Origin of the sequence: Paenibacillus sp. MMO-58, from assembly GCF_037146255.1 — a bacterium.
In the GTDB taxonomy this organism is placed as follows: domain Bacteria; phylum Bacillota; class Bacilli; order Paenibacillales; family Paenibacillaceae; genus Pristimantibacillus.
Genome location: NZ_JBBCVY010000002.1, coordinates 688,430 through 803,772, shown reverse-complemented (window position 1 = coordinate 803,772; position 115,343 = coordinate 688,430). Strand labels below are relative to the sequence as shown.

At 49.0% G+C, this 115,343-nt stretch carries 117 protein-coding genes, 2 tRNA genes, 1 pseudogene, 1 riboswitch and 1 other annotated feature (1 of these 122 cut by a window edge); of the genes and pseudogenes, 101 read left to right on the top strand and 19 right to left on the bottom strand.

The window, feature by feature from the left end; genetic code table 11:
* Positions 1-44: 44 nt before the first annotated feature.
* The 13 genes from WFJ73_RS09470 (at position 45) to WFJ73_RS09410 (ending at position 12,934) form a co-directional block, all read left to right on the top strand.
* On the top strand, positions 45-1,214 hold the full coding sequence (locus WFJ73_RS09470) for an MGDG synthase family glycosyltransferase (RefSeq protein ID WP_336772783.1): 1,170 nt from the start codon (positions 45-47) through the stop codon (positions 1,212-1,214).
* On the top strand, positions 1,207-2,385 hold the full coding sequence (locus WFJ73_RS09465; RefSeq protein WP_336772782.1) for an MFS transporter: 1,179 nt from the start codon (positions 1,207-1,209) through the stop codon (positions 2,383-2,385). The genes WFJ73_RS09470 and WFJ73_RS09465 overlap by 8 nt, the downstream gene beginning before the upstream one ends.
* Before the next feature lie 43 nt (positions 2,386-2,428).
* The gene (locus WFJ73_RS09460) at positions 2,429-3,880 is read left to right on the top strand and encodes a sensor histidine kinase (RefSeq protein ID WP_132306539.1); all 1,452 of its coding nucleotides are present in this window, start codon (positions 2,429-2,431) and stop codon (positions 3,878-3,880) included.
* A 48-nt stretch (positions 3,881-3,928) separates the two neighbouring features.
* Complete coding sequence (locus WFJ73_RS09455; protein WP_336772781.1) at positions 3,929-4,615, top strand: response regulator transcription factor; 687 nt, start codon at positions 3,929-3,931, stop codon at positions 4,613-4,615.
* A gap of 157 nt (positions 4,616-4,772) precedes the next feature.
* Positions 4,773-5,597 (top strand): undecaprenyl-diphosphate phosphatase, encoded by an 825-nt coding sequence (locus WFJ73_RS09450; protein ID WP_336772780.1) that lies wholly within the window; start codon positions 4,773-4,775, stop codon positions 5,595-5,597.
* A 37-nt stretch (positions 5,598-5,634) separates the two neighbouring features.
* Entirely contained in the window at positions 5,635-6,246 is a 612-nt protein-coding gene (locus WFJ73_RS09445) for a DedA family protein (protein ID WP_336772779.1), read from the top strand.
* A complete protein-coding gene (locus WFJ73_RS09440) occupies positions 6,246-6,761 on the top strand; it encodes a hypothetical protein (RefSeq protein WP_336772778.1) in 516 nt (171 codons plus the stop codon). Before WFJ73_RS09445 ends, WFJ73_RS09440 begins: the two co-directional genes overlap by 1 nt.
* Positions 6,762-6,771: 10 nt before the next feature.
* A complete protein-coding gene (locus WFJ73_RS09435; protein WP_243711615.1) occupies positions 6,772-7,563 on the top strand; it encodes a COG4705 family protein in 792 nt (263 codons plus the stop codon).
* A 304-nt stretch (positions 7,564-7,867) separates the two neighbouring features.
* Positions 7,868-8,320, top strand: a complete 453-nt coding sequence (locus tag WFJ73_RS09430; protein WP_336772777.1) for a hypothetical protein — start codon at positions 7,868-7,870, stop codon at positions 8,318-8,320.
* A 282-nt stretch (positions 8,321-8,602) separates the two neighbouring features.
* Positions 8,603-9,022 (top strand): hypothetical protein, encoded by a 420-nt coding sequence (locus WFJ73_RS09425; RefSeq protein WP_336772776.1) that lies wholly within the window; start codon positions 8,603-8,605, stop codon positions 9,020-9,022.
* Between the two features lie 85 nt (positions 9,023-9,107).
* On the top strand, positions 9,108-9,782 hold the full coding sequence (locus tag WFJ73_RS09420; protein ID WP_336772775.1) for a response regulator transcription factor: 675 nt from the start codon (positions 9,108-9,110) through the stop codon (positions 9,780-9,782).
* A 4-nt stretch (positions 9,783-9,786) separates the two neighbouring features.
* The gene (locus WFJ73_RS09415; RefSeq protein ID WP_336772774.1) at positions 9,787-11,154 is read left to right on the top strand and encodes a sensor histidine kinase; all 1,368 of its coding nucleotides are present in this window, start codon (positions 9,787-9,789) and stop codon (positions 11,152-11,154) included.
* Between the two features lie 178 nt (positions 11,155-11,332).
* A complete protein-coding gene (locus WFJ73_RS09410) occupies positions 11,333-12,934 on the top strand; it encodes a COG4705 family protein (protein WP_336772773.1) in 1,602 nt (533 codons plus the stop codon).
* Positions 12,935-12,982: 48 nt separating this feature from the next.
* On the opposite strand, the gene WFJ73_RS33360 is transcribed toward WFJ73_RS09410, so the two are convergent.
* The 3 genes from WFJ73_RS33360 to WFJ73_RS09400 form a co-directional block, all read right to left on the bottom strand.
* On the bottom strand, positions 12,983-13,531 hold the full coding sequence (locus tag WFJ73_RS33360) for a deacylase (RefSeq protein WP_442955931.1): 549 nt from the start codon (positions 13,529-13,531) through the stop codon (positions 12,983-12,985).
* A gap of 78 nt (positions 13,532-13,609) precedes the next feature.
* Positions 13,610-14,194, bottom strand: a complete 585-nt coding sequence (locus WFJ73_RS09405; protein WP_336772772.1) for an undecaprenyl-diphosphatase — start codon at positions 14,192-14,194, stop codon at positions 13,610-13,612.
* 483 nt (positions 14,195-14,677) lie between these two features.
* A complete protein-coding gene (locus tag WFJ73_RS09400; protein ID WP_336772771.1) occupies positions 14,678-15,562 on the bottom strand; it encodes a LysR family transcriptional regulator in 885 nt (294 codons plus the stop codon).
* A 127-nt stretch (positions 15,563-15,689) separates the two neighbouring features.
* On the opposite strand from WFJ73_RS09400, the gene WFJ73_RS09395 reads away from it, so the two are divergent.
* The 4 genes from WFJ73_RS09395 to WFJ73_RS09380 all read left to right on the top strand — a co-directional run bounded on the left by WFJ73_RS09395 (position 15,690) and on the right by WFJ73_RS09380 (position 19,112).
* Entirely contained in the window at positions 15,690-16,616 is a 927-nt protein-coding gene (locus WFJ73_RS09395) for a DMT family transporter (RefSeq protein ID WP_336772770.1), read from the top strand.
* 238 nt (positions 16,617-16,854) lie between these two features.
* Positions 16,855-17,049 (top strand): DUF3817 domain-containing protein, encoded by a 195-nt coding sequence (locus tag WFJ73_RS09390; RefSeq protein ID WP_336773090.1) that lies wholly within the window; start codon positions 16,855-16,857, stop codon positions 17,047-17,049.
* A gap of 199 nt (positions 17,050-17,248) precedes the next feature.
* Positions 17,249-18,181, top strand: coding sequence for an ABC transporter ATP-binding protein (locus tag WFJ73_RS09385; protein WP_336772769.1), 933 nt, complete (start codon positions 17,249-17,251; stop codon positions 18,179-18,181).
* 4 nt (positions 18,182-18,185) lie between these two features.
* Positions 18,186-19,112 carry an ABC transporter permease gene (locus WFJ73_RS09380; RefSeq protein ID WP_336772768.1) on the top strand — a complete coding sequence of 309 codons (927 nt, stop codon included), beginning with the start codon at positions 18,186-18,188 and terminating at the stop codon, positions 19,110-19,112.
* 67 nt (positions 19,113-19,179) lie between these two features.
* Here the strand turns inward: WFJ73_RS09380 and WFJ73_RS09375 are convergent, their stop codons facing one another.
* The 3 genes from WFJ73_RS09375 to WFJ73_RS09365 are packed head-to-tail and all read right to left on the bottom strand — an operon-like array spanning position 19,180 to position 21,816.
* Entirely contained in the window at positions 19,180-20,034 is an 855-nt protein-coding gene (locus WFJ73_RS09375) for an ABC transporter permease (protein ID WP_336772767.1), read from the bottom strand.
* Entirely contained in the window at positions 20,018-20,821 is an 804-nt protein-coding gene (locus WFJ73_RS09370) for an ABC transporter permease (protein WP_336772766.1), read from the bottom strand. Before WFJ73_RS09370 ends, WFJ73_RS09375 begins: the two co-directional genes overlap by 17 nt.
* Positions 20,818-21,816: an ABC transporter ATP-binding protein gene (locus WFJ73_RS09365; RefSeq protein WP_336772765.1), complete on the bottom strand. Its 999-nt coding sequence runs from the start codon at positions 21,814-21,816 to the stop codon at positions 20,818-20,820. The genes WFJ73_RS09370 and WFJ73_RS09365 overlap by 4 nt, the downstream gene beginning before the upstream one ends.
* Before the next feature lie 327 nt (positions 21,817-22,143).
* Between WFJ73_RS09365 and WFJ73_RS09360 the strand changes: the two genes are divergently transcribed.
* The 4 genes from WFJ73_RS09360 to WFJ73_RS09345 all read left to right on the top strand — a co-directional run bounded on the left by WFJ73_RS09360 (position 22,144) and on the right by WFJ73_RS09345 (position 27,181).
* On the top strand, positions 22,144-23,061 hold the full coding sequence (locus tag WFJ73_RS09360) for an EamA family transporter (RefSeq protein ID WP_336772764.1): 918 nt from the start codon (positions 22,144-22,146) through the stop codon (positions 23,059-23,061).
* Between the two features lie 184 nt (positions 23,062-23,245).
* The gene (locus WFJ73_RS09355) at positions 23,246-23,587 is read left to right on the top strand and encodes a hypothetical protein (protein WP_336772763.1); all 342 of its coding nucleotides are present in this window, start codon (positions 23,246-23,248) and stop codon (positions 23,585-23,587) included.
* Positions 23,584-25,338 (top strand): ABC transporter ATP-binding protein, encoded by a 1,755-nt coding sequence (locus tag WFJ73_RS09350; RefSeq protein ID WP_336772762.1) that lies wholly within the window; start codon positions 23,584-23,586, stop codon positions 25,336-25,338. The genes WFJ73_RS09355 and WFJ73_RS09350 overlap by 4 nt, the downstream gene beginning before the upstream one ends.
* Positions 25,322-27,181 carry an ABC transporter ATP-binding protein gene (locus WFJ73_RS09345; protein WP_336772761.1) on the top strand — a complete coding sequence of 620 codons (1,860 nt, stop codon included), beginning with the start codon at positions 25,322-25,324 and terminating at the stop codon, positions 27,179-27,181. Before WFJ73_RS09350 ends, WFJ73_RS09345 begins: the two co-directional genes overlap by 17 nt.
* Before the next feature lie 63 nt (positions 27,182-27,244).
* Here WFJ73_RS09345 and WFJ73_RS09340 read toward each other — a convergent pair whose 3' ends face one another.
* Positions 27,245-28,342, bottom strand: a complete 1,098-nt coding sequence (locus WFJ73_RS09340) for a glycoside hydrolase family 88/105 protein (RefSeq protein ID WP_336772760.1) — start codon at positions 28,340-28,342, stop codon at positions 27,245-27,247.
* Between the two features lie 149 nt (positions 28,343-28,491).
* Between WFJ73_RS09340 and WFJ73_RS09335 the strand changes: the two genes are divergently transcribed.
* The 10 genes from WFJ73_RS09335 to WFJ73_RS09290 all read left to right on the top strand — a co-directional run bounded on the left by WFJ73_RS09335 (position 28,492) and on the right by WFJ73_RS09290 (position 37,531).
* Positions 28,492-29,322, top strand: a complete 831-nt coding sequence (locus WFJ73_RS09335; RefSeq protein WP_336772759.1) for an AraC family transcriptional regulator — start codon at positions 28,492-28,494, stop codon at positions 29,320-29,322.
* Between the two features lie 97 nt (positions 29,323-29,419).
* On the top strand, positions 29,420-29,914 hold the full coding sequence (locus WFJ73_RS09330) for a hypothetical protein (RefSeq protein WP_336772758.1): 495 nt from the start codon (positions 29,420-29,422) through the stop codon (positions 29,912-29,914).
* A 92-nt stretch (positions 29,915-30,006) separates the two neighbouring features.
* Positions 30,007-31,002 (top strand): DUF1835 domain-containing protein, encoded by a 996-nt coding sequence (locus tag WFJ73_RS09325; RefSeq protein ID WP_336772757.1) that lies wholly within the window; start codon positions 30,007-30,009, stop codon positions 31,000-31,002.
* Positions 31,003-31,032: 30 nt separating this feature from the next.
* On the top strand, positions 31,033-31,971 hold the full coding sequence (locus tag WFJ73_RS09320) for a hypothetical protein (protein WP_336772756.1): 939 nt from the start codon (positions 31,033-31,035) through the stop codon (positions 31,969-31,971).
* Between the two features lie 240 nt (positions 31,972-32,211).
* Positions 32,212-33,666, top strand: a complete 1,455-nt coding sequence (locus tag WFJ73_RS09315) for an ABC transporter substrate-binding protein (RefSeq protein ID WP_336772755.1) — start codon at positions 32,212-32,214, stop codon at positions 33,664-33,666.
* Between the two features lie 85 nt (positions 33,667-33,751).
* Entirely contained in the window at positions 33,752-34,642 is an 891-nt protein-coding gene (locus WFJ73_RS09310) for a carbohydrate ABC transporter permease (RefSeq protein ID WP_336772754.1), read from the top strand.
* 21 nt (positions 34,643-34,663) lie between these two features.
* Positions 34,664-35,497: a carbohydrate ABC transporter permease gene (locus WFJ73_RS09305; RefSeq protein WP_336772753.1), complete on the top strand. Its 834-nt coding sequence runs from the start codon at positions 34,664-34,666 to the stop codon at positions 35,495-35,497.
* A gap of 164 nt (positions 35,498-35,661) precedes the next feature.
* On the top strand, positions 35,662-36,516 hold the full coding sequence (locus WFJ73_RS09300; protein ID WP_336772752.1) for an ABC transporter ATP-binding protein: 855 nt from the start codon (positions 35,662-35,664) through the stop codon (positions 36,514-36,516).
* Entirely contained in the window at positions 36,509-37,162 is a 654-nt protein-coding gene (locus WFJ73_RS09295; RefSeq protein WP_336772751.1) for an ABC-2 transporter permease, read from the top strand. The genes WFJ73_RS09300 and WFJ73_RS09295 overlap by 8 nt, the downstream gene beginning before the upstream one ends.
* Positions 37,163-37,165: 3 nt before the next feature.
* On the top strand, positions 37,166-37,531 hold the full coding sequence (locus WFJ73_RS09290; protein WP_336772750.1) for a GntR family transcriptional regulator: 366 nt from the start codon (positions 37,166-37,168) through the stop codon (positions 37,529-37,531).
* Between the two features lie 63 nt (positions 37,532-37,594).
* On the opposite strand, the gene WFJ73_RS09285 is transcribed toward WFJ73_RS09290, so the two are convergent.
* Positions 37,595-38,242, bottom strand: coding sequence for an SIMPL domain-containing protein (locus WFJ73_RS09285; protein ID WP_336772749.1), 648 nt, complete (start codon positions 38,240-38,242; stop codon positions 37,595-37,597).
* Positions 38,243-38,470: 228 nt separating this feature from the next.
* On the opposite strand from WFJ73_RS09285, the gene WFJ73_RS09280 reads away from it, so the two are divergent.
* Genes WFJ73_RS09280 through WFJ73_RS09260 form a run of 5 tightly spaced genes read left to right on the top strand, consistent with a single transcriptional unit; the run spans position 38,471 to position 41,639 of the window.
* Positions 38,471-38,674 carry a hypothetical protein gene (locus tag WFJ73_RS09280; protein ID WP_336772748.1) on the top strand — a complete coding sequence of 68 codons (204 nt, stop codon included), beginning with the start codon at positions 38,471-38,473 and terminating at the stop codon, positions 38,672-38,674.
* 20 nt (positions 38,675-38,694) lie between these two features.
* Positions 38,695-39,396, top strand: coding sequence for a hypothetical protein (locus WFJ73_RS09275; RefSeq protein ID WP_336772747.1), 702 nt, complete (start codon positions 38,695-38,697; stop codon positions 39,394-39,396).
* Positions 39,393-40,625, top strand: a complete 1,233-nt coding sequence (locus WFJ73_RS09270) for a glutathionylspermidine synthase family protein (protein ID WP_336772746.1) — start codon at positions 39,393-39,395, stop codon at positions 40,623-40,625. The genes WFJ73_RS09275 and WFJ73_RS09270 overlap by 4 nt, the downstream gene beginning before the upstream one ends.
* The gene (locus WFJ73_RS09265; RefSeq protein WP_336772745.1) at positions 40,600-41,250 is read left to right on the top strand and encodes a signal peptide protein; all 651 of its coding nucleotides are present in this window, start codon (positions 40,600-40,602) and stop codon (positions 41,248-41,250) included. Before WFJ73_RS09270 ends, WFJ73_RS09265 begins: the two co-directional genes overlap by 26 nt.
* A complete protein-coding gene (locus WFJ73_RS09260; protein ID WP_336772744.1) occupies positions 41,247-41,639 on the top strand; it encodes a DUF350 domain-containing protein in 393 nt (130 codons plus the stop codon). Before WFJ73_RS09265 ends, WFJ73_RS09260 begins: the two co-directional genes overlap by 4 nt.
* A gap of 35 nt (positions 41,640-41,674) precedes the next feature.
* On the opposite strand, the gene WFJ73_RS09255 is transcribed toward WFJ73_RS09260, so the two are convergent.
* Positions 41,675-42,349 (bottom strand): hypothetical protein, encoded by a 675-nt coding sequence (locus WFJ73_RS09255; RefSeq protein ID WP_336772743.1) that lies wholly within the window; start codon positions 42,347-42,349, stop codon positions 41,675-41,677.
* A gap of 168 nt (positions 42,350-42,517) precedes the next feature.
* Here WFJ73_RS09255 and WFJ73_RS09250 point away from each other — a divergent pair, with 168 nt between their 5' ends.
* On the top strand, positions 42,518-42,973 hold the full coding sequence (locus WFJ73_RS09250) for a hypothetical protein (RefSeq protein ID WP_336772742.1): 456 nt from the start codon (positions 42,518-42,520) through the stop codon (positions 42,971-42,973).
* 213 nt (positions 42,974-43,186) lie between these two features.
* Complete coding sequence (locus WFJ73_RS09245) at positions 43,187-46,246, top strand: galactose-binding domain-containing protein (RefSeq protein ID WP_336772741.1); 3,060 nt, start codon at positions 43,187-43,189, stop codon at positions 46,244-46,246.
* Between the two features lie 203 nt (positions 46,247-46,449).
* On the opposite strand, the gene WFJ73_RS09240 is transcribed toward WFJ73_RS09245, so the two are convergent.
* Positions 46,450-46,866 carry a hypothetical protein gene (locus tag WFJ73_RS09240; protein ID WP_336772740.1) on the bottom strand — a complete coding sequence of 139 codons (417 nt, stop codon included), beginning with the start codon at positions 46,864-46,866 and terminating at the stop codon, positions 46,450-46,452.
* Positions 46,867-47,089: 223 nt separating this feature from the next.
* On the opposite strand from WFJ73_RS09240, the pseudogene WFJ73_RS09235 reads away from it, so the two are divergent.
* From WFJ73_RS09235 to WFJ73_RS09200, 8 genes and pseudogenes are all read left to right on the top strand, one after another.
* Positions 47,090-47,878 (top strand): annotated as a pseudogene (locus WFJ73_RS09235) (transposase); the annotation flags it as partial.
* A 200-nt stretch (positions 47,879-48,078) separates the two neighbouring features.
* On the top strand, positions 48,079-48,918 hold the full coding sequence (locus WFJ73_RS09230; protein ID WP_336772739.1) for a DegV family protein: 840 nt from the start codon (positions 48,079-48,081) through the stop codon (positions 48,916-48,918).
* A 110-nt stretch (positions 48,919-49,028) separates the two neighbouring features.
* Positions 49,029-49,394, top strand: coding sequence for a hypothetical protein (locus tag WFJ73_RS09225; RefSeq protein WP_336772738.1), 366 nt, complete (start codon positions 49,029-49,031; stop codon positions 49,392-49,394).
* Between the two features lie 122 nt (positions 49,395-49,516).
* The gene (locus tag WFJ73_RS09220) at positions 49,517-50,782 is read left to right on the top strand and encodes an FAD-binding protein (RefSeq protein WP_336772737.1); all 1,266 of its coding nucleotides are present in this window, start codon (positions 49,517-49,519) and stop codon (positions 50,780-50,782) included.
* 127 nt (positions 50,783-50,909) lie between these two features.
* A complete protein-coding gene (locus tag WFJ73_RS09215) occupies positions 50,910-51,650 on the top strand; it encodes a class I SAM-dependent methyltransferase (protein ID WP_336772736.1) in 741 nt (246 codons plus the stop codon).
* Positions 51,651-51,666: 16 nt separating this feature from the next.
* Entirely contained in the window at positions 51,667-52,149 is a 483-nt protein-coding gene (locus WFJ73_RS09210) for an NUDIX hydrolase (protein ID WP_336772735.1), read from the top strand.
* A 4-nt stretch (positions 52,150-52,153) separates the two neighbouring features.
* Positions 52,154-52,579 carry an HIT family protein gene (locus WFJ73_RS09205; protein WP_336772734.1) on the top strand — a complete coding sequence of 142 codons (426 nt, stop codon included), beginning with the start codon at positions 52,154-52,156 and terminating at the stop codon, positions 52,577-52,579.
* A gap of 178 nt (positions 52,580-52,757) precedes the next feature.
* The gene (locus tag WFJ73_RS09200; protein ID WP_336772733.1) at positions 52,758-54,110 is read left to right on the top strand and encodes an aspartate aminotransferase family protein; all 1,353 of its coding nucleotides are present in this window, start codon (positions 52,758-52,760) and stop codon (positions 54,108-54,110) included.
* 53 nt (positions 54,111-54,163) lie between these two features.
* Here the strand turns inward: WFJ73_RS09200 and WFJ73_RS09195 are convergent.
* The 3 genes from WFJ73_RS09195 to WFJ73_RS09185 all read right to left on the bottom strand — a co-directional run bounded on the left by WFJ73_RS09195 (position 54,164) and on the right by WFJ73_RS09185 (position 54,615).
* A tRNA-Pro gene (locus WFJ73_RS09195) sits at positions 54,164-54,240 on the bottom strand.
* Between the two features lie 8 nt (positions 54,241-54,248).
* Positions 54,249-54,324: transfer RNA gene (locus WFJ73_RS09190), tRNA-Thr, on the bottom strand.
* A 78-nt stretch (positions 54,325-54,402) separates the two neighbouring features.
* Positions 54,403-54,615 (bottom strand): YrzA family protein, encoded by a 213-nt coding sequence (locus WFJ73_RS09185; RefSeq protein ID WP_336772732.1) that lies wholly within the window; start codon positions 54,613-54,615, stop codon positions 54,403-54,405.
* Between the two features lie 171 nt (positions 54,616-54,786).
* Positions 54,787-54,858: riboswitch (cyclic di-GMP riboswitch) on the top strand.
* A gap of 91 nt (positions 54,859-54,949) precedes the next feature.
* On the opposite strand from WFJ73_RS09185, the gene WFJ73_RS09180 reads away from it, so the two are divergent.
* Positions 54,950-56,728, top strand: a complete 1,779-nt coding sequence (locus WFJ73_RS09180) for a methyl-accepting chemotaxis protein (RefSeq protein ID WP_336772731.1) — start codon at positions 54,950-54,952, stop codon at positions 56,726-56,728.
* 65 nt (positions 56,729-56,793) lie between these two features.
* Here WFJ73_RS09180 and WFJ73_RS09175 read toward each other — a convergent pair whose 3' ends face one another.
* Positions 56,794-57,318 carry a DUF6886 family protein gene (locus WFJ73_RS09175; RefSeq protein ID WP_336772730.1) on the bottom strand — a complete coding sequence of 175 codons (525 nt, stop codon included), beginning with the start codon at positions 57,316-57,318 and terminating at the stop codon, positions 56,794-56,796.
* Positions 57,319-57,490: 172 nt separating this feature from the next.
* On the opposite strand from WFJ73_RS09175, the gene WFJ73_RS09170 reads away from it, so the two are divergent.
* From WFJ73_RS09170 to thiI, 11 genes are all read left to right on the top strand, one after another.
* Positions 57,491-58,444: an ABC transporter ATP-binding protein gene (locus WFJ73_RS09170; RefSeq protein WP_336772729.1), complete on the top strand. Its 954-nt coding sequence runs from the start codon at positions 57,491-57,493 to the stop codon at positions 58,442-58,444.
* Positions 58,437-59,195 (top strand): DUF2705 family protein, encoded by a 759-nt coding sequence (locus WFJ73_RS09165; RefSeq protein ID WP_336772728.1) that lies wholly within the window; start codon positions 58,437-58,439, stop codon positions 59,193-59,195. Before WFJ73_RS09170 ends, WFJ73_RS09165 begins: the two co-directional genes overlap by 8 nt.
* A 44-nt stretch (positions 59,196-59,239) precedes the next feature.
* A complete protein-coding gene (locus WFJ73_RS09160) occupies positions 59,240-59,635 on the top strand; it encodes a GntR family transcriptional regulator (RefSeq protein WP_336772727.1) in 396 nt (131 codons plus the stop codon).
* A gap of 5 nt (positions 59,636-59,640) precedes the next feature.
* Positions 59,641-60,339 carry an ABC transporter ATP-binding protein gene (locus tag WFJ73_RS09155; RefSeq protein WP_336772726.1) on the top strand — a complete coding sequence of 233 codons (699 nt, stop codon included), beginning with the start codon at positions 59,641-59,643 and terminating at the stop codon, positions 60,337-60,339.
* Entirely contained in the window at positions 60,336-61,094 is a 759-nt protein-coding gene (locus tag WFJ73_RS09150; RefSeq protein WP_336772725.1) for a hypothetical protein, read from the top strand. Before WFJ73_RS09155 ends, WFJ73_RS09150 begins: the two co-directional genes overlap by 4 nt.
* Positions 61,095-61,273: 179 nt before the next feature.
* Positions 61,274-62,182 (top strand): prenyltransferase, encoded by a 909-nt coding sequence (locus WFJ73_RS09145; protein ID WP_442955938.1) that lies wholly within the window; start codon positions 61,274-61,276, stop codon positions 62,180-62,182.
* Positions 62,183-62,227: 45 nt separating this feature from the next.
* A complete protein-coding gene (locus WFJ73_RS09140) occupies positions 62,228-62,956 on the top strand; it encodes a DUF6081 family protein (RefSeq protein ID WP_336772723.1) in 729 nt (242 codons plus the stop codon).
* A gap of 204 nt (positions 62,957-63,160) precedes the next feature.
* Positions 63,161-63,760, top strand: a complete 600-nt coding sequence (locus WFJ73_RS09135) for a nitroreductase family protein (protein WP_442955937.1) — start codon at positions 63,161-63,163, stop codon at positions 63,758-63,760.
* 146 nt (positions 63,761-63,906) lie between these two features.
* Entirely contained in the window at positions 63,907-64,593 is a 687-nt protein-coding gene (locus tag WFJ73_RS09130; protein ID WP_336772721.1) for a lytic transglycosylase domain-containing protein, read from the top strand.
* A 116-nt stretch (positions 64,594-64,709) separates the two neighbouring features.
* Positions 64,710-65,867 carry a cysteine desulfurase family protein gene (locus WFJ73_RS09125; protein WP_336772720.1) on the top strand — a complete coding sequence of 386 codons (1,158 nt, stop codon included), beginning with the start codon at positions 64,710-64,712 and terminating at the stop codon, positions 65,865-65,867.
* 1 nt (position 65,868) lies between these two features.
* Entirely contained in the window at positions 65,869-67,089 is a 1,221-nt protein-coding gene (thiI, locus tag WFJ73_RS09120) for a tRNA uracil 4-sulfurtransferase ThiI (protein WP_336772719.1), read from the top strand.
* Positions 67,090-67,113: 24 nt separating this feature from the next.
* On the opposite strand, the gene WFJ73_RS09115 is transcribed toward thiI, so the two are convergent.
* Positions 67,114-67,815, bottom strand: coding sequence for a TerC family protein (locus WFJ73_RS09115; protein WP_336772718.1), 702 nt, complete (start codon positions 67,813-67,815; stop codon positions 67,114-67,116).
* A 158-nt stretch (positions 67,816-67,973) separates the two neighbouring features.
* Here WFJ73_RS09115 and WFJ73_RS09110 point away from each other — a divergent pair, with 158 nt between their 5' ends.
* From WFJ73_RS09110 to WFJ73_RS09085, 6 genes are all read left to right on the top strand, one after another.
* Positions 67,974-68,639, top strand: a complete 666-nt coding sequence (locus WFJ73_RS09110) for a TerC family protein (RefSeq protein WP_336772717.1) — start codon at positions 67,974-67,976, stop codon at positions 68,637-68,639.
* 158 nt (positions 68,640-68,797) lie between these two features.
* A complete protein-coding gene (locus WFJ73_RS09105; protein WP_336772716.1) occupies positions 68,798-69,283 on the top strand; it encodes a hypothetical protein in 486 nt (161 codons plus the stop codon).
* 58 nt (positions 69,284-69,341) lie between these two features.
* The gene (typA, locus tag WFJ73_RS09100; RefSeq protein ID WP_336772715.1) at positions 69,342-71,180 is read left to right on the top strand and encodes a translational GTPase TypA; all 1,839 of its coding nucleotides are present in this window, start codon (positions 69,342-69,344) and stop codon (positions 71,178-71,180) included.
* Between the two features lie 29 nt (positions 71,181-71,209).
* Positions 71,210-71,524, top strand: coding sequence for a YlaH-like family protein (locus WFJ73_RS09095; protein WP_127498539.1), 315 nt, complete (start codon positions 71,210-71,212; stop codon positions 71,522-71,524).
* Positions 71,521-71,793: a hypothetical protein gene (locus WFJ73_RS09090; RefSeq protein ID WP_336772714.1), complete on the top strand. Its 273-nt coding sequence runs from the start codon at positions 71,521-71,523 to the stop codon at positions 71,791-71,793. The genes WFJ73_RS09095 and WFJ73_RS09090 overlap by 4 nt, the downstream gene beginning before the upstream one ends.
* A gap of 18 nt (positions 71,794-71,811) precedes the next feature.
* Positions 71,812-72,858 (top strand): LCP family protein, encoded by a 1,047-nt coding sequence (locus WFJ73_RS09085; RefSeq protein ID WP_336772713.1) that lies wholly within the window; start codon positions 71,812-71,814, stop codon positions 72,856-72,858.
* A 307-nt stretch (positions 72,859-73,165) separates the two neighbouring features.
* Here WFJ73_RS09085 and WFJ73_RS09080 read toward each other — a convergent pair whose 3' ends face one another.
* Positions 73,166-73,708 carry a YhcN/YlaJ family sporulation lipoprotein gene (locus WFJ73_RS09080; RefSeq protein ID WP_336772712.1) on the bottom strand — a complete coding sequence of 181 codons (543 nt, stop codon included), beginning with the start codon at positions 73,706-73,708 and terminating at the stop codon, positions 73,166-73,168.
* Positions 73,709-73,823: 115 nt separating this feature from the next.
* On the opposite strand from WFJ73_RS09080, the gene WFJ73_RS09075 reads away from it, so the two are divergent.
* Complete coding sequence (locus WFJ73_RS09075) at positions 73,824-75,155, top strand: PhoH family protein (protein ID WP_127498531.1); 1,332 nt, start codon at positions 73,824-73,826, stop codon at positions 75,153-75,155.
* 355 nt (positions 75,156-75,510) lie between these two features.
* The gene (locus WFJ73_RS09070; protein WP_336772711.1) at positions 75,511-76,770 is read left to right on the top strand and encodes an extracellular solute-binding protein; all 1,260 of its coding nucleotides are present in this window, start codon (positions 75,511-75,513) and stop codon (positions 76,768-76,770) included.
* Here WFJ73_RS09070 and WFJ73_RS09065 read toward each other — a convergent pair.
* Entirely contained in the window at positions 76,742-77,842 is a 1,101-nt protein-coding gene (locus tag WFJ73_RS09065) for a hypothetical protein (protein WP_336772710.1), read from the bottom strand. The two genes, WFJ73_RS09070 and WFJ73_RS09065, sit on opposite strands and share 29 nt — an antisense overlap.
* A 93-nt stretch (positions 77,843-77,935) precedes the next feature.
* Here WFJ73_RS09065 and WFJ73_RS09060 point away from each other — a divergent pair, with 93 nt between their 5' ends.
* Complete coding sequence (locus tag WFJ73_RS09060) at positions 77,936-79,093, top strand: class I SAM-dependent methyltransferase (protein ID WP_336772709.1); 1,158 nt, start codon at positions 77,936-77,938, stop codon at positions 79,091-79,093.
* 51 nt (positions 79,094-79,144) lie between these two features.
* Here the strand turns inward: WFJ73_RS09060 and WFJ73_RS09055 are convergent, their stop codons facing one another.
* On the bottom strand, positions 79,145-79,381 hold the full coding sequence (locus WFJ73_RS09055) for a DUF2626 domain-containing protein (RefSeq protein WP_015845478.1): 237 nt from the start codon (positions 79,379-79,381) through the stop codon (positions 79,145-79,147).
* Between the two features lie 266 nt (positions 79,382-79,647).
* On the opposite strand from WFJ73_RS09055, the gene WFJ73_RS09050 reads away from it, so the two are divergent.
* The 23 genes from WFJ73_RS09050 (at position 79,648) to ftsZ (ending at position 107,193) form a co-directional block, all read left to right on the top strand.
* Positions 79,648-80,298, top strand: coding sequence for an RsfA family transcriptional regulator (locus WFJ73_RS09050; RefSeq protein WP_127498522.1), 651 nt, complete (start codon positions 79,648-79,650; stop codon positions 80,296-80,298).
* Between the two features lie 115 nt (positions 80,299-80,413).
* Positions 80,414-81,367: a ketopantoate reductase family protein gene (locus WFJ73_RS09045; protein WP_336772708.1), complete on the top strand. Its 954-nt coding sequence runs from the start codon at positions 80,414-80,416 to the stop codon at positions 81,365-81,367.
* Between the two features lie 26 nt (positions 81,368-81,393).
* Positions 81,394-81,789 (top strand): DUF3397 domain-containing protein, encoded by a 396-nt coding sequence (locus WFJ73_RS09040; RefSeq protein ID WP_015845475.1) that lies wholly within the window; start codon positions 81,394-81,396, stop codon positions 81,787-81,789.
* A 143-nt stretch (positions 81,790-81,932) separates the two neighbouring features.
* On the top strand, positions 81,933-83,570 hold the full coding sequence (gene bshC, locus WFJ73_RS09035) for a bacillithiol biosynthesis cysteine-adding enzyme BshC (protein WP_336772707.1): 1,638 nt from the start codon (positions 81,933-81,935) through the stop codon (positions 83,568-83,570).
* A gap of 148 nt (positions 83,571-83,718) precedes the next feature.
* Positions 83,719-84,981 carry an adenosylhomocysteinase gene (locus WFJ73_RS09030; protein ID WP_336772706.1) on the top strand — a complete coding sequence of 421 codons (1,263 nt, stop codon included), beginning with the start codon at positions 83,719-83,721 and terminating at the stop codon, positions 84,979-84,981.
* Positions 84,982-85,081: 100 nt separating this feature from the next.
* A complete protein-coding gene (locus WFJ73_RS09025; RefSeq protein ID WP_336772705.1) occupies positions 85,082-86,275 on the top strand; it encodes an ornithine--oxo-acid transaminase in 1,194 nt (397 codons plus the stop codon).
* Positions 86,272-87,165, top strand: coding sequence for an arginase (rocF, locus tag WFJ73_RS09020; RefSeq protein WP_336772704.1), 894 nt, complete (start codon positions 86,272-86,274; stop codon positions 87,163-87,165). Before WFJ73_RS09025 ends, rocF begins: the two co-directional genes overlap by 4 nt.
* 78 nt (positions 87,166-87,243) lie before the next feature.
* Positions 87,244-88,281 carry a DUF4349 domain-containing protein gene (locus tag WFJ73_RS09015; RefSeq protein WP_336772703.1) on the top strand — a complete coding sequence of 346 codons (1,038 nt, stop codon included), beginning with the start codon at positions 87,244-87,246 and terminating at the stop codon, positions 88,279-88,281.
* 130 nt (positions 88,282-88,411) lie between these two features.
* Positions 88,412-88,849: a division/cell wall cluster transcriptional repressor MraZ gene (gene mraZ, locus WFJ73_RS09010; protein WP_336772702.1), complete on the top strand. Its 438-nt coding sequence runs from the start codon at positions 88,412-88,414 to the stop codon at positions 88,847-88,849.
* A 30-nt stretch (positions 88,850-88,879) separates the two neighbouring features.
* Complete coding sequence (gene rsmH / locus WFJ73_RS09005; RefSeq protein ID WP_336772701.1) at positions 88,880-89,830, top strand: 16S rRNA (cytosine(1402)-N(4))-methyltransferase RsmH; 951 nt, start codon at positions 88,880-88,882, stop codon at positions 89,828-89,830.
* Positions 89,831-89,849: 19 nt separating this feature from the next.
* Positions 89,850-90,236, top strand: a complete 387-nt coding sequence (gene ftsL, locus WFJ73_RS09000) for a cell division protein FtsL (RefSeq protein WP_336772700.1) — start codon at positions 89,850-89,852, stop codon at positions 90,234-90,236.
* A gap of 9 nt (positions 90,237-90,245) precedes the next feature.
* The gene (locus WFJ73_RS08995; RefSeq protein ID WP_442955930.1) at positions 90,246-92,492 is read left to right on the top strand and encodes a penicillin-binding transpeptidase domain-containing protein; all 2,247 of its coding nucleotides are present in this window, start codon (positions 90,246-90,248) and stop codon (positions 92,490-92,492) included.
* Between the two features lie 100 nt (positions 92,493-92,592).
* Complete coding sequence (locus WFJ73_RS08990) at positions 92,593-94,530, top strand: stage V sporulation protein D (protein ID WP_336772698.1); 1,938 nt, start codon at positions 92,593-92,595, stop codon at positions 94,528-94,530.
* Between the two features lie 168 nt (positions 94,531-94,698).
* Positions 94,699-96,186: a UDP-N-acetylmuramoyl-L-alanyl-D-glutamate--2,6-diaminopimelate ligase gene (locus tag WFJ73_RS08985; protein ID WP_336772697.1), complete on the top strand. Its 1,488-nt coding sequence runs from the start codon at positions 94,699-94,701 to the stop codon at positions 96,184-96,186.
* Positions 96,183-97,595 carry a UDP-N-acetylmuramoyl-tripeptide--D-alanyl-D-alanine ligase gene (locus tag WFJ73_RS08980; RefSeq protein ID WP_336772696.1) on the top strand — a complete coding sequence of 471 codons (1,413 nt, stop codon included), beginning with the start codon at positions 96,183-96,185 and terminating at the stop codon, positions 97,593-97,595. Before WFJ73_RS08985 ends, WFJ73_RS08980 begins: the two co-directional genes overlap by 4 nt.
* Before the next feature lie 8 nt (positions 97,596-97,603).
* Positions 97,604-98,560 carry a phospho-N-acetylmuramoyl-pentapeptide-transferase gene (gene mraY / locus WFJ73_RS08975; RefSeq protein WP_015845462.1) on the top strand — a complete coding sequence of 319 codons (957 nt, stop codon included), beginning with the start codon at positions 97,604-97,606 and terminating at the stop codon, positions 98,558-98,560.
* Between the two features lie 127 nt (positions 98,561-98,687).
* Positions 98,688-100,109, top strand: a complete 1,422-nt coding sequence (gene murD / locus WFJ73_RS08970) for a UDP-N-acetylmuramoyl-L-alanine--D-glutamate ligase (RefSeq protein WP_336772695.1) — start codon at positions 98,688-98,690, stop codon at positions 100,107-100,109.
* A gap of 47 nt (positions 100,110-100,156) precedes the next feature.
* Complete coding sequence (spoVE, locus tag WFJ73_RS08965; protein ID WP_336772694.1) at positions 100,157-101,254, top strand: stage V sporulation protein E; 1,098 nt, start codon at positions 100,157-100,159, stop codon at positions 101,252-101,254.
* Positions 101,255-101,513: 259 nt separating this feature from the next.
* Positions 101,514-102,419: a UDP-N-acetylmuramate dehydrogenase gene (gene murB, locus WFJ73_RS08960; RefSeq protein ID WP_336772693.1), complete on the top strand. Its 906-nt coding sequence runs from the start codon at positions 101,514-101,516 to the stop codon at positions 102,417-102,419.
* 15 nt (positions 102,420-102,434) lie between these two features.
* The gene (gene murA / locus WFJ73_RS08955; protein ID WP_336772692.1) at positions 102,435-103,703 is read left to right on the top strand and encodes a UDP-N-acetylglucosamine 1-carboxyvinyltransferase; all 1,269 of its coding nucleotides are present in this window, start codon (positions 102,435-102,437) and stop codon (positions 103,701-103,703) included.
* A gap of 90 nt (positions 103,704-103,793) precedes the next feature.
* Positions 103,794-104,564: a cell division protein FtsQ/DivIB gene (locus WFJ73_RS08950; RefSeq protein WP_336772691.1), complete on the top strand. Its 771-nt coding sequence runs from the start codon at positions 103,794-103,796 to the stop codon at positions 104,562-104,564.
* A gap of 227 nt (positions 104,565-104,791) precedes the next feature.
* The gene (gene ftsA / locus WFJ73_RS08945) at positions 104,792-106,039 is read left to right on the top strand and encodes a cell division protein FtsA (protein WP_336772690.1); all 1,248 of its coding nucleotides are present in this window, start codon (positions 104,792-104,794) and stop codon (positions 106,037-106,039) included.
* Between the two features lie 17 nt (positions 106,040-106,056).
* Entirely contained in the window at positions 106,057-107,193 is a 1,137-nt protein-coding gene (gene ftsZ, locus WFJ73_RS08940; protein WP_336772689.1) for a cell division protein FtsZ, read from the top strand.
* A gap of 76 nt (positions 107,194-107,269) precedes the next feature.
* Here the strand turns inward: ftsZ and WFJ73_RS08935 are convergent, their stop codons facing one another.
* Positions 107,270-107,599, bottom strand: coding sequence for a hypothetical protein (locus WFJ73_RS08935; RefSeq protein ID WP_336772688.1), 330 nt, complete (start codon positions 107,597-107,599; stop codon positions 107,270-107,272).
* A gap of 425 nt (positions 107,600-108,024) precedes the next feature.
* Between WFJ73_RS08935 and spoIIGA the strand changes: the two genes are divergently transcribed.
* The 11 genes from spoIIGA to ileS all read left to right on the top strand — a co-directional run.
* A complete protein-coding gene (gene spoIIGA / locus WFJ73_RS08930) occupies positions 108,025-108,948 on the top strand; it encodes a sigma-E processing peptidase SpoIIGA (protein ID WP_336772687.1) in 924 nt (307 codons plus the stop codon).
* A 50-nt stretch (positions 108,949-108,998) separates the two neighbouring features.
* Positions 108,999-109,721, top strand: a complete 723-nt coding sequence (gene sigE, locus WFJ73_RS08925; protein ID WP_015845452.1) for an RNA polymerase sporulation sigma factor SigE — start codon at positions 108,999-109,001, stop codon at positions 109,719-109,721.
* 105 nt (positions 109,722-109,826) lie between these two features.
* On the top strand, positions 109,827-110,609 hold the full coding sequence (gene sigG / locus WFJ73_RS08920) for an RNA polymerase sporulation sigma factor SigG (RefSeq protein ID WP_015845451.1): 783 nt from the start codon (positions 109,827-109,829) through the stop codon (positions 110,607-110,609).
* 183 nt (positions 110,610-110,792) lie between these two features.
* Positions 110,793-111,071 (top strand): YlmC/YmxH family sporulation protein, encoded by a 279-nt coding sequence (locus tag WFJ73_RS08915; protein ID WP_336772686.1) that lies wholly within the window; start codon positions 110,793-110,795, stop codon positions 111,069-111,071.
* Positions 111,072-111,104: 33 nt separating this feature from the next.
* The gene (pgeF, locus tag WFJ73_RS08910; RefSeq protein WP_336772685.1) at positions 111,105-111,959 is read left to right on the top strand and encodes a peptidoglycan editing factor PgeF; all 855 of its coding nucleotides are present in this window, start codon (positions 111,105-111,107) and stop codon (positions 111,957-111,959) included.
* A gap of 4 nt (positions 111,960-111,963) precedes the next feature.
* Positions 111,964-112,692 (top strand): YggS family pyridoxal phosphate-dependent enzyme, encoded by a 729-nt coding sequence (locus WFJ73_RS08905; RefSeq protein ID WP_336772684.1) that lies wholly within the window; start codon positions 111,964-111,966, stop codon positions 112,690-112,692.
* Between the two features lie 2 nt (positions 112,693-112,694).
* The gene (locus tag WFJ73_RS08900) at positions 112,695-113,159 is read left to right on the top strand and encodes a cell division protein SepF (RefSeq protein ID WP_336772683.1); all 465 of its coding nucleotides are present in this window, start codon (positions 112,695-112,697) and stop codon (positions 113,157-113,159) included.
* A gap of 28 nt (positions 113,160-113,187) precedes the next feature.
* On the top strand, positions 113,188-113,439 hold the full coding sequence (locus WFJ73_RS08895) for a YggT family protein (protein WP_041614427.1): 252 nt from the start codon (positions 113,188-113,190) through the stop codon (positions 113,437-113,439).
* Between the two features lie 14 nt (positions 113,440-113,453).
* Positions 113,454-114,227, top strand: coding sequence for a YlmH family RNA-binding protein (locus WFJ73_RS08890; protein ID WP_336772682.1), 774 nt, complete (start codon positions 113,454-113,456; stop codon positions 114,225-114,227).
* Between the two features lie 99 nt (positions 114,228-114,326).
* Entirely contained in the window at positions 114,327-114,875 is a 549-nt protein-coding gene (locus tag WFJ73_RS08885; RefSeq protein WP_336772681.1) for a DivIVA domain-containing protein, read from the top strand.
* 66 nt (positions 114,876-114,941) lie between these two features.
* Positions 114,942-115,219, top strand: a binding site (T-box leader).
* A gap of 41 nt (positions 115,220-115,260) precedes the next feature.
* On the top strand, positions 115,261-115,343 hold the 5' portion of the coding sequence (ileS, locus tag WFJ73_RS08880) for an isoleucine--tRNA ligase (protein WP_336773089.1). 3,007 nt of this gene lie beyond the right edge of the window; only the first 83 of its 3,090 coding nucleotides appear in the window; it begins with the start codon at positions 115,261-115,263; the stop codon falls past the right edge of the window.

Genomic DNA, 115,343 nt, shown 5'->3' with positions numbered 1-115,343 from the left:
TAGATTTAGTCCTTATATTTGATCTAAAAGAAGGAGTCGGAGATATGAAACCAAACTCGAAAATTATGATTATTTATGCTTCATTTGGTGATGGTCATATCAAAGCGGCAAGAGCGTTGTTAGAGTCATTTACAGCTTTAGGGTATAACAATATACAACTGATTGACTTGTTAGAATTAACGCATCCTCGTATTAATTTTGCTTCAAGGTGGCTTTACTTAAAAAGCAGCAGCTATGCACCTAAAGGATATGGATGGTTTTATACTCTAACCAATAGCACGAAGCAAAGTCGAGTTTCAAATCATATTTATCATTCCTTCGGTAAGAAGAAGATGCTCGAAGAATGGAATTCAGAAAAACCGGAATTAATCATTCATACCTTTCCTTATCTGACTGCAGACGAACTAAAATTTCAATCTGGTCAAGGTGTTCCTACCCTTACGGTTATAACGGACTATGTACTGCACAGTCGCTGGTTGCATGAGAATACAAGTCATTACTGCGTGGGGAGCGATACAATTAAAGCGCAAATGCTGGCAGCAGGCGTCCCTGAACATAAGATTTCTGTTACAGGAATTCCTGTTCATTCAAAATTTTTTGACAAAGAGGATAAAGCTGCTATTTGCGATATATGGGGATTTGAACCAGACCGATCTCGCGTACTTCTTATGGCAGGAGCATATGGGGTTCAGCGATCTTTAAAATTAATGATAAGTACTGTGCGGGAAGAGACAACTAGTGACCTCATTGTTGTTTGTGGTAAAAACAAAAAGCTAAGAAAACGATTAGAGAGAGAGTACTATAATGAGAAAAGAATCCATGTTATCGGTTATACAGATAAAGTTCATGAGCTCATGACCATATCCGACTGCTTAATCTCTAAAGCAGGCGGAATTACGTTAACGGAAGCATTAGTTAAGAATCTTCCAACCATTGTTTTTCAACCTATACCTGGACAAGAAGAAGGAAACGCACAATTTTTATCAGGTCTAGGTGTATTAGGTATTGCCAATGACAAATATTCCTTAACAAGAGAGTTATATAATGCTTTAAATCTTAATAGGAACAGGAACATGAAACAAGCGTCTGCATCCGTATGCTTTAAACAATCCTCCATGCGTATTGTAGAAGAAGCTTTAAAGCTAACCGGCTTAGTGGAAAAGGGGTCGGAATGGACGGTAAACGAAAGAAAGGCAGCGCAAATCCATGCATAAGTCTGGGGATTCCCTATTTTCAATAGCATTATTGCTCTTGTTTACAGAATTTCTAAGGGGAGCGTATTTGGTTGCTTTTCTTCCCAATCTGGTAGAAGAGAGGCTGGGCATTGCAATATCCGTAGTAGGGATAGCTGTTTCGGTCCACTATCTTGTAGATAGCTTATGTAAAATTTATATCGGTTACATGATTGATCGATACGGATACCGGGCTATTTTACATCTTGGTTTCTTACTTGCCGCAGTTGGTATGTTTCTGATAATACTCGCAAAATCAGAAATGCAGATATTGTTATCTTCCGCACTACTTGGGATAGGCTTATCACCGATTTGGCTGATTTGCATGAAGCAAGTAAAAGGGGAGAACAGAGCAAAACAAGCCGGATTTATTTATGTATTCTGGATGGCAGGACTGGGATTAGGACCAGTGTTATTTAATTTAGTTCTAGACTTGGGATGGAACTACAGTGTCCTGGTGCTTATCCTTGCATTAGTTGTGGGATGGTTATCCGGTGCTTTCAATCATCTGCATAATAGGGTCGAGAGTAAGGGGGCATCCCCGCAGTCCATAGTCCCTTATCTTAAACAGGTAACGGCATACATTAGAGTGAATCCCTTTATCTTGCCGGCCATTATATTACAAACGACTGGTGCTGGCATGGTTGTCCCTTTTCTGAATGTTTTTGCTGCAAACCGACTTTCCCTGACTCACACGGAACTATCCATTATTATGATACTTGGAGGGGCGAGTGTAACTCTCTTATTAGTCCCAATGGGAAAATGGTTCGATGCATCGGGAAGCCGGTGGTTTTTGATTAGTGGATTCGGATTGTTTGCTATATCTCTTTTTGCATTGACAGGAGTAGACTCCTTTTATATGTCGTTGGTTGTTGTCATAGTGATGGGTGCCTCCTATGCAATGCTGTTGCCCGCTTGGAATGCACTAATGTCAAGACATGTACCTATGGATGCTTCCGGAACGGGATGGGGATTGCTGTCAACCATTGAAGGCTTCGGTGTAGTGGTAGGACCGTTAATAGGCAGCTTTTTGTATGTTTACGGGAGTATAGAAACGCCGTTTATTGTTAGTGCTGTAATGTTTGGAATGATCAGCATCATGTATTTTTTTATGCCTTCTAAAGTATTTAGGTATACGTCTCAAAATGCATGAAAAGGTAAGTAAGCGATAAACCGGACTATAAGGAGAATCGTCCATGTCCATACGTCTAAAATTATTATTTTCGTATTTGATTATGTTAGTTGTACCTTTGCTAACGTTAATAGTTACTTCTATTCTGCTCGTCATTATTTTTAAAGGCGATTTGCATGATATTCGGATGATTTATGAAACTAATATAGAAGGTTTTGAAGAAGAGGACTACCATCGCCTTATTAAACAGTCCATCGAACAAAATCCTGATTTGTTGCTCGACCGGAATTATGTGAATCGATTGTCTTCTCAGCTTTCATCTAAGCAGACCTATTTATTGATTCGAACAGATGAACAAATGATTTATGTTTCGGATGAACTCCGTACGAAAGCCATTCTTTTATCCAAACTAACATCCATTCATAATAATGACCTAAGATCGGTTTCGCGTACTAAGTCATATGGAAACAATGATTATTATCATTATGTTGGTTATGCGTTTCATATCCAGAACAAAGCTATAGATTTATATATAATCACAAAGGTAGACCCCATCGTTTATTTTTCTAAAAAATATGCCCCCTATCTTCTGGGAGCAGTCATTGTCGTATTAGTGTTAACTAATGTTCTACTGACTTTGTACATGTCTAGACGCATTATCAGGCCAATAATGTCACTGCGACGCTCAGCACTCTCTTTTACGGAAGGCAATCTTAACGATCCTGTCATCGTCCATGGCAAGGATGAAATCGGGCAATTAGGCGTGGTCTTTGAAAAATTAAGAACACAGCTTTTACATTCGTTTCGTGTGCAAGAGCAGTTTGAAAATAATCGTAAGGAATTAATCATTAATATATCTCATGACTTGAAAACTCCGATTACGTCTATTAGAGGATATGTGGATGGACTGATAGAGGGGGTTGCCTTGTCTTTGGAAAAAACGGAGAAGTATCTTCGGACAATTTCTAACAAAGCAGCTGAAATGGACAGGTTAATTGATGAGCTCTTTTTATATTCAAAGCTTGATCTTAATCGAATGACCTTTGTATTTGAAACGGTGAATGTGAAGGCCTTTTTGGCAGATTGGATTGAGGAGTTGGCATTTGAACTGGAAAAAGAGGGGATTAGTCTGCTTTTCAATATTCAAATCATCGATTCCATTGAAATGAAAGTAGACCGCAAGTCCTTTCGTAGAGTATTAGAGAATATTATCCAGAACAGCTTGAAGTATATGAATAAAGAAGAGAAAATCATTCAATTAGTTGCATCGATTAGCCAATCCAATTTGAACTTGACGATAGAGGACAATGGAAGTGGAATTCCTGATTCAGCCTTGCCCTATATTTTTGATCGCTTTTACCGAGCTGATCTTTCTCGTAATTCCGAAATAACAGGGAATGGATTGGGCTTAGCCATTGCCAAACGTATTGTCCTTGAGCATAACGGGAGTATTTCTGCAGAAAGCACGGAAGGTGTAGGCACGAAGATGACCATAAGTATTCCTAAAAGTTCATAAGGAGATTTACATGGTATGCCTATCCACTATGGGAATGAGGAATAACGAATGAAAAGCATTCTTGTTATTGAGGACGATACGACTATCTCAGAACTACAGCGGGATTATTTGGAGATTAACGGGTACGAAGTCCAGATAGCTGCGGATGGCGAAGCCGGTTTAGCGATGTGCCTCTCGGGTATTTATGACTTGGTCATCCTTGATTTGATGCTCCCAAAGATAAACGGGTTTGAGGTGTGCAAGAAAATTCGAGAGAAACAGGACATCCCCATTCTGATTGTAACTTCACGCCATGAAGATATCGATGTGATTAGAGGACTCGGAATCGGCGCTGATGATTATATTACGAAACCGTTCAAACCTGCTGAATTAGTTGCTAGGGTAAAGGCACACCTGGAGAGATATAAGCGGCTAGTTGGTCTTAAAGATATTAATAATATCATTCAGATCCGGGATTTAGCCATTGATGCGGATACCCGAAAGGTTTTCGTTAATAATGAGGAAGCCGTACTAACGACCAAGGAATTTGACTTGTTGTATTTCCTTGCGACCCATCCGAATAAGGTTTTCAGCAAAGAGCATCTTTTTGAGCGGATATGGGGAGTAGATGCTCTTGGTGATATACAGACGGTGACCGTGCATATCCGTAAAATTCGCGAGAAAATTGAAAAAGATTCTGCAAATCCCGAATATATCGAGACATTATGGGGAGCAGGTTACCGCTGCAAAGGATGAAAAGTCTGATCCAATGATCAGACTTTTTTATTTTACTTCATAATAGTTAATAAAAATTTAATCGGATTTTCACAGCTCGTTGAGAATTGAATTTTAAAGTAAGGTACGTCCACTTAAGGATAAATAGAAAATTGGAAGAGGGGAAGTTGCCAGCATTATGCAAAATATACTAACAGCCGTTGTCCAGGGAATCATAGAAGGACTAACTGAATTTCTTCCGGTGTCTTCAACGGGGCATTTGATATTGACTGGGAAGTTGTTGGATTTTACGGGAGACAAGGCAGATACCTTTGAAATTATTATACAGCTGGGCGCTATCCTGGCGGTTGCTGTTATTTATTGGCGCAGGATTTTAAGCTTACTTGGCTTTAGCCGATTCTCCTATGGAGAAAGTCAGACTCAAGCATCAGGTAAACTAAATCTTATTCACGTTATTCTTGCGTGTCTGCCTGCGATGATATTAGGTTTGCTCCTGCATTCTTTTATTACCTCCTATTTATTCTCCTCGTACACGGTACTTATAGGGCTAGTACTTGGCGGCATTTTTATGTTGTTTGGAGAGCGTAGACAAGCTGCCGTTCAATCAGAAGGCGTTGATCAGATTACTTATAGGCAAGCTGTATATATCGGATTATTTCAATGTCTAGCGCTGTGGCCGGGCTTCTCTCGTTCGGGAGCAACGATAGCGGGAGGTTTACTGTCCGGAGTGGGGTATAGAGCGGCAACAAATTTTTCTTTTCTTATTGCGATTCCAATGATGGTAGCAGCAAGCGGATTCGAGTTATTGAAAAGCTACGATACATTAACGGCATCGGATGCCGTGTTCTTTATCACCGGTTTTATTGTAGCCTTTGTAGTGGCCTTGCTTGCAGTAATTACTTTTTTAAAGCTTCTTGAACGCTTCAAGCTTGCTCCTTTTGCTTATTACCGATTTGTGCTCGCAGCGGTATTCCTGGTATATCTAGTGGTCACAGGGAACTGATGCTTCATTTATAGCTTGGAAAGGAGTTATAAGAGATATGCAGAGTATTATTGATTGGATCTCAAATATAGCGGTCCAACTAATTGATGCGATTGGCCTCTACGGCATATTTATCGGTATGGTCCTGGAAAGTGCTTGTATACCTATTCCGAGTGAAGTCATTTTATTAAGCGGGGGTCTCTCTGCTGCTAACGGTACGATATCATGGCAGGAGGTGGTCATCGCAGGTGTACTCGGAAATGTTCTTGGATCAATAATTGCGTACCATGTTGGATCTCTTGGCGGAAGGAAAATACTTAATAAGTACGGGAAATATGTGCTCTTTAGAAACTCGCATCTTGATCAAGCGGAGAAGTGGTTTACCCGATATGGTGCAATGAGCGTATTCTTTACCAGAAACCTTCCTTTTATCCGAACTTTCATATCCTTGCCAGCGGGCATAGCAAAGATGAGGTTCTCTACTTTTCTGCTATATACTTTTTTAGGCTGTATTCCATGGAATATTGCATTGGCCTATGCGGGTTATAAATGGGGAGCGAATGCGGATGTATTGGAGAGTTACATGCATCCGATCAGTTATGCTGTTGCGATAGTAGTTGTTGGACTACTTGCGTATTGGCTCCTTATTAAGAAACGGAAGAGAGTTTGATGGATACGCCGGCGATACATGCATCAGCCTCTAATCTGATCATGGAGCATTATGAGTATGACTACTCGCCCAGTGGAGAACCAGTTATTTATATCAAGGTATTGAATACGAGCTCCAAGGTATTGATCGGTGATCTTTCTGTCCAATTGGATCGAGCTTATAATACCAGTCAAGATGAATATGGATACAAGCATGTCGGCCATGCCATTGCCTTGCATAATGTTATTATTGGACCGGGAAAGGAACAAAATCTCGAATTCATGAAAGCTCCTAAACTAAGCGTTGGCGATTACAGAGCGGATATCCAGTTTAGTTATTTAACCGAATATAAGGAGGATCGGATTGATTTTACAATAAAGCAATCGGATTTAGTTCAACGGAGTGCGAAAGATCCCAGTTCTCCTAAGGGCAGCCTTTTTAGCCCGTTTAGGAATCTTAAGTGGGCAATCATCTCTCTATTAATTGCAGGGGCTATTATTACGCTCATAAAGAGTCGTACTCAATCTGAGAAATAAGGGGATAGGCATGTACACTTATAAAACGGAATTTAACCCAAAAGCTACAACGATGCTAGCAAAAGTACCTGAAATTACGGTGTATTTCTGGATAACGAAGCTAATTACAACTGGTCTTGGAGAAGTGGCATCAGATTTTTTATTTGAAAAATTAAATCCATTCCTCTCCGTGCCGATAAGTGTAGCGATTTTTGTTGCAGCTATGGTTCTCCAGTTCAAGTCGAAAAAGTATATCGCCAGTCTGTATTGGCTGGTTGTCATAATGGTAAGCATATTTGGCACTACAGCAGCTGATGTTATACGAGCTGGTTTGGGAAATACGGCTTCAACTCTATTTTTTATTGCCTCGCTTGCAGTCATTTTCAGAACTTGGTATGTGAAAGAGAAGAGTTTATCGATTCATAGCATTAACACGCGCCGGAGAGAAGTGTTTTATTGGATGACGGTCCTGACCACATTCGCTCTCGGCACTTCTGCAGGCGACTTAACAGCCTCCAGCATGCATTTGGGATATTTAGCTTCCGGAATAATGTTCTTTGCTTTGCTATTCATACCCGCATTATGTTATCGGCTGTTTCATCTGAAAGAAATTACAGCTTTCTGGATAGCTTATGTTTTGACTCGTCCTGTGGGCGCGTCCTTCGCGGATTGGCTTTCTGCGGCACCAGGCCATGGCGGTGTTGGTTACAGCAAAGGACTCGTTAGTCTAGTACTCTTGATTGTGATTGTGCTTCTCGTTGTCTTTCGAGGCGGTACCCCTGCAAAGATGGAGGAGAGTCAGCAGGTCGCTGTTAATCAGTAATGGGGGATCTTCTTATTTTCATGCTCATTTCATAGTTTATTGGTATATTTAAGATCTATGAAATAGCAGGAGGTAAGATAACATGCGCGTCTTGCTTGCAGAAGACGATGAAACGCTGGTGAGTTAACCGAGTATCAACTTAAGCGAAGATACCTTGTCGTAGATTGGGTAGGGTTATCGGCTGACAGTGGACGGGGCACGCATGTTTAAACAAACGTGAATACGACTAACGCGCGAATTCTCTCTAACCGTAGGTATTATCTTAATGATAACTGCGGTTTTTTCTCTATGGATGGTACAAAATATGCTGACGACGGCAGAGGACAATCAGCTTACGACGTTAAGCGGTCAGTACAAGTCAGAATTGCAAAAGCTGCTGGGCTCTCCAACTGGTTTAAATGATGAAGTGGCAGAAGAGGTTTTTCCTATGAATGCGCTATTGCCAAGTGTTCTCGAAAAGCCAGCTCATGTCTACCATAATGTTCGAGCGGATGGACGTACATTTCGAATTGGATGGTTTAAGATGGGCGTTTGCAGGGCTTGCACTAGTCGTGCTATATCTGGCGGAGTTGCAGGTTATTTGATAGCTGGCCGGGCGATGAAACCGATCGCGAATGCTATCCAAAGGCAGGAGCAGTTCACTAGTGACGCATCGCGCGAGCTCCGAACACCGCTAAGCATAATGAGATCCGCTTATGAGGTGTTGGATGAGGAAAGGGATAATCTACCGAGACCCTCGCTGCATGCGGTCCAATGATCATGCTGTCGGAGAAAGCGACGGAAAGACTGTGAGCCCATCAATATTGCCGGTGACGTAATCGCCCGACAACACCACTGCATCACATCATAAAATTCCGATTATTCCCAAGGCGAGTCGCACCCGTTGCTGCGCCTGATGATTAAAGGAATATTCCATGACTGCTCTTGAATTGGTTTCAAAAATTCTCATCAAATTCTAATCTTGATCTCAAGGCATTCTCACGTTGACTTGCTATAGTTGTAAATGTCATAAGACAAACCCAAAATTGGAGGTAACAAAATGAAGAAGAAGACATGGATTATTGCCGCAGCTCTGTTTGCGGTGGTAGCTACTGGATCGGGATCTTTGCTGCATTCAACGTATGCGGCTTCGGGTAACAACAAATCGTCGGTGGAATTAACCCCAATGACAACGAATTCCGACAACACCGCTGTCTCGTCTACTCAAGAGAAGTCCGATGGCGATGGCGAGGTTGCAGACGATCAAGTGAAATCCGGCTCTGTTAAAGCGACCAACCAAGAGAAGTCCGACGGGGACGGCGAGGTTGCAGACGATCAAGTGAAATCCAGCTCTGTTAAAGCGGCCAACCAAGACAAGTCCGACGGGGACGGCGAGATTGCCGACGATCAAGGGCAATCCGATAAAGACAGCGCGAATGGCGTAGACCATCAAGACGATGGCGAAACGAATGAGGATTAATCCAATTCGGGCATAAAAGATCAACGGGCAGGAATCCTATTACAGGGGTTCTTGCCCTTTTGAATATATTCGGAAAGGAATCCGCATGAGAAAATTACTCCTTATTGAAGATGAACCGAACTTTGCCCGTTTTGTTGAACTCGAGTTAGAGCATGAGGGCTTCGAAGTCACAGTTGTTCATAACGGGCGGGAGGGATTCTTGTTAGCCAGTGGACAGGAATGGGATCTGATCCTGTTGGATCTTATGCTCCCGGGTCTTAGCGGAATCGAAATTTGCAGACGGCTTCGAAGTCAGAGAAACAAGACCCCGATCATCATGCTCACGGCTCGCAATAGCGTGATGGATCGAGTTTCGGGCCTCGACAGCGGCGCTGACGATTATTTGCCCAAGCCTTTCGAAATCGAAGAATTGCTTGCCCGAATACGAGCGTTGTTTAGAAGAGTGGATCCGTCGGAGGATGAAGAAAACGAAAAGATAGAGTTCCAAGACCTTCAAGTATATGGCAGTTCGCGAACGGTCAAGCGCGATGGAGAGGAACTGTCCCTCACCAAACGGGAATTTGATCTGTTGGTCGTCCTTCTTCGAAATGCGAACAATGTGCTTAGCAGAGATCAACTGCTCGACCTGGTATGGGGATTTGAGTCCGGAGCGGAGACTAACGTAGTCGATGTTTATGTCCGATATATTCGGCAAAAATTGGGCGGCGGAGATAAATACATTCAGACCGTACGCGGCGTAGGTTACGTGATGAAAGGGTGAGCACATGCCCATCAAGTACAAATTGGCTTTATGGACAACATCGCTGATTCTAATATTGTTTATCGTGTATACCATTGCTCAATACAACGCAGTAACGCAATGGATGATGAATTCCCAGAAAGACTCGATGAGAAGGACGGCTGCCGAAATCATCGGATACTTCTCAGAACAAGAGGAACCACTGGATAAGGAAGGATTGGAAGAGAGCAGAGGGTTTCTGCAGCGGTTCGTTCAAAACAATCAGTTGCTCAGGCTGTTGGACCCCGCCGGCCGGGAAGTGATGATTCTCACCCGTGAGCTTCCTTCCGACTGGGTTCCAGTTCAAACGGCGGAAAGCGAATCGATCGTATCCCTGCACCATGGACAGGACCGATTGATGGTCGTTCGTGCTCCGATCAATACGACTTCATTCAAAGGCACTTTGGAGTTAGCGGCAAACTTGGAAAACGAAGATGCGATGAAGGATCGATTGAGAAGTCTCATGCTGGAGCTTGGGGCACTTGGGATAATCTTTAGCACGATTGGAGGTTTAGTTGTCGCTTGGCGGTTGCTGAAACCGTTGAACCGCATGGCTTCCGCTATGAATGACATCAAGCGAACAGGGGTGAGCGGACGAGTAAGATATCGAAACAATGGGGATGAAATTTCCCGACTTTCTTCTATCTTCAATGAGATGATGGAGGAGTTGGAACGTTCCTTCAATCGACAGCGCCAATTCATTGAAGATGCTTCGCATGAAATCCGAACTCCCATCGCCATCATAGAAGGACATATGAAATTATTAAAGCGATGGGGAAAGAATAATCCTGCGATTCAAGAGGAATCCATAGCCGCAGTAATCGAAGAGATCGTACGTTTACGCCAATTAACTAATCAATTATTAGATTTATCTGGCGACCTGCATCATCCTGCAGAGGAAATTTCCGATCCAATCGATCCTTCGAATGTCGTGATGGAATTGATACAAAACTACCGATTGCTTTATCCGCATTTCACGATCGTAAGCGATTTGAAAGAAGGGAAGCGCATTCGAATAGACGAGCATCGGTTACATCAGGTCTTGATCATCCTATTAGATAACGCCGTTCGGTATTCCAGTCAGAACCCTGTGTTGCGAATAAGCCTTAAAGTTGTTGGAGAGAATATCCATATATCTGTCGAAGATAAAGGAATCGGCATTCATAAGAAGGACATACCTTACATTTTTGACCGCTTCTTCCGTGTAGATAAGGGAAGGGGACGGAAGGAAGGAGGAAATGGCCTCGGATTGTCGATCGCGAAAAAAATCACGGAGAAATATGGGGGGGAAATCCGGATCATAAGCGAAATGGGTATCGGAACTACGGTGATCTTGATTTTCCCGCATGCATAACTTTTCATGGATTTATCCAGTGACAAGAACATTGGTCATTTGCCGCTGAGATGAATCGTTAATAAGTAAATAATATGAACTTATTAAAATTTTAAGATTTAACGTCTATGATATTGTCGAGCAAAGAGCGAAAGCATTTTCGATATCTTCTATACTTGTACAAGGAGGGTGCGATTTCATGTCGGAACAACCAAACAAACCGAAAATATTGCTTAGCAAGGTACCTGAAGTTACGATTTACTTCTGGATCATCAAAGTCCTATGCACAACGGTCGGGGAAACATTTGCGGATTTTCTCAATTTCAACTTGGGATTCGGTTTAACGAACACAACAATTATTATGGGAGTCGCTTTTTTTATTTTATTGTTTCTTCAATTCAGGACAACGAAATATGTACCCGCTATATATTGGCTGACCGTCGTATTAATAAGCGTTTTCGGAACGTTAGTTACAGATAATTTGACGGACGGGATCGGAGTTCCGCTGGAGAAAAGCACGACTGTATTCAGCATACTGCTGGGACTGACTTTCCTGGTTTGGTACTTAAGCGAAAAGACGCTTTCTATTCACTCGATCTACACAAGGAAACGCGAAGTTTATTATTGGCTAACCATTCTATTCACGTTCGCCCTTGGAACAGCTGTCGGCGATCTGTATTCCGAACAACTCGGACTTGGATACTTTAACACAGGTCTCACGGTCGTTATTATCATCGCGATTATGTATTTGGCTTGGAAATGGCTTCGTCTAGATGCAGTATTAGCTTTCTGGGTCGTTTATATTCTGACTCGTCCGCTTGGGGCGTCCTTAGGTGACTACTTGTCCCAAACCAAAGTAAATGGCGGATTAGGCTTAGGTACAACGATAACAAGCGTCATTTTTCTAGTTGCGATTTTGGCTGTCATCATTTTCTTGGCTGTTACCCAAATCGATACAGTTCCGAACAGCGGAACCGCAGAGTCGGAGCATGCAAAAGAAAGAAAAAGAAACGTCCTCATTCAAACCGTATCCGTACTTTGTGTTTTCTTAGCTGTCGGCATCGGCGGATATGTTCAGTTGAGCAATAAAATCGCATCGCAAATCGATTCTTCCGGATCGTCTTCAACGTCCAATTCGGCATCACTAGCCGGACAGTTGACGGATTTCGTGAATATAGAAAATGATATGTCGAAAGCCGTGAACGTAAAAGACTTTGCTGCCGCGAAAAAGGGTGCTGACAATTTGGAACATAAATGGGATACGTCGGAGCCTAAGCTTAGAAAAATAGACGGCTCCACATGGACTCAAATCGATGGAACGATCGACGTGGTATTGGCCGCAGTCCGCAATGGAAAACCCGATGCGAATCAATGCAATAACGCCCTTCAAGAGTCGCTGAAGGTATTGAATGAAGCCAACAAAACAGCGGCTTCACAAGCTCCTGCGTCGTCGCAATCTGAGACTTCTCAATCCCCGGCAGCGTCTCCGGAAGCCGGAACAGCTACGCCGCATGCGAAATTGGCCGGACGATTAACGGAATTTGTAAATATTGAAAACGAGATGTTGAATGCAGTAAACACAAAGGATTTTGCTGCAGCCAAAAAAGGCGCTGACAATTTGGAACATCAATGGGACAATTCCGAGCCTAAGCTTAGGAAAATCGACGGTTCCGCTTGGACAAAGATCGATGGTACGATTGACGTTGTATTGGCTAACGTTCGTAAAGGCAAACCTATTGCCAGCCAATGCGTCACTGCGCTTAATGACTCGCTTAATATCATGAGCGGAGCAAATCAATAAAAATAGAGGATAAGATTTTCTTTCTGACGGGTAGATATGCTTAGAAGCTTATTTTAGTTTGTCACTATTTTGGGATTCGCGTCTTCTTTTTAATAATCCTGCTTCTCTTAAAATGCTTCGTAATATATTCATCTGATAACTTATTCGCAATTTAAGTGGTAAACCGATTCCCGTTTCTACTGTTATTGCATTCGAATGCAGCAGATGGTAAGCGGCTGAACGTCCCGACCCAGGTAATTCTCGCTGAAGGAGCGAAAAATGTATCGAAGCCTTCTTGATAGATGTATTCAATCGTCGAATCATCCTTTTTGCAGCAGGGATAGCCTTGCTTCTAGGGTTAACGATCAAGGTTTGTCCCAGTGACCTTGGATGGATACCGGATAATCCATTCGCCTCATGCAGATCCACGTACCATACCGGTTGGTGTTCCCTGGCAAGCTCGAATACTGCTCTTGAAAGGGGGTGACAAGCTGATTTGAAATTGTGTTTTGGGAACGTCCGATTCAGATCGGGAACCCCTCTTATTTTTTTTCTAACCGCAATCTTATTGACTATAGGAATAATTATTAAGTATTCGAAAAGCTTGCCGGTGTTCAAAGCCTAGACTGAATGAAAACCTGACTGCTATTATACAAAAACTCCGGCTCTAAAAATTGGCCGGAGTTTTTGCTGTGTCTAACTTTTACTAAAGCGGGACAATACGGGAATGACGCGCAGGATTTGATTATAGAGAGAGATAAATAGCCTGGAAATTGGGTCGATCTGCTTTCTCAAGGCGAATACCGTCAAGGCTATTAAGAATGACAGCACGACAGCTCCTAAAATATCAGCAGGGTAGTGTACGCCCACATAGATACGCGAGATCCCCGTCAAGACGGCAAAAACCAACATGAGTACGCCTGTTTGTCGCTTCATAAGCAGTATTACAAATGCAAACGAAAACGCCAATGTCGCATGATCACTCGGGAACGAGGCATCCGCTGCATGCGAGATTAATTGATGCACGGTATGATCGACGAACGGACGAGGATGATTCACGAGCGGCGATATGACCCAAGCAGCCAGTAAGAGAGAGACTGCTGCGGTTAGGCATGCAAAGAATACAGCCCGTTGATTCTCTTTACTTCCGCTGCACCACAGGAAAACGAGTATGGCTAGCATCAGCCACACGATATCTTGCGCAAATATTTCCATGAGATCATCTATCCAATCAAAATGGCCGGCAAAGTTATTGATGATATGGAACAGTTGTTCGTTCAATGATGTTTCCTCCCTTCAAATTTCAACTCGATAATGATATCAAAAATAACTTAAAAATCTCTTAATTTTTGTTCCTTAAAAAGATTTATTATTTTTCAAGTTTCTGACTCATGTCCTTCTCATTTGAGGACCAAACTGAATTTGGTGTAATGACCGCCACAAGTCAGTAACCGAGAGTGAGGCAGAAATTCTCGTACAACACTGAGGTAACATTCCCAGCTAAGAGGACAAGGCTCCCGGGTATTGGAACTTAGGTAACCGATAACTTGACCGACAATTCTTATAGGCTTAACGTTTCTTACCTGACACTAAAGTGAAAAAAACTCTCGATTCATTCGATTTATACACGAAAAGAGAGGCTTTCTATGTCGTATTTTTCGTAGCCGCGTTCGCCGTTAGCCTTGACAATAACGCTGCAGGGATAGCTCTCTGCAGCGTTATTTTTTATGACGCGAGTCGTTTTTTCAGCGAGCGCCCCCCTTTTCACTTAGGTTTCGCTTCAAAGGGGAACAGTTTCCGTGCCGCCTCCATAAAAGCTTTTACCGCGATAGTGCAGTCCTCCAGAGGACCGGAAGCGATATGAATATCCCGGTAAGCTGCGGGAGAGATCTGCTTCAGAACGATTCCCGGGGGCAGGTCCAGAAGGGACAGCTCGGACATGACGGCTAGTCCTTCACCCGCCAGAATCATCTGAAGCGCGGTTCTGTAGTTGTAGAGAATGTATTTAATGGTTGGCGATTCTCCGGCGCTATCAAACCACTTTAAGACCGGGGGCTCATAGCCGGCTTTGCATATGAGCATGGGTTCGTCCCGTAAATCCTCGGGACTAATAATCTCTTTCTCATTAAGCGGATGATCTTCACGCATAACCGCATAAATTCCCTCGCGGTAAAGGGGATAAGAATGCGCCGTCTTGTCGGACGGGATAAGCAGGCCAACGTCAATTTCGCGGTTATCCAGCCATTCCTGTACATTGGCGATCGTACCTTCAACGATGCTGAATTCCAGGTTGGGATATTTTTGCTTCATATGGCTGATCAGTTTTGGCACAAAATAAGTAGCGGCAACCGGGAATGCTCCGATACGGACGCTGCCGGTTTCCATTCCTTTCTCGCTTGCGATTTCCTGATCGATCTTATCATACCCTTGAAGAATTTCGCGGAAAGTCCGGACAATCCGCTCTCCAATAGGAGTAAGAGCAACTCCATGACGCTTGTCCCTGATCAGCAGCGTAACCCCGAGCTCGCGTTCCAAGGTCGTAACGGCACGGCTGACAGCCGGCTGTGTCATATTCATTTTCTCTCCGGCGGTCGTAAAGCTGCGGGTCTCCGAAATGGCAACAATCAATTGAAGAAGTGATTTATTCATAACAGATTTGATATCTCCTTCATGATTTATATTCATTTTATTTATGACCAAGTTTATTGTAACATGATTATAGACCAAGAGAAAGAAAGACCTGGAGGAGTTTAACCAGGGAGAGGAGAGTCTTAGTATGAAAACAAAAGCATGGCTTTTTCTAGTATTAGCGAATCTGTTCTGGGCGGGGAATTTGATCTTCGGCAAGTCGGTTACGGCCGATTTTCCGCCGATCTGGGCAGCCTTCTTAAGATGGGCAATCGCGGCTGCAGCCTTAATTCCGATGGCTCAGCTTATTGAAAAACCAAACTGGAGGAAGGTGTGGAGAGACAACTGGGGGATCTTGTTATTCCTGTCGCTTGTGGGCGTCGTATTCTACACGCTGCTTACCTACACCGCTTTGCAGCACACCTCGTCAACAAATGGCAGCCTGATTAACAGCTTGACTCCGGCGGTTATGATCGTATTGTCGCTGCTGTTCCTGAGAGAAAAAATTACGTTGTGGCAAGGAGCGGGATTGGTATTATCCTTCCTGGGCGTGCTGACGGTATTAACGAAGGGGCATCTGCTAGGCGTATTTCGCACACCTTATAATGAAGGAGACGGCATCTTGCTGATCGCGGTGTTCTTGTGGGCAATCTATTCGATCATCAGCAAGCGAGCGCAGCATCTTCCACCCATTACGTTTGTGGCCTTTACTGCGATTATTGGCGTCGTATTCATGATTCCGCTGCTGTTTATCCAGCCTTTAGAGATTGACCATATAACAGCTCTTGGAGTAACGGGAGTTATTTATCTTGGCCTTTTCCCTTCCATCGGTTCGTTCCTGTTCTGGAACCAAGGGGTCAAACAGCTTGGACCCGGCAAAGCCAGCATTACGATGAATCTGATGCCGATCTTTACCGCTATCCTCTCCGTACTGACGGGCCAGCAGCTGCTAGCTTCCCAAATCGTAGGCGGAGTTATCGTTATCGCAGGGATGCTGTTGTCGGCGAACCTTATTAAACGGTCGGATAGAGCTGGCACCAAACAGATAACTAAACATCAGACTGGCGTTATATAAAAAGTTGGCGGTTCTCAAAGTTTTCGCTTTGGGAGCCGCTTTTTTTTTGTCATGGAATGGACACGAATTTGCGATATTCACAGAAACGAAGAGTAGGCGGAATACGTAATGGATTCTATCGAAAAGGAGAAAGGAAGTGTACGAATGGAGCAATCCGTCCGGACATGGTTTCGCTGGATCAGCTATTTGGAAGCAATCTCTTTTCTAGTTCTATTGGGAATAGATGCCTTTGAAATACATGTTCGATAGTCCGGAGGCCGTTGCGGTAACGGGCGGTATTCACGGGTTCTTATTCTCTGTTTATTTGGTAGCTATCGCGGTGATGGCTGTTCTGTTCAAGTGGAAAATGATCCGTATAGCGGGAGCGATTCTGGCCGCCTTTTTGCCGTTTGGCCCGTTTGTTCTGGAACGAAGATTAAAGGTTAATGCTTAGCATGGTGTTAGAAAAGCCCGGGCTCTTTCCAATTTAGTTGGAGAGAGTCCGGGTTTTTCGTTTTTTGAGGTATGTATTATTTTTACCGACAAAAACGTATTTAAAAGCGATAATAATTTATTGCAAAACAATAAATACCATGATAATATCTAGACGGTTATCTATTGCGATATTTATTGTTTGGGAGGCTATCGAATCCATGAACAGCGAACCTGTTATCAGTCTGCAGAATGTAACAAAGCGGATAGGGAGAAAAAACATTATCGACGATCTTACCTTTGACGTGCCGCAAGGCGAAATATTTGGTTTCCTTGGGCCAAACGGTGCCGGCAAGACAACGACCATCCGCATGATTGTGGGCTTGATGTCGATTACAAAAGGCCAAATTCTGATCAAGGGGAAAAATATTAAAACGGAATTCGAACAGGCCATCCGGCATGTGGGTGCCATTGTCGAAAATCCGGAGATGTACAAATATTTGAGCGGCTATCATAACCTTATCCATTATGCCCGTATGATCCCTGGCGTGACCAAAGAACGAATCGATGAGGTTGTTTCTCTTGTTAAGCTGGAAAGCCGCATTCATGAAAAGGTCCGAAAGTACTCGCTGGGCATGCGCCAGCGGCTTGGCGTAGCGCAAGCTTTGCTGCATAGGCCATCCTTATTGATTCTGGATGAGCCTACAAACGGTCTCGACCCGGAGGGAATTCGCGAGCTGCGCGATTATTTGCGGCACTTGACCCGTACGGAAGGCATTACGGTCGTTGTCTCCAGCCATCTGCTCTCGGAGATGGAGCTGATGTGCGACCGTGTCGCCATTCTTCAGCGGGGCAAGCTGATTGATGTGAAGCCGATTGATTATTTTACGCAAGGGAACGATCCGGTCCAAACCTATCAGATTGAAGCGCATCTGCCGGATCAGGCTATGGCTGTTATAAGGCGGGTTTCCGGAGTACAGGAGCTCTCCGTTACGGAAGAAGGGCTTATAGAGCTGACGGTGGAGAGGGAGCGCGTACCGGATATTTTGGAAGAGCTTGTCCGGAATCAAATCCGAATTTATGGCGTCAATAAGGTTCGCCGTTCCTTAGAGGATGGGTTCCTGGAATTAACGGGAGGTGGGCAGGCTGTTTAACTTAGTGCTTAACGAAAATATGAAAATCTACAGAAGGACTCGAACCTGGATCCTTATCGGGCTTATGGCTGCCTTTGTCTTATTCGGCAACATCATGATGTGGCATGACGGGAAGGACGCGCAAGGCGAAGGCTGGAGGGCGGAACTGAAGCAAGAGAAGCAATTGTGGAGCGATCATTTAAAAAGCTCTGACCTGAATGAAGAGAACCGAACTTACTATGAGGATAGGATTTCCGTCATCGACTATCATCTTGAGCATAATATCCGGACGACAAAAGGAACGATTTGGGATGGGATTAATGAGTCCGCGAATCTAGGGATATTGATCACTCTATTTACCATCATCATTGCGGGAGATATCGTAGCCAGCGAATTCGCAACCGGAACCATTAAGCTATTGCTCATACGCCCGGCCAGCCGAATTAGAATCCTTGTCTCCAAGTATATCTCTATCCTGCTGTTCAGTATGGTCCTGCTGCTTACTTTGTTCGTCCTATCCGTCGTACTGAACGGAATTCTGTATGGCTTTCACGATATGGATTTGCCCTTGGTCAACATAAAGGATGGACATATCGACGAAAAAAATATGTTCCTGCATCTATGGGAAACGTATATGCTCAATGGCGTGTCTACTATTATGTATGTCACGATAGCGTTTATGATCTCGTCGGCTTTCCGCAGCAGCGCGATGTCCATCGGATTTTCCATCGGAATTCTGTTTGCGGGCAATATATTGCTGCAGTTGCTGCAACGGTATGAGTGGAGCAAATACTTGTTATTCGCCAATACGGATCTAACGCAGTATTTGGAGGGCAGGTCTTTCCAGGACGGAATGACGCTTTCCTTCTCCATTATCGTTCTTGTTGTCTACTTCCTGGTGTTTAATCTCATATCCTGGCTGATGTTCACGCGAAGAGACGTGTCGGCCTGAATCAAAAAAAGATCGAATCCTTGGTATGTTCCAGGGATTCAATCTTTTTCTTATTTCCGATTTTAATTTACCGTCTCAAGCCCATCATATTGCCCGACGTATATCTTCTTAAGCCTCGATAGAAAAGAAGGATCCCTCCGGCGCACAAGAGCGCTGTCATGCCCAATGCACCGTACAAGAAGGGTAGGTCAATCTCGCGAATGAACGATACAGGCATGCTGCTGATGAAGCCGGCCGGAATGACGGTGAACAAGACAAGCCTGCCGAACCCTTTGAATATGGCGGTGGGATAAGTGGCAAAGACGAGCAGCGCGTTAAACAGCTGAAAGCTTAATCCTTCCGTATTGCCAAGCCAGAACGAGAGACAGCCGGCAATCACGCAGAAGAAAATAAAGATCATGCCGGAAATCAGCAGCGCTGCCGTAAATTTAACGATTCCAACAGGAGAGACATCGCCAAACCCTACAAAGATGAATATCGCAAACAGCAGATCGCCGATCGCGCTCACCGACATACGGCTGATCAGCACGTTCAGAAGCACCGGCTTAGGCTGAGCCAGGTAGACATCCAGTTGTCCGGTAGCGATCAGATTGGCTAGCCGGGTTGCATTGCCGAAGAAGACGGACATGATTCCGAATCCGCCCGAAGCGGCCGCCCACATCATCATAACATCCTGAAGCGTCCAGCCATTAAGCACGGGGAAACGTTTGAAATACATGCCCCAGAATATGATCCACACGATATTATTTACGATCATGGATCCAACCGTCAGGAGGAAGCTGAATCGGAATTCCATGGCACCCGCCAGGTTAAGCCTCCAGCTTGCCGCCGTGAACCGGAGCAGGCGCTTAAAACTGCCCGGCTGGTCATGCTCGGATATACCCGTATGACCCGTATGCGACTTGTCATCCGCCATTAACATTGAGCTTTCGCACCCCTTTCCGGTATAACAGCCATACCATTACCCCAATCATAACAACCCACAGCCACTGTACAGCAAGGGCGCCCGGAATCCCGTCAAGATGCATGCCAACTGCCGTGCGCGCCGGAAAATAAACGACGGTCTGAAACGGCAGCCAGTGACCGATTCGATGCAGGCTCTCCGGAAACAGCTCTAACGGCATCAGCATCCCGCCAATGGTAAACAAAATTTTGTTATACACGAATTCGAGCCCGCGGGTTTCCTCCACCCAAAAAGCGCTAAGGGCAACAAGCATGCCGAGCATAAAGTTAACAGTGAAACCGCCAAGCGCCATAATCGGAAGCCAAGCGAGGCCGATACCGACAGGAAGAGGACCAACAAGCAGCAAACCAATCGCTGAGCCTAGAATCAGGTTAATGACGTAACGGATAGCTACCTCGCTCATATATTCGGCATAGTGAAACGCAATGAAGCTGACCGGCCGGATGAGCTTGAAGGCAACGTCACCGCTTTTCACTTCCTCTTCGATCCGGGTACTGAGACTTGGAGTGGCGAGCACCATGGATTCGGTAAAGACGAGATACCACATCATCTGTTTAAAGGTATAGCCGTTAATCGTTGCGGTTCCTTCTCCCGCAAATGTCGTTTGCCATAATTGCATGAAAATATATAAGATCAGCAGCAAAAACACGGATCGTATTAGAAAATCAACGACATAGGCCAGCTGGCTGCGCAGCGTGATTTTACCGATAAACACATATTTCGCCGGCTTGGAGAGACGGATCACATAACCGCCTCCTTCGTGCGAAACGTCCCGTACATCCTTGTAATAATATCCTCCATCGGCGGATCCTGAACGGTCATATCGACGATGCGATGGCTCGCCATCAAGGTCGACAGGACGGATTCGATTGTTGTAAGTCCGGTGTCCACGCTAAGCGACAAGCGCGATCCATCCCGGCTCAGCACCTCCACGCCTTCAAGCGCCATATGCCCCGGATCATCCTCGAGCAGGAGCTGAACCGTCTTATGCGTCAGAAATTGCTGCTTCATGAAGTCGACCCGTCCGTCAAACACGAGTCCCCCATGATTAATCACAATCGCGCGGTCGCATAACTTCTCGACATCGCCGGCATCATGGGAGGTAAGGAAGATTGTCGTGCCTTCTTCGCGGTTCATCTCCAGAATCAGCTCACGGATTCTTTGCTTGACGACCGCGTCCAGTCCAATCGTCGGCTCATCGAGAAACAAAGCTTGCGGACGGTGAATGAGAGAAGCGGCAATCTCGCAGCGCATCCGTTCACCCAGCGACAACTTCCGCACGGGGGTATGCAAGTAAGGGCCAAGCTCGAACCGTTCGATCAGATTGTCGCGCCGCGCCTTGTAATCCTCCCGGCGGAGCTCGTAAATCCGGCTCATCAGCTCAAAGGTATCGAGAGGCGGAAGATGGTACCACAGCTGCGACTTTTGCCCGAATACGGAGCCGACGCGGTAAGCCAGCTTTGACCGTTCCGTCCACGGACAACAGCCCAGCACTTCCGCCTTTCCGGAGGTTGGATGGAGAATGCCGGTCAGCATTTTGATCGTTGTTGATTTGCCCGCACCGTTTGGCCCAAGGAAGGCGACCGTCTCTCCTTGATCAACGGAGAACGTAATGCCTTCAACGGCGGCTTTGTCCGCATAATGCGGCTTAATCAACGACTTGAGACTGCCGATAAGTCCGGCTTGCTTTTTCTTGATTTGAAAGATCTTCTCCAACTGCTCAACCTCGATAGACCTCACTCTACTCACCCCTTAGTTATTTTCCTGCAAAAAAGGGAAAGACCTCCGCAAAGTCTCGCCCTAATCTTGCAGGCGGAACTTTCCGAAGGTCTTTTATTCCTCACGGTGTAGCTTGGCGTCTACCCGCGCAAGCCGGCTTCGCTTGGTTCGCCATCCTGATGGAGTCGGATCCCTAGAAGCCCTTCCGAAAAACGTTTTCCACATATTAACATGATACGTCAGGTGTGGCAACAGCTTTTTGCTTACGAAATTTAATAATGCAAGAGCATTGCCACACGGCGTTTTCCTGTCTAAGATTAGGAGAATGGGAAGGGGACCGTTTACGTTATGTGGATCGTATTTTCAATATTTGCTGCCTTATGTTTCGGGTTGAGAGGAATTTTGTATCATTATACGAGCCAGCTACCGTTAAGCCGGACCGTACTGCTATGCGGCGTGTTCTCGATGGGAGCTGTCATCTGCGGAATAACGGCACTCTTGTCCGGTCAGCCTTGGACGGCATCGGCTCTTGTCGGCATTCAGATGGGCGTGTTCTCGTTTGTGGCGAATGCCAGCATGTTCAAGGGTTTTGCCGTCGGCAAAGCCTCGCTTGTTGCGATCATCACGGCGCTTCCGGCCGTTCTGGTAGTCATAGGTGCGTATTTGATGTGGGGAGAGGCGCTTAAGTATACTCAGCTGGCTGCCTTTGTCATTATTGTGGCGGGGATATTGCTTGTGCGCTATTCCAATGATCTGTCGCTGAAAAATCTGCAGGGCGCGCAATGGGGGCTTCTGTCTCTTGTCATGTTCGCGTGCAATGACCTATCCGGTTCCTGGTCAACCAAGCTCGAGGCACCGCTGTTCCCTACGTTGTTCTTTATGTTCACCTCGGGCTCCATTTGTTACGGCATTTGGTGGCTGAAGGACCGGCTGGCCAGCAGGAGATACAGCCTAGCTGCCGCAACGGCGGAGGCAACCGTGGCAGCTGCCGCCGAGAATGGCCGGAATCCGGGCAAAATGTGGAGCGAACGCCGCACCTTCCTGACGGGAATGCTGGTTGGCACGACCAACGCGGTTGGCATGATGATGATTGTAACGGCCTTTGATCATGGCAAGACAGGGCTTGTGTCCGCGGTAACCGCTTTGAATGTGCTCATCGTACTTCTCTATACCCGGTTTGTGGTGAAGGAGAGCTTCACCCGGCTTGAAATAACCGGAATGGCGTGCGCGTTTGGCGGCATTCTGTTCTTGCGGTTGGTTGCATAGAAAATAAACAGCTTAGCGCCATTCGGGTTCTTGAACCTGGATGGCGTTTTTTCTGCGCTGCGGGGAATCGATTGTTAATTATTTGAAAATTATAACTTGACAGTACATTCTGACGCGTATACATTTGTATACATAAAGAGAGATGTATACGAATGTATACATCGATTGAAGGAGGCATAGACATATGCGTAACGGGCAAGGACATAGAGGCAGGCATCCCTTCAAGGAGGACTGCAAGAATCGGGACGGAGGCAAGGCGCAAACGTTTCGTCGCGGCAGAGCGCTTGCTTTTCTGGAGAAGCTTACGATTACCCGTACAACGCTGCTGCGCCAGCTGAATGATCCGGCTTTTGAAGCGATTAAACCGGTAATCAGCGGCGAATTGAAGGCGACGGAAGCCATTATGGAAGAGTTTATTCACGTATTTCAGCTACACGAGCTGCCTGAGGAAGACATTCCTTCCGAAGAGGCTACGGCTGGGGAAGAGAGCGGCTCCGAATCCACTAATGGAAGTGATGAGTCTTGAAATCAGAAGGTGTATTAAAACCGTATTTCAGGCAGACCTGGCACATCTATCTCGGATCGTTCACCCTTCACGCGGCAGCCAGTATCGTATTCGCTTATTTCCCGAAGGTGCTTGGGGACTTTACGGATAAGCTGAAGGGCGGAGAGCTTGGCTCCCAGGATGTTGCGCACTTCAGCTTGATGCTGGTTCTGATTGGAGCGGGATATGCCCTGCTGGGAGGATACGGTCAATACCTGGTCATGTATGTCGGACGGTTGTTCGAGTACATGACCCGTCGTCGTCTATTTACTCATTTTTCCGGTCTTAGCGAGCACTACTATTCGAAGAACGGCGTCGGCAAAATGCTCAACTACTTCATGAACGACGTAACCGGGGTTAGGGAATCCATCTCCATGGGCATCAACCAGACGGCTATGGCTTCCATGCTGCTCGTCTCCTGCGTAGGAGCGATGATTCTTAGCGATATTCCGCTCTATCTTATCGCTGCTTCCGTAGGACCTCTTATCTTCATTCCTTGGATTGTCATCAAGATTGGTCCGGTTATCCGTCAGCGTTCCCGCAAAGTGCAGGAGGCGCTTGGCACGATGACCGAATCGGCGGAGGAGCAGTTTGGCGGGATTCGCGTAACGAAGAAGTTTGCGGTCGAACCTATCATGATTGAGCGGTTTGGCGCCAAGGTCGATCAGATCAAGACCAACCAGCTGTCGCTGGTACGGATCAGCTCGCTGTTCCAGGCGACGGTGCCTTTTCTTGGCAACCTGTCTCTCATTGTGTCACTGGCCTACGGCGGTTATTTAACGATAAAAGGCGATATTTCGCTTGGTAATTTCGTTGCGCTGACGCTGTATGTACGGATGCTGATGAATCCGCTGCAGCAAATTGGCAACGTTATCAATACGGTTCAGCGGTCGCGCGCATCCTTGCAGCGGCTTAACGAATTAATCGCGGTTCAGCCGGATATTATGGAGACCGATCATGCGACGACGGTTAATCTTTCCGCAAGCCCGATTCGGATGGAGGATTTGACGTTTACTTATCCCGGTGCTTCACAGCCTTCGCTGCAGCATATTGATCTTGTTATTCAACCCGGGATGACGCTTGGCATTGTAGGACGTACGGGCAGCGGCAAAACTACGCTCGTCAAGCAGCTGCTCCGGGTGTATGATCCGCCTGTCGATGCCATCCATATCGGATCTGCGGATATACGGGAAGTCACGCTTGAGAGCCTGCGCACGCAGATTGCTTACGTCCCGCAGGACGGCTTCCTGTTCAGCACAACGATTGGCGAGAATATTGCTTTTGCACGGCGGCAGGCCGGTCAGGGCGAGATTCATGCGGCCGCCAAGCAGGCACGTATTTACGACAATATTGCCGAGTTCCCGGAAGGCTTCGGGACGAAGCTGGGAGAGAGGGGCGTCACGTTATCCGGCGGGCAGCGTCAGCGAACAAGTCTGGCGCGCGGTTTTATCATGCAGGCACCGCTTATGATCCTGGATGACAGCGTCAGTGCCGTTGACGCGGTGACCGAATCCGAGATTGTGCACACGATTCAGCAGGAGCGTCAAGGAAAAACAACCATTATTATCGCGCACCGGCTCAGCGCTTTGAAGCATGCGGATCTCATCATCGTATTGGATGAAGGGAAGATCGTTCAGCGGGGCAAGCATGAGAAGCTGCTTGCGGAACCTGGACCTTATGCCGAGCTCCATGCGATTCAAGAGGAGGGAAGCCAATATGCCGACAGCCGTTAACAACTGGCAGATGGACCAGAAGTCCGGCAATGGCAATGGCAAGCAGCCTAAGCCGCAATACAAGTCCGCTTTTCGCATACTGAAGTCTTATATTAGCCCGCATAGGAAGACGTTCACGCTGGTAGCCATCTGTACGATTATCGCGATTGCCTCCGAGCTGTTCCAGCCTTATTTGGTTAAAATCGCGATCGACGATAACCTGATGGTGGGCAAGAACGATTACGGCAGCTTGATTGCGATCTGTGCGATTTATCTCGGCCTGTCCCTCTCAAGCTTGTTGTTTACGTATTTGCAAAATAACCTGCTGCAGGATGCCGGCCAGAGTATCGTAGCCCGCATCCGGAAACAGCTGTTTGAGCATATTACCAAGCTCTCGATGTCTTACTTCGATAAAACGTCCGGCGGCAGCCTCATTACGCATGTATCGAGCGATACCGAGGCGGTTAACCAGTTTTTCAACCAGGTCTTGCTGACCCTGCTGAGGGATGGCCTTACGCTGGTTTCCATTCTGGTCATGATGTTTTACCTGGATACTACGCTAGGGCTGTACTGTCTTCTTCTGTTGCCGATTATTGCGCTTATCGCCATTGGTTTCCGGTCCTTCATGCGCACGACGTATCAGATGGCACGGACGCGTTTGTCCCGCCTTGTAGCGTTTGTTGCGGAGAATCTGGCGGGCATGAGCTTGATTCAAGTCTTTCACCAGCAAAAGGCGCAAGGCGAATTGTATAAGGAGCGGAACGAGGATTATTTCAAGGCCAATGTCCGCGAGATCCGTACGGCGGTTACGTTTAACCGGACCTTCGATCTGCTCGGGAACCTGACCATTGCTTTTGTGGTCTGGACCGGGGGGAAGGCCGTGCTTGGACATACGATGGAGTTTGGCGTATTGTATGCATTTATTACGTACATCCGGCAGTTCTTCCAGCCGATCAACGCCATTACCCAGCAGTGGAATACGCTGCAGTCCGCTACGGTAGCGGTCAACCGGATTTGGGGCGTTCTCGATGTCGAGCCCGATATTAAAGACACAGCCAAGCCGGTGAAAATAAACCATGACGCCGTGCAAGGACGCGTGGATTATAACAAAATCTCGTTCAGCTACGGGAATGGCACTCCGATCTTCCGCGGACTTGATCTCCATATCCGTCCAGGCGAGATGGTCGGAATCGTCGGTACGACCGGAGCGGGCAAAAGTTCGCTTATGAGCTTGTTATGCCGCTTCTATGACGTAAACGAAGGCAGTGTTCAAATTGACGGGAACGATGTCCGGCATATTCCGCAGGCGGAGCTTCACCGGATTGTAGGTCTGGTACAGCAGGAGCCTTATCTGTACGCGGGAAGCATTATCGACAACGTCCGGATGTTCGACGAGTCGATCTCCCGGGAAGACGTTATCCGCGCATGCGAATTTGTCGGAGCGGATCAATTGATTAACCGTATGCCTGGCGGCTACGAGACGAAGCTGTCCGAACGCGGCAGTGGATTATCTGCCGGCGAGCGGCAGTTGATCTCTTTTGCCCGGATTATCGTGTTCCGTCCAAAGATTCTGATTCTCGACGAAGCGACGGCGAACCTCGATTCCCAGACGGAGCAGCTTATTCAACGAGCGCTGCAGGTCGTATCCGAGGGCCGGACGACGATCGTGATTGCCCATCGCTTGTCCACCATAATGCACGCGGACCGGATTATCGTGCTTAGTCACGGAACAATCGTCGAATCGGGAACTCATGCCGAGCTGATTGAGCAGCAAGGCGTGTACGAGGAGCTGTACCGCCACTCGCAAGGCGAGGCGGCAGCAGCCTCGGAGGAATCCTCGCCGGAAGCGCAGACGATCCCTTAAACGCGCGAAAATAAAGAAGCTGAAGCTCTTATCGAAGAGAGCTTCAGCTTCTTTTATAATTAACTAGTTCGTTTGCGGAGCCAAGCTCATCTCCACGCACATCAGGATAAAAGCACCTGCGCCATGCAGATCGTTCTCGCTTGTTGGGCGGGCAATGTAGTGGGCATAATCGCCGATGCCCGTGCCGATGCAGATTTGGCCGATAACGACATGGCCGTTGTCATCAAGCTTCAGCGTATCGATTACTCCTTGGTAACCTTTCCACGCGTACTCCAAATATTGCGGATCCAGGTAACCGAATCGCACGGCTTTGGCGATGGCATGCACGTAAAGGGACGTGCAGGAATTTTCAAGCCAGTTATCCGGCAGATCCCCTTTATCGACAACCTGATACCATAAGCCCGTAGCGGAATCCTGGTATTTGATAAGCGAGATCAGCAGATTCTGCAGGATCGCCACAAGCGCTTCTTTATCTTTGTGATCCTCCGGCAGGTATTCGAACATTTCAAGCAGGGCAACCGGATACCAGCCAATCGCGCGGCCCCAGAATTCGGGAGCAAGACCGGTCTCCGGATCGGCCCAGGAAGCTTCCTTGGTCTCGTCCCAGCCATGATAGAGGAGTCCGGTAACCGGGTCCTTTGTATGCTTTTCCATCAGGATCGCCTGATAGGCCATCAAGTCAAAATAGTCGCTTTCGCCAAACGTCTTGCCGTACTGAACGGCAATAGGCCCAGCCATATACAACCCGTCAAGCCACATCTGATTCGGATAATGCTCTTTATGCCAGAAGCCGCCGGAAGGATTCGTTTTCCATGACTTGATCAGCGGCACAAGGTAATGCAGAGCTTTCTTATACCGTTCGTCCCCAGTTTGTTCATACAGATTATACAGGAGGACGCCGGGCTGAATGTCGTCAAGCTCATCCGGTTTATGCTTCTTGATGCGGCCATCCTCCAGCACCTGGCTGTCCACCCAGCGTTTCAGATACTCATAATACTTCGAATTTTGCGTTTCTTTCCAGCATTTCTCCATCCCCGATAAAAAGACGCCCTGGTGATAATGGAACCGATCCGGCGGCAGTTGTTCCGGCTCGAATCTGGCCATTAATGCCTCGCAGGCTTTTTCTGCCCATTGAATGGGGGAAAGTACGGTTTTGATCATTTATATAAGCCTCCCTCTTGGTATAGGCTTATGCTAGCACGAGGAAATGTACATTTTTTGCAGAAAAGAATGAATTCTTCTTATATCTTGCTGTAAATATGTCGAGGCGTATAATAATAGAAAAGGAAGCTGGAGGGAGATGGCTAACGATGGGAGATTTCCAATACGATAACGGAGAAGGAACCTTCTCGGTATCTTACCGCAAAGCCCGGAGCCATAATATGCCCGTCAGCCATTTCCATAGCACCTATGAAATCTTTTGCCTGATGTCCGGGAAACGGGAGTTTTTTATTAAGGACCGGACCCTTGTTATTCATGAAGGGGATATCGTTATTATCCCACCGAATATTCTGCATCGGACAACCAATACGGAAACGCCGGAGCATGAACGGCTTATTGTCAATATTCACGAGAAGCATATGGCTGCGGGGAGCTATATGGATGTCCTGCATCCGTTATTCGAGAAGGAGTATCTGATTGTTAAATGCACGCTTCAAGACCGGTTAGCTATGGAGACAATGCTGCAGACGATGATTACGGAGATGTCGGAGAAAAAGCCCGGCTTCGAGCTGTACGCGTTGACGCTGGCCCTGCAGATGCTTATGATTTGCTGCCGGCATGTGAAGTCAAGCAGAGTGGAAACTTTTGAATCGCCAAGCCCGATGCATGAGCGTATTTCGGAGGTTGTACGGTATATGAACAGCCATTACATGAATGAGCTGTCGCTTCATTTGCTGGCGGAGAAGTTTTACGTAAGCCCTTATTATTTGAGCCGGTTTTTTAAGGAAGCCACCGGTTTTACGTTCGTGGAGTACTTGAACAGCGTCAGAATCAAGGAAGCGAAAAAGCTGCTGGAGCAGTCCTCCATGAAGGTTAATCTGATTGCGAAGCGGGTCGGATTCGGCAGCGTAACGCATTTTGGCCGTGTGTTCAAATCCGTTACCGGATACGTTCCTTTGCACTATAGAAAAGGAAAATAGGGCATAGGGAAGGCTGTCTTTATTCTTAAAAGTTCACAAGCTTGTCACTTATGAAGAGGGTGTCCGAATCTCTATAATGACAAGGAGAACAGAAAGGATGATGATAGTGCCAACGAATAAGAGACAAGAGTTTTACTTTGGATTAATGATGGTGACGGGGATGGCACTGGTCATGATTACGTATAACCTGATGCGTAATGACTTGTTCGCAACGCTTTCTTCGGGAGAAGTGATCCTGCAATACGGTTTAGGATTTTTGGTTGCGTTTGTGGTTGAGATGTTTGTCGTAGGACCCCTTGCGAAAAAAGCCGCCTTCGCGCTGCCTTATGATAAATCGAAGAAATTGTATGTGATCTTGGCGCTTGCCTTCTGCATGGTGACGGGTATGGTGCTGAGCATGTCGCTCTATGGATTGATCAGTTCTTCCTTGGCGGACAGCTTGGGAGAAGGATCGTTAATCAAACATTATTTCACGATTGTCCTTCATAATTATGTGCTGGCTTTTCCGCTTCAATTGATTGTCATGGGACCGCTGGTACGTTTCTTGTTCAGTAAATTCGTCGCGAAAAGTTCGATGAAGCTAGCCTCTTAATAGAAAGGCCGTGAGTATCCAATGGGATGCATCGCGGCCTTTTTTGTACCCTATTAGAAATTTATGGTAGAGTAGTGTGAGAGGTGGAATGGATGAACCGTTACAAAGAATCTATCAACGAGCTCAACGAATGGGAGCTTCGTGTTGTATTAAATGAATTAATTGATGAAGCCGAGATAAGCTCCGATTCAGGCAAGCTTTTGCAAGTTATCGATGACCGGATTGCGGATGCCCGTTCGAAGCGAGAGGAGGCCGAACGGCTTCAACGTCATGTACATATTGTATTTAGTCTTTCGGATGCGGGCTCTTTGAAGGTCGCGCTTAGTGAAGCCGGCAGAAGGCAAGAAAATAAGGTCTTGGCATTTAATGACCTGTTCTCGATCGGTCCGATTAAGCATTTGGAACAGCCGGAAGGACAACGGAACAGGCAGCGATGGATGCTGGACCGGTTTTCTCCGTTCCGAGTTTTGAACGATCGCAACAGAGAATCTCAACTAGATCATATGATAGAGGAATTAAGAGCGATTCCCGAGGAGAAATCCGTTATCGTGTGGTGCTCCAATAATTCGCATGACCAGACGGGAGTGCGGCTTGTTATGCACTTGTTAAGGGACCGGCAGGAGCAAGTTCAGCTTGTTAACTTTACGGAAAGCCTTCAGGACATGACGATTCCGCCAATTGCGCAAGCTTTTGTAGATCCGAAAGTCTATCGCGATATGGTGAGTAACTATGAAAATGCGAGACTTCTATCTTCCTGGGAACGGCAGCGATATATCGCGGAATGGGATGAGCTATCGAATTCAGATTATGAGCTTCGCCTTTGGCAGAGCGGGGAGATTAAAGGCAGCGAGATCGAAGCGATTGACGGAATTATTGTATCCGCCGCGGTGTCCGCCGTTCAAGAAAACGGCGATGAAGAAGGATTCGTGAAAGCCGGAACGGTTGTGGCGAAGGTGTTCGAGCATTATAACCAGGTTATTGGAGACGGCTTTATCGAATACAGGATATGGAGCTTAATCAGCAACGGAGTCTTCGAATTCAGAGGACTGCCGGGGGCGTTATATCAATATTTCATTAAACTAGGATGATAGAGAGGGTGAAGCGGAGTGCCGAATTCGATGAAGGAATGGAATGAAGAGTTAGAGGAACGAAGAGAAAAGGCATCCGAGAAAGAGTATTTGGATCGCAGGCATGATCAACTGCAGCGGTTGCTTCGGAACGCAGCCAATCAAATCGTGATTCTAACAGCCGAATTCAATAGAGAACAAGAGGATGTTAACAAGCTCGAGCGGAAATCCTGGACCAATTTAATAACTAGCATACTGGGGAATAAGGAAGAACGGCTCCAGCAAGAGAAGCAGGAAGCGCTCGCTGCGGCCCTTAAGCTGCAGGAGGCTCACACGGCAAGCGAGAAGCTGGAGCGGGAGAGGGGAGAGGTTGCGGCAAAGCTGGCTGCGGTACAAGATGCTGCGGACCTTTATAACCGGACTCTTCTGCAAAAGGAACAATATATGCGCAGCTCCGTTCCGGAGGCTTCTTCCGAGCTATCCAAGCTGGATGAGCAATTGTTCCGGGAGCAGGCGGAAGCGAAGGAGCTGCGTGAAGCGGCATCTGCCTGCAGAAAATTGGTTGACGCCTTAAGCAACGCAAGCGAGAAGCTGGATTCCGCCAAGCATTGGGGAACGCATGATATGCTTGGCGGAGGATTAATCAGCACTTCCATTAAGCATTCCCGAATAGACGATGCGCAGGATTATATTTATGAAGCCCAGTACCATCTTCGCCAGCTTCAGATGGAGCTGAAGGATCTGAAACGTACAGCGGATCTATACGTCGGAGTAGGGGCTATGGACAAATTCGCTGACTTTTTCTTTGACAGCTTCATTACGGACTGGATCGTTCAAGGCCAAATCAAATCTTCCATTAGCGAAGTAGAGTCCCAGTTATCGGAAGCAACAGGCCTGCTTGTAGGCTTGGATAACGAAGTGAGAGCATCCGAAGGCAGGCAGCAATCGATAAGGCAGCAAAGAGCCGCATTTATTGAGCTTTATTCGTAATTAACGATAGTTAATCCAGAGCTCCGGACGACAAGTCCCGGAGCTCTTTTTTTTCGTGTCATGGCGCGCTATTATTTGAAGCGATTTTCGGAAGTCATTTAAATAGAGTTTTATGTCGTAATCTTGTAGTCGAATCTTCCGATTTTCATTGAATAAAGGTGGAGGTAGATAAATATCTATGAACTATAACCGCATGGAAGCGCTTAACCAAGGGTGGTTGACTAATAGGGAGGGATTACGATGGCTCGCGGTAAAAGATTCTGGTCCATTTCCACGTCGCTTGTTCTGTGTTCAACCTTGCTGTTTGCTTGTTCGAATAACGCGAACAACACAAACACGCCAAGCAGCAGTCCAAGCACTTCGGCTGACACAGGCACGAAAGAGACGAATGCTGGTTCAACAAACGACGGGAGCACAACGGGGAATACGGAGAAAAAGGTCATTACGATAACTTATCGCGATGACGGCATTGGCGAGCAAGGCGTCATGTACAAATGGATTCAAGAGCTTGCGGCGAATTTCCCGGACAAAAGCATAGAGATTAAGGCTACTCCAATCCAGGCTTCCGAAGGAGACTATTTCGCCAAGATTGCTCTTGCGCTCAAGTCGAAGGATACCGCGCCGGATATCGTAACGGAGGATACGTTTATACTGAACTCCGACGCCAGCGCGGGATATCTGACGCCGCTGGACGATAAAGTAAGCGCTTGGGAAGACTGGACGAACGGCTCCTTCATCGAAGCGCTGAAAAAAGGCGTTACCGCCAGCGACGGCAAGGTGTACGGCGTTCCTTACAATACGGATTCCCGCGGTCTTTGGTACAACAAAGAGCTCTTTAAGAAAGCGGGATTGCCGGAAGAGTGGGCACCTAAGAACTGGGATGAAGTGCTGGATGCAGCGAGAACCATCAAGAGCAAGCTGCCTGACGTCGTGCCTATCTGGATGAACATGGGCAAGGCAACCGGCGAAGCCACTTCCATGCAGACTTACGAAATGCTTCTCTACGGCACCGGCGAGAGACTTTACGATAACGACACCGGCAAATGGATTACGAAGAGCCAAGGCATTAACGATGCGCTAACGTTTATCCAAACGATAAACAAAGAAAAGCTTGGACCGCCGCTCTCGAAGGTTCTAAACGGTCAAGCGGGCAATACGGCTACCCGTGAATACTTGCCGCAAGGCAAGCTGGCGATCTCGCTCGACGGCTCTTGGATTACCGGCAACTATTTGGACGGCGGCGCCGCTCCATGGCCGGAGTACAAGGATGTCCTCGGCTTCGCGCCAATGCCAACGAGCAAAGGCCAGGCACCTGGATCCATCACGCTTGCCGGCGGATGGGCATTGTCGATCCCTGCGAACGCGCAGCATAAAGACGAAGCATGGGAAGTTATCAAATTCGCTCTGAACAAAGAAAACTCGAAGAAGCTGGTTATCGCATCGGGCAATATTACCGTTCGCGCGGACGTTGGTTCGGATCCGGAATATACCCAAATGCCTTTTAACCAAATCGCAACCGACTATCTGAAAAATGCGGAGTTCCGTCCGGCGCAGGATAAATATCCGGAAGTGTCGACGCAAATTCAGACGATGGTCGAATCCGTTGCCTCCGGTACGTCAGCGAAGGATGCCGCGAACAAATACGCGCAGGATGTGACGCGTATCGTAGGCGCGGATAAGACGGTGGAAAAATAATAGAAAACGGCTTGCTCAAGCATTTCCTTCAGATGCGGATGCTTGAGCAAGTCTTCTTTTCTGAAGGCGGAGGAGGTAGACGAGAATGAGCAGTATAGCCTTAAATGGCGTTGAAAAGCGAAAGCGGACATGGACGTGGCTGTATTTTTTGCTGCCCTCCGTGGCCATTATGCTTGTGTTTTTTATTTATCCGATTCTGCTGACCGTATTCTATTCCTTTACCAACCTGGCTCTAACCGGCGAGGCGGCCAAGAATCTGAATTTTGTCGGCCTGGATAACTACACGCGCATGTTCGAGGATCCTACGGTTCGGACGAGTATATGGAATACGCTCGTATTCCTGATTGGTTCGGCCGTAATCGGCCAACAGGTGCTGGGGTTCTTGATTGCGCTGCTGATGAAAAACAAAAACAAATGGTTCCGGAGAATTATCGGCACCATCGTATTGGCTGGCTGGGTTACGCCTGAAATCGTGTGCGCGTTATGCTTGTACAGCTTTTTCGCCGATGAAGGAACGCTTAACGCGATTATTACCTCGTTTGGATTCACTGAAGTCACCTGGCTGTACACGGTACCGATGATTACGATCATCCTGGCGAATATTTGGCATGGCACAGCGTTCTCGATGCTCGTATTCCAGGCCGCTCTCGATGATGTGCCCAGCGAGATTGAAGAGGCTGCCATTGTGGACGGCGCTTCGAAATGGCAGGTGCTGATAAGAGTAACCATTCCGTATATCAAGGACTCCATCACAACAAACGCGATGCTCGTTACGCTGCAGACGTTAGGCGTGTTTGGCCTCATCTACGCGATGACGGGCGGGGGACCGGGTACGTCAACAACCACGCTGCCGATCTTTATGTATAATCAAGCTTTCGTCAATTACCAGCTTGGTTACGGCACGGCCATCTCCTTATTGCTTCTGTTCATCGGCATTATCCTAAGCTTGTTCTATATCCGCTCAATGAAAGAGTAAACGGACAAGGAGAACAATTGTATGAGTGCAAAACAACGCAAATGGATCTTTCAATTGCTGCCCTATACCATATTGACGGTTATTGGGATTTGCTTTCTGCTGCCGCTCTTATGGGTGCTTGTGGCATCCGTTGATGCAAACGCGCTGCAGTCTCTTAAGACGCCTTCCCATCTGACGGGGAACAACTATATCGATGTTCTCACCAACAAAGACAATCAGCGTGCCTTCCTGATCGGCCTCTTGATGTCCGGCAGCCAAGCTGTATTGGTTGTTATACTCGGACTTCTGGCGGCTTATCCGTTGTCGCGTTATCAACTTAGATACAAGAAGCCATTTATGCTGACGATCCTGTTCATGACTTCTTTGCCGATTACCGCCGTAATGGTACCGGTCTATCAGCTGTTTCTTACCTTGAAGCTGTACAACAATATTTTTGGCGTTATCCTTTTCTTTGTCGCTTCGGCGATGCCTTACGGCATATGGATGCTCAAGAACTTCATGGATTCCGTGCCCTCGGAGCTGGAAGAAGCGGCATGGATCGATGGAGCTTCCGTGTTTGTCGGCATAAGGAAGGTAGTCGCCCCGCTGATGATCCCCGGCATCTGCACGGTTGCGATCTTCACTTTCTCCGGAAGCTGGGGCAATTTCTTCGTGCCGTATATCCTGCTGCAATCGCCGGAGAAATTCCCGGCCTCGCTCAAGATCTACCAGTTCTTCGGGCAGTACGGCATGGCGGATTACGGCAAATTAGCCGCTTTCTCCGTCATGTACGCCATTCCGTCTGTGGTACTGTATATCTTATCCCAGCGCTTTATGTCCAAAGGCTTTAGCATGCAGGGCGGGATGAAGGGGTAGGAAGAGGACGACAGGAGTGCGAAAACGAGAGAAAACCTTAAATGGCGATGGCCGTTTAAGGTTTTTTTGTGTTCCAACTTTTGGTCATTTAACTAGTTGACGTCACATTTTTCGGATGATATATTGTGTATACACGACATACACAATTTGATCGGAGGTACGGTATGCTGGCATTAGACATTCGGAATGTAAGCAAGACCTATAAAGATTTCCAGCTGAAGGATGTTTCTTTCCAATTGGAAAAAGGTTATATCATGGGGTTTATCGGAGCGAACGGAGCGGGGAAAACAACAACCATTAAATCAATCCTGAATCTGATTCACATCGATAGCGGGGAAGTATTTATTTTGGGAAAGAACATTGCCGAACACGAGTTGGAGCTGAAGCAGGAAATCGGCTTTGCTTTCGGGGATGTGGACTTTTACAACCGCAGCAAGATAAAAACCTTAACCGACGTGATCAAGAGGTTCTACAAGAATTGGAATGACGACACCTATTACAGCTACCTAAGAAAATTCAAATTGGATGAAAACAAAAAAATCTCCGAGCTGTCGACGGGGATGAAGGTGAAATACAATTTGGCTCTTGCTTTGTCTCATAGCGCAAAGCTACTCATACTGGATGAGCCAACGAGCGGACTGGACCCGGTTGCAAGAGACAACTTGCTGGAGATTTTCCAGGAGCTTGTAGGGGATGGAGAGATCAGCATCCTGTTCTCCACGCATATTACCTCCGATCTGGAGAAATGCGCGGACTATATTACCTTTATCGAGAACGGTCGAATTGTCAAAAGCGCGGAGAAGGAAGAATTCGTTGCGTCCTATCGCCTGCTGAGCGGCAAGGAAAGCCAATTGGACGAGGTGAAGGCAAAGCTCATTTCTTATAAGAAAAATTCTTTTGGCTTTACGGGGATGATTCATGCGGTAGACTTCGATCCGGGCTCCGGGATTAACGCGGCGATACCAAGCCTTGAGGAAGTTATGATTTATTTCGCGAGGAAGGAGGAAATGTATGTATAATTTAATCGTAAAGGATTTCAAATTAGGAGTGCCGAAGATGTTTTTGATTATGCCCTTTCTGACAGGCGCTCTTATGTTTGTTCCGGGTTGGATTTATTTCATTGTTCTTTTGTACTTCTGCTGGATTACGATCCCCAATATGTTCGGCGGATTTCGGACCCAGAACGATTCGATGTTTACGGCGATGATGCCCGTAACCAAATCGGATATTGTAAAAGCTAAGGTATCGGTTATCGTGCTGCTGGAATTATTGCATATTGTAATCGCGATGATCTTTGGTATCATAAGTAACAGCTTGTACAAGAACATTCCCTATTATTTCTTTACGCCTCATATGGGCTTTTGGGGATTATGTTTTGTAATGCTGGCGATCTTTAACGTATTATTCCTATCCATTTATTACAAAACCGCTTATAAATACGGCGAGGCAACGTACGTGGCGGTCGGGGCCGCCATGCTGTTTGCCGGAATCGCGCAATGGATCGGAATTCAGAGCCCCTATATGCATGACATTTTTTATGGCTCCGGCATCGACCGTACAGCCCTTCAAGCTTCAATACTAATCGCAGGAATCCTAATCTTTGCCGCCTTAACCTGGATGGGTTATCGCATTGCGGTTAAACGGTTCCCTAAAGTGGAGATATAATGAATGAATGTAGCCATTTCCAACTCATCGGATAAGCCCATCTATCAGCAGATTTTCGAACAGATCAGCGCCCAGATTCTAAAAGGCGAATTAGCAAGCGGTTTTGTTCTGCCGCCCATTCGCCAAGCCGCCCAGGAGCTTCGAGTCAGCATCATTACCGTCAAGAAGGCTTGGGAAGAACTCGAGCATGCCGGATTGATCAACACGGTTACGGGTAAAGGGTGCTTTGTAGCGGAGTTTCCGCCTGATCAAATGCTGAGAATACGCAACGAAATGATCCTGAAGCAAATGGCTGTCGACGCTTCCTATTACAAATCCTTTGGTCTTACGCTAGATGAAGTAATTGAGCTGATGAAGAAGGTTTATTAAATACGGTTTATTAAATACGATGATAACGGCGGTGCGAGCTTTGTTCGCTCCGCCGTTTTTTAATCAGCCGTATACATACCAGACTCTTACGGATGCTTTAAACGTTAAGGTTCCGGGTTCAATGGTGGTACCGACATCGCCGGCGGGAACGGAAGCGGCTTTGAACATGACCGGCTCGAATCGGTTTCCCGGCGACTCCATAACCTTGCAAGGAACGGAAGAGAGGGAGACGCCAAGCGTTGAGGCAATTGCAAGCGCCTTCGCCTCGGCATCCCGAACCGCCAGCGTTAATGCCTTTCGCCGGGCTTCGTCCGCATGAGAGGATTGAAACGAAACGTCGGATACCATATTGGCTCCTTGAGCAACCGCCGCATCAATGACACGCCCCGCATCCTTCGCCCCATCGATCGTAATTAGCAGCAGATGCACAGCTCTATAACCCCGAAAAACTTGCTTTCCGTCTATAAAATCGTATTGCGGCTCGATGGAGTATTGCGCGGTGGAGATAGACTCCCTTGGCACACCAAGGGCAAGCATGGCTTGAATGATGGCATCTATGGTCTTGGCCTGATCGGTCTGAAGCGTTCCCAAGCTTTCGCTTTCTCCTGAAACCCCAAGAGTGACGATGGTTTCGTCCGGTACGGCTGTTGCCACCCCTTCACCCATAACCTCGATTGTAAAATCACAGCAGGTCTGTGCTTGTTCCTTCATGATCGAACGACCTCCATCCCTAAGCAATCTCTAATACTAATATAGACGTTTATCCATAGGGAGATGTTTCGGATTTTTAAGCGTATACGGTTAATAAAGCACGATCACGTTTAAAGTGGTCGTGTTTTTTATGTTTTAGGAGTAAATATTTTGCTTCCAAAAAATTGAAACGTCAATTTGCGATCGTCGTATACAATAAACATCCAACTGAAAGGGGCACATAAACAGATGCGGGTAGTCCTGTTTGTAAAAGATTCGGAGCGGGGGTTAAAGCAAATGGATGACCGGGAGTGGGATGCTGCCATGATCGCAACGCTTGAGCATGTCAACTATTTGACCGTTCATGGCGAGGAGTATCAGACACTGGAAGGGAAGCTGAACCTGGACGCCGGGCAACTGGAGCTTCTGGTTGTAAAGATGAATAACAAATAGACGGAAAGAGGGGATTTGATATGCAAGAACATAAAAAAACGGATTCGTTAAAATCCTTCAAAGAAGGGATTCCTCTCAAGGTTCTGTCCACTTCGCTAGGTATCGCTTTGCTGGCTAATCTGGCAGCTGTACCGGCCCACGCGGGAACAACAAGCCCGGCCGAATCTCCAACGCCAACCTCTGCGGTATCCAGCACAACACCCGGTCCCAAGCTGGTTGAATGGTCAAGCGAAGCCGTCAAACGTTACTATGACCCTGCCGTTGACTGGAATCTGCCGCTGCCATCGGATAAAGAGCTGGACAAAGAGGCGGCGCAAGAGAGTCCTCAAGTGACGGCCGGCGGCGGTTCCGGCGGAAGTACAACGATTGTCCATCAATCGTCGGGCTTTGGCTGGGATGACCTGATGCTGTATCATCTGCTGTTCAACAACGGCAGTTCGTATTCTTCGCAAACCTGGGCTTCCTCCCATCGTTCGTATTATTATGGCAGCACTCGTCCTTATGAGCCTAAAAGCTATTCCAACGGGAAATTCCAGAACAAGCCGGTTGCAGGTTCAACGGTATCGCCGCCTAAGACTTCCAATTCCGCCGGCTCGGTTACCCGCCGTTCGACCTCGTCTTCGCCTGGCGGCATCGGCGGCAAATCCAGCGGATTCAGCTCTTCTTCAAGCTCCTCCAGCTCTCACTCCAGCTCTATTTCTTCGGGAGGTTTTGGTGGATGACGATTACAACGGAGGTATTCACGGTAATTGGAGAGCCGGATGCAGACCGGGCCCGCAAAGTCGAGATACTGAAGGAAATGGGGTTTACCTGGGCGGATCTGGAGTCGGAGACCTACTGGATTGATCAGGCGGTTGGAATGGACCGTTCGATTTACGAAGAGCTTGAACAAGCCTCAAGAGAGCTATGGCTGATTCTGGATAAAACGACGCGCTACATACACGGCAAACATGACTTATACCAGCTGATCGGCATCCCGGCTATATTATGGGATTTAATCGATCTGTTGCCCATACCGGAGAAGGGTGTAATGAGCAGATACGCTAGATTCGATTATGCCGTTTCGCCTGAAGGCAGCATCAAGATGCTGGAGTTAAACGCGGATACGCCTACCGGTTATGTGGAAGCGTCTATCGCAACGCCGTGGTTGTGCGAGCTGGCCGGGATCCGTAGCGTTAACGGTAAAATGAAGCAGTTAGTCGCATCCGCTTGGGCAATCGAGAAGCCGGATACGGTTGCTTGCGTCGCATACGGCTCGCATCTGGAGGATTCCGGGACGATAGAAGCGTTAGCCAAGCATAGCGGTCTAGACGTCCAACTGGAGGATTGCTTAAACCTGTGGGTGGATGACGGCATTTTAAAAAACGGTCAAGGAAGAGCAATCCATAGAATGTTCGCTCTCTATCCGAAGGAATGGATGGCGCATGACGACGGGGGAGAGGCATTGGCTTATGCGGTAGAGAAAGGTTATTTGCACTTGTTCAATTCCGTTCATAGCATCCTGCTTCAATCGAAAGGTCTGCAAGCCGCGGCATGGGGATTATATGAGCTGGATGTTCTATTTGACAAACATGAACGCGAAACGATCGAGCGGTATATGCTGCCGACTTACAACAAGCCTGTATTCGACGGGGATTTTGTATCCAAATCGATGTTTGGACGCGAAGGCGGTTCGGTGAAGATGTTCGATCAGTCGGGCGAACTGGAGATGGAGGATCGAGATGCGTTTGATACAAGCGAGTTATTTCCTGTCGTGTATCAAAAAAGAACCCAGCTGTCCCGTATTCGCACCGCGGCCGGAGAGCTGCACCTCTTGGTTGGCATGTTTATGATCAACGGAGAGACGGCTGGACTTCTTGGGCGCGCCGGGGGACCTATTACCGGCAATTCAAGCCATTTTATCCCGATTGGAGTGTTGGAACCCGATGAAGAAATTAACGATAACCGCTAGTACATTGCTGTTTTGTTTCATTCTTAGCTCATGCACGAACAATCCGGATTACGTGTATAGCACCAGTAATTATACGTCTACACAAGATACGGCCGTTGCTTCCGCAACTCCCGTTAATCCGGTTAGGAATGTGCCGTGGGATTACCGGGTCGTTGAAGAGGAGGTTGGCGATCTTGTCGGAAGCGACATGACGATCATTCCGGACAATACGCTCCTTCCTAATGACGGTAACTATGCAATGGGAGATAAGGTATGGATTCTCCAATACATGGATGCGATGTTAACAACCGACGATGATAGACGCAGCCAGATCAAGCTGTCGTCCTGGGACACGTTGAAATCTTTTAAGGATGAGAAAAGCGCCCTGGCAGACTTGGGCAACTTAAAGGAATCGATTCAAACGGAAGTTGATTTGATTGGCGTATACAAGACGGAGAATGCCGGTAAAACACGCGAGTTTGCCGTTCTCACGCTGCCGTCCGGCAACGTTGTGAAACAGCCGATCAGTGATGAGAAGTATGCGCAGCTCAAGTCGAAATCCAAGGTTAAAGTAACGATCGAGCAGGTTCATTTGTACGATGACTATGATCAGGTTTATTCGAAATTCCGGGGGTGGGCGCAGTGACCGTTGTAATCAATCTTGTTGTCAGCGTTGTCGTCATTATTATTTTGCAACTGGCTGGTATGCTGTTTTTTAGCTTGATGACGCCGTTTAACGATCTGGAGGAATTAAAGAAAGGAAATATGGCCGTTGGGCTCGCGTTTGGCGGGAAGTTTTTGTCCACGGCACTGATCGTTGGCGTTGCGGCTTATTCGAATACGTCCATATGGAATATGATGCTGTGGTTCCTGGTGGGCTACTTCATTCTTGTCGCTTCTTATTGGATCTTCGAGCTAGTAACGCCGGGTATCAAAATCTCCGAGCATCTGCAAAAGGGGAATATCGCCATTGGAGCGCTTCTGTGCTTCGTATTTATAGGAACAAGCTTTGCTGTCAGCAGCTTGATTATTTAGAAAAACAGGTAAGGGAGAAGGTCCCTTACCTGTTTTTAGTTATATATATTATTTTGAATCGATTTTATTTTCTCGAGATGGGGCTTTAATTGATCTAATAATGGGGTTTTCGAATAAGGTGTATGCCCTCGAAATGCCATATCGGCAGCAACTTCCTTATACGAGGTAATGGTCTTGTCCAATGCACGAAGTTCCGTGGCTAATGCCATTAAGGTCTTACGCGTGTCTTCATTAAGCTGTGGTTTTACCTTCCAGTAATTATAGCTGATGTTGTATAACGGTCGCCAAACATTGGCCTGAAAGGCTAAGATAAACATGTCTTTTTGTAGTTCGGTAGTCATAACCGTCTGGTTAATGGAAACCTCGGGTACGGAATTTTTGGAAAAACCGTCGCTAAATTCAATGATCGTCAGCAGCTGCTCGTTAATCGTTTCAGCCTGAGCTTGTGCCTGTGTAATTAATTGTTGGATTTTAGCCGGATCCTCGTCTTCCTTTGAGGTGCTAATTTTCTCTAACGTTTCCGCAAGCGGGATGGCAGATGAAGCATGAGTTACGATGTATATGTATCCAGAATCATTCTTCTGTTGATAGAGGGATTTTAAATGGTTATACTTCGATTCCCATTTGTGATTTAAATAGTTGAATGTGAAAAAGCTAATGAAGACAAGCACAATTAGAATAATTATGCCGGTGCTTATGTGTTTAGGCAAAGGATCGTTTCCTTTCTATTCAAGTTTGTATGTCTAATTTGGCTGAAAGCGCAAATGGAGAATAACATGAGATAATCGGTATGACTAATGGAAAATAATTCTGTAACTATTTGGATGTTACGTTCGTTATAGATTCATGATCCAATGCAGGGAAAGGCGGGAGTTAGGATGATAAGGATATGGCCGATGTTAGTCTTGGTATTCACTATTATTATAGCAGGCTGTTCCTCTAACAAAGGCGATGTAGCCAGAGACGAATTGTACATTCCTGAAGGGTATGCAGAGAAGCTGAAGGCGCTGGATTTAACCGAGGTTGCCGCACTTCCCTATTTCTCGAGTCCGTTTATTACGGTAGCAGAAGATCATAGCGGGCAGCAATATGCGGTGCTTTTTGATAAGTCAGGGGAAGTTAGGCAGGAGAAGCTGCCGTTAAAATATGAAGAGATTATCGATTCGCTGCAGCGTAAGGGATACAAGATTGATCAAGCACCAAATAAGTTAAATCTTCATCTTTTTGAAATTAATCATAATCTTTATTGGAGCTACAGTGACGGTGAAGCTTCCGTTTATTTAGACGGGAAGGGGAACGAAACGGACCCTTTTAAGAAAGAGGAACCAAACTAACTCCTATATAAAAACCAAAAAATACCATCTACACGCAGAATTGGCGTATAGATGGTATTTTCTTTTCTCGAGGTCACAATTTTTACCTTAGAAGTCACTGGCGTGGTAGTCCGGGACGGGAGGAGATTTCTACAATGGCTTATGGAGTCAGCCTACAGGGGAGGAGGAAGCGTTCGTTAACGGTTCAGACCCTATACTATTGGAGGTATTCTCATGCCCAGAAAGACAAGAAGCAGCAGGCTGTTGATTTATGTACTCACTCTGGCTTTATTGGTTCTTCAGTTGCCTTACTCCGCGGTTGTATCCGCAGCATCAGCAACCTACGAAGCGGAATCGGCAGCCCGCTCCGGCGGTGTGGTTATTGCGACCGACCATACAGGTTATACCGGTTCCGGCTTTGTTGGAGGATATACGGATGCGAATAAAGGCAATGCAGCCACCGCTTTTGCAGTTAGTGCAAGTGCCGCAGGCAGCTACACCGCAGCGTTAAGATATTCAAACGGAACAGGTTCGGCGAAAACATTAAGCTTATACGTTAACGGCGCGAAGTTGAAGCAAATCGCGCTTTCGGCAACGGCAGACTGGAACAGCTGGTCTACTCAAACCGAGACCGTATCCTTGAATTCGGGCAGCAACACAATCACGTATAAATTCGATACCGCGGATTCCGGCAATGTGAATTTGGACAATATCGTCGTCAGCGATACCTCCAGTGGATCCGGAACGAACTTGGCACTGAGCAAGTCGATTGCATCGAACAATAATTACTCCGGGTTCGCGGCGACCAATGCCGTGGACGGAAATACCTCCACTTATTACGAAGGTGCAGCTAACTCGTATCCAAACACCCTTACAGTGGACCTCGGAAGCGCGCAAAGCGTAAACTCCGTTGTCCTCAAGCTTCCGGCTTCTTGGGGAACGAGAACGCAGACTTTATCCATCGCGGCAAGCACCGATAATAATACCTTTACTACCGTGGCAGCTTCCAATACGTATACGTTTAACCCGTCTTCCGGCAATATGGTTACGCTTTCTTTTACAGCAACGTCAGCCAGATATATCCGGATAAACTTTACCGCGAACTCCGGTTCTACAGGCGGGCAGGTCTCAGAGCTTGAGGTATATGGAAGCGGAGGGACCGTAACACCGCCAACTTCTCCGGCGGGAACCTATGAAGCAGAGGCAGCCGTATTGTCCGGCGGCGCTTCCGTTGCAACGGATCACGCGGGTTACAGCGGAACCGGCTTTGTTGGAGGATTTATTGATACCAATAAAGGCAATGCTTCGGCAACTTTTAATGTAAACGTGGCAGCGGCAGGCAGCTATACGGTTACGTTAAAATATGCAAACGGTTCGACGGCAGCGCAAACGCTTAGTCTCTATGCGAACGGAACAAAAGCGATGCAAGCATCCCTTCCGGCAACCGCAAACTGGGATACTTGGAGCACAAAGGCCGATACGGTAACCTTAAATGCCGGCAGCAACACCATCATGTACAAGTACGATACAACCGACACCGGCAATGTGAATATCGACAAAATCGATGTAGCGATTGTAGAGACGCCTCCGGTAACTCCTCCGCCGTCCGGAACTTATGGGGCGACAATGCCTTATGACACGCATGAAGCTGAGTCGGTGACGTATACGGGAACGGTTATTGGGCCTAATACGACTTTTGGCAGCCTTGCTTCGGAAGCTTCCGGCCGGAAAGCCGTACAGCTTACGGCAGCTGGCCAATACGTGCAGTTCACATTAGCAAAGGCGGCAAAAGGCGTAACGGTCCGTTACTCCATTCCCGATAATGCGGCAGGAACCGGCATTGACTCGGCCATCAGCATGTACATTGGAGGCACGTTGTTCAAAGATATCAATCTAACATCCAAATACAGCTGGAACTACGGGGCTTGGGGAACGGAAGGCGGGGAGATCCGCTGGTCAAATAATCCAAACGCCACGCCAACAACTCCGCATCATCTGTATGACGAGGCTTCAGTTGTGCTGGATCAGGAGTACCCGGCAGGTACGGTTATCAAGCTGCAGAGGAATTCGACGAACCTGAACTTCAGCTCCACGGCCAATGTGACAATCGACCTGATCGAAACGGAAGCGATTCCGGCTGCGCTAACGATGCCTTCCAATTATGTATCCATCACCAGTTACGGCGCCGTAGCCAATGATGGCTCTGATGATACAACAGCCATCAACAATGCCATCAATGCGGTGAAAAATTCCGGAGGCACCTATAGAGGCGTATGGATTCCGGCGGGTACTTTTACCCTGAATAACGGGAATAAAGGTGCGGGTTATGACGGCAGCGGCACCAGGCTGTATCTCGACAGCGGCGTCTCGATGAAAGGCGCGGGCATCTGGTACTCGACTCTGTCCGGCAACTATGCGGGGCTGTACCTTCGCGGGGGCAACGTTACGATCTCCGACTTCAAAATCAGCGCGAGCGATATCATCCGCGATGATTACAACGGCGTATCCGGCGTAGAGGGCAACGGAACGAATTCCACATTGACGAACTTGTGGATCGAGCATACGAAGGTAGGCTTCTGGCTGACCAACCAGACGAATAACGCAACAATCTCGAATTCCAGAATCCGTGACGTATGGGCGGACGGACTGAATCTTCATTACGGGACATCCAATACGACGGTGACGAACAACTCGGTCCGCAACAGCGGTGACGACGGTCTGGCGATGTGGTCGGATACTTATTTGGATACGAACAATACGTTCAGCTACAATACGGTTCAGATTCCTACTCTCGCGAACAACATTGCCATTTACGGAGGCAAGGACAATAAGGTGATCGGCAATCTGCTGACCGATACGGTGGTTAACGGTTCGGGTATTTCGTTTGGAACCAACTTTAATCCTCCTTCAATGACGGGAACCCTGACCGTGCAAGATAACGTATTGCTTCGAACTGGTTCCTATCATAAAGATTACGGCTATCAAATCGGTGCGATCTGGGCGTATTGGCTGAATAATACGGGCAAAGCCCAAAACCTGACGGTTACCGTATCCGGCAATACCATTCAGGATAGTATCTACAGCGGTATTTTTATAGAAGAACCGGCTCCAAGCATTTCAGTCACGTATGCTTCGAACACGATTACCAATTCAGGCACTTACGGGGTGTATATCCGGGGAACCGCAACCGGCAGCTCCGTCTTTAACAATAATACGGTGAACGGCGCGCCATCCGGCAAGTTTTCCAATACGTCAAGCAGCTTTACCGTAACGGGTTCAGGCAATAACTGGTGATTCATAGGCAGGAAAAGAACAACCCGGCTGGCTTAGGAGGCCGCTGAAAAAGTCAATAAAGAGCAAGTACCTCACCTTTTTGAGGAGCTTGCTCTTTTTTGCTTTAGGCTCTGTTATGACTGATTGTTGATTTTCGAACAAAAAAACCGCCTCTTTATTGGGCGATGATTAACTGAATAGATTCTTAAAGTGCAGCATTTGAATTACATGCCAATAAACATATTTTTGCTAAAGGGGGCCCAGTTTTCTCCTCTATATCCAGTCATACCCTCCAAGTTCACAAAACAAGGGAGCACAGTGTACATTACGCCAGACATGGCGTTTACCCGAAATGTCAAGGCGAATCTCATCATGGAATTATCAGCAGGCGTTATCATTGCCATATCGGGGCGTATGGCGTTCTCTGCTGTTAGCGCATCTTTCATTCCTACGCTCGCGATGCCGACAGCCATATTACTTCGAATCCAATAATTCGAAACGTTTGTCGCTGACGCTATATCAGCCCGCTTATCATACGTCAATAAAATTTGATTTGAAGCAACCTGTCTTGCTTCCAAAAGAATAGGATGAGGCGGCATCGTCGGCACCATCTGTCGATCGGTATGGAAAAACATAAACATTTATAACCTCCACATTTTGATGAAGTAGTCAAATGACCAATCTCATCTCATTTTATGCAGGTTCATTATTAAAGTTCTTTCTAAGTCAGTAAGTCTTTTCATTGAGCTACCATGTAGCTAAACCAATCAAGGAAATCAACACTAAGCTTTAACATAGCCTTGCTTTATAATAGAGTTAATACGAGAGAGCAGGTGACGGGATGATTCAACGACACAGGAGATAATGATTAGTCCTTACGCGGCGCTGTACGAAATTGTGGTACCGAAGGACAACATGCTGCGGCAAATCAATGAACTGGTCAACTTCTCCTTCATCTACGACGAACTGAAGGCAAACTACTGCTTGGACAATGGCCGCAACGCCATTGACCCATTGCGGATGTTTAAATATTTGTTACTGAAAGCGATATTCGAATTGTCAGACGCAGATTTGGTCGAGCGCTCTCGGTACGACATGTCCATAAAGTACTTTCTTCAGATGGCCCCCGAAGAAGGCGTTATTGACTCGAGTTCGCTCACTAAGTTTCGGAAGCTGCGCTTGAAAGACCTCAACCTGCTTGATCTGCTCATCGGGAAGACAGTGGAACTGGCAATTGCCCAAGGTACCATGCTCAGTACCTCCATTATCGTCGATGCGACGCATACGAAAGCTCGATACAATCAGAAATCTCCACGGGAGATTTTACAAGACCGTTCCCGCAAATTACGAAAAGCCTTCTATACAATTGACGAGTCTTTAAAAGCGAAGTTACCTGCCAAAAACACTGTAGATACGCTCGAAGCTGAGATCGACTACTGCCAGAAGCTTACCGAAACGACGGAGAGGAAGCTGGGCATTCCCTTGTTACCTAAAATCACAGAACCGCTGAACCTCCTGAAAGAAACTGTGGAGGATGATGTGGAACAATTGCGGATTTCGCAAGATCAAGATGCGCGAGTTGGTCACAAGAGCGCGGACTCCTCGTTTTTTGGCTACAAGACACATATCGCTATGTCGGAGGAAAGAATCATAAATGAAACCATTTTCATAGCTTTACGTATTGTTCACAAGTTTATTTTTTAATAAGCATGCTTACGAAGCATGAATTATCATGATGACCGAGCAACGGTCATTATGATGATTATTCATTAAGCGTATGCTTACGAAGTATGAATCATCACGATGACCGAATAACGGTCATTCTGGTGATAATTCATTTTAGGAGGCTTTTTATGCCCGGCATCAGGATTGTTACCGATTCCACAACGGATTTACCTAAGGAACTGCTCGACCAGCATGAAGTGGAGGTCATTCCTCTGTCGGTGTATGTTGACGGGGAGACGTACGAAGATAACGTAACGATTTTTCCGCTTGATTTTATTCAAAAAATGAAAATGGCCTCTGAGCTCCCGAAAACCTCGCAGCCCGCCGTTGGCGTATTTCTCGATACGTACGACCGACTCGGCAAGAATGGCGACACCATTATTTCCATTCATATGACAAGCGGTCTAAGCGGTACATTTGCGTCGGCTAGCGCCGCTGCCGAGATGTCCGCAAGCAATGTTATCGTTATTGACTCTCAAATGATCTCCCAAGCGCTTGGGTTCCAAGTCATTGCAGCGGCTAAGCTTGCTAGAGAAGGTAACACGGTCCAGCAAATCAAGACGAGATTAAAAAGCATGTTAGAAAACACTTCATTATTAGTTGTCGTGGATACTTTGGAAAATCTCGTAAAAGGCGGCCGTATCGGCAAAGCAAAGGGCTGGATCAGCTCGGTGCTCAGCATTAAGCCGATTGCGATGCTGCAGGAAGGCGTATATACGCCGATTACCAAGGTCCGGACCTCATCCCAGATTATTAAGAGCTTAATGGAACGATTCAAAAGCGATACCGAAGGCAAAAAAATAACCGAGATCGGAATCTCGCATGCCGATAATCTTTCCTTAGCCGAGCGGCTACGGGAAGAGATTAACCGGATCACGGCAACGCCAGTCCGTATCCGTCCGGCAACTCCGGTTATTACGACTCATACCGGCCCCGGGGCTATAGGTTTTATGTATTGCGCGGAGTAAACAAGAGGCTGTCTCTAATCATTAGAGACGGCTTTTTTTGACGAATTTTGTTGATTTTTCGCGAATATTTGATATCATATTGACGAGTTTTATGGGGGGAGTCGATAGGATTGATCCGTATTTCTTCGTTAATAGAGAAAGGTTTTGAATATCATGCATTGCCACAGGGCCTGCAGATGCTGGACAATACTTTGGTTCTTCAGCTCGAAGGCTTGGAAGAGAGGATAAGCGCAAGGCTTAGCTTCAGCTTTCAGAGCCGTGAATGGACGATTGATCAAGTGACAGAGACGGAAGCTACTACAGAGTGGACAGCGGTAAGGCTAACCGAAGAGATAGAGCGGATTTTTGAGTATCGGCCGGAGCTCCTTGAAGCGGGAAGGCTGCTAATTGCGCGTATCGATGAAATAAATCAGATGGACGATGACGAATTCGAAGCGGTGTTTGAGCGCGGCGAAATGAAGGAGTTCATATTGTAAAGATATAACCGGCCTTGATAGGGCCGGTTATTTTATTTTTTTCAGGGGCAGGAAAAGAAGAATGGGCGGTTAATGACTATAAGGTAGGCTTTATCATCTTGAATGACTGGAGAGTGCAGGTTGTGGAAAAAGAGAAGAATTGGGCGGGTAATTATACGTATAATGCCCTGGAATATCTCTATCCGGAGAATGTGGAACAAGTGCAGGAGATTGTTGTGCGAAACAGCAAGCTGAGAGTACTAGGCTCGAGACATTCCTTTAACGGGATCGCGGATTCGCATACAAGCCTGGTGTCGCTTCAGAAGATGAATCGTGTACTTGAATTGGATAAGGTAAACAACCGCGTAAAAGTAGAAGGCGGCATTCGTTACGGGGATCTGGGCGAATATTTGCATCAGGAAGGTTACGCGCTTCATAATCTGGCATCGCTGCCGCATATTACGATAGCGGGAGCTATCGCAACGGCAACTCATGGCTCCGGTGACCGGAACGGCAATCTGGCAACGGCTGTTTATGCTCTTGAAATCGTACAGGCGGATGGAACAATCGCCGTATTTAGCCGGGATAATGGGGATGGAAAGTTTAATGGAGCCGTAGTTGGTTTAGGAGCTTTAGGCGTTGTAACAGCTATTACGCTGGACATTCAGCCATCTTTTGAAGTTAGTCAATATATTTATGATCTTCTTCCGCTGGCACAACTCGCGAGTAATTTCGATGCCATTTACTCCAGCGCTTACAGCGTCAGTCTATTTACGGATTGGAAGGGCTCTGCTATTAATCAAGTCTGGCAAAAGAGATTGGTTCAAGAGGGCTCGGCAGGGGATGTGCAAGCGGAATTTTACGGGGCCAGCCTCGCGGAAGCGAAGCGCCATCCCGTACCGGAGCAAACGGCCGAAAACTGCAGCGAGCAGTTCGGCGTACCGGGGCCATGGCATGAACGTCTGCCGCATTTCCGCATGGATTTCACGCCAAGTGCCGGCGAAGAGCTGCAAACGGAATATTTTGTGGCGCGGGAGCATGCCTATGAAGCGATTTGCGCAATCAGCGAGCTTGGCGAGCAGATCTCCCCGCTGTTGTTTATTTCCGAAATTCGTACCATTGCCGCCGATCAGCTATGGTTAAGTCCAAGCTACAAGCAGGACACCGTTGGCTTCCATTTTACCTGGAAACCGGATTGGGAAGCGGTAAAGCAGGTGCTGCCCCTTATCGAAGCCAAGCTGGAGAAGTTTAACGCAAGACCGCATTGGGGCAAGGTATTTACAATGCCGGCTGAGCGAGTCCAATCGCTGTTCGAGAAGCTGCCGGAATTCCGCGAATTAATGCTGGAATGCGATCCGGACGGGAAATTCCGTAACGATTTCATAAATGAATACGTTATGACGAAATAATTTGTTTTGGGTAAGGGATAGCCGCGGCTATCCCTTTTTTGATTCCGCCAGTGCAGCATAATAGAAAGGTGAAATGAGTGTGACGTAAGTGAGATATGAGTTGCTTTTCATGGGAAATATAGGGAAAATGAAGAGAGTAAGAGAGAGAGGCGAAGATACTTTGGAATCAAGATTTCACGAGGCAAGGACCGAAGAAATGAAGTACCATGAGAAGTTTTATGCCGAGCATGAGTTGTTTGCTCCCGGAACCTGGATAGCTAAACCTGTAAAAGCCATTATGGATACTTTCGTATTGCTGGATCCGAATCAGTTGAATGTTTTAGACCTTGGAAGCGGTGTTGGACGAAATGCCATTCCTATTGCTCAAGCGATTAAAGCGAATAACGGAAAGGTGACGGCTGTCGATCTCCTTCCTTCTGCTGTCGCGATTTTACGGGATAATGCGGAAAAATACGATGTTAAAAATAATCTTGAAGCCGTGGTTGCAGACATTGAGCATTACCAAATTCCGGAACAATCCTTTGACTATATCATTGCATGCTCTTCCCTTGAGCATGTGTCCTCCGTTGATGCTTTTCGAAAGGTTGTTGCCCGAATGATAGAAGGGACAAGATCCCGCGGCATTCATGCAATCTTAATGAGCACTCAGACTGAGGAGCTGGATTATAGTACAGGCGTAGTGTCGGAAGGATTAATAGAATTAAACCTGTCGACAGACGAAGCTTTTCATCTCTTGAGAGAATGTTATAGCGGTTGGGAGATTGTGCTTGAGCGAGTGATTCCCCAGGCCGTTCAAGAAATCAAATACGGGAAGTCTATCGAATACCGGGGGAATTGGCTGACTTATATCGTTCGTCGCACAAGCTGAGGGGAGGAAAAAACTTATGGCGATGCCTACTCATATTTTGGCTGTTGGCGGTATTGTGGAGAATGATCGAGGCGATGTCCTGCTTGTGAAAACCCAGCATGACGGATGGGTGTTTCCGGGCGGGCAGGTGGAAGTCGGAGAAAATTTGAATGATGCGCTTATTCGTGAAATTGAGGAAGAGAGCGGGATTACATGCGTTGTCATGCAATTGATCGGCGTATACTCCAATACTTGCATGTACAAATGGCATGACGGGGTAACCGACGTGCCAACCAAGTTGATGCTGGATTTTGTCTGCCGACCGGTAGGCGGTTCCTTGCAAACTTCCGAAGAAACGTCGGAGGTTTGCTGGGTTCGGAAGGAGAAGGTGCTTGACCTGATCCATTCCCCGGCGATTCGGGCAAGGTACCAGGCTTATTTGGATTTTAACGGTACGGTCACTTATATGGATTACGTTACGAAACCCGACTTCGTTATTAAGCTGGAAAGGGAAATCTAACTTTATGAATTGTCTAGGCTGCCGCATTGCCAGAGGAATGGAACCGGATCTAAATATCGTATACGAAAATGAGTATTTGACCTGCGTGCTGGACATTGCTCCGTTTAACGAAGGGCATCTCTTAATTTTGCCTAAGCAGCATTACCTCGATGTCGAAGAGCTCGATTCGGAAACGGCGAAAGCGATTATGGCTGCTTCTCAGAAGCTGTCCATCGCCTTGAAGCAAGTCTTCCGTCCGGACGGGATTAGTATCTGCCAGAATGGCGGTATCTTCAACGATCTGACTCATTATCATATGCATCTCATCCCAAGATACAAGGGAGACGGCTTCTCCTGGAGCGCGCCAAAAACTTCTCATGGTGCGGAATTGCGACTGCGTGAGACCAAAGATCGTATGATTTGGAGTCTTAAGGATACGCCGCATCGTTAAGCTTATTGTAACGTTCAGGTTGAAAAAACCTTGTACTTCGTGACATTCTGTCTAATGTAAACGGTAATATTCACCTCTATACTAGACATAGATGTATGAGTAACGGAGTTGAATTCTATACGCGCAAGTAAATGGTTACGGCAAGGTAGGGATAGGTTTAGGAGAGGAGTGCACAGCGATGTCCATCAACCAGGATGATTCGGATCTGATTGCCAAGGACCGTCAATATGTATGGCATGCCATGACGCCCTATAATGAGCAGGCACCTCCGATGGTCGTTAAGGAAGGACAAGGCTCATGGATTACGGATAACCGGGGTAACCGGTATTTGGACGGGATGTCCGGTCTTTGGTGCGTGAATGTGGGGTACGGTCGGGAGGAGCTGGCGCGCTCGGCTTATGAGCAGCTCAAGACGATGTCCTACTATCCGATGACGCAAAGCCACGAACCGGCGATCCGCCTTGCGGAAAAGCTGAATGACTGGCTGGAGGACGACTATGTCATCTTCTACTCGAACAGCGGGTCGGACGCGAATGAAGTAGCCTTCAAGATAGCAAGGCAATATCATGAGCAATCCGGTGCTCCAAGCCGATACAAGTTTATTTCCCGATATCGGGCTTACCATGGCAATTCGATGGGTGCTTTAGCCGCAACCGGGCAAGCCCAGCGCAAATATAGGTACGAACCGCTTGCCGGAGGTTTCCTTCATGTTCGTCCGCCAGACAGCTACCGGCGTCCGGAAGGGATGACGGTCGAGCAATTTAATATCCAATGCGCTCAGGCGATTGAAGAGACGATCATATGGGAAGGGCAAGAGACGATAGCGGCAGTCATTATGGAACCTGCGATTACCGGCGGGGGAGTCCTTGTGCCTGAGCCTATTTATCTCGAAAAGGTTCGGGACATCTGCACAAGGTATGGCGTTCTGCTCATAATCGACGAAGTGATTTGCGGCTTTGGCCGTTCGGGCTGCAAGTTTGGCCATATGAATTACGGCATCAAGCCGGATATCGTTACGATGGCGAAAGGATTAACCAGCGGTTATCTTCCTTTGTCCGCAACGGCGGTTCGCAAAGACATCTACGAGGCCTTCAAAGGTAGAGACATGTACAGCCATTTCCGTCATCTGAATACGTTTGGCGGTGCACCGGCTGCTTGTGCCCTTGCGCTGGCGAATCTCGAGATTCTGGAGCGGGAACAGCTGGTGGAACGGTCGGCCGCGCTTGGCGAACGGCTTATCGAGGGGTTGGCTGACTTGAAAGAGCATCCGATTGTTGGAGATATCCGGAGCTTCGGCTTTCTGGCAGGCATTGAGCTGGTCAGCGATAAACAAACGAAGGAGCCGTATCCGCTGTCTGGCGTTGTCCGGATTATAGGGGAATGCAAGGCGAAGGGGCTTATTATAGGCAAAAACGGCGATACCGTCGCAGGCTACAATAATGTGCTTACGATCAGTCCGCCGTTGTCGTCTACGGATGAGGATGTGGCATTTATCATTCAAACGTTAAAGGATGTATTCGAACATATATAATTGAAGAAAAACAAAAAAAGCCTGATCCTTATCAAGCTTCCGTGTTTGCTCTATGGTCGGGACGACACGATTTGAACATGCGACCCCCTGGTCCCAAACCAGGTGCTCTACCAAGCTGAGCTACGTCCCGGAAAAGAATGGTGCCGGCGATAGGAGTCGAACCCACGACCTACTGATTACAAGTCAGTTGCTCTACCAACTGAGCTACACCGGCATATTGTTTGTGTCGGGCACAAAACGTATTATGCCATAGCTTGTACGGATTATGCAAGACTTTTTTTGAGAAAGTTTTCTAGAGCTTTTTAGCCTTAAAATGAACAACGGCGCTGTACAGCATTTTGCCTGTAATAGCGTTAAAAGCAGACTGGTGCTGAACGTGATGAACCTGCAGAAGAAGCGCTTTATTGTTCTCGATCTGCTGCTCGATCTTCAGCTCCAGCGTGCGCAGATCGCTAGCTTCAAAAAATTCTACTTTATCGTCTATCAGGTCCAAACGGAATTCCATCGTCGACTACCCCTGTCTCTGTCATTATTTAATTCTATTATAACTTCTTCGAAGAGCGATTCAAAGAGAGATGAGACTAAAGTCGGAGTGTTGGGAAATGAGCCATTTTTTGTTTACAAATAGGTATATATATCCTAAACTAGTCCTTGTGTGTCGAAAATAGCGTAATTAAACTGAAAAAGGCAAGGACGCAAAGTTATGGGCCTAATGCTGCATAGAAGCGATGGCTGCCAGACCGCCGGACGCAGGACATAGTGCTTAAACAGCTATCCGCCCGTCCATGGCCGGATAGCTTATTTTCTTTTTTCAGTGACAGCGAGGAGAGACGACGAGGATGAAGGAATGGGTTAAGAAGGCATTGCAATGGCTAGGTGCGAGAAAACAGCTTGTGGAGGGCAGAAGAAAGATTGGAGTGCGGCTGCTTCTGCTGACCAGTATCATCACTTTATTTAACGTAGCGGCAGGCGCGTTCATCTATACGCAAAATCTGTCCGTATCCCATGCCGTCAAAAATGCGAATACGTTGACTAGCGCGCAGCGCGAATACGAAGGGATCTCCAATTCGCTGCTTCAAACGCTTCTGATGATGATCAACTCGATCGAGAACAACAATAACAGCCAGAATGCCGAGGTTGTCGATCCGAAAGAACGTTTAGCCGATATGCCAGGTCAAATCGAGCATTTGAAGAAGACGTTCGAGAAGCTGGACAAGATGTTCCCTGCGGCAGAAGAGCAGCAGACCTACATTGGTCAGGCGAACATTTACGAGATTGCCTACAATGACTTGAAGAGCTCGAATGTTACCCAGTTTGAAAATGTGACAGCCGAGATGAAATCGGCGCTAGTGCTTAGGCTCGTCAATATTTATCTGAATGAGCTGGAGTTCGCCAATCAGAACGTCAATTCCCGGATTACCGTAGATGCGGCTCATACGGATAAGGTTCTCTCGAATAGCGTGGATACGGCGAATATGATTATCCTTATAAACGTACTGATCCTGGCCGTTATTCCGTTTCTGTTCACGGTTGGTCTGATCAGAAGCATCAGATCCGGACTTCAAGGAATTATGGGACGTATTCAAGCTTATCAGCATAATGACTTTACATACAATCAAGCGCTCGACCGCAAAGACGAGTTTGGCGATATCGACCGTTCGCTAGCGTCCATGGGCGATAATTTGAAAGCAACCATCAAAGCCACGTTAGGCGTAAGCCAGACCGTTCTCCAGATGTCGAGCCAGATGGGCGATATGATCGCCCGCAACCGTACGGCATCCGAGCAGGTGAAAGGGCAGATCGATCTTGGAACAACCGTTTTGCTCTCCCAATATGACGATGCGACTTCGATCTCGGCGGTAACGGAGCAGATCTCCGCAAGCTCGCAGGAAATTGCAGCGTCGAGCGATTACATCAACAAAGACATGCAGCAGATGAGAGACGACTCCCATACCGGCTCGGTAGATATGGAAGGCGTTGTCCAAATGGTTAACCAGACGGTTGAGCAATTCAACCAGGTAACGGAAGCTTTTAACCGCATTACCGAACGCTACAGCAACGTATCGAAGTTCCTGGAGAGTATCCAGGACGTCAACACGCAGACCAATCTGCTGTCGCTGAATGCATCGATTGAGTCCGCTCGGGCAGGCGAGCATGGGCGGGGCTTCGCGGTTGTAGCCGAGGAGATTCGCAAGCTGTCGGGTCAGACCGACCAGATCTCGAAAAATATTTCGAAGGAAATGTACCTGATTCAAGAGGATGTAGCGGCAAGCAGCAAGAGCATGGGCGCCTTCGCCGAGGTGATCTTCTCCACCAAGCAGGCCTCCACAGCGGCAAGCGACGTGTTCAAGGGGCTGGAGAAGCAGAGCAATACGTTGTCCGAGCAAGTCAGCGAGATTTCGACGGCCATCAACGAAATTACAACCGGCATCACGCATATCGTGACCGCGGTGGACAAGCTCTTGCTTACCTCCTCCGAGGTGAATGGCAAGATGGAGCAGATGGGGCATCTGTCCGTCGAGCAGAATAGCATTTCCGACAATCTGCAAGGGATGGCGCAAAATTTGCAGCAATCCTCGTATGAGCTCAAAGAAAAAGCGGCAATCTTTAAAGTTTAATTCCAATCTTATAAGCAAAAGACAAAGGCTGTTCTCCCTCCGGGGAGGACAGCCTTTGCTGTTTTTCAAGGTCTTGTATCAGCTTGCGCATTCTGGAACCGGTGAATTCCATAGTCATGGAGGGAGGACTGAAGAATAGCTTCTCTAAGCGGATGAAGATTCGGGGTGAAGCGGACCTCAATGCCAAGCTCTACCAAGAGACCAAGCAGATCGGGTAGCGGCTGCACCGCAATGGGGACCAAGGTTTCCTTGGATATGTAGTAACCGGCGTATTCATCGAATAGCTCGAAGGATTCCGGAGACAGCTCATATCGGTACAAGGTTGTTTGCTTTATCCGTTCATGCCAGCCGGTCTCAACGGTAATCACAATGTTAGCGGCCGTCGTGCCGAAAAATCTTTGTTCATCTTCAAGGGTCAATCCGTCCGATCTCGCATAGACGATCCGGGGACAATCCCTCGGGAAGAAAAACGTGAATTGATGCTCCTCATCAATCGCCCATACAACGGGAGGCATATCGGTCCGGTTGGCTTTTACCCGCGGAACAAAGACGTCGATAACACTCTCCTCGCTGAAATGAAACAGCCTCATCCTCGTAACCTCCTATCAAAGCAGTTGTCAGTGCTTGTTTATTCTAGGACAGTCTCCTTAGGCAAACAACTATTTTTCGTAAAAAATTGGATATTTTCGTTTCAACCTCTTTACATCACTAATGATCTAGTGTACTATTCAACTATGACACTAATACAAAAGGAGAGGCGCTATGACAACGGCAAAAATTACGAATCCGTCGATCGTGCTTCAATTGGACGGTTTAACGAAGAAGATCGGCAGCAAAGCGATTGTGGACGGATTATCCTTTGATATTGCAAAGGGAGAGGTTGTTGGATTGCTTGGTCCAAACGGTGCAGGCAAAACAACAACGATGCGGATGATTGTGGGCTTAATCGGGATGTCGGAAGGGGATGTGCGGATTTGCGGGCAAAGCGTCCGGACGAACTTCGAGAAGGCGATTAGGCATGTAGGAGGAATAATCGAGAACCCCGAGTTCTACCCGTATATGACGGGCTACGACAATTTGAAGCAATACCAGCGGATGACGGAGGGCGTAACCGACGCCCGGATTGAGGAGGTTACGAAGCTGGTCGGCATGCAGGAGGCACTCGGCAAAAAGGTAAAAGCTTATTCGCTTGGCATGCGCCAGCGTCTTGGCATCGCGCAAGCGCTGCTCCATGAGCCTAAGCTGCTCATTCTGGATGAGCCGACCAACGGTCTGGATCCGGCGGGAATCAAGGAGATGCGCGAATATTTAAAGCGGATAGCGGAGTCCGAAGGGATCGCGATTCTAGTCTCGAGCCATTTGCTCAGCGAGATTGAGCTGATGTGCAGCCGCGTTATTGTCATTCAAGAGGGCAAGTTTGTAACGGCCCGTTCCATCGGGGAGACGGAATCGCCGAAGCAGAAGGTGCTCACCATCTCCATGCAGGTAGGAAACGCGGGGCAAGCGCAAGAAGTAATCGGCCAAATCGACGGGGTCGAGGTAACGCAAGCCGATTCCTTCACGAGCCGGATTGCCATTAAGCTGCTGCATGATCAGATTCCCGGTCTTGTCGCGAAGCTTGCGGCGGAAGGGGTTGCGATTTACCGGATTGAGGAAGTACGCGCAACCTTGGAAGAAGAGTTTATGAAGCTGACGGGAGGTAACCGCATTGCGTAACTTTACGGGATTATTAATTAACGAGTGGCTTAAGCTCAGCAAAAAGAAATCGTTCTTCGTCGCCTATGCCATTCTCGCTGTCGTTTTCGCGATTTTAGCTTTTGCTTTTTACAAATTGTCGCCGGACGGCCTGAATTCAACGGTTGATTTCGCAACCGGCACGATTATGCTTCAAGCCGCAGGCCAGCTTGTCCCGGTTCTTGCCGTTCTGGCTGCGGCAGGCAGCGTGACGCAGGAATACCGCTACGGCACCATTAAGTTTCTCCTGATCCGGGCGCAAAGCCGTCACAAAATTTTAGCTTCCAAGTATATCATCTCCGTGCTTTACGCGCTGACGTTAGTCGTAACCGCAGCCGTGTTTGCCGTAGTTGCCGGTTATATCGTATACGGCGGCGGGGCGGGAGAATCGACATGGACGGATTTTCTCAGCAATATAGCGAGCCTGGCCGTTTACTCGATCGTGTTCGTAACGCTGACGTTTATGATTGGCATTCTGACAAAATCAAATGGTGCGGCAATCGGCATCGGTATTTTCTCCATGATGGTCGGAAGCCTTTTGGTCATGCTGCTGTCCCGTTATACGATTACGAAGTATTTATTGTTCGCCAATACGGATCTGTCTGTCTACCGCAGCGATGCAGTGCCGGTTGAGGGGATGACGCTAGCCTTTTCCATTGTTATACTGCTGGTATATATGGCGCTGTTCCTATCCGTCAGCTTCGCCGTTTTCAAGAAGCGCGACATCGCTTAAGCGAGGCGTTTGGGGCCGACAGATGGAAAGGAGAATCTTGACCCGTGACAATTGTATTTGACAACAATATGCCGATTTATATTCAGATTATGAACTATGTGAAGAAGCAGATTATTACCGGCAGATTAAATCCCGGGGACAAAATCGAATCGGTGCGGGATCTGGCCCTTGAGCTGCAGATTAACCCCAATACGATTCAACGTACGTTCCAGGAGCTGGAGCGGGAAGGTATTGTAGAGACAAGACGAGGACTTGGCCGATTTGTGACGAGTAGGGAGTCGACGATTATGCAAATCAAGAAAGAAATGGCGGGCGAGCTGCTCGAACGCTTTGTGCAGGGGATGAAAGAGCTTGGCTTCGAGAAGGACGATATCGTGGCCATCGTGAAGGATGCCGTAAAAGACGGCAAAGCGGTAAGCCGTACTGACAGGAGTGAATAAGAGACGTGGAATCGATCTTGGAGCTATCGGGAGTAACAAAAACGTATGGAGCCAAGCGTGCGCTGGACAATGTTTCTTTCAAAATCCAGCCCGGAAGGATTATAGGCTTGCTCGGCAGCAATGGCAGCGGCAAAAGCACCTTGATGAAAATCGCCGCGGGCCTCATGCCGCCATCCTCCGGTCAATTGCTCGTCTGCGGGGAACCAAGCGGTCAGCGGACCAAAGCTTTGACTTCTTTTATGCCGGATAAGCCGCTGACGGAATCCTGGATGCGGGTGAAGGATGCGATTGGCTTTTACAAAGACTTCTATCCGGACTTTGACGCCGCAAAAGCCGATGAGATGCTGCAATTCATGAAATTGCAGCCTGCGGACAGGATCAGCACGCTGTCCAAGGGGATGAACGAACGGCTGCAGCTAACCTTGGCTTTGTCCCGCAACGCCAAGCTGTATTTGCTGGATGAACCGATTGGCGGCGTGGATCCGGTTGCCCGAGAGAAAATATTGGATGCGATCGTTAAATACTATAACGAAGACAGCTGCCTGATTATATCCACCCATCTGGTACGGGATATTGAACGGATTTTCGATGAGGTCATCTTGATCAAGAACGGAAGCATTGTCCTTCAGGAGGAAGTGGAGACGATCCGGTTCTCGCATGGCAAAAGCGTGGATGAGCTGTTTAAAGAGGTGTTCGCGGAATGATGAATTTGCTTAAGCTGGTCAAATACGATTGGAAGCGTAACGCAAGTTTTTTGCTTATCGTTGGAGCCTTATTCGTATTAACCGGAGGCGCGGTAACCGTATACGGCGGGGTTAAGAACCTGGATACGGACCTGATTTACGTGCTGACCTTTCTTGTTTATTTGGCTATAACGATTTCGCTCTGCGTAACGGTATGCAGGACTTACGAGCGTAACCTCAGGTATTTTAACCGCCGCCTTCTCCCGTTGCCAGCCTTATATACGGTGTTGTCTCCGCTATTGCTCGGAATCGCGGGGCTGATTGTTATTGGAGTTATTGGCGTGATCCATCTGATTGTACTTGGCGGTGTCGTGGACACGGTACATTTGCGGGTATTCGATATTCTCGCGGACAGAGGCTTTTGGGCGATGCTGATCTCAAGTATCTTGTTCGTGTTGATTATTTTCTCAAGCATTACGGTAGCGAAGGTATTTAGTGGGAAAAAGGGCTCCTGGATAGGCGCTGCTCTCTTTATTGGGCTGCAGCTCGCCATTCAATGGGTGGAAACGAAACTGTTCCCCAGCATGGATGTCTCTACGGATCAGTTCTTTAAATCCGTTAACGTGAAAATAACTGATTCCCCTGAACAGGTCGTTCATGTGCAGGCCAGTGTCCCGAATTTTTGGGGACCGCTGCTCTATGAAGCTGTCGTCATCGTTCTGCTGGTCTATACGATGACCTACCTGATTAACCGGAAGATTGAGACTAGAGGATAGGATTTGCGATAGAGCTTTCTGAGGTGCTAAGCGCCCAGGGAAGCTCTTTTTTTGTCAGAAATTGATGCTTTCGCCCTATTCTTTCAGTTGACGGTCCCTTGCTCAAAGTGTTTCAATTAAATTTGATGAGGTTGGACGGATCATGAAGAAGGGAGAGAATTGCAGCTTTGAATAACATCATGAAGCAGTTTATGAAGGCCTCGCGGATACGCGTCCTTCCGGTTATGCTTATTCCCGTTGCGCTTGGCGCATTGGGTGCTTTTGTGTGGGACGGCAACTTTAATATCTGGCTGCTCCTGCTCACGCTTATTGGCTCGGGCGCGGCGCATTTGTTCTCGAATATGATCAATGATTTGTGGGACTACTACAACGGAACGGATGAAGCTGCCAAACAGGCCGAAGGGGTTATCTCGACAAACTCCGGTTATTTGACGAACGGAACGTGGTCGATCCGAGTGTTTGCAGCCGTAACCTGGTCGCTATTCGGAATTGCAGCGGTCAGCGGTATTATTTTGTCGGTGATCAGCGGATGGCCGGTTATCGTATTTGGCGGACTTGGAGCATTGATCGCTTACTTCTATGTAGCGCCGCCCATTCGTTTCGGCTATCGCGGTAAGGGCTATAGCGAAATCGCAATCCTGCTGTCGTTTGGTATTTTACCCGTTGCCGGCGCGTACTATGTGCAGTCCTCGCAGCTCGACTACCGGGCGTTATTGCTTTCGCTTCCGATCGGACTGCTTACCACGCTTATTTTATTTAATCACCATTTTCTGCACTGGCAGGCGGACAAGCAGGCCGGCAAAAAAACGCTGGTTGTCGTATGGGGAGAACAAAGAGCGCTGGTCTTCTCCAGATGGCTGCTCGTTCTTGCTTACGTCTCGCTGATTATTTGCGTGTTTGCGGGTGCGCTCCCTTGGTACGCGCTGCTTGGATTAGTAACGGCTGTACCGCTGTATGCCGTGTACGGCAAGCTGAAGGAGCATAATCCTTCCCACGCCTATTTGCCGTTGATGGGCAATTCGGTTAAGGCGACAAACCGTTGCGGCGTTATTTTGATTGCTGCATTAATCATTCAAGGCCTCTTATAAGAGAAGACGGTCATCATTTCATAAGGAAAGCCGAGGGAACAGAAGATGAGTAAACAATGGGTGCTTGGGGATTTCGATACGATCCTTGACGAAGGCAAAGTATGGACGATTGGCGGCTTCCCGCTGCCGGACGGTACGTTCTGGCAATACCGCGAGCCGGATGCGGTTGTTATCGTACGCAACGGTATTCTGTACGTACGCGCTCCGCTTAGCCGCAAGCATGACAAGATTCAGATTCTCGACAATGCCAAGCATATGTATTATTCGGCGAAGCCGGTGGAAGTGCCGGAGAAGGGCGAGATCAGCTTCGAGCTCCAGATCCGCGCCCGTTCGCAGAACACGGCGCCCGGCGATTTGTACGACGGTTACGCTTCGTTAAACCTGCTTGACTTCACAACTGGCGGCGCGCTGGACTTCTTTGCCGGCAACGACAAATACGCAAGCGTTTATGCGGTTCTGCCATTCCCGGGCGTTTCGGTACCGGAGACGGACAAGACAAGATATTTCTGCGTATTCAAGGAATCAACCGAATTCCAGGCCCGCGAGTTCAATACGTACAAAATTACGTACAACCGCGAAAATGACGAGATTGTCTTCTACGTAAACGGTACGGAAGTGCGAAGGGAGCATAACGTACCGGTGAAATTCAACCAGTTCACGGTAGCGCTTGGCATTATGACGGAAAAGGATCTGTCGCCGGAAGGAAGCGTATCCGTTCATGGACAGACGGTTATAGGGGAGTATTCGCCAATTACGATTACGGTAACCGAATAAGAGTTCTGACGAGGCCGTTCCTTTAGGAGCGGCCTTTTTGTTTTGTTCGCTGGTCAATCTTGACACTTGTATTAAAGAGCGGATTAGGCAAAATAAATGGCGAAGTGCTTGACACAGCCTTCGGAGTAATGTAATGTTACTAACATAAATAAAGTTACTTATAAATCACCTAGGAGGCAGACAAAAATGTCAAATACTTCTACTATTTCGAAATCCCTTATTGAGGCTATCAAAGCAAGACGCACTTATTATGCTATCAGCAATCAATCGCCAATTTCGGACGACCAAATCATCGGCCTTGTGCAAGATGCAGTAAAATATTCGCCGTCCGCATTCAACTCCCAAAGCGCGCGCACAGTTGTATTGCTTGGCGAAAACCACGCTAAACTGTGGAACATCGTAAAAGAAACACTCCGCAAAATTGTACCTGCCGATCAATTCGCTTCCACGGAACAACGTGTTGACAGCTTCAAGGCAGGCTATGGCTCGGTGCTGTTCTTCGAAGACACAACTGTCGTTGAAGGCCTTCAAAACCAGTTCCCAAGCTATGCCGACAACTTCCCTAAATGGTCGCAGCACTCTTCCGCAATCGTTCAATACGTTGTATGGACTTTGCTTGAGGAGCAAGGCCTGGGCGCTTCCCTCCAGCATTACAACCCGCTGATCGACGAAGAAGTGAAGCAAACTTGGAACATTCCTGCCAGCTGGCAGCTGATTGCTCAAATGCCGTTTGGTACTCCAACTGCAGCGCCGGGCGAGAAACAATTCCAGCCAATCGACGAGCGCGTGAAAGTTTTCAAATAATATCGCTATAGGAAAGAGCAGCTCCGATTCGTTGGAGCTGCTTTTTCTATGCATGGGAGCCGCAGTACTAGCCGTTATAAGTAAAAACATGTACAATAAAAACCGATACATCATTTATACCCTTTTTTATTCGACTGGAGGACCCTATGAGTATCGACTCGCGTACGTTGAAGCAGCTGCTCCAGCTGCAGCTTTCACCAACTCTGGATTTTCAAACGGCTGCTAATCCGCTTGACGTGAATAGCGGCGACGGCAGTACGTCCATGTTTGACTTTTTGCTGTCTCAATATATGAACGGCGATTTTGCCGATATGGATAGTATCCAGCCAAGTATGCTTACTTCGGAATCGCTTGCCAAGCTGGCTAGCGTGCCTAGTTTGTACAGTACCGCATTAAGCGGCGGAACGGATCAGACAAGCAATTCCGCAACATCCGATTATGACGCTCTGATTACGGAGGCAGCGGCCAAATACGGCATTGATCCCGAACTGATCAGAGGTGTTATTCGTACAGAGTCCGGATTCAATTCCGATGCGGTATCCTCCGTAGGAGCAAAAGGACTTATGCAGCTGATGGATTCGACTGCCCGCGGTCTTGGGGTAACGGATTCCCTCGATCCGCAGCAGAACATTGATGGCGGTTCGAAATATTTATCTTATCTGCTTGGCAAATACAACGGTAATGAACAAGTGGCGCTTGCCGCTTATAATGCCGGGCCCGGCCGGATCGACCGGCTTGGCATTTCAACGGACAGCGAACTGCTAGCAAACCTGGACAAGCTTCCGGAAGAAACGCAGCGGTACGTAGGCAAGGTGCTTGGAGCCCGCTATTAGTCCGCTTGATTATGATTTGAAATTTGGTTTGGAGATACAACTTGCCTCTAAACGCGGCCGTTCATCTTGAACGGTCTCGATAGAGGTTTTCTCTTTTTAGGAAAGGTGTTGAATATATGCTGTATTTCGATCATTGCGCATCCACACCGCCTTACGCGGAGGTTGTGGATACGTTCGCGGAAGTTATGAAAGCTCATTACGCCAATCCTTCCTCTATTCATCGCGCCGGAGTTGAAGCCGACAAGTTGATTGGCCGTTCCCGTTCCGTGCTTGCGGAGCAGTTCGGCGTAAAGCCGGAGGAATGGCTGTTTACGTCGGGCGGAACGGAAAGTAATAATCTCGCTGTAAAAGGGGCTGCAAGGCAATTCCGCAGCCGGGGCAATCATCTGATTACTACCCAGATTGAGCATTCATCCGTCAATGATGCCTTCCGTCAGCTTGAACAAGAAGGCTTTCGGGTAACCTATTTGCCTGTCAGCTCGACGGGGCATGTGGATCTCAAGCAATTAAAGGCGTCTATAACGGATGAGACGATATTGATCAGCATCATGCATGTCAATAATGAAGTAGGATCCATACAGCCGATTGAGAAGATCGGCCAGCTGCTGTCCGAATACCCGCGCATCCTGTTCCATGTGGATGCGGTCCAGAGCATCGGCAAGCTCCCGGTTAAACTAAAGGAGTGGAGAATCGATCTGCTCAGCGGTTCGGCGCATAAGCTTCGCGGACCTAAAGGCGTCGGTTACCTGTATGTGCGGGAGGGTCTGCAATTGCAGCCGCTGCAATCCGGAGGCTCGCAGGAACGCGGCATGCGGGCAGGCACGCAAAATGTACCGGGCATTGTCGCCTCGGCTAAAGCGCTGCGAATGAGCATGCAGGCCGAAGAGAAGAACCGCAGCCGGATGTATGCGCTGCGCGAGCGGCTAATCCGGCAGGCTGCGGGGATTCCGCAGCTTGTGCTGAACGGCAGCGAGGACGCGGCGGTTATGGCGCCGCATATCGTGCATTTTTCCTATCCGGGCATGAAGCCGGAAGTTATCGTCCATATGATGGAGGAGCAAGGCGCAATCATCTCGACGAAATCGGCCTGCTCCTCGAAGGATAATAAGCCAAGCAAGGTGCTGCTGGCGATGGGAGCAACCCCAGAGCGTGCGGCTGGAGGAATCCGCATCAGCTTTGGAGACGAGCATACGGAGCAGGACATCGACAAGCTGGTTGAGATGCTGAGCAATACCGTTGCGCAGCTGAAGCCGCTTGAAAGGAGCAAATCTTAACGTGATTTACGATAAAGTGATTGTCCGTTATGGCGACCTCGTCATGAAGGGACGCAACCGCAATCAATTCGAGAAGCGGATGCAGCAGCAGATCAAGCTGGCTCTGAAGAGCTTCGCCGCATTGGCTTACGCCAAGTCCTTCGGAAGGATGACCATCTCCCTGAACGGAGAGTCGTTTGAACCGATTGCGGAGCGGCTGAAGGATGTATTCGGCATCATTTCGTTCAGCCCGGTGATCCAGGTGGAGAACGAGCTGGAGAACATTCAAGCTGCGGCCTTGCAATTGATGAAAGGGCTGGAGAAAGAACCGGCAACCTTCAAGGTAAACGCGAAGCGCGCATGGAAGCCGTTTGTGCATTCTTCGCAGGAAATGAACCACTTGGTAGGTTCCCATGTGCTGCGCGCTTTCGCCGATCTGAAAGTAGACGTGCGGAAACCGGAAGTGGAGCTGCGCGTCGATACTTACCAGGAAGGAACCTTCGTTTACAACACGGTTATTCCGGGAGCCGGAGGCTTCCCGTTTGGCTCGAACGGCAAAGCGGTGCTTCTGCTGTCGGGCGGCATCGACAGCCCGGTAGCGGGCTGGATGGCCATGCGTAAAGGTCTGGAGCTGGAGGCGGTGCATTTCCACAGCTACCCTTTCACCAGCGAGAAGGCGAAGGAGAAGGTCATTGATCTCGCGAGAAGACTGTCCTACTATGCAGGAGCTCCGCTGAAGCTCCATCTGGTGCCTTTTACCGACATTCAGACGAGGCTGGTACAAGCCAAGCAGGACAGCATGATGATTACGCTGATGCGCCGCGCCATGCTCCGCATAACCGAGCAGCTGGCTGTCCGAAACGGTGCCGGCGGCATCGTGACGGGAGAGAGCCTCGGTCAGGTGGCCAGCCAGACGCTGTCCAGCATGAACGTAATCGGACGGGCGACGGTACTGCCATTGCTGAAGCCGCTTATCATGATGGACAAGCAGGAGATTATTAACGAAGCGGTGCGGATCGGAACCTTCGAAACCTCCATCCTTCCTTATGAGGACTGCTGTACGTTGTTCCTGCCGAAATCGCCAACCACGAATCCGAACCTGAACGTTGTGGAGCGGGCGGAATCCTATATTTCGGAGCTGGAGCAAATGCTGCTTGAGGCCGTGGAGCGTACGGAGGTCATGGAGCTCACACCGGAAGCGCAGCCCGAGGAGGAACCGGCAGGGGAAGACCGCTGGTTTTAAAATATTAAAAAAGCAGAGAACCCGTTAGACGGTTTCTCTGCTTTTTTCTTGTACAGCATGCTTTCTGCGGTTATTGGTCAACAATCCCGCAGCGATAATCAGCGCAATGACGAGAATGACAAAGGTCCAATAAAAAGCGGGGTTGTCCTTGAAGAAACCCTCGAACGCTTTTTCATGGGTAATCATCTTGGCTGCTGTATAACCCAGTACACCGGAACCCAGATAAATGATCCATGTAAATTGGTTGATCAGCTTAATGAAGAGCGTGGAGCCCCAGACGATAACCGGTACGCTGATCAGTAGGCCTAAAATAACAAGCAGCGTGTTGCCGTGCGAGGCGCCTGCGACTGCGATGACGTTATCGATTCCCATTGCCGCATCGGCGATAATGATGGTCTGAATCGACTGCCAAAGCGTATTTCCGGCTTTGATGTCGCCATGCTTATCGTCTTCCTGTACAAGCAGCTTATATGCAATCCATAGAAGCAGGAGACCGCCTGCCAGATGGAGCCAAGGCAAACCGAGCAGCCGTACCACGGCGACCGTAGCAATGATGCGGATGCCGATTGCGCCTACCGTACCCCATAGGACGGCTTTCTTCTGCTGATGCTGCGGCAAGTTGCGGGCGGCCATACCGATAACAATGGCGTTGTCGCCTGCCAGAATGAGATCGATAAAGACAATATTGAGCAGTGCCAGCCAAAAATCTACTGTAAATACATCCATTATTCGTGACCCTCCCTTCCGACAAATATCCCGATAGTCTCGAAAGACTTCATTTACTACGCACGAAGGACGGGGGAGGATTCAAAAATTTTTTGGACATCCCTTCATAAAACTTGTCCGTTTCTCATACAGGTGGTAAGAGAGGGGGCGAACGCAAAATGGATAGTGTGCTGACTTTTCTTCAAATTGTCCTGATTAACCTGTTATTAAGCGGAGATAATGCCGTCGTTATTGCAATGGCCAGCCAACAGCTGCCTCCAAAGGAGCGCAAAAGGGCGGTATGGTGGGGAGCGCTGGCTGCTGTCGGGCTGCGATGCCTGCTGACGCTGGCTGCTATTTCTTTGCTACAGATTCCTTATTTGCAGGCTATTGGTTCCTTGCTGTTGCTGTATATTGCGGCAAAGCTCCTTGCGGACGCCGGACAGGAGGGCGAGGGCGATCTGCATATGACCCGCAAGAAATCCGGATCGTTGTCCCAGGCGGTACGCACAATCGTCGCGGCGGATTTTATTATGAGTCTCGACAATGTCCTGGCGATTGCGGCGGTAGCGGACGGGGATACGGTGCTTATCCTGCTTGGGATCGCGCTTAGCATTCCGATGATCATTTGGGGGAGCCAGATTCTGGGCAATCTATTGCACAAATTTCCTCCGCTTGTATATATCGGCGCCGGGCTGCTTGGTTATGCCGCAGGAGGAATGCTTGTCCATGATCCGGGAATGGATGCCTTATTGTTTAACGGATCACGAACGGCTGCCGAAGCTATACCGCTGCTTTGCATCCCGTTTGTCGTCATAATCGGTTTATTGAAGCGGAGAACTTAAACCCATTTTCACAAACCGTTCACAGGTGAACGGTATTTTTTTGCAATGTTCCTTCTGTTCCCGCTGGTATTTTCATCGCAGTTCCTTTAAACTATGATAGATAAAAACTGGCGTCGTACGTCTGTATGGGGGTAGACGTTGTAAGGAGCGGAACGCAAATGCCTAATAACAAATATTCCGCTGGAATTATTGTGTTACTAGCTGGGGTCGTTATTTTACTGGGCAAACTTGGTGTATTCAGCTTTTTGGGGGCTATTTTTTGGCCGCTGCTCGTCCTCATTCCGGGAATTTTGCTGCATGTATTTTATTTCGGCAGGCTTCTTCCCGCGGCAGCGCTTGTACCTGGTGGAATACTAACCGTGTCTGCGCTGCTGTTTATGGTTTGTAACATTTTTGGATGGGATGCACTGAAATATTTGTGGCCGCTGTTCCTGCTAGGCGCAGCCATCGGTCTTTACGAATATTATTTATTTGGCTCGTCCCGCCCGCGATTTGCGCTTACGGCGTCTGTAACGCTTGCCGTTGCTTCAGCAGTTTTTCTGTTGCTCGTCTTGTTATGGAGCTGGGGAATTTATCTTGTTGCGCTTGTCCTGATGGTTGCCGGTGGCTGGATGGTAATCACAAACCGCTCGCGCCGCTGGTAAATGTCCGGTAAGTAATGTAAGGAAAGAAAATTAGACAAAATGGAGTGGATTATTAGTTATGCAAGCAAGAGAAAACATCCGGAATATTGCGATTATCGCCCACGTAGACCACGGCAAAACAACTTTGGTCGATAAGCTGCTGCAGCAATCAGGTACATTCAGAGAACATGAAGCTGTACAGGAGCGCGCAATGGATTCCAACGACTTGGAACGCGAACGCGGTATTACCATCCTGGCGAAAAATACGGCGATTACTTATAAAGACTACCTGATTAATATCGTCGATACACCTGGACACGCGGACTTTGGCGGTGAAGTAGAACGGATCATGAAGATGGTTGACGGCGTATTGCTCGTTGTCGACGCGTTTGAAGGCTGCATGCCGCAAACAAAATTCGTATTGCGGAAAGCACTCGAAAGCAACCTTACGCCAATTGTTGTCGTTAATAAAATTGACCGTCCGAATGCCCGCCCTACGGAAGTTATTGATGAAGTGCTCGACCTGTTCATCGAGCTTGGCGCGAATGACGATCAGCTGGAGTTCCCGGTTGTATATGCTTCCGCATTGATGGGTACTTCGAGCCTTGATCCCGAGAAGCAAGATGACAACATGCAGGCTTTGTACGAAACGATCGTAAGCCACATTCCTCATCCAACCGAAACGGTTGATGAGCCGCTTCAATACCTTGTAACCCTGCTTGACTACAATGAATACCTGGGTCGTATCGCGGTTGGCCGCGTGAACCGCGGTATCGTTCGTCAAGGTCAATCCGTTGCGGTTATCAACCGCGAGGGTGCCGTGAAGCAAGCCCGTATCGAGAAGCTGTTTGGCTTCCAGGGTCTGAAGCGTATCGAGATTGAAGAAGCAGGCGCAGGCGACATCGTTGCGATTGCGGGTATTAAAGACATTAATATCGGCGAGACCATTGCCGATCCTGCGAAACCGGAAGCTTTGCCGGTTCTGAAGATCGATGAGCCTACGCTGCAAATGACGTTCCTTGTCAACAACTCTCCGTTCGCGGGCCGCGAAGGTAAATGGGTTACTTCCCGTAAGCTTCGCGAGCGTCTGTTCAAAGAGCTTGAGACGGACGTTGCGCTGCGCGTTGAAGAGACAGACAGCCCAGACGCCTTTATCGTGTCGGGTCGCGGTGAGCTTCACCTTGGCATTTTGATCGAGAACATGCGCCGTGAAGGCTTCGAAATGCAAGTGTCGAAACCGGAAGTTATTATCAAGGAAGTTGACGGCGTTAAATCCGAGCCGTACGAACGTCTTCTGATCGACGTTCCGGAAGACAGCATGGGCGCCGTTATGGAAAGCCTTGGAACGCGCAAAGCGGAAATGGTCAACATGATCAATAACGGCAGTGGCCAAGTACGTCTGGAATTCATCATTCCTGCACGCGGCTTGATCGGCTACCGTACTTCGTTCCTGACTTTGACGCGCGGTTACGGCATTATGAACCATGCATTCGACAGCTACGGTCCACTTGCAGCCGGAGTTGGCGGCCGTCACCAAGGCGTACTCGTATCGAGCGAGACAGGAACATCGACCTTCTACGGCATGCTGGGCGTAGAGGACCGCGGTATTCAATTCGTTGAGCCAGGTACAGAAATTTACGAAGGCATGATCGTTGGCGAGCATACCCGCGATAACGACATCATCGTAAACATCTGTAAAGAGAAGGCACTGACTAACGTGCGTTCCGCTGGTAAAGATGATACCGTCAAGCTCAAAACGCCTCGTCTGTTCTCCCTTGAGCAAGCGCTCGAGTATCTGAACGATGACGAATATTGCGAAATTACGCCGAAGTCGATTCGTCTGCGTAAAAAAATCTTGAATAAGAGCGAGCGCGAGCGTGCCGAGAAGCACCGCAAAATGGCGCAAGCAAACGCATAATCACCTGGCAGGCATAAGGGGGTCACGGCATGCAGCAATGGTTGAGCGACCATCACGCCGTATCGTATTTGCTTATTCTTGGATTTACGATTTATATCTTCAACAAAGTGTTCAGGGCTAACAATCAGAAGCTTCCGATCCTAAAAGAAGTACTTGTCTACATCCTGATGGCCATCGGCTCGTTTGTGCTGATGGTCCTGCAGGTTGATAAACTTCCTATTATTCAATGTATGGGAATTGCCGTGCTTATGATGCTTATGCTTCGCGGCCGGCAGCTCTACGACAAATGGAAAAATAATCGGGCCGACAGCGGCGCCGTAAAGGAAGCTGATTCAGGCAAATGACGTTTGATGATGCCTTGTTCAACTGGCTGCAGATTCATATCGTAGCCGAAGACCGGCCGGATGATCGGGCGGCATTGGATACCCGTGACTTTTTCGCGCAAATTTTGTCGGAAGACCACGAGGTTTCCAATCCGCATATTTCGGCAACGGATGCGACGATGGTTCATGTCAAATATGAGCGCAACGGACGCACAAAGCTGCAAATGTATCCGCGGGAAGCTGCCGAGCAGCTTCTCGTTGATATCCGGTCCAATCCGAAATATAACTGACATAAAGGTGATGATCCTATGACGCAAGGCTCGGCTGAACTGCCTTCCCGGAGAGCAAATGCCAAGACCGCTCCTAGATCGCCTAAGAAACCGAAGAAAAGACGCGTGTGGAAAGTCGTGTTACTGCTATTTTTAGCTGTTATTTTGATTATCGTGGCATACTTCGGATTTTTGGCTAACAAGGCGAACAATGCGATTCAGCAAATAGGCACAGTATCAAACGATGACGTAAAGATTCCGACTGCGGAATCCGTCAAGAAGAAAGCTGTCGGAATGGTATTGCTTGGCCTCGATACAAGGGCCAAGGGCGGCGGCATGAACACCGACGTCATGATGGTTGCCGTCTTTAATCCCAATTCCAAATCTGCCACCGTCATTTCGATTCCGCGCGACTCCTTGCTGCAGCTGGACGGTTATGGCGAGCGCAAGGCGAATGCCAACTACGCAACGTTCTTTAGCCAAGCACGTTCCGAAAAAGGCATGGACAAGGAAGCGGCGGAAGAGGATGCAAAACGCGCGATTCGGGATATGCTGGGCAAATTTTTTGGCGTAGATCTGAAATATACGGCGGTTGTTAACTTTAAGGGCTTCGAGGACGTTGTAGACGCTCTTGGCGGCATTGAAGTGAACGTCGATATGGATATGAGATACGTCGATAATTATGACGGTACCAACATCAATCTGAAGAAGGGTTTCCAGAAGCTTAACGGAGACCAAGCGCTTGATTTTGTCCGTTACCGGAAATCGAATGACGGCAAAAACATGTCCAGCGATTTCGACCGCAACAAGCGCGAGAGCGAAGTGGTAGCGAAGATCGTCGACAAGATGAAATCGCTAAGCGGAATAACGAAAATGGGCGAAGTCATTGATGCTGTTGGCGACAACATGGAAATCGACATGCCGCCGAAGGAAATTCAGAACCTGATGAAGACGTATTTCGGCATCAGCAGCTCAGATGTGCAATTCATTCCGTTAGAAGGCGTGTGGAAGAGTCCGTACGTTTATCTGGATGAGGCCAAGCTCAGCGAAGCTCGTGCAGCTTTGCAAGCGAAAATGGCTGAATAACCATAGACTGGCGGTTACTTTACCGCTATAATAGGTGTACGGATATGAAATCCTTCCTAGAGGAGGTCATGCGGATGCCCAAAGCCGTAACCGCGACATTCACATTGAATAGAAGAAGCGGCGACGAGTGCTCGGGAAACCTCTTGAGCCTTGCGGCTGAAGAATGCATCTGTGTGCCGATCTCGGCATGTATCCGGATGGAATCGAATAAACTGATGACAGGCTTGTCCAAACGGACATACTGTCGTAAGGAAAGCCTAGTGATATGATCACTAGGCTTTTTGTGTCTTATGGCGTGGTATACAAGCTAATGAAGATTGTGTAAATTGTTGGCTCGCTGTTGTACTTCCGGATCCTGCGGCATAACCTCTCGAGGGATCTGCGGTACGATACGGCCGATAATGTCAGCCATCTCTTCCGCAAAGCCGCTGATCGGCCTGCCGCGGCGGATGTCCGCACCGATTTCGTTCAGCCGCTGTGACAAATCCATATCGGCTGTTACGATAGCATCAATGCCGTAAGGATCTTTATGGAAAGCTTCGGCGACGGAATATTTGATTGTGCCGACTCTGGAGCGATCAAGCTTACTGTCGACATCGATCCCAACCACGGCAGTGTTTCCGAGCACCACGCAGTGCGCATTCGTGACACCTTTGATGCCCATGGCCAGCTGTTCCAAATGCCGGGAGACTTGCTCAGGATTCGCAATTTCTTTTTTCTGAGGACTTGTCTGCTGTGCGCGAACAGAGCCATTATTTTGAGGAGAGGGTGATGTTTCGTTTCGAAGGGCGTTGCCGCAGCCAGCTGTAATTGCCGCAATAGCGATCGCCGCAATAAGTTTCCGGTACATGTTGATTCCACCTCTTTTTCTTGTTGCACATCGTCTAATCAGAATGTAGTGTACCCGCAGCCAAGTATGGCTATGTATGTCTATCTATTGAATGACCGACGCCGGGAGGGTTCTCATGAAAAAAATATTCGTGCTCGACACTAATGTGCTGCTTCATGATCCGCAATCGCTCTTTGCCTTCGAGGATAACGAAGTCATCATTCCCGCGGTGGTGTTGGAAGAAATCGACTCCAAGAAGAGGCTGGCAGACGAACTAGGGCGCAATGCGCGTTCCATATCCCGGTTGCTCGATGGTATGCGGGTGGAAGGGCATCTACACGAGGGCATAACGCTTCCTAACGGCGGACTGTTAAAGGTGGAGCTTAATCATCGGAGTTTCATGCGAGTGCAAGAGATGTTTGGAGAAATGACCAATGACAACCGAATTCTTGCCGTCGCGCTCAACTATCACTTGGAACAGCTGGAGAACGAACAATCCAGCACTGTCGTTCTTGTAAGCAAAGATGTGCTGGTCCGGATCAAAGCGGATGTGCTGGGCCTCAAAGCCCAGGATTATTTGTCCGACCGGACCGTGTCCACGACTGATTTTTATGCCGGCTACGAGACCTTGTTTGTCCATCCGTCTGTTATCGACGAATTTTATACGTACCGCTTCCTGACGGTCAAAAGCATGCAGAATATCGCCAGGCTGAAGCCTAACGAATTCGTAATTCTGCGGGATGAGATGGGAACCTCCAAATCCGCCCTGCTGAAGGTCAGCCAGGATGGCGTACGCCTTGAGCCGTTGTTCTTAAGCAATGATCCGATCTGGGGAATTACGGCCCGCAACGCTCAGCAGCGCATGGCTCTTGAGCTGCTGCTCAACGATGAAATCCCGCTTGTCACCCTGACCGGCAAAGCCGGCACAGGCAAGACGCTGCTTGCGCTTGCCGCCGGCCTCTTGAAGGTGGAGGATGAGCATAAATACAAAAAACTGCTGATTGCCCGCCCGGTTGTACCGATGGGCAAGGATATCGGTTACTTGCCGGGCGAGAAGGAAGAGAAGCTGCGCCCATGGATGCAGCCGATCTACGATAATTTGGAGTATCTGTTTGATACCAAGAAATCCGGCGACATCGATAAAATATTGATGGGTCTCGGAAGCATCCAGGTCGAAGCGCTTACTTACATTCGCGGACGCTCGATACCGGGGCAGTTCATCATTATCGACGAAGCTCAGAACTTAACGAAGCATGAGGTCAAAACCATTGTCTCCCGCGTAGGAGAGGGCAGTAAAATCGTTCTGATGGGCGATCCGGAGCAGATCGACCATCCTTATCTGGACGCCGTCAGCAACGGTCTCACGCATATCGTAGAGCATTTCAAGAGCGAAGGGATAAGCGGTCACATCACTCTTGAAAAAGGCGAGCGTTCCAAGCTTGCTCAGCTCGCAGCAGATCTTCTATAGTTTTTCCAAAAGCAGCGGTGCCGGGGAATCCCAGCACTGCTCTTTGCTGTTTAAAGGCAAAGGTTAATAGGGCAAACGGAGTATTTGAATGATTCTGGAGAAACGTAGTGGTCGCTTTTGCTCGGGGGATTACTTCCTTGTCATTGTGGATGAGAGGAATCCCCGAGCAATGGCGATCGGAAGAACATTCAAATACGCAGTTTGCCCCATTAACCTATAGGACGGGGGGGATAAAGTCCTAGACTTGTTTGGACAACTCTACGTTTTATTGCTATGATAGGTTTTAATAGACTAGAATTCGGGGGCTTAAGATATATCGGAAAGGGAGAAGTGTGTGGCTACAAGGAGATTTGTGATGATCCTTGCAGGAGCAGTGCTGTTGTCCGTTATTTTGCTTATTCCCAACATGGACCCGCATAAGCCGTCATCATCAAGCGGCAGCTCCCATGACGCAAATACTGGACCTGTCGCTAACGAGCGTGATGATGAGCCGATGGAATCCATTGTTGTAACCGTTTCCATGTCGCCTGAGCAATTTGCTTATTTAGAAGAGGCAAATGAACGATTCAGATTCAAATACCCCAACATCCAAGTGGAACTGCTGAATATCGAATCGAAGGAAGAAGCGTATGCCGCCTGGAAGCAAGATCTTTTGCTTGGCGCTTCCTCCGATATTATGCTGATGGACAGCGGCTGGGTAAGGGAGTTCGCCGTTATGGGCCTGCTTGAGCCCGTTGATAGCGTCAATACGGCGAGCACTTTATCCGACCAGCCAGCCAAGCTGCTTGCACCGCTCAAGTGGAACAGCTATCTCTGGGGTATTCCTTTTGACGCAGACCCGTCCATCCTTGTGTGGAACAAGGCTATGCTGAGCGAGCAGAACATGAGCGATCCTCCCAAGGATTGGACAAGCTTTCTGCAGCTCGCGGACCGACTATCGGCTTCCGGAGCTGCGCCGGCGTCCTTGCTTTATTTGCCTGCCGATTTCAGCGGAACGGCAGCTTGGCTGGATGCCTGGAGCAGCGCGGACAAACGCGGGGCAGCAGCCTTAATCCTGAATGATGAGTCGGCTAATCGTCTGGAGGAGACGGCTTCTTTGGCGATACCGTCAATAGCCGTTAATAAACGCTTGCTTGGCACTGAGATGGACAATCAGCGTTTGCTTGTCTCGGTCGTATCGTGGTCGGATTATAAAGCACTATCCCAGTCCGAGCAGGATAAGCTGTTAATCGACAAGGTTAAGCTTCGCAACTTATGGCTTGGGAGCCGCAGCTTTGTTGTCTCGGCAAATACGGATAGGGCGGACGCGGCCTTCAACTGGATTAAAGAGATGACGAGCGTGACCGAGCAGGGGCGCAATTACGAACATCTAGGCAAATTGCCTGCGAAAAATTCGATATACGAAATAGGCGGATATTCGGGCTCAACGGCCCAATATCCGCCTACATGGTGGTTGCCTTTGCTAAATGAAGAACCAATCGGCGAGCCGCCTGCCCCGAACTGGCATAAGGAATGGAGCCGATGGGAAACTTCTTGGCAGCTGTATGCGAGCGGGGCAACAGACATTGCCGCCTTTATCCAATCGGTTACAGCTTCATCTTCAAATAAACGGTAAGCTCCTTGTCTTTCATTTCAACTGATTTAGCTTGTATGAATTTAATGATGTCACCGGGATAAAAGCCGAGATCAAATTTGTCTTCAAGTGCTTTCCGTGTCGTGTCAGGCAGTGCAAAACCGTTAAACAACAGCTCATCGACATGGAATACAATGCCGTTCTTCGGCTTTTCTTCCACGGTATAATGACCGGAGACGGCAATTTCCATATTGTCGTGCTTGCCAGATGCGATTACTTTGCCGTCTTCAAACCGGAAGGAGAAATCGTCAAACCGTTTATCCTGCTCCCGAAGGAAAGCGTTCAAAGCGTCTTCCGGAATATGAATCGTATAATTAAACCCGTTTATCTCCAGGTACTTCTTATTGTCCTCAATCCAACTTGGCAGCTTGTTCATCGCTTTGGACAAAGCGTCGAAATACTGCTCCACTTCTTCAAGTCCGGCCGATTCCCAATAATTCGTCAACTCTTGCATCAGGAGGCGAAGCCGATCCGCATCGGAACGTCCGGCGAGCTGGCCGTCAATCTGCTGCTCCAGCTGCGCAACCCGGCTGCGCTGGGTTTGAAGCCGGTTTTCAATATCCTCAAGCTCCGTTTTTCTTCCGTCCAATTTGGCGTATTCCTCTTTCAAGCTCTTATATTCCTTCGTGTAAGAATCCAGCGTGTTCCGGTCCCTCGAAAAAATAATGTCCACGTAGTCCAGCATAGCGAATAAATCGTGAATCGAATCGAAGGAAATAATCGCGCGAAGCAGAAGCTCGCGTTCACCCATATAATAAGCGCGAAGCACTTTGCCCGCTTCTTCCCGCTTCTCCTTGATCTCCTGCTCACGCTGTACAATCCGTTTGTCGGTGACGGACATGTCGCCTGCAACCTTTTCTTTTTCTGCTTGTATGCGTGCAATTTCTTTGTCAATCTCAACGATAGACAAGCTCTTCTCCAAAATCTGATTGACTTGCTCGTCCTCCGTCAATTGCGGCTCGGCCATGACGGGAAGCTTGCAGATGGCAAGCATAAGAATAACAAGAAGGATAAAGAGCCATCTGCCGCGAACATAAATGCGATGGAAAGCCACCAGCCGCCTCCTTTCTTACGTTGCTAGGCCTGTACAGCTACCATTCTATGCGACGGTTCCATTTATTATATCTTATAAGCGGGAGTTGAGCAGGTGAAAATAGGCAAAAAATCGTTAATCAGCCGGATTTCGGAGCAGATAGCCGAGATGCCGGCGGTCGGCTGGCGGGCGGGCAGCAAGGACTCTCCAGACCTTCGCTGCATGACATTCAAACAATATATGCGTCTATGTTTATATGACAAGCAAGACGGTTATTACCGCTCAGGACCTGTGCGAATAGGGCGGGAAGGCGATTTTTACACCAGCTCTGCCGTAGGTGCCGTGATGGCGCATTGCTTGACGAATTACGTGTTTGATTACGCCGTCCATACTGCCGAAGGCCACATTCAGCTTGTGGAATGGGGAGCGGGGACGGGGCGGCTTACGATGCAAATCCAAGAAGCCTGGCGAGCAAGAGCAGAATACTCTTCCGATCCTCAATGCCGGTCTGTCCTGGTCGATGATCATCCTGGCCATTTGGAGGAAGCGAAGCGGGTTATCCGTTCAAATTCAAGCTATACGGCGCTTTTCCTGTCTTCTGAAGAAGCGATGCAGGGCGGGGGGCATTGGCAGGAGCTGCCTGCGGTTGTGCTCGCCAATGAGCTGCTGGATGCCTTTCCGGTGAATCGGGTGGCGGTGGAGCAAGGAGAGCTTGTTGAGCTTGGCGTAGCCGGAAATGCGGAGGATGGCTTTTACGAGGTACATATGCCGCTCTCGGATGAACGGATAGCCGCCTCGTTGCGAAAAAGCGGTATCCGGCTAACGGAAGGACAGCAGACGGAGGTTAATCTCGATGCGGAGCAATGGCTTGCAAGTATTGCCGATGTGTTGGGAGAAGGTCGTGTTATTATTATCGATTACGGTCATGAGGCGGAGGAATATACGGCAAGTCACCGGATGAAGGGGACCTTGCTGTGCTATTCGGATCATATCGCTTCCGACGAGCCATACCTTCGGATCGGAGAGCAGGATATAACGGCGCATGTGCCGTTTACGTCGCTCCGCCATGCCGCTGAAGCCAGCGGGTGGCGAATTGCCTATTACGGTACCCAGAAGCAGTTTCTTATTGATTACGGGGCCTTAGAGCTCCTGCAAAATCATTCGGAGACCGACCCTTTCGGCCAAGCGGCCAGAACGAACCGGGCGGTGCGCCAGCTGCTGCTCAGCGACGGAATGAGCGAGACGTTTAAGGTGCTTGTGCTGGATAAATGAGAAAAGGTGCCGCTCCAGAAGGAGCTGCACCTTTTTTGCCGTTCGCAAACTTTAGAATGGGTTGCCCATCTTGAATACGGTCCAGTAAGTAAAGCCTACAAACGAAATTGCCATATATCCCCAGAACATGAGTATGTATGTTCGTTCGCTAAATTTGAGATAACCCAGGAAAACGAAAGCTACCGCTTGTGCAAAAAACAGAAGTGCGAATTCAGTCATGTGACCTGCGAAGGCCATCAAGCCGATCACAAGAGTCCAAAAACCGAGTACCCGATACATGCGTGCCATGAAACCATCCCCCCTTCGCTCTGACCCGAATTTCTATTGTACATTATAACGGTTGAATTTGGCAGTGTAAACAAGCAAGTACGAACAAAATCAACTATTTTGTGTAAATTGAAAGCGTTACGATATCAGTTTGCTCCTTAATCGGATGAATTATGTATGAGCTTTTTGAAATTTGGTTATACAAATTAGTATCCGATAGATTCTATGAACTCTACCAAGGGCATAGAGATAAAGTAAGCGCCTTTACGTAAGGAGGTTTTGGTCGCATGACAGCAGTCAGACAAGATGCGTGGAGTCCCGACGACGATCTCATACTCGCCGAAGTTACACTACGCCATATTCGAGAAGGTAGTACCCAGCTAGCGGCTTTTGAAGAGGTAGGGGAACGTATAGGACGGACTTCGGCGGCTTGCGGATTCCGCTGGAACAGCTGTGTCCGCAAACGTTACGAAGAAGCGATTCAAATCGCCAAGCAGCAGCGCCAGAAGCGCAATTATTTGAAAAAACAGGCGATTGTCGCAACCCCGCATGTCTCTTCTATTGCCGTTTACGATGCAGAAGAAAGAGCATTTAGCGCTAATGCGGTAACGACGGAAGAAGGTTTATCCGTTGATTCCATTATCCGTTTTCTTAGACAGTTCAAGACCACTTATCAGGACGTAAGCCGTCAAATCAAATCCTTCGAGAAAGAACTGAAGGAAAAAGATGATGAAATTGATCGTTTGCGCGAAGAGAATGAGAGATTGTCTAGAGAAGTAAATAATGTTCAAACCGATTACCGGGCCGTCAATGATGATTATAAAACATTGATTCAAATTATGGACCGGGCACGCCGTCTGGCGGTGTTGACGCATGAAGAGGAAGCAAAGCCTCGGTTTAAAATGGATGCAAACGGAAATTTGGAACGAATTGAATAGGTGAAAGCCCCGCCGGCGATGTACGGCGGGGTGTTCGCTTTTAAGCTGGAAACAAGTATGCTATATATGGGCATACTTTTTTTATGCTCAAAACTTCCGAAGTGGTGATCCGAGTTTGAAGATACATATAGTCGGAGGCGGAGCGATTGGTCTCCTGCACGCCGGTCTGTTGGCTCAGACGGGGCAAGAGGTTACGGTGTGGACACGAACGGACAAGCAGGCGGAGCGGCTCCAGGCGGAAGGAATCAAACTGGAAATGCTGAATGGGGATGTTCGGGATATTGCGGTGAACAGCTATTCTCTTGCGAGCCTTCAACCGGGTTGGGCAGGACAAGCCGGAGCCGATGCCGAGCAATCCTCAGCCTGGATCCTATTGACGGTTAAGCAAAGCCATATCGATGATCGGCTATTGGATCAGCTTCGGCTGTTAAGCAGCGGGAAGACGGCGATATTGTGCCTTCAGAACGGAATCGGTCATATGGACAAGCTCGCAGCATCTCTTCCCGGTGCGCTTATCTATGCGGGCGTTACTTCTGTTGGAGCAAGGCGGCTCGATGATGCTCGCCATGTTAGGCACACGGGGGACGGTCCTTTATGGTTTGGGGCGTATGCGGAAGACAAAAAGGACGATAATCTCCAAAATTTGTTGCTAAATATACTGAAATCGGCAGGATTCCGTGCGGGTTTGTCGAATGAGATGAAGGACAGGATTTACCAAAAGCTGCTTATTAATGCGGTTATTAATCCGCTTACGGCGATTTACGATACGACTAACGGAGAGCTGCCGCAGCATCCGTCAAGGCTGACGCTGATGAGATCCTTGTTCGAGGAAACATCGGCCATTCTTACGGCAGACGGGATGAAGTCAGGCGATAACGGATGGCAGCTTGTGATGCAGGTATGCGCGGCTACGGCGGCTAACGTTTCTTCCATGCTAAGTGACGTGAGGACAGGGCGGCAGACGGAGATCGACTGGATAAACGGCGGAGTTTCCGGGCTTGCAAGACGCTTAGGCATAGCCTCGCCGTTAAATGATGCCGTAACGACACTCGTGAAGCAGCTCCATTAAGAACAACGAGGAAAGGTGCGGATGACATGGGCTTTTTATGGGACAGCATAAAATATGTCTACGCCTATTTGGCAGTAATACCTGTCATTCCGTTTCTTTTGGTTTATTTCGGGTATGGCATGTTTTCGGACGATAGAAAAAAAGCGTTCCAGCTGGCGATGGATGTTACAACCGCCCTTCTGATCGGATGCGTGGCTGTATTGTTCGATTCCATCTTTAACAGCTCCTTCGGACTGTATGCTATAATTCTTTTTATGCTGCTTGGCGGCGGATTGCTGGGCAATATGCAGTTCCGCAAACGCGGTAACGTAAACGTGAAGCGGGTGTTTCGCGCCGTGTGGCGTCTGGGTTTCTTTACGATGAGTATGGCGTATCTGCTGTTGATGTTTATTGCGATCGGACAAAAAATCTTTTCCGCGTAAGCACTTGAGGGCCTGTAACCAAGAGGTTGCGGGTCTTTTTTCTTTTGACGTGCGGCTTATCCTTTGTGTACAATCAAATTGTTGCTTGAATGGTTACAGTTTTACAAAAATATATGATCGATTTGGGAGGAACTGGCTGCGCTATGAATACGGAACATTATGACTTGCCAAGCGCCCAGCCTTTAACAGAGGCTTATATACATCGGACGGACGCAAATATCGATTCGCTGTACGGCTATCATGCCGGACGCGAGCAGGATTGGGCAGAGCGCCTGAAGAAGCTGGAGGAGCTATCGGGCAGCCGGGCGAACCCGGCGGAATTAGCCGAAGTGCTTCGCCAATACAACAGCCCGTATACAACGCCGGAGGTTGACGCTTCAATCCGCGCTATTGCGGAAGGAGCCCCGGTTGTTATTGGCGGACAGCAAGCCGGCTTGTGGTCAGGAGCGCTGCTCGTGATACATAAGGCGGTTTCCATCGTCAGCGGGGCTAAATGGGCTTCCGAGAAGCTGGGCCGAACGGTTGTGCCGGTCTTCTGGATCGCGGGCGAGGATCATGATTGGGATGAAGCGAATCATACGTTCGTGCTGAATGCGGAGCAGGAGCTGCGCAAGCTGACCGTGCAGCGTCCTGAAGGCCCAAGAACATCCGTAAGCCGTACGGCTGTGGATACGGACAGCTGGAACGCGCTGCTGGAGGAGCTCGAGCAGACGCTTCCGCATTCCGACTTTAAGCCTGGTCTGCTTGAGCAGCTAAGGCAAATTGCAGGACAATCCCGGTCGTTATCGGACATGTTTGCCGGAATTCTGGCCTTTTTGTTCGGCAAGGAAGGCCTTGTTCTTCTGGATGCGGATGATCCAAAGCTACGCAGAATCGAATCGCCGATGTTCCGCCGCATTATTGAGGAGAACGATGAGCTCGAAGCAGCCTATAAATCCGCGGCGGAGAAAGTGAAATCGCTTGGTTACCAGCTGCAGGCGGATGTCGTGGAAGGCAGCGCGAACCTATTTGTATTTAACCCGGCGAACGGGGATGAACGGACGCTGCTGCACAAGCGCGGCGGGCAGTTCCAAGACCGGAAAGCGACGGCTTTCTGGACGAAGGAGCAGCTGCTTCAACTGGCAGACGAACAGCCTTCCCAGCTTAGCAATAACGTGCTCACAAGGCCGATTATGCAGGATTATTTGTTCCCGGTGCTTGGTACCGTTTTGGGCCCGGGCGAAATCGCGTATTGGGCATTAACCGGCGAAGCTTTCCGTAAGCTAGGAATGGAAATGCCGATTATTGTGCCGCGAATGTCCTTTACGCTGGTAGAAGGTACCATTGCGAAGCATATGATGAAATATGAACTATCATTCGAGGATGTGGCGAAGCGTTTCGAAGCCCGCAAGCAAACGTGGCTGTCCGAGCAGGACCAGCTTTCCATCGAAGAGCGGTTCCAAGACGTGAAGCAGTCTTTTGTTGCGATGTACGGGCCGCTGCTTGAGCTTGCCGGTTCCATTCAGCCGGGTCTTCTGAAGCTGGGCGAGACGAACCGCCAGAAGATAGTTGAGCAGATCGAGTATCTGGAAGCGAAAACGAAGGATGCATTCAATAAGCAATACGACGCATCGATACGTCAGCTTGACCGCATTGCGCTTTCGCTCTGGCCAAGCGGCAAACCGCAGGAGAGAGTAATCAACATGTCCGGTTATTGGAACCGTTACGGATCCGTATGGCTGGAGAAGCTGCTTGAGCTTCCGTTCAGTCCGACAGGCGGACATCAGCTCGTCTATTTATGATGTGAGTAAACCTATCTCGAGGCAATTCGAAGATGGGCGACCGCGTTTAGAGGTAGGTTTAATCGCCAAATAGAACTTCAGTTTTCGATTGTCGTGAAACTTGTAAGTTCTATTGTGGTAAGAATGTTGTAGGAGGCTATTAAAAGGCATGAGTACATTGGAAAAAAGCATTATCCGCGATATCGCACTTGCACCGGAAGGGCATTTGAAAATTGATTGGGCAAGCGCGCATATGCCGGTATTGAACCGGATCCGCGAGCAATTCGAGCAGGATCTGCCTTTTAAAGGCCTGAAGGTTACCATTTCCCTCCATCTGGAAGCGAAAACGGCTTATCTCGCGAAGGTCGTTAAAGCAGGCGGCGCGGAAGTAACCATTACGGGCAGCAACCCGCTGTCCACGCAAGACGATATTTGCGCGGCGCTGGTGGAAGACGGCATTACGGTATTCGCCAAATACAATCCGGAGCCTGAAGAGTATAAGGAGCTGCTTATCAAATCGCTTGAATCCAAGCCTGATCTGATTATCGATGACGGCGGCGACCTGGTTACGATTCTGCATACCGAACGTTCCGATCTGCGCGAGAATCTTCGCGGCGGCGCGGAGGAAACAACAACGGGAATTATCCGTCTGAAGGCGATGGAGAAGGAAGGCACGCTGAGCTTCCCGATGGTTGCCGTAAACGACGCATATTGCAAATATTTGTTCGATAACCGTTACGGTACCGGCCAATCCGTCTTTGACGGCATTAACCGGACGACAAACCTGGTAGTAGCAGGCAAAACGGTAGTAGTGGTCGGCTATGGCTGGTGCGGTAAAGGCGTTGCCATGCGTGCCAAAGGCCTTGGCGCGAACGTGGTCGTAACCGAAGTGGATGCTATCAAAGCGGTTGAGGCTTACATGGACGGCTTCACGGTTCTTCCGATGTCGGAAGCCGCCAAAGTAGGCGAATTGTTTATTACGGTAACGGGCAATAAAGATTGTATCCGTGCCGAGCATTACGAAGTTATGAAAAATGGCGCGATTCTCTCGAACGCCGGCCACTTCGACGTGGAGTTCAACAAGCCGGAGCTTGCGGCTATGTCGACGGATATCCGTACCGTTCGCCGCAATATCGAAGAATATAAGCTGAAGGACGGCCGCAGCATCTATGTGCTGGCTGAAGGACGTCTCGTTAACCTGGCTGCAGGCGACGGGCATCCGGCAGAGATCATGGATACAACGTTTGCTCTTCAGGCGCTTGGCCTTCGATACGTGAACGAACAATATGCGAATATCGGCAAAAAAGTCGTAAACGTACCTTACGAGCTTGACGAGCAGGTAGCGCGCTTCAAGCTGGATTCGCTGAACATCAGCATCGATAAGCTTACGCCGGAGCAGGTTACTTATCTCGACAGCTGGAAAGAAGAATAGTTCGAATATAAAAAGGACGCGCCCTCTGGCGCGTTCTTTTTTTTGCGGTCATGGGACTTGCGGCAATCACCGTACAATGAAACAAGGGGGGATTGCACAAATGAAAAGCTCCGTTGACACGATACGTCTTATGGATCGCTTCGGTGCACGCAACTATAGTCCGCTTCCTGTTGTAATCGAGAGGGCAGAAGGAGTGTGGGTGGAGGACCCGGAAGGCCGCCGTTATATGGATATGCTCAGCGCTTATTCCGCGCTGAACCATGGCCACCGGCATCCTGCAATCATTCGTGCGCTTAAAGAGCAGGCGGATAAGGTGACGTTGACTTCAAGAGCCTTCCATAGCGAGCAGCTTGGCCTGTTATCCAAGAAGCTGGCGGAATTTACGGGCAAGTCCAAAATCCTGGCGATGAACACGGGGGCCGAAGCGGTGGAAACGGCGTTAAAGGCGGCGCGCCGCTGGGCTTACCGGATTAAGGGGATCCCTTCCGGTCAAGCCGAAATTATCGTCTGCGAAGGCAATTTTCACGGCCGGACCATTACCATTACTTCATTTTCCTCCGATGCGCAGTACCGCGCCGGCTTCGGGCCTTTTACGCCGGGATTTAAAATTATCCCTTACGGAGATGCCGAAGCGCTTGCCAATGCGATAACGCCGAATACCGCAGCTTTTCTGGTAGAACCGATTCAAGGCGAAGCCGGTGTTGTCGTGCCGCCCGACGGTTATTTGAAGCAGGCCTTTGAATTATGCAGACAGTATAATGTTTTGTTTATGGCCGATGAGATACAGACGGGCTTTGGCCGGACGGGCAAGCGGTTTGCCTGCGACTGGGAAGACGTCGTTCCGGATGTGTATATATTAGGCAAGGCGCTAGGAGGAGGCGTTCTGCCTATCTCGGCCGTTGCGGCAGGGGATGACGTACTGGGGCTGTTCGAGCCGGGCTCGCATGGCTCAACCTTTGGCGGTAATCCGCTGGCTTGCGCTGTAGCGCTAGCCGCGCTTGCGGTGATGGAGGACGAAAAGCTGGCTGAGAGGTCGGAACAGCTTGGCCAGTATTTCAAGCAATCCCTGGAATCGATACGCCATGAGGATATTATCGAGGTTAGGGGAAGAGGATTGTTTATCGGGATGCAGTTATCCGTCCAAGCGAGGGCCTACTGCGAAGCTTTGTTCCAGATTGGGCTGCTATGCAAGGAAACCCACGAGACGGCAATCCGCTTCGCTCCGCCGCTCGTTATAACGAAGGATGAACTGGACTGGGCGCTGGAGCGGATCAAGGAAGTGTTTCAAATATGAATAAGCTAACGTTGTTATCCGTTCCCTTTGGTCTTGGCGCCGGAACTCCCGGCAGCGAGCAAGCTCCCCACCATATCTATCAGCTGGGCCTTTTTCAAATGTTGCAGCAGCAAGGCTGCACGATTAATAAGCTGAAGGAAATCATAAACGCAGGTATACCTGCTCCCGTTATTCAGGTCCCGATGAACCATTCCGAGGAAGTTATCAAGACGGGAATCGCATTGGCCCGTGCAGTAAAAGCCGTTGTATCTTCCGGACAGTTTCCTTTCGTTCTTGGCGGGGATCATAGTCTGGCAATGGGAACGTTGGCAGGATTGACCTCGCATTATAAGAAGCTTGGCGTCATATGGATTGATGCGCATGCCGATATGAACACGGAATTAACCAGCCCTTCCGGCAATATGCACGGTATCCCGCTTGCCGTCGCCCAAGGAAGGGCCCAGCTATCTTTATCTCACTTATTGCCGGGAGCGGGTACAATCGCTCCCGGCAATATTGTCCTTATCGGAGCCCGGGATCTGGATCCTGCGGAGGAAGCGTTTATCCAGGCGGAAGGAATTACTTGTTTCCGCATGGCCGACATTAAACGGCTTGGCATTCATGCGGTAATCTCCGAGACGCTTCTTATTGCGGGAGATGCCGCGGACGGCATCCATCTCAGCTTCGATATCGACAGCGTGGATCCTTCCGAAGCTCCGGGGACGGGGACGCCGGTACAAGGTGGTTTAACTGCGGACGAAGCGCGGGAGGCTATCCGCCTGCTAGGCATATCCAAACGCATGACCTCCGCGGAGTTCGTAGAGGTGAACCCGCTGCTTGATCACATGGATCAAACCTCATTGCTGGCAATGGAGCTGATTGCACTATTTTTAAGCAGCATGAAAAGTTAGGTTGTGTTTCCTCCCTCGTGCAACCTTTCCAGATCTTGTGCGTCTAGGACGGTGAACCATAGAAAAGGGGGAGTAAAGATGCGTATAAAGAAATACGGGTACACGTTCTTGCTCATGATTACGGCGATTGCACTGTTTCTCGGAGGATGCTCATCAGGAAGCAGCAACATGAACTCGGCCGCATCAACGGCGAACAGCGGGGCGGCTGTCAATAGGCAGCCCTCGGATGCCAAGGCGGAGGTCAATTCGGAGAGCGCGGCAAGCTCTGCCGAAGGGCCGGCTGGGGCGGTAGGCGGTGAAGCGGGCGGCGGATCTATAGGAGAAATTGCCGCTGACGGTACGGGAGCGGGCTTGAATCAAAAACTGATCTACAAAGCGAATTTAACGATAGAAGCCGTAGATTTCGATAAGGCGGCAACGGCACTCCGCAACACCATCCACCAGTCAGGCGGTTATATATTGCAATTCCAGGATGGGCAGTACAACGGCGAGAAGAGCTCCACCTATACCATAAAAGTGCCGGCTGCAGGTTTTATGGATTTTATTGACCGCCTTAACGGTATCGAGCATAAGAAATTTGAGCGACAGATCAGCGGAACGGACGTGACGGAGGAGTATGTCGACCTGCAGTCGCGTCTGAAAGCGCAGCAAGCGGTGGAGGAGAGGCTGCTTGCTTTTATGGATAAAGCGACAAAAGCGGATGATCTGGTGAAATTTTCGGAGCAGCTTGCGACGGTTCAGGAGAACATCGAGCGATTGAAGGGGCGAATCCGCTACCTGGATAACAACGTTTCATATTCTACGGTTGAACTTAGGCTCTACCAGCCAAACGCGAAGTCGGATACGCTGTCGGTGGAAGACGGTCTTGGCGATAAAATGTCCAAAGCCTTGCAAGACAGCGTAAACGCCATGATTACCGTTCTCCAGGGATTGCTTGTTTTTGTTGCCGGTGCTTTGCCGATTCTATTGCTGCTTGTTATTATCGGGCTTCCGGTATACTGGCTGCGCGGCAAATTCCGCTCCAGGCCGAAATATCAGGCTCCCCCAAGGAATCCAATAGCGCCTCCGGTCAAAGAAGAGGATAAGGAAGAAGATCCGAATCAGCCAAACGGTTAATCATATGAATTATTTTTCAAAAATCCTGCTCTTGGAGCAGGATTTTTATTTTAGGTGGCGAACTAGTCTATCTTAGTGGGGAAAAGTGGTGCAAAGTGGAGGATACGGGGGAAGGGGTGGGGCGCATCTCATGTTTATGGGTGAATATCAACATACCATTGATGAGAAGGGCCGCATTATTATTCCTTCAAAGTTCCGGGAATCGCTGGGCGCTACCTTTATCGCAACCCGCGGATTAGACAACTGCTTGTTTGTTTACCCTATGAGCGAGTGGAGCGTGCTGGAGCAGAAGCTGAAGTCACTGCCTCTCATGAAGTCGGATGCCCGCGCTTTTACCCGGTTTTTCTTTTCCGGGGCAACGGAATGCGAGCTCGACAAACAGGGAAGGGTAAACATACCAGCCCACCTCCGCGAATACGCGAAGCTGGATAAGGATTGTATGGTGCTTGGCGTATCAGGCCGCGTCGAGATTTGGAGCAAATCGACGTGGGAAGGCTATTATGAGCAATCCGAGCAGGCGTTCAACGAAATCGCGGAGAAATTGGTCGATTTCGACTTCAACTTCTAGAGTAAACAACAAGAATGGGAGGATGTTAGCGTGTTTCAGCATATTACAGTGCTATTGGAAGAGGCGGTTGACGGACTGGCGATCAAGCCAGGCGGCATATACGTCGACTGTACGCTTGGCGGCGCAGGTCATAGTGAACGAATTGTGTCCCAGCTGAGCGGTGGAGGGCGTTTGATCGCATTTGACCAGGATGATGCTGCGCTGGATAACGCACGCGTAAGGCTTGCTCCCTATATGGATAGAGTAACGCTAGTCAAGAGCAATTTTCGTTATTTGGAAGAAATGCTTCTCACGTGTGATGTTCCAACGGTAGACGGTGTCCCTCAGGTCGACGGTATATTGTTCGATCTTGGCGTTTCCAGTCCCCAACTGGATGAGGCTGGGCGCGGCTTCAGTTACAACCATGATGCTCCTCTTGATATGAGGATGGATCAGGGAGGAGCTTTAACGGCCTACGATATCGTAAACAGCTGGGAAGAAAGGGAGATATCCCGCATTCTGCATGTGTACGGCGAAGAGAAATTCGCTAGATCGATCGCACGTAAAATTGTCCAGGCCCGCGAGAATGCGCCGATAGAAACAACCGGTGAGTTGGCAGAACTGGTCAAAACCGGAATTCCGGCTGCAGCAAGACGAACTGGCGGTCATCCGGCCAAGCGTTCCTTCCAGGCACTCCGGATCGCCGTAAATGACGAGCTCGGCGCCGAGGAAGATGCATTGGAACAAGCAGTGAAATGCGTTGGCCAAGGCGGCAGAATATCCGTTATTACTTTCCATTCGTTAGAGGATCGCATCTGCAAGCAATTATTTGCGAGTTATGTTGAAAAATGCACTTGTCCGCCGGATTTTCCGAAATGTGTGTGCGGCGGCACAGGAAAGCTGCGGTTAGTAAACCGCAAGCCGATTGTTCCGACAGAGCAGGAACTTGAAGTTAACCCTCGCTCTCGCTCGGCCAAGCTGCGTGTCGCAGAAAAATTGTAGGTTAGAGGGGGTTCTTTCATTGGCTTATATCAACGGCAATTTGGCCATGCAGCCAAAGCGCAAGCCGGATCAGCGGCCTGTTGTCCGCGAAACGAAACGAATTGTTGTGAAGCGCAAGTCGATTCCGGTTCAAGAAAAGCTTCTGTACATGTTTACGGTTGTTTTTTGCGTAATCGTACTTGGGGTCATCGTAAATCAATACGCGAAAAACTATGATATGCGCGTCCAAATCAAGCAGATGAAAACGCAATACGCAACGATGAACATTGATATGAAAGAGTTGCAGAAGCAAGTAGAAATGCTTAACGATCCGGAGAGGATCCGCAAAATGGCAGAAACGCAAGGCATGGCGAGCACTGAACAGCCGGACATCATGGTAAATACACAATCCGCTAAGACGGAATAGGTGACGCATATGGTGAAACGAATTAAACTTCGTACGTTGTTGTTTGGAGGGATAATGACCCTCCTTTTTGTTGTTCTAATCGGGAGAATCTATTGGGTGCAGGTGGTCAAAGGAGACTTTTGGTATGAGAAGGCCAAGACAAGATGGGCGGCCGAAGAGAAGCTCTTAGCGAAGAGGGGGACGATTACGGACAGGGACGGCAACATGCTCGCCATGGATTCCGTTGCTTACGATATCGCGGTGAACCCCGATATGATTCATAAGCTTAATATCGCCGACGAAGTAGCAGCAGGATTACATACATTGCTGGGCAAGCCGGAAGCCGATTTGCTCAAGATCGTTACGGCGCAAAAGGATAACGGCGACTTCTATCAGCAGCGCGAGATTCACGAGGAAGGCTGGAAGATCGACAAGGAGCTTGCCGACAAGGTCGTTAAGTTCCGCCAGGAGCTTTACGATAAATACAAGACGAAAGACGTCGGCATTTACCTTTTTGAAGATCAGAAGCGATACTATCCGCGTCATTCCATGGCATCGCAGCTGCTCGGCTACGTGACGAAGGAAGGCCAGGCTGCCTCGGGAATTGAGTCGTTCTATAACGACAAGCTCAAAGGTGAAGACGGGGAGCTTAAATACGAAAAGGATGGAAAACGCGTCCAGCTCGCGGAAGGCGAAGTGGAATACAAGCCGGCGAAGGATGGCCAGGATATTGCTCTTACGATCGATATGGACATTCAGAATTACGTAGAGAAAGCGCTCGAGGATATCAATCAGAAATATCATCCGAAAAGCATTACCGCGATTGCCGCGGATCCGAATACGATGGATATTCTGGCAATGGCCAATTATCCGACATTTGATCCAAATACCTATTGGGACATGAGTTACGGGAACGCGTATAACCACTCGATCAAGTCCTTGTATGAGCCCGGTTCAACGTTCAAGATTGTAACGCTTGCCGCAGCCGTACAGGAAGGGATCTTCAACCCGAACGCGACGTATCATTCCGGTTCCATCGCGGTACCGGGCGCTCCGGTAAAAGACATTAACAAAGTCGGCTGGGGTACGATCACCTATCTGGAAGGCTTGAAGCGCTCCAGTAACGTTGCGTTCGTTAAGCTAGGCTGGGAGCAGCTTGGCGGAGTGAAGCTTATGGATTATATCAACCGGTTCGGGTTCGGCCAAAAAACGGGTGTCGAGCTTGGCGGTGAAGCATCGGGTGCGATTAATGTGAACTTATCCATTCCTTCCGATATTGCCCGCGCTTCATTTGGTCAAGGCAAGGTGCAAGTTACAGCCATTCAACAGATTGCGGCGGTTGCCGCGGTAGCGAACGGCGGCAAGCTGATGGAACCGCATATCGTGAAACAGATTTATGATCCTAACACGAAGACAACCGTAAAGACGCAGCCTAAGGTGGTAAGGCAGGTCATTTCGCAGGAAGCCTCGAAGAAGGTCGGCGAATACCTGGAACAGGTCGTATCGGACCAAGAGATCGGTACCGGCCGCAACGCCTATATCGAAGGCTATCGGGTAGCAGGCAAGACGGGTACGGCGCAAAAGGTTATTAACGGAAAATATTCGCAAGACAAGTTCGTCGTATCTTTTATCGGCTACGCGCCTGTCGAGAATCCGAAAATTGTCCTTTATATCGTCGTTGACGAGCCTAACGATCCGAAAGCCGGCGGCGGCGCCGTTGCGGCACCAGCCTTTAAGGACATTGTATACAAAAGCTTAAAGCATATGGGCATTGCACCGGATATTAAAGTCACCGAGAATGGGAAGAAAGAAGTGACGGTATCCGTGCCTAAGCTCGCTAGTCTGACCGTATCCCAAGCAAAAACGCAATTGAAATCACGCGGCTTAAACGTTGAGGTAGTCGGCGGAGGAACAAAGGTCATCCAGCAGGTGCCTGCATCGGGAGCCTCCGTTCATCCAGCCCAGAAGGTGTATTTGATTACGGAACAACGGGATAAGCTGAAAATTCCGGATATGACGGGTATTTCATTGCGCGACGCGCTCGAAATTGCTTCCGTGCTGGACATCCGCGTAACTGTTAAAGGCGAAGGCTATGTCGTGTCGCAGAAACAGATTACGAAAAATGGCGAGCGTCTCATAGAACTCACGCTTTCTCCGCAGACGGACGCGGTGAGCGGTCAAACCGATTCCTCCGATTCAGAGGATGCCAAGACAAATGCGGATGACGGGACGAATTCGGCCGGAGATCAGAAAGTCGATACGGCCAATACGCAATAATTAATCGATAGCTTGTTCTATCCCCCACTTGTCCCTCATAGGTTGGGAATGAGCGTCAGCGTACGCTCAGCCGAAGGATGAGGCGTAAGGGGGAACAAGGATGAAGGTATCAAATGTAACGTTGCGTCGCCGGCTGTTTATTGTACTTTTAATCAGCGTGGCAGCTTTTGCCGGATTGATTTTCCGGCTTTCTTATGTTCAGCTATGGCAGGGAGAGAAGCTGTCTGCCCAAGCGGAAGACAACTGGCGGCGCGAAATTCCTTATAAGGCGAAGCGTGGCGATATTCTGGATCGTAACGGGACCAAGCTGGCGTATGATATAAGCACGCCAACCGTGCTGGCTATCCCTGTGCAAATTCCGGACAAACAGGCAACGGCAGCCAAGCTTGCGCCTTATTTGGACATGACGGAGGAAGCATTGGTTAAACTGCTCTCCAAGAAAACAAGCATTGTAGAGCTAAAGCCAGGCGGTAAACGAATGACTACCGACAAGGCGCAGCAGGTAAGAAATTTGCATCTTAACGGAGTTGTAGTTGCGGAGGACAATAACCGCTATTACCCTTTCGGAAGCCTCGCCGCGCACTTGCTGGGCTTTACTGGAGTAGATAAAGGGCTTACCGGCGTAGAAGCGAAATATAACGATATGCTTAAAGGGATTGATGGCAATGTCTCATACTTATCCACGGCATCCGGCAAAACAATGCCGAATTCTTCGGATACGTATAAGGCGCCTCAACAAGGCTTATCGCTGGAATTAACGATCGACCAGCAGATTCAGGCGGTTATGGAGCGGGAACTTGATCAGGCAATGACGGCACTCCAGCCGGATGATATCATTGCAATCGCCATGAACCCGAATACGGGAGAGATTCTCGGCATGGCAAGCCGGCCAACCTATGAACCTGCTAATTACAGAGAATATCCAAGCGAAACCTATAACCGCAATCTTCCGATCTGGATGACTTACGAGCCAGGTTCTACGTTTAAGATTATAACTCTTGCAGCTGCAATCGAAGAGAAGAAGGTAGACCTCAAGAACGAAACCTTCTTTGACCCCGGTGCCGTCGAGATCGGCGGAGCTAGGCTCCGCTGCTGGAAGAAAGGCGGCCATGGCAGTCAGACCTTCCTCGAGGTTGTGCAAAATTCCTGCAACCCGGGATTTGTAAACCTTGGTAATCGGCTTGGCAAAGAGAAGCTTTTCGATTATATTAAAAACTTCGGATTCGGTTCTAAAACGGGCATTGACATTCCTGGCGAAGCAAACGGTATCTTGTTCAAGCTGGATAAGGTTGGTCCTGTCGAGCTTGCGACCACCGCTTTCGGCCAAGGCGTCTCGGTAACGCCGATTCAACAGATTGCCGCCGTATCGGCAGCAATCAACGGGGGTACCTTGTACAAACCTCATGTAACCAAGGCATGGATAAATCCACAAACCGGCGAGACGGTGCAGCAGATTGAACCGGAAGCTGTCCGCAAAGTCATCTCGGAGGACACGTCGAAGCAGGTGCGCGAAGCGCTTGAAAGCGTCGTTGCTCTCGGAACAGGCGGCAATGCTTTTATCGACGGCTACAGGGTAGGCGGAAAAACAGGTACCGCGCAAAAAGTAATCAACGGACGTTATTCTCCGAATGAACATATCGTATCCTTTGTTGGCTTCGCTCCTGCCGATAAACCGGAGATCGTCATTTATGTGGCGGTAGACAATCCGCAAGGCATTCAATTCGGCGGTGTCGTGGCTGCCCCTATCGTCCGCAATATTATGGAGGACGCGCTTACGATCCTGCAGGTGCCGCCTCGCGACAAGCAGATCGACAAGAAGTATAAGCTTGGCGAGACGCCGATCGTTACGGTTCCTAACCTGGTAGGGAAATCGGTATCGGACATTTACGAGGATATGAATATGAACTTCAATTTGTCCTCGGCCGGTTCGGGCAATACGGTCATCCGCCAGGCTCCGGCAGTTGGCGCGAGGGTAGAGAAGGGTTCAACGATACGTATTTATTTAGGCGATGAGGATGATATATCGGATTCCCATTGACTAACCGTAGTCAAGAAGGATGATATAACGCATTCTCCTTGACTAACCATAGTCAAGAAGGATGATATAACGCATTCTCCTTGACTAACCATAGTCAAGAAGGATGATATAATGCATTCTCCTTGACTATAATGAGAGATAACGACCAGCATACGGGAGGAAAACAACATGCGATTAAGCGAATTGGCAGAACTGCTTATTACGGCGAGGCTAACAGGAGCAGGCGATACGGAAATAGCGGGGATTGAGACGGATTCCCGCAAAGTAGGGCCGGGACAGTTATTCATCTGTCTGCCGGGTCATACGGTTGACGGTCATGCTTACGCGCCTCAAGCGGCGACCAAAGGCGCAGTCGCATTCGTCGTCGAACGTGAGCTGGAGCTGGATGCTCCTCAGCTAATCGTGAAGGACAGCCGGCTGGCTATGGCCGTATTGGCCGATCATTTCTATGGTCACCCCAGCAAGACTCTTCATCTGATTGGGGTAACGGGGACGAATGGCAAGACGACTACAACTTATTTGATCGAACAGATTCTAAATGATAACGACAGAAAATCCGGTGTAATCGGCACGGTAGAGATGCGTTATGCGGGAAAATCGTTCCCGATGTCGGGCACTACGCCAGAAGCGCTTCAGCTGCAGCAATATTTGTCCGACATGCGCAAGGAAGGTACGGCCTATTGCGCCATTGAAGTTTCCTCGCATGCATTGGAGCAGGGGCGCGTGAAGGGCTGCCGCTTCCGTACGGCGGTCTTTACGAACCTGACACAGGATCATCTGGACTACCACGGAACCATGGAGAAGTATGCCGCGGCAAAGGGCTTGTTCTTCTCCCGCCTTGGCAATGAATACTCGGCTAAAGCCGAAGATCGCGCTTATGCGGTTCTCAATGCGGATGATCCCGTATCCGAACAGTTCGCCAAGCTTACGGCAGCCGAAGTTATCACATACGGCATCGACAACCCTGCTGACGTTCGGGCTTCGAATATCCGGATTTCCGCGCAGGGTACAACGTTTCGGGTGAACACATTCCGCGGCGAGGCGGATATTGCGCTGCAGATGGTTGGCAAGTTCAATGTTTACAATGCGCTGGCAGCTATTTCGGCAGCCCTTATTGAAGGCGTTGAGCTTGAACGGATCAAGGCTAGTCTCGAAGCGGTTCCCGGCGTACCTGGCCGTGTCGAATCCGTGCAGGCAGGGCAGGAGTTCGCCGTTGTCGTGGACTACGCGCATACCCCCGACGGTCTGGAGAATGTGCTTCGCGCGGTGAAGGAGCTGGCTCCGCCCCGGATTATTTGCGTATTTGGCTGCGGCGGCGACCGCGACCGGACGAAACGGCCGATTATGGGCTCGATTGCCGCCCGCTATGCGGATTACGTGCTTGTCACCTCCGATAATCCGAGAACGGAAGATCCGGACCTTATCCTGAAGGATATTGAAGCCGGTCTACTGAAGGACGGAGTAACCTCCGACCGTTACGAACTGGAGGTTGACCGCCGCGCCGCGATTGAAAAAGCGGTTGAAATGGCAAGCCCGGGAGATGTAGTATTGATTGCGGGGAAAGGCCATGAAACGTATCAAATTATAGGAAGCGTTACGCATCCTTTTGACGACCGTTTGGTGGCAAAAGAAGCGATAAGGGGATTATTAAATTGATCAATCGTACATTGGAGCAAGTCGCCGACATGTGCGGCGCAAGAGCCTATAAAGGTGAACCCGTCCGGATTGCCGGCGTCAGCACGGACACGCGCAGCATCCAGCCGGGTCAGCTGTTCGTTCCGCTTGTCGGAGAGAATTTTGACGGTCACAACTATGTCGCTCAAGCGCTTCGGCAGGGAGCGGCGGCCGCGTTGTGGGAGACGAAGCGCGAAGTGCCGCAGGAGCTGGCAGACGCACCTCTATTGTTTGTAAGGGATACGCTGAAGGCGCTGCAGCAGCTGGCAACCTCCTACCGGGAGGAGCTGTACGTCCGCGTTATCGGCATTACGGGGAGCAATGGCAAAACAACAACCAAAGACATGGTTGCGGCCGTACTTGGAACAGCTTATAAAGTTCACAAGACGGCAGGCAATCTGAATAATCATATTGGCCTGCCTCTAACCGTTCTACAGCTTGACGAGGAAACGGATGCGGCAGTCCTTGAGATGGGCATGAGCGGCTTTGGCGAGATCGAGCTGCTTACGAATATTGCCCGTCCCGATGTAGCGGTTATTACGAATATCGGCGATGCCCATCTGCTTCAGCTTGGTTCCCGGGAAGGGATTGCCAAAGCAAAGCTGGAGATTGCGCAAGGGCTTCATTCGGGCGGAATTCTTCTCTATAACGGCGATGAGCCGCTGCTGGAGGCGGAGCTTGCGACAATGAGCTTGCCTGAAGGCACGCAGCTTCAGACCTTTGGCCTTGGAGAGCTAAATGACTGGTCTGCGGCCAATATCGAGGTAGGGGCAGTATCCTCGACTTTTGCGGTTAAGCGCAAAGGACAGGATACCGCATCAGTGCCATACACCATTCCGGTTCCCGGCCAGCATAACGTCAGCAACGCGCTTGCGGCCATCGCGATTGGACGCCGGTTCGGCATTTCGGAGGAAAATATCCGTAATGGCCTGATTGGCCTTGAGCTGACGGGCATGAGAATCCAGCCGGTGAAGGCGCATAACGGTGCTATGATTCTTAATGACGCGTATAACGCCAATCCAACCGCCGTGCGCGCAGCGATTGATCTGGTCGGACAATTGACCGGATTCCGGCGCAAATGGATTGTTCTTGGCGATATGCGGGAGCTTGGTCCGGAGGAAGAGTCGCTTCATTTCGAGACGGGAGCCTATATTACACCTGACAAGGCGGATGCCGTCGTTACGTTTGGGCCATTGTCGGAGCATACGTCGGCAGGGGCTTTGTCGCAGTTCCCGGCGGAAGCTAAGGGAACGGCGATTGTACATTTTGATGATAAAGGGAAGCTTGGAGAATGGTTAAGAGAGCAAGTAGAGCCTCAGGATCTCGTCCTGGTCAAAGGCTCGCGCGGCGTGCGCATGGAACAGATTGTCCAAACTTTGGAAGCGAGGTGAGGTAGAAAATGGACACGATGGTCATCTTATTTTCATTAGGTGCATCATTCTTAATAGCGGTTCTGCTTGGACCATTGTTCATTCCGCTTCTCCGGCGCATGAAGTTTGGACAGCAAATCCGGACCGACGGTCCGCAAAGCCACTTGAAGAAAAGCGGCACCCCAACAATGGGCGGCATTATCATTATGCTTGCGCTGCTAATCGCCTTTTTGAAATTTTCGGATAAGACCCCGGATTTCTGGGTGCTGTTTACGGCTTCGTTAGGTTTTGGACTTGTTGGTTTTCTTGATGATTATATTAAAATCGTATTTAAACGCTCGCTTGGGTTGACGGCGCGCCAGAAGCTGTTCGGCCAGCTGTTATTCTCCATCATCGTATGCGCGGAGCTGTACAATATGAATCACAGCACCATGATCACGGTACCGGGTACTTCCTGGGGCTTTGATCTTGGCTGGTTCTATTATCCGTTTGTCGTGATTATCCTGTTCGGATCAAGCAACGCGGTAAACTTTACGGACGGCCTGGACGGCCTTTTGTCTGGTACGAGCGCGATTGCATTTGGCGCCTTTACCATTCTTGCGCTTCAAGTATCCGAGCATGAATCGGCTATTTTTTCCGCGGCAATGGTTGGGGCGGTGCTTGGATTCCTGATCTTTAACGCCCATCCGGCAAAAGTATTTATGGGAGACACGGGCTCGCTAGGCATTGGAGGCGGTATCGCGGCCGTCGCGATTTTGACAAAGATGGAGCTTATGCTCGTTATCGTAGGCGGCGTATTCGTACTGGAAATGCTTTCGGTCATCCTGCAGGTTGGATCGTTTAAGCTCCGCGGAAAGCGGATTTTCAAGATGAGCCCGATTCACCATCACTTTGAATTGAGCGGCTGGTCCGAATGGCGCGTCGTTACGACCTTCTGGTCGGTCGGTTTACTGCTGGCCGTAATCGGACTTCTACTTGCTCTATAAGGTATAATGATAATGGTTTGGCTGATCTCTTGCGGGCTTTCATGAAAGCCCGGCAAGAGAGCCTGACTATACATAACGAAGATTACTAAGCGGCTAGCTCCGCTTCTTATACAAAGGAGTTGTACTTATGAAACATCCGGCGACTTATCGGGATCGCCGCGTCGTTGTATTAGGTCTTGCCAGAAGCGGCGTGAGCGTAGCAAAAGTGTTCCATGCTCTTGGAGCAGAAGTAATTGTGAACGATAAAAAAGAACGCGAACTATGCCCCGAAGCGGATGAATTAACTGCTTTGGGCATTTCTGTGCTATGCGGTTATCACCCGGACGATCTTGTAACAAGCGAAACGGCATTGCTGGTGAAAAATCCGGGAATCCCGTATACGGCAAGTCCTGTCCAACAGGCAGAAGCTCATGGCGTAGAGATTGTAACGGAGGTGGAGGTCGCTTATTGGCTGTCGGCGGCTCCGATCATCGGAATTACCGGTTCGAACGGTAAAACAACAACTACGACCTGGATCGGCAAGCTGCTTGGCGAAGCGGGCTTAAATCCAATCGTGGCGGGCAATATCGGCATACCGCTCTGCGAAGCGGCAGCCGAAGCGACGAAAGATAACTGGATCGTGGCAGAACTCAGCAGCTTCCAGTTGAAAGGGACCTCGGCATTCCGTCCGCATATTGCTCTTTTGCTCAACGTTGCCGAGACGCATCTGGACTATCATGGCGGGATGGAGGATTACGTCGCATCGAAGGCGAAGCTGTTCGATAATCAGACGGCGGACGATGTTGCCGTTCTGAACTGGGACGATGCCACCTGCAGAGCGATTGCTGACCAACTGGCCGCAAAGCTGCTGCCTTTCTCGCTTTACGTGCGGCTCGATCAAGGAATCTGCATTGAACCTCCGTTTGAACGCGGGAAAGATTCGGATAAAGAGCATATGATTGTATGGCGTAAAGAAGACGGGACGGAGCAGGCGATTCTGCCGGTATCGGCGCTTGGGCTTCCGGGCCGCCATAACGCCGGAAACGCGCTTGCGGCGATTGCTGCCTGCTTGGCAGCGGGAGTCGCTCCTGAAGCGATGCTGCCAGCCTTGCAAGGCTTTAGAGGCGTAGAGCACAGGCTTGAGTATGCAGGCGAATTCAACGGCGTCAATTATTATAATGATTCCAAGGCTACAAATCCCATGGCAACTACGATGTCAGTCGGCTCTTTGAACGCTCCTATTATTCTTATCGCCGGCGGACTTGACCGCGGCTCCGATTACATGGAGCTTGTTCCGGTATTCCGTGACCGGCTGAAGGGATTGGTAACGCTGGGTCAAACAAGAGAGAAGCTGGCGAAGGTAGCGGAGCTTGCAGGTTTAACGAATGTGCGATTGGTCGAACCTGAGGAGGACGCCGAGTCTACTTTGCGGAGGGCCGTACGGGAGGCAGCCGGACTGGCGGAGCCTGGAGATATCGTTTTGTTGTCGCCGGCCTGCGCGAGTTGGGATATGTTTGCATCCTTTGAGGAACGGGGACGCATTTTTAAAGAATCGGCGCATACCTTGTAAGTAGGGGGCTTGTCCCTACTTTACGCTAAACAAGAGGTGTGTTTGCTATGGCTAAAGCCAGGTCCGCCCCGGACGTTTGGATGATCGTATCAATTGCGCTTATCCTGACGATTGGATTAGTAATGGTATACAGCGCGAGCGCGGTGCTCGCTTTCCACGAATTCGGCGATAAATTCTATTATGTGAAGCGCCAACTTATATTTGCCGTCCTTGGCGTTGGTGCGTTAATATTTACGATGAACGCGAATTATCTTATATGGAAAAACTGGGCGAAGGCGGCGCTGCTGATTTGCTTCGTCCTGCTAATTATCGTACTAATCCCCGGAATCGGCGTTGTCCGCGGCGGTGCCCGAAGCTGGCTTGGCATTAGCTCGTTTGGCATACAGCCTTCCGAGTTTATGAAGCTTGCGATGATTCTGTTCCTGGCCAAATGGCTGTCAGACAAGCAGCAGACCATTACTCATTTCACGAAAGGCTTGCTGCCGCCTCTTGGCTTGGTTGGACTAGCCTTCGGCCTTATCATGCTGCAGCCGGATCTGGGGTCCGGCGCGGTTATGGTTGGAGCCGCGCTGATTCTGATTTTCGCGGCGGGCGCAAGGATCAGCCATCTGGCCTTGCTTGGTTCAAGTGGGCTGCTTGGACTTATAGCGCTGGTTATTGCCGAACCTTATAGGATGAAGAGGATTACGGGCTTCCTTGACCCGTGGGCGGACCCGCTAGGTACAGGCTATCAAATCATTCAATCCCTATACGCGATAGGACCGGGCGGCCTGGTAGGGCTTGGGCTTGGCATGAGCCGTCAGAAGTTCAGCTATTTGCCGGAGCCGCAGACGGATTTTATATTTTCCATTATTTCCGAGGAACTTGGCTTTATAGGCGGATCCGCTCTTATTATTTTGTTTATGGTCTTAGTCTGGAGAGGAGTCCGGACTGCGATATCGGCTCCCGACACTTTCGGCAGTCTTCTCGCGGTAGGGATTACCGGGATCATAGGCGTTCAGGTGTTAATCAATATCGGTGTCGTTATCGGCGCAATGCCGGTAACCGGGATTACGCTGCCGCTGATCAGTTACGGCGGATCATCATTGACACTGCTGCTTACCGCTCTTGGCATTTTGCTCAATATATCCCGATATTCCAGATAACGAGGGAATACATATTGGCGTAAATGGCCGGCATGGCGCCGCCTTTCGAGGCGGCCTCCTGACGTCCATTTTTGTGTTTACGGGTGAGCATGGGCGATTGTCACATTCGAGATGGAGAGGGCATAAGATACTCTATAAATCGTGACCGTCGCCCTGCTCGGGCCGTTAGTCACAACGCTGCGGCGGGCAGCGCCAGCTGCCGGCAGCCGCAAGCGGAGCCTGATTCTCTCAACAAGAAGCTATAAGGAGGTTCGACAACATGGAAACATTTATTGCGGAATTGGAACAAGCAGGTCTCGGTCAGATCCTGTACAATGAGCCGCTTGCAAAACATACCACTTGGAAAATCGGCGGACCCGCTGACGTTCTGTTTATCCCACACAGCAAAGATCAGCTCGTGTCGGCCATCCGCCTGCTTCATAAGCATGGCGTACCGTGGACCAATCTGGGCCGCGGCTCCAATATGCTGGTGAGCGATAAAGGAATTCGCGGCGTTGTGATCAAGACGCGCGACGGGCTGGATTATGTGCGCTTTGAAGGAACGCTCGTTCATGCGGGTGCATCGTTTTCGTTCGTAAAATTATCAAGAATGTCAGGCAGGGAAGGACTTACCGGGCTGGAATTCGCGGGGGGAATTCCGGGTACGGTAGGCGGAGCTGTCTATATGAACGCAGGCGCACATGGTTCCGATGTGTCACGTATTTTTAGATCAGCTGAGATTGTGCTGGAGACAGGTGAATTGGTACGATTCGACCGAGAGGCGATGCAATTCTCTTACCGCCACTCTATCCTTCATGAATTGAAGGGCGTTGTTGTAGAAGCTACGTTCGAGCTTGCAGAAGGAGACCGCAATGAAATTTCGGCAACACTCGCTGCTTATCAAGAACGGCGGTTACGCACGCAGCCGCTGCAGCTCGCATGCGCAGGCAGCGTGTTCCGCAATCCGCCCAATGATTTTGCCGCTAGACTCATTCAGGAGGCAGGCTTAAAGGGCGTTCGATTCGGGGGAGCGGAAGTTTCGGAGCTTCACGCCAATTTCATAGTAAACAGAGGGCAAGCGACAGCTGAAGATGTTCTCACCCTCATGACTCACATTCAAGGTACGATTGCAGACCGCTACGGCGTTCAGCTGGTACCGGAAGTATTGGTGGTGGGTGAGCGGTAATTCGGAGGTGATACATTGGACAAATTGGTGATTGAAGGCGGGAAACCTCTCTCAGGATCCATTGTTATCCAAGGAGCGAAAAATGCCGCTTTGCCAATATTGGCAGCCTGTATGCTAGCGGAAGGCACATCAACCATTGAACATGTGCCTAGGCTGCTTGATATCGACGTAATGCTTAACATTTTGCGCGAACTAGGATGCCGCGCTGAGCATGTGGGAGATACAGTCGTTCTGAACACAGAAACTGCACACACCTCGCATGTGCCGGAATCGTTAATGGGACAGATGCGCTCGTCTATCTTTTTGATGGGGCCTTTATTAGCTAGATTTGGTGAAACGCAGGTGTATCAGCCTGGCGGCTGCGCAATCGGCGAGAGAAAGATCGATCTACATTTGGAAGGACTTCAAGCCCTTGGCGCAGAAATTGAGGAGATCGGCAATCGGATTATCTGCCGTGCGGATAAGCTGCACGGGGCTGATATCCATCTGGCCTTCCCAAGCGTCGGGGCAACGGAGAACATTATGATGGCAGCCGTGCTTGCCGAGGGTCGGACAACGATCAGCAACGCAGCACGCGAGCCGGAGATTCAGGATTTGCAGAAGTTTCTGAACGCAATGGGTGCGAAAATAATGGGTGCCGGAACGGACACGATTACGATCGAAGGGGTACAGTCGCTAACGCCTTGCACGTATACAGTCATTCCGGACCGTATTGTAGCCGGCACCATTATGGTAGCCGCAGCAGCAACCCGAGGGCAGGTCACTTTATTAAACACGAATCCGGCGCATTTATCCTCGCTTATTCACGTGCTTCGCCGGGCAGGTGTTCAAATCTTGGTTGACGGTGATATAATCAAGGTGGGCTGCCCAGTGCGGCCAAGAGCAGTGGAAAGAGTCGTGACGGCTCCTTATCCTGCCTTCCCGACCGATCTTCAGTCGCAGGTGATGGTGCTGCTTGCGCTTGCGGACGGAGTCAGCATTTTGAAGGAAACGATCTTCGAGGGACGTCTGAAGCATGTGGATGAATTATCCCGCATGGGCGCCGATATCCGCGTGGATCTGAACTCGGCGTTTATTCGCGGCGTACCGCGTCTGTACGGTGCAACGGTGGAAGCAACCGACCTTAGGGCGGGCGCGGCGCTTGTCATAGCCGGCTTAGCCGCGCAAGGCAAGACGATTGTCGAGCAAATCCATCATATCGACCGCGGTTATGATTGCATTGAAACGATGCTAGGCAGACTCGGCGCGCGCATTTCTCGTTACTCTCCCGTGCCGAAGAATTAACCGGGGATGACTCAAATCGCAGCTGGATAGAAACGACCGGCCCTGCCACTAAGGAGGACCGGATGTTTTTTTAGAAGGAAGGGACAAGTTATGAGCGAGCTAGTGCCTGTATTAAAAGAGCCGGAGCGAAAAAGAAAGGGCAGCCGCAAACTGCTGGCCGTTCTTTTTTTATTGTTTGTTATTCTCTTATCTGTATTATTTTTCAACTCATCAATCAGCAAGATTACGACGATAACAATAGAAGGCGCGCAATATACTTCCAAAAGCGATATTCAAAAAGCAGCAGGCATTACGCCAGGGGACGCTTATTTTGGCGTATCGGAATCCAATTCGGAGAAGCGTATCGTCAAAGCATTAAAGCCGATAGAGGAGGCTAGCGTCTCCAAGTCCTTCCCCGGCAATGTCAAAATTACGGTAAAAGAATTTCCCGTTGTCGCGTTTGCTTTGTCGGCAAGCGGCGAAATGACCGCCATTATGTCGAACGGAACCAACGTTTCGGCATTAAGCGACGAATTTCTGATGGACAAGCCCGTTCTATCCGGTTGGAAGCCTGATGATCCGAACCGGGCGGAATTGACGAAGCAGCTGGGCAAAATCTCGGAAAAGCAGCTGTCTGACTTGTCCGAGATTATTCCGGATCCGTCGAAGGCTTATCCGGATCGGATTAAGATCTACACCAGGACTAAGTTTGAAGTCGTCACGGCGGTATCCTTGCTGCCGGAGAAAATCGAAGCGCTTAATGCGGTTATCGAAACGCAGGAGCCGGGAAAGATTACGATGTTGCTCGCGGACACTTATGTTCCGTTTAATAGTAATGCTTCAGAAAATATGGAATCTGATCAAAAAGAGACTACTCAATAGGTAGAAAGAATGGTAGAATTTTATACACAGATTTAATGTATTTTCATAGGACTATCAAGCGTTCATAAGGATTCATAACATAAGAGCTCACAGCCGTAACATTAGGGAAATGAAAATTTTGTTGAAAAAAGAGGGAATATATCAAAGGCGTTGAATATGTAGAAGGACGAATGTTTATAACCCTATCTTGTGTGTATTTTATCAGTTAAAACGGGAGGTGCCGCGGGTTGAGCAGTAACGACATCATCGTCAGTTTGGACATCGGTACATCCAAAGTTCGTGCTATTATTGGTGAAGTGAACAACGGAGCCATTAATATTATTGGAGTTGGATCTGCCGACTCGGAGGGTATTCGCAAGGGAGCTATTGTAGATATTGACCAAACCGTGCAGTCGATTCGCAGTGCAATCGAGCATGCGGAAAGAATGGTTGGCATTCAAATATCAGACGTCTATGTTGGGATTCAAGGGAATCACATAGCACTACAGACGAATCGTGGCGTTGTTGCAGTATCCAATGAGGACCGTGAAATAGGAGAGGAAGATATCGAACGCGTAGTTCAAGCGGCCAAGGTGGTCGCGCTTCCTCCTGAAAGAGAAATTATTAATCTTGTACCGAAGCAATTTTTGGTTGACGGCTTGGAAGGAATATCAGACCCACGCGGAATGATCGGCGTACGGCTAGAGGTTGAAGCGACCATAATAACAGGTGCAAAAACGGCTATACATAACTTGATGCGCTGCGTAGAGAAGGCCGGACTACGGATTTCTGGTGTAATCCTGATGTCGCTTGCTTCTGGCGTCATGTCGCTAACAAAAGACGAGAAAACGATTGGAACCGTGCTGACGGATATCGGCGCAGGTTCTACTACCGTTACGGTGTATGAGCAGGGCAGCCTTGTCGCTATCTCGACGCTGCCAATCGGCGGCGAATACGTCACGAACGATATCGCTTACGGACTTCGTACGCAGTCGGATCAAGCAGAGAAGATCAAGCTCAAGTACGGCTGTGCTTTTGTTAACGATGCAGCTGACGATGTAAGGTTTAAAGTGACTCGCATGGGAAGCAATATGGAAAAAGAGTTTTCCCAGGTTGATCTGGCCAGCATTATCGAGCCGCGCATGCAGGAGATTTTCCATCTTGTGCGTCAAGAAGTGGCCAAGCTAGGTTATGGGGAAAAAGTGAACGGATACGTACTGACTGGAGGTTCTGTTACGATGCCGGGTACACTGGCACTTGCGCAAGCGGAGCTGGAGTCATCTGTTCGTATCGCATCGCCGGATTATATCGGTGTACGCGACCCTGCATACAGCAGCGGGGTAGGAATGATCCAATACGTGTCGAAATATATGGGAGTACGAGGAGCAGCAGCAAGTACAGGGAAGAAAACGGCAAGCCGCAAGTCGGGTACCACCGCTTCATCCAAACCCGGTATGTTCGAACGGTTGAAAAATATGTTTAGCGAATTTATTTGATCGGGGGAAAATGAAAGATGTTGGAATTCGATTTGGATCTGGAGCAACTCGCTCAAATAAAAGTAATTGGTGTTGGCGGCGGCGGCAGCAACGCGGTTAACCGAATGATCGAAAACGGCGTTAAAGGCGTCGATTTCATCACAGTTAATACGGATGCGCAAGCTTTGCATCTGGCAAAGTCCGAGCATAAGCTGCAAATCGGCGATAAGCTGACTCGCGGTCTTGGCGCCGGGGCAAATCCGGAAGTTGGCAAGAAAGCGGCTGAAGAGTCGAGAGAGCTTGTTATGCAGCAATTGAAAGGCTCGGATATGGTGTTCGTTACTGCCGGCATGGGCGGCGGTACGGGTACGGGTGCAGCTCCGGTTATCGCCGAGATTGCGCGTGAATGCGGCGCGCTGACAGTTGGCGTAGTAACACGTCCGTTCACCTTCGAAGGCCGTAAACGTGCCGCGCAAGCGGAGCTTGGCATCGAAGCGTTGAAGGAAAAAGTAGATACGTTGATCGTTATTCCGAATGACCGTTTGCTTGAGATTGTGGACAAGAAGACTCCGATGCTGGAAGCGTTCCGTGAGGCGGACAACGTGCTTCGTCAAGCCGTGCAAGGTATCTCCGACTTGATCCAGGTACCTGGTCTAATCAACCTCGACTTTGCGGACGTAAAGACGATTATGACGGAGCGCGGTTCGGCGCTGATGGGTATCGGTATCGCAACAGGAGAGAACCGTGCTGCGGAAGCGGCGAAAAAGGCGATCATGAGCCCGCTGCTTGAGACGTCCATCGATGGCGCTCGCGGCGTTATCATGAACATCACAGGCGGCAGCAACCTGTCCCTGTATGAAGTCAATGAAGCAGCAGAGATCGTTATTTCCGCTTCCGATCCGGAAGTAAACATGATCTTTGGTGCAATCATCGACGAAGAATTGAAGGACGAAATCAAGGTTACGGTTATTGCGACAGGCTTCGAAAGCAAACCGTCCGCGGCATTGCGCCGCGTGGCGCAGCCACAAGCCGAGCCGGAAGCACGCCAGGCGACGCACTCCGCGTCGTCCCCGCAGCAGCAGCAAGCTGCCCCGGTGAAGCCGTTTGGCGCATCGACTTCGAGCGATCAGCTCGAAATCCCTGCGTTCCTGCGCAACCGTCGCAACGACCGCTAATCTTTAACGCCTGACCGGCCTCCGGTCAGGCGTTTTTGTTTGTGTGCGTGGGGGGCGTTAACACGCCTAGTTGTCGCTAGGAAAGTTGCCAAAGTAACCGATCTAAAAATCCGAGGGTGTTTGATAGTTTTTGATTTGCTAGCATTCGAAGCAAAATGGCCTTTGTGCGCTTTTCCCCGATTTGCGGATATCTTTCCACATCAATCGGCCTTACAGGCCTGCCGAGCTGCCGGGCATACTTCAGGATCTTTGCTTCTAGAATCTTATCCACGCTTACCTCATCTACCTTAACAAGTCCCATACGGGCTCCTATAAACTGCTGCGGCATCTGGATACACATACGCGGCTTGTCTTTCACGTCGTCGTAAGAGAAGCGCAGGACTTGCCAGCCGTCGCTGGCCACCATACCTTTTGAAGAAACAGCTTGCTCTCATGAGTTAATCCTTTACTCAGTCTTCTTTTATTTTCGCCGCCGTCTCTTAAGATGATCGTCATACCAACTATTAAAAACTTCCTCATACGACAAATCCGGTCACGCTCCCCGTCAAATTGAAATAAAAAAAGCCACGTCCCAGGAGCGAAATCAATCCTGAAGACGCGGCGTGTGCTTCACAGCCATAGGGATTATATGGATAATGATTACCATATTCCCGGTATCGCAACAACCCATTAGCCCTATAAACTTGCAATAGAGCCTCGACAAAAAAAGCTATGTCATGCCGTCATGTTTAGACAGACTTTGAAATAGGATTTTTATATACTAGGTTCAATCGTTCTCTCCAGAGGGGAGGGCAAACGTTCTGTCGTTCGAACCCGCTGGAAGGTGAAGCTGTGACTGTTTATGTCGATGTCATGTTTGTGCGGGAGCTGCTTGTTGACGGCAGCATTCTGCTGACGACCGCTTGGGTGCGTCATATCCGGGCACGTCCTTGGCGGGTGCTGACTGCAGCCAGCATTGGTGCTTGTTACGTTGTTCTTATGTTGTTTCCGCCCTTATCGTTTCTTTTTACGTTAGCGGTAAAAATACTGATTTCTCTCCTCATGTTATGGGTTGCGTTCGGCTTCTTCTCCATCCAGAACTTCTTCCGGAACATTGCAGCTTTCTACACCGTGAATTTTGTTGCGGCCGGGGCGATAATCGGTATTCATTACTTGCTGATGCAGGGTTCAGGCGAAGTATGGCGTACGATCACCTTTATAAATGGCGGTATGCAGGTCGAGCTGAAGATGGGCTTTATTTATGTGCTCGCTGCGTTTAGTATCGGCATTTACATATACCGCTCGGTTTATGTTCAGCGGCGCGAGAGGGAGCTGGTGAGGACCCATTTGGCCGAAGTGAAGATTCAAATCGGCAACCGGGAGCATACTTGCACCGGATTGATCGACACGGGCAACCAGCTGTACGATCCGCTGACACGGACGCCGGTTATGGTTGTGGAAGCAAACGTATGGCAAGATGATCTGCCGGAATCATGGCTGAAAAGCATTCGTGAATCGCAGGTAGATCGGCTAGTTGCCGGCCTTGGAGAGGAATCTTTTGCCTGGCAGGACCGCCTGCGACTTGTACCCTACAGAGGAATCAATCGCGGATCGCAATTTATGCTGGCACTAAAGCCGGATTTTGTTCAGATTGAGCGGGAAGGGCAAGTGTTCGTCTCTCGGAAGGTACTTGTCGGCATTGACGGCGGCAAGCTTTCGGCGGACAGCGCTTACCAAGCGATTATCCATCCGTCACTCGTTCAGAGCAGCCAATGATTGGATTAAGAAGACGAACGTTTACATCATTTTGGGGAGGGATGGGCCGGATGCTCGTCAAATGGAAATTAGTCCTGCAGTTATATTATTATCGTGTTTTGTTTTTATTCGGATTAAAAAGCGAAGAAATCTATTATATCGGCGGCAGCGAGGCGCTACCTCCGCCCCTTACCCGCGAAGAAGAAGAATACTTGCTCGATAAGCTTCCATCCGGCGATACGGCGATCCGCGCGATGCTGATTGAGCGCAACCTGCGACTTGTTGTGTACATTGCGCGAAAGTTCGAAAATACCGGCATTCATATCGAAGACTTGGTGTCCATAGGGGCTATCGGTCTCATCAAGGCCGTAAATACGTTTGATCCTGAGAAAAAAATCAAGCTCGCTACCTACGCATCCCGTTGTATCGAGAATGAAATTCTGATGTATCTGCGCCGCAACAGCAAGACGCGGACAGAGGTATCTTTTGACGAGCCGCTTAATATCGACTGGGATGGCAACGAGCTTCTGCTGTCTGACGTACTTGGCACGGAGAACGATACGATCTACCGGAATATCGAGGAGCAGGTTGACCGTAAATTGCTTCATAAAGCGCTTGATAAGCTGTCGGAGCGGGAGCGGATAATTATGGAGCTGCGCTTCGGGCTTGCAGACGGCGAGGAAAAAACCCAGAAGGATGTAGCCGATCTTCTCGGGATTTCCCAGTCCTATATTTCGCGCCTGGAAAAGCGGATTATTAAACGGCTTCGCAAGGAATTTAACAAAATGGTGTAATGTTATACCCATTTTCGGGGCAACAGATACCCCTATTTCGGAAGAATAAAATAGGGGTCCAGGGAGATAATGTACATTAATGTTTCTCCTTGGGAGGTAATCACGTTGACCCGAAATAAAGTCGAGATCTGTGGAGTGGATACCGCGAAACTGCCTGTCCTGACCAATGCCGAAATGCGGGAGTTGTTTACCGCACTACAAACCCAAAACGAATGGGCAGCCAGAGAGAAATTAGTTAACGGCAATTTAAGGCTGGTTCTAAGTGTGATTCAACGGTTTAATAACAGGGGAGAATTTGTGGACGACTTATTCCAGGTCGGCTGCATTGGACTTATGAAGGCGATCGATAATTTCGACCTTAGCCAAAACGTTAAGTTTTCCACCTATGCCGTGCCGATGATTATCGGTGAAATTCGCCGTTACTTGCGTGACAATAATCCGATCCGCGTATCGCGGAGCCTAAGGGATATTGCCTATAAAGCGCTGCAGGTTCGAGACAGCCTGACGAATCAAAATTCGCGTGAACCAACGATTTTTGAAATTTCCGAAGCGCTGAACGTACCGAAAGAAGATGTCGTATTCGCTCTTGACGCGATCCAAGATCCCGTCTCCTTATTTGAGCCGATCTATCATGATGGCGGAGACCCGATCTATGTGATGGACCAGATCAGCGACGACAAGAACAAGGATGTATCGTGGATCGAGGAAATTGCGCTTCGAGAAGCGATGCATAAGCTGAATGACCGCGAAAAAATGATTTTATCCATGCGTTTCTTTGAAGGAAAGACGCAAATGGAAGTAGCCGACGAAATCGGCATTTCACAGGCACAGGTATCCAGGCTCGAGAAATCGGCCATCCAACAAATGCAAAAGCATGTAAAAACTTGAGCGGCGCCGCAAGGCGCCGTTTTTTATGTGCGCAAAAAGACGAGCCTAACTTGTTTTTTTGCGGGAACAGGACATTTTGGGCGTTTTGTACATATAGATAAGTGAGGATGTTTATCCCTGTCAATATCAAGCGTAAACGACTGCACCGACGTTCTTATATTTAAGAAAAGTGGTGATGAGCATATGAAGATATCGGATTTCCAAACCAAGGATGTCATCAATATCGTGGACGGCAAGAAGCTTGGACAGATCAGCGATCTGGAGCTGGATCTCCGCCAAGGGCGCATCGATGCTATTGTTATTCCCCAATTCACAAGATTCCTGGGCATGTTCGGCAACGGAGGGACGGAGGTTGTTATCCCCTGGCGCAATATCGTGAAGATCGGGGCAGACGTTGTGCTCGTTCGGCTGGATGATTCCAGCAAGAAGTTGGAAGACGAAGATTTGCACGCGCGCACATAACAGGTTAAACTGCTTACAGAGGTGAGTGCCCGTATGGAATCGTTTAAATCTGTACTTACGGCGAAGGGACCTTCGCTTTTTTTATTGTCAACTTGGTTGGAGCAAAATGACCGGTTGACCGCCGGATTTACCGGCAGGAACGGCGGCGTAAGCGAGCGGCCATGGTCGTCGCTGAACGTTGGCCTGCACGTGGGAGATTCGGATGAAGACGTTGTGCGCAACCGTCAGCTTATTGCGGAAGCGATCGGCTGGCCTTTTGAAGCATGGACTTGCGGGGAGCAGGTGCATGGCTGCGACGTTTTCCAGGTGACCGCAACCGAGCGGGGGAAAGGCAGATTATCGCGCGATTCGGCAATTCCCGATACGGACGGTCTTATGACGGATATCCCGGGCGTGCTGCTGGCGTCCTTTTACGCCGATTGCGTACCGCTTTATTTCTACGATCCGAATCATCAGGCAGTAGCATTGGCTCATGCAGGCTGGAAAGGGACGGTTCAGCAAATTGCGGCCAAGACGATCGAAGCAATGGGACAGCAGTACGGAACGAAGCCCGAAGAACTGCTGTGCGCTATTGGTCCGTCGATCAGCGACTGCTGCTACGAGGTGGACGGTTTTGTCATTGATAAGCTTCAGCCGGTTGTAGATAGGCTTGCGAAGAAGCTGAATTCGAGCCCTGATCTGATGATGACATTGGTGGAAAACGGTAAAGCTATGGTAAACTTAAAACAAATTAACCGACATATTATGCTTGAAGCAGGAATTTTGCCGATTCATATCGAATTATCCGAGTGGTGCACGGGATGCAGCACGGATCAATTTTTCTCCCACCGGAAGGAAGGCGGCAAAACGGGCCGTATGGCCAGCTGGATCGGTATCCGGGAAAGGTGAACGAATGACGACTACAATCAAAGAAGCATTGCAGGTAAGAATCGAAGAAGTGGAGCGCCGGGTTGTTGCAGCCTGCGAGCTAAGCGGCCGCAGCCGCGAGGAACTAAATATTATTGCGGTAACGAAATACGTGTCGCTTGAAACGGCGCAGGCTGCTCATCAACTTGGTCTCCGGCATCTTGGCGAGAACCGCTGGCAGGATGCTAAAGAAAAATGGGAAGCCATAAGCGGCAGTGCAATGGGTGAAGACGGCGGACAAGCAGTCTGGCATTTCATCGGATCGCTGCAGACGAACAAAGTGAAAGACGTCATAGGCAAATTTACATACATACATTCGCTGGATCGTCTGTCTTTGGCGCAGGCGATTGACAAACGGGCTTCCCAGCTTGGTCTCACCGTTCCTTGTTTTGTTCAGGTTAACGTATCGGGCGAACAATCCAAGCATGGTCTTGACCCGGAACAACTGCCGGCATTTCTTGAAGAGCTTAAGGAATTATCATCGCTGCGCATTATCGGCCTTATGACGATGGCACCTTACGAGACGGAAGCAGAAGAGACAAGACCTATATTTCGCTCTTTGCGCAAGCTAAGAGACGAGATGAACGAGCGTGCAATCCTCCCGGAATCGATGACGGAATTGTCCATGGGCATGTCGGGTGATTTCGAGGTAGCGATAGAGGAAGGCGCAACCTGGATCCGCTTAGGAACGATACTAGTAGGAAAAGAGGGATAACGATGAGTGTCATGAACCGATTTATGAACTTTCTTGGTCTTCAGGAAGAAGAAGAAGTAATCGAGCGCGAAAGAGTAGCGCAGCAGCAACCGGAAGAACAGGAAGTTGAAACTTCTCCGTTCGAAGCACGTAGAAACTCCAAAGGCGGCAATAACAACAATATCGTGAGCATTCATACGCAAAAGAGCGTACGCGTCGTCTTAAGCGAACCGCGTTCTTACGATGAAGCGCAGGATATTGCCGACCATCTGCGTTCGCGCCGGGCGGTTATCGTGAATCTGCAGCGTGTGCGTACGGATTTGGCTGTACGGATTGTTGATTTTTTAAGCGGCACGGTCTATGCGCTTAACGGCCACATTTCGAAGCTTGGGCCAAACATCTTCCTGTGCACACCGGATTCTGTAGAAATTCAAGGCGCCATTACCGAAATGCTGGCAGAGGATATTGATTACAATAAGATGAGGTGACCTTGAGTTGAGTGTTTATTCTTTGATTATGAACATCCAGAACATTTACAGCTTTATGATTATCGGCTACGTATTGTTGTCCTGGCTGCCAAATGCGCGTGAAAGCTTTATCGGTGTATTTCTGGGCCGGCTGGTAGAACCGTATCTCGGAATTTTCCGCAGATTCATTCCACCGATCGGCGGTATGCTTGATATTTCGCCGATTATTGCCATTTTTGCATTGCGCTTTATCGCTTACGGCCTCTACGCGGTTGTCGATTTCATTGTGAACATGTTCTAGAGGAAGGACAGCTAATGAAGCCAACAGTATACGAACATTTCCATCCGGATGAGAAGCCATTTGTCGACCGGGCGTTGGAGTGGGTTGAACGGTCCGCGCAGCTGCATGAGCTGAAGCGGACCGATTTTTTAGATCCGAGGCAGGCTCAGATCCTGCAGATGCTGGCGAACCGGAATCCGGATGTCAAGCTTAGACTTGCCGGAGGGTATCCCGAAGCTGAACGCTGCAGAGCGATTATTGGCCCGGAATACCGCTACTTGGACGATGAACCAATTGGTTTGTCCGTTCTCGCCGTAACCGGCGGAGGTAGTGAGCTTGATCACGGCGATTACCTGGGCGCATTGCTCGGACTCGGCGTCAAACGTGATCGAATTGGAGATATTCATGTTCATGAGGACTATTCGCATATAATTGTTTTGGACGAAATTGCCGATTACTTAAATGTACACTTAAGACAAGTGCATCGTGCGAGCGTACTTACGGAAATAATTCCCATCTCTGAGCTTAAGCCCGTTGTACCTGCCCTTCAAGAAATGTCCTTCACGGTCGCGTCGATGCGGCTGGATGGAATCGCTAGTGACGTCTACAGGATCAGCCGGACGAAGATCTTAGATCCGATCCGCGCAGGCAGATGCAGAGTGAACTGGAAGACAGCCGAGAATCCGTCCGAGCAGCTGAAAATGGGAGATGTCGTCTCCTTTAAAGGGCTAGGCAGATTTAAGGTTATGGAAGTTGATGGCATGACAAAAAAGGGAAGAATTCGCGTCAAGGTAGGTAAATTTATTTAATCCGTTGCAGGATTTTGGAAACAACTGTCGAATCCAAATTCACAACGATTATTCCGAGTACATCCGCGATTGCGGCAAATACGTTGAGGAGGTGCGCCAATGCCGTTGACGCCATTGGACATACATAACAAGGAATTTGGACGAAGATTACGCGGGTATGACGAGGATGAGGTCAACGAATTCCTTGACCAGGTTATCAAAGATTATGAATCCATTATTCGTGAGAACAAAGAGCTGCAGAATCAGATTCTTGGTCTTCAAGAAAGACTGAATCATTTCTCGAATATTGAAGAGACGCTCAGCAAGACGATTATCGTTGCGCAAGAAGCGGCTGATGAAGTAAGAAACAACGCGAAGAAGGAAGCCCAGCTCATTATCAAGGAGTCGGAGAAAAATGCCGACCGTATTATTAACGAGTCGCTGGCCAAATCCCGCAAAGTATCGCTTGAAGTGGAAGAGCTTAAGAAGCAGGCATCGATTTATCGCGCACGCTTCCGTACTTTAATTGAAGCACAGCTTGAGCTGCTTAGCCAAGACGGCTGGGATTCGCTGGATTCGTCGGCTCCGCAACTTTCCCATTCCTCGCAATCTTCGCATGCTTCGTCTTCCGTAACCCATTTATCGGCGGAGCAATTTCAGCGCGGATAGGCATTTGTCATTTGACAACCGCACTGCGATAAGCTATAAATAGAATTAATTGCATGATAGTTGATTGGAACTTCATTGACGAGAACGAGTACGATTCCAAGTTCGTTCACCAGAGAGCCGTTGATTGCTGAGAAACGGCGTTCGAACCGATTCGGAAAATCATCTCCGAGAAGCAGTGCTGAACATGTGATCCTGTCGGATCCGTTATTAAGGACTGACGACTTGTCCCCCGTTACAGGGACCGCGAATTTACGCAATTCGCGCCAAGGTGCCGCATCCGGTTGATTTTTAGCTGCTGGTTTGCGGAACAAGGGTGGTAACGCGAGCGCAGCCTCGTCCCTTTTACAGGGACGGGGCTTTTATTTATTTTCAGGAGGTAATTATGATGCAACGTGTAGACGTCAAAGAAAAAGCAAGAGCCCGCGAATTGCGCGTACTGAAGCAATGGGCAGAGAACGATACGTTCAA

Excerpts from the sequence above, each read along its gene's own strand:
- WFJ73_RS09460 (WP_132306539.1), top strand. The coding sequence starts at position 2,429 with ATGTCCATACGTCTAAAATTATTATTTTCGTATTTGATTATGTTAGTT.
- WFJ73_RS09290 (WP_336772750.1), top strand. The coding sequence starts at position 37,166 with ATGAATGTAGCCATTTCCAACTCATCGGATAAGCCCATCTATCAGCAG.
- WFJ73_RS09215 (WP_336772736.1), top strand. The coding sequence starts at position 50,910 with ATGAAGAGAGTAAGAGAGAGAGGCGAAGATACTTTGGAATCAAGATTT.
- WFJ73_RS09115 (WP_336772718.1), bottom strand. The coding sequence starts at position 67,815 with ATGGATGTATTTACAGTAGATTTTTGGCTGGCACTGCTCAATATTGTC.
- WFJ73_RS08905 (WP_336772684.1), top strand. The coding sequence starts at position 111,964 with ATGACGACTACAATCAAAGAAGCATTGCAGGTAAGAATCGAAGAAGTG.
- WFJ73_RS09075 (WP_127498531.1), top strand. The coding sequence starts at position 73,824 with ATGAAAAAAATATTCGTGCTCGACACTAATGTGCTGCTTCATGATCCG.
- WFJ73_RS08990 (WP_336772698.1), top strand. The coding sequence starts at position 92,593 with ATGAAGGTATCAAATGTAACGTTGCGTCGCCGGCTGTTTATTGTACTT.
- WFJ73_RS09390 (WP_336773090.1), top strand. The coding sequence starts at position 16,855 with ATGTTCGATAGTCCGGAGGCCGTTGCGGTAACGGGCGGTATTCACGGG.
- WFJ73_RS09085 (WP_336772713.1), top strand. The coding sequence starts at position 71,812 with ATGACGCAAGGCTCGGCTGAACTGCCTTCCCGGAGAGCAAATGCCAAG.
- WFJ73_RS09230 (WP_336772739.1), top strand. The coding sequence starts at position 48,079 with ATGCCCGGCATCAGGATTGTTACCGATTCCACAACGGATTTACCTAAG.
- WFJ73_RS09285 (WP_336772749.1), bottom strand. The coding sequence starts at position 38,242 with ATGAAGGAACAAGCACAGACCTGCTGTGATTTTACAATCGAGGTTATG.
- mraY (WP_015845462.1), top strand. The coding sequence starts at position 97,604 with ATGGACACGATGGTCATCTTATTTTCATTAGGTGCATCATTCTTAATA.
- WFJ73_RS09465 (WP_336772782.1), top strand. The coding sequence starts at position 1,207 with ATGCATAAGTCTGGGGATTCCCTATTTTCAATAGCATTATTGCTCTTG.
- WFJ73_RS09040 (WP_015845475.1), top strand. The coding sequence starts at position 81,394 with ATGGGCTTTTTATGGGACAGCATAAAATATGTCTACGCCTATTTGGCA.
- WFJ73_RS09095 (WP_127498539.1), top strand. The coding sequence starts at position 71,210 with ATGCAGCAATGGTTGAGCGACCATCACGCCGTATCGTATTTGCTTATT.
- typA (WP_336772715.1), top strand. The coding sequence starts at position 69,342 with ATGCAAGCAAGAGAAAACATCCGGAATATTGCGATTATCGCCCACGTA.
- WFJ73_RS09275 (WP_336772747.1), top strand. The coding sequence starts at position 38,695 with ATGCAAGAACATAAAAAAACGGATTCGTTAAAATCCTTCAAAGAAGGG.
- WFJ73_RS08915 (WP_336772686.1), top strand. The coding sequence starts at position 110,793 with ATGAAGATATCGGATTTCCAAACCAAGGATGTCATCAATATCGTGGAC.
- bshC (WP_336772707.1), top strand. The coding sequence starts at position 81,933 with ATGAATACGGAACATTATGACTTGCCAAGCGCCCAGCCTTTAACAGAG.
- WFJ73_RS09320 (WP_336772756.1), top strand. The coding sequence starts at position 31,033 with ATGAAGGAATGGAATGAAGAGTTAGAGGAACGAAGAGAAAAGGCATCC.
- rocF (WP_336772704.1), top strand. The coding sequence starts at position 86,272 with ATGAATAAGCTAACGTTGTTATCCGTTCCCTTTGGTCTTGGCGCCGGA.
- WFJ73_RS09050 (WP_127498522.1), top strand. The coding sequence starts at position 79,648 with ATGACAGCAGTCAGACAAGATGCGTGGAGTCCCGACGACGATCTCATA.
- WFJ73_RS09105 (WP_336772716.1), top strand. The coding sequence starts at position 68,798 with ATGCCTAATAACAAATATTCCGCTGGAATTATTGTGTTACTAGCTGGG.
- WFJ73_RS09140 (WP_336772723.1), top strand. The coding sequence starts at position 62,228 with ATGAGTAAACAATGGGTGCTTGGGGATTTCGATACGATCCTTGACGAA.
- WFJ73_RS09375 (WP_336772767.1), bottom strand. The coding sequence starts at position 20,034 with ATGTTAATGGCGGATGACAAGTCGCATACGGGTCATACGGGTATATCC.
- WFJ73_RS08885 (WP_336772681.1), top strand. The coding sequence starts at position 114,327 with ATGCCGTTGACGCCATTGGACATACATAACAAGGAATTTGGACGAAGA.
- WFJ73_RS09395 (WP_336772770.1), top strand. The coding sequence starts at position 15,690 with ATGAAAACAAAAGCATGGCTTTTTCTAGTATTAGCGAATCTGTTCTGG.
- WFJ73_RS09340 (WP_336772760.1), bottom strand. The coding sequence starts at position 28,342 with ATGATCAAAACCGTACTTTCCCCCATTCAATGGGCAGAAAAAGCCTGC.
- WFJ73_RS09305 (WP_336772753.1), top strand. The coding sequence starts at position 34,664 with ATGAGTGCAAAACAACGCAAATGGATCTTTCAATTGCTGCCCTATACC.
- WFJ73_RS09410 (WP_336772773.1), top strand. The coding sequence starts at position 11,333 with ATGTCGGAACAACCAAACAAACCGAAAATATTGCTTAGCAAGGTACCT.
- WFJ73_RS09250 (WP_336772742.1), top strand. The coding sequence starts at position 42,518 with ATGATAAGGATATGGCCGATGTTAGTCTTGGTATTCACTATTATTATA.
- WFJ73_RS08900 (WP_336772683.1), top strand. The coding sequence starts at position 112,695 with ATGAGTGTCATGAACCGATTTATGAACTTTCTTGGTCTTCAGGAAGAA.
- WFJ73_RS09445 (WP_336772779.1), top strand. The coding sequence starts at position 5,635 with ATGCAGAGTATTATTGATTGGATCTCAAATATAGCGGTCCAACTAATT.
- ftsZ (WP_336772689.1), top strand. The coding sequence starts at position 106,057 with ATGTTGGAATTCGATTTGGATCTGGAGCAACTCGCTCAAATAAAAGTA.
- WFJ73_RS09185 (WP_336772732.1), bottom strand. The coding sequence starts at position 54,615 with ATGGAATTCCGTTTGGACCTGATAGACGATAAAGTAGAATTTTTTGAA.
- WFJ73_RS08995 (WP_442955930.1), top strand. The coding sequence starts at position 90,246 with ATGGTGAAACGAATTAAACTTCGTACGTTGTTGTTTGGAGGGATAATG.
- WFJ73_RS09175 (WP_336772730.1), bottom strand. The coding sequence starts at position 57,318 with ATGAGGCTGTTTCATTTCAGCGAGGAGAGTGTTATCGACGTCTTTGTT.
- WFJ73_RS09385 (WP_336772769.1), top strand. The coding sequence starts at position 17,249 with ATGAACAGCGAACCTGTTATCAGTCTGCAGAATGTAACAAAGCGGATA.
- WFJ73_RS09330 (WP_336772758.1), top strand. The coding sequence starts at position 29,420 with ATGATGATAGTGCCAACGAATAAGAGACAAGAGTTTTACTTTGGATTA.
- mraZ (WP_336772702.1), top strand. The coding sequence starts at position 88,412 with ATGTTTATGGGTGAATATCAACATACCATTGATGAGAAGGGCCGCATT.
- WFJ73_RS09440 (WP_336772778.1), top strand. The coding sequence starts at position 6,246 with ATGGATACGCCGGCGATACATGCATCAGCCTCTAATCTGATCATGGAG.
- spoVE (WP_336772694.1), top strand. The coding sequence starts at position 100,157 with ATGGCTAAAGCCAGGTCCGCCCCGGACGTTTGGATGATCGTATCAATT.
- WFJ73_RS09150 (WP_336772725.1), top strand. The coding sequence starts at position 60,336 with ATGATGAATTTGCTTAAGCTGGTCAAATACGATTGGAAGCGTAACGCA.
- WFJ73_RS09025 (WP_336772705.1), top strand. The coding sequence starts at position 85,082 with ATGAAAAGCTCCGTTGACACGATACGTCTTATGGATCGCTTCGGTGCA.
- WFJ73_RS08985 (WP_336772697.1), top strand. The coding sequence starts at position 94,699 with ATGCGATTAAGCGAATTGGCAGAACTGCTTATTACGGCGAGGCTAACA.
- WFJ73_RS09345 (WP_336772761.1), top strand. The coding sequence starts at position 25,322 with ATGCCGACAGCCGTTAACAACTGGCAGATGGACCAGAAGTCCGGCAAT.
- WFJ73_RS09240 (WP_336772740.1), bottom strand. The coding sequence starts at position 46,866 with ATGTTTATGTTTTTCCATACCGATCGACAGATGGTGCCGACGATGCCG.
- WFJ73_RS09420 (WP_336772775.1), top strand. The coding sequence starts at position 9,108 with ATGAGAAAATTACTCCTTATTGAAGATGAACCGAACTTTGCCCGTTTT.
- murD (WP_336772695.1), top strand. The coding sequence starts at position 98,688 with ATGAAACATCCGGCGACTTATCGGGATCGCCGCGTCGTTGTATTAGGT.
- WFJ73_RS09470 (WP_336772783.1), top strand. The coding sequence starts at position 45 with ATGAAACCAAACTCGAAAATTATGATTATTTATGCTTCATTTGGTGAT.
- WFJ73_RS09080 (WP_336772712.1), bottom strand. The coding sequence starts at position 73,708 with ATGTACCGGAAACTTATTGCGGCGATCGCTATTGCGGCAATTACAGCT.
- murB (WP_336772693.1), top strand. The coding sequence starts at position 101,514 with ATGGAAACATTTATTGCGGAATTGGAACAAGCAGGTCTCGGTCAGATC.
- WFJ73_RS09125 (WP_336772720.1), top strand. The coding sequence starts at position 64,710 with ATGCTGTATTTCGATCATTGCGCATCCACACCGCCTTACGCGGAGGTT.
- WFJ73_RS08890 (WP_336772682.1), top strand. The coding sequence starts at position 113,454 with ATGAAGCCAACAGTATACGAACATTTCCATCCGGATGAGAAGCCATTT.
- WFJ73_RS08895 (WP_041614427.1), top strand. The coding sequence starts at position 113,188 with ATGAACATCCAGAACATTTACAGCTTTATGATTATCGGCTACGTATTG.
- WFJ73_RS09355 (WP_336772763.1), top strand. The coding sequence starts at position 23,246 with ATGCGTAACGGGCAAGGACATAGAGGCAGGCATCCCTTCAAGGAGGAC.
- WFJ73_RS09090 (WP_336772714.1), top strand. The coding sequence starts at position 71,521 with ATGACGTTTGATGATGCCTTGTTCAACTGGCTGCAGATTCATATCGTA.
- WFJ73_RS09030 (WP_336772706.1), top strand. The coding sequence starts at position 83,719 with ATGAGTACATTGGAAAAAAGCATTATCCGCGATATCGCACTTGCACCG.
- WFJ73_RS08950 (WP_336772691.1), top strand. The coding sequence starts at position 103,794 with ATGAGCGAGCTAGTGCCTGTATTAAAAGAGCCGGAGCGAAAAAGAAAG.
- WFJ73_RS09270 (WP_336772746.1), top strand. The coding sequence starts at position 39,393 with ATGACGATTACAACGGAGGTATTCACGGTAATTGGAGAGCCGGATGCA.
- WFJ73_RS09325 (WP_336772757.1), top strand. The coding sequence starts at position 30,007 with ATGAACCGTTACAAAGAATCTATCAACGAGCTCAACGAATGGGAGCTT.
- WFJ73_RS09015 (WP_336772703.1), top strand. The coding sequence starts at position 87,244 with ATGCGTATAAAGAAATACGGGTACACGTTCTTGCTCATGATTACGGCG.
- WFJ73_RS09070 (WP_336772711.1), top strand. The coding sequence starts at position 75,511 with ATGATCCTTGCAGGAGCAGTGCTGTTGTCCGTTATTTTGCTTATTCCC.
- WFJ73_RS09180 (WP_336772731.1), top strand. The coding sequence starts at position 54,950 with ATGAAGGAATGGGTTAAGAAGGCATTGCAATGGCTAGGTGCGAGAAAA.
- WFJ73_RS09450 (WP_336772780.1), top strand. The coding sequence starts at position 4,773 with ATGCAAAATATACTAACAGCCGTTGTCCAGGGAATCATAGAAGGACTA.
- WFJ73_RS09210 (WP_336772735.1), top strand. The coding sequence starts at position 51,667 with ATGGCGATGCCTACTCATATTTTGGCTGTTGGCGGTATTGTGGAGAAT.
- WFJ73_RS09295 (WP_336772751.1), top strand. The coding sequence starts at position 36,509 with ATGTATAATTTAATCGTAAAGGATTTCAAATTAGGAGTGCCGAAGATG.
- WFJ73_RS09400 (WP_336772771.1), bottom strand. The coding sequence starts at position 15,562 with ATGAATAAATCACTTCTTCAATTGATTGTTGCCATTTCGGAGACCCGC.
- WFJ73_RS09110 (WP_336772717.1), top strand. The coding sequence starts at position 67,974 with ATGGATAGTGTGCTGACTTTTCTTCAAATTGTCCTGATTAACCTGTTA.
- WFJ73_RS09335 (WP_336772759.1), top strand. The coding sequence starts at position 28,492 with ATGGGAGATTTCCAATACGATAACGGAGAAGGAACCTTCTCGGTATCT.
- WFJ73_RS09435 (WP_243711615.1), top strand. The coding sequence starts at position 6,772 with ATGTACACTTATAAAACGGAATTTAACCCAAAAGCTACAACGATGCTA.
- WFJ73_RS08935 (WP_336772688.1), bottom strand. The coding sequence starts at position 107,599 with ATGGTGGCCAGCGACGGCTGGCAAGTCCTGCGCTTCTCTTACGACGAC.
- WFJ73_RS09245 (WP_336772741.1), top strand. The coding sequence starts at position 43,187 with ATGCCCAGAAAGACAAGAAGCAGCAGGCTGTTGATTTATGTACTCACT.
- WFJ73_RS09280 (WP_336772748.1), top strand. The coding sequence starts at position 38,471 with ATGCGGGTAGTCCTGTTTGTAAAAGATTCGGAGCGGGGGTTAAAGCAA.
- WFJ73_RS09455 (WP_336772781.1), top strand. The coding sequence starts at position 3,929 with ATGAAAAGCATTCTTGTTATTGAGGACGATACGACTATCTCAGAACTA.
- pgeF (WP_336772685.1), top strand. The coding sequence starts at position 111,105 with ATGGAATCGTTTAAATCTGTACTTACGGCGAAGGGACCTTCGCTTTTT.
- WFJ73_RS09200 (WP_336772733.1), top strand. The coding sequence starts at position 52,758 with ATGTCCATCAACCAGGATGATTCGGATCTGATTGCCAAGGACCGTCAA.
- WFJ73_RS09315 (WP_336772755.1), top strand. The coding sequence starts at position 32,212 with ATGGCTCGCGGTAAAAGATTCTGGTCCATTTCCACGTCGCTTGTTCTG.
- WFJ73_RS09170 (WP_336772729.1), top strand. The coding sequence starts at position 57,491 with ATGACAACGGCAAAAATTACGAATCCGTCGATCGTGCTTCAATTGGAC.
- WFJ73_RS09425 (WP_336772776.1), top strand. The coding sequence starts at position 8,603 with ATGAAGAAGAAGACATGGATTATTGCCGCAGCTCTGTTTGCGGTGGTA.
- WFJ73_RS09360 (WP_336772764.1), top strand. The coding sequence starts at position 22,144 with ATGTGGATCGTATTTTCAATATTTGCTGCCTTATGTTTCGGGTTGAGA.
- WFJ73_RS09415 (WP_336772774.1), top strand. The coding sequence starts at position 9,787 with ATGCCCATCAAGTACAAATTGGCTTTATGGACAACATCGCTGATTCTA.
- WFJ73_RS09145 (WP_442955938.1), top strand. The coding sequence starts at position 61,274 with ATGAAGCAGTTTATGAAGGCCTCGCGGATACGCGTCCTTCCGGTTATG.
- WFJ73_RS09430 (WP_336772777.1), top strand. The coding sequence starts at position 7,868 with ATGCTGACGACGGCAGAGGACAATCAGCTTACGACGTTAAGCGGTCAG.
- WFJ73_RS09205 (WP_336772734.1), top strand. The coding sequence starts at position 52,154 with ATGAATTGTCTAGGCTGCCGCATTGCCAGAGGAATGGAACCGGATCTA.
- WFJ73_RS09300 (WP_336772752.1), top strand. The coding sequence starts at position 35,662 with ATGCTGGCATTAGACATTCGGAATGTAAGCAAGACCTATAAAGATTTC.
- WFJ73_RS09265 (WP_336772745.1), top strand. The coding sequence starts at position 40,600 with ATGAAGAAATTAACGATAACCGCTAGTACATTGCTGTTTTGTTTCATT.
- WFJ73_RS09055 (WP_015845478.1), bottom strand. The coding sequence starts at position 79,381 with ATGGCACGCATGTATCGGGTACTCGGTTTTTGGACTCTTGTGATCGGC.
- sigE (WP_015845452.1), top strand. The coding sequence starts at position 108,999 with ATGCTCGTCAAATGGAAATTAGTCCTGCAGTTATATTATTATCGTGTT.
- WFJ73_RS09310 (WP_336772754.1), top strand. The coding sequence starts at position 33,752 with ATGAGCAGTATAGCCTTAAATGGCGTTGAAAAGCGAAAGCGGACATGG.
- WFJ73_RS09130 (WP_336772721.1), top strand. The coding sequence starts at position 63,907 with ATGAGTATCGACTCGCGTACGTTGAAGCAGCTGCTCCAGCTGCAGCTT.